This is a genomic window from Dolichospermum sp. DET69 (genome assembly GCA_017355425.1).
Lineage (GTDB): Bacteria > Cyanobacteriota > Cyanobacteriia > Cyanobacteriales > Nostocaceae > Dolichospermum.
The window spans coordinates 4,235,734-4,351,076 of sequence record CP070233.1; the positions used below are offsets into that span (position 1 = coordinate 4,235,734).

Sequence of the window (115,343 nt, forward strand, 5' to 3'; positions counted from 1 at the left end):
CTTGACTAATACAAGGTGGTAAACTGGGACATTGGGCGACCCAATAACCATTTTCACCAGGATAAATAATTACTTGTCTCATATTTCGTTTGTTGAGATTAATATCCTTGTATTTTATCATCAATTGACTATATAATGGAGTTTTTGGGATGACTAATTTAACTACTTTACAAACAACATTTATCAAAGATGATGTTTCTATCAGGTTAAATAATTTAAACAATCACTTAAAAGAAATTCAGTCTTTATCACAGGATTATCATAATAGTGATACAGTGAAGAGTTTAATTAAAGAAACCATGTATTTTATTGAATGGATAGCCCCAGATGTAGAATTTGATGATGCTTTTGAGTTGGCTAATTTAAGCAGGTTTCTAACACGCTGGTTATTTAGTACAGAAGTTTGGAATAACTCAAAAGCACGAAATCAAATTATTGATGAACTTGGTGCTTGGAACAACCGTATTTTACAAATGTCAAAATTATTTACTCTATAACATTATGAATCAACCACCTTTACCTCAGCCACAATTAGAACCCAGTGGAATTACTTTTGAGCAATATGAAGAATTTACCCCAGCAAAACTAGAACTGTGGAATGGATACCTGGGTTACGGTGGACAGGATAATTTAGGTTTTCATTTATCTGTGCTTACTAATATGGGGTTATTATTAGCAGCTAAAAACACCAATTTATCACTGTGGATAGAAGCAGTGGACTCTGTGATTAGAGAAAAATTATCGAATCTCAATGCTGAACCTGAAGTAGCAGAAGCCATGTTAAATAGATTTAATCAGGCAATGTTAGATATGGAAGAAGTGATAAATTATTTGGGAGAATAACTAATTTTATCTGATTTTATTTTTAAAATGAGAATGGCTGTATTTTGACATCACCCCTTGACAATTGGCTCTCTCAAACCTTCGTTATACTCAAAACGGCTTAATTATTTGATTTAAGCGGGTAGGGGTAAAGCATGAGCTAAACCCCTACAAATCTAGGTTTTTCGTGATTTTACTTTCATTCCATGTCCCAACCGTTTTGAGGATACATCGTGGTTGATTTACCTGAAAATCACCGTAGATACCCAACTTTAATAAATTGGGTATCTACAGATTGTGGTAGAGAAATCCGGTATTGTGAAAAACTAGGCAATCAAACTAAAATCACTACCACTTAAAGTAATATCAAGATTACCTAATTGGGCAAACTCAAACACTTTTCCTGCACCCAGAACATTACCATCCTGGTTATAGAATAAACTGCCAGTGCTTTGACTATAAACAATCCTTGCATTACTAGCATTCACCAATTCATCATCAGTGACAACTGCAAAATCACTTAAAGCCTGTCCAACAGTATTAGTAATGGCATTGAAAGTGCTAAGACTTAAAACAATTTTGTCCTGTCCGGCATCAAATTGGGGAATATAGTCAACACCTAAAGCAGTGCTAAATACTCCATTATTTTGGAATAGATATTGATCATTTCCAACTCCTCCAGCCAGAATATCATCACCTAATCCTCCCCAAAGAGAATCATTTCCTGCTAATCCTTGCAGTTTGTCATTACCTGCACCACCAACCAGCAAGTTATCGAGAGCATTACCCGTTAAACGGTCATTTCCTGCACCACCTGTCACATTTTCAATGACGTTGTTACCAGAAAGAATGAGCTTCAGATTACTATTGACTGTTTGCGAAGTCGTAACAGCCAAATTCACATTTACCGCAGCAGTCGTTCCCGTCAAGTCAATAGTATCAATACCTCCCGTTGCCGTTTCTACAATCGTATCCGTTCCTAATGCACCTATCACCGAGAAAACATAAGTGTCATTACCATCAAGACCTGTAAGAGTGTTATTGCCACTATTGCCTGTGAAAACGTTATCCCCTGCATTACCAGTTCCGTTGATAGCAGATGTTCCCGTGAGAGTCAGATTTTCCACACCATCTGGCAAGATAGTTGTAATAGCAGCCCTCAGAGTATCAGTTATAGTCGTCGCCACTGTTTTGGTAGTGCCAAGAGTAGCATTAGTAGCAGAAGTCAGGTTGAGGTTAAAGGTTTCATTAGCCTCATTGAGTGCATCATTGAGAATGGGAATATTGATGACTTGAGTTTTTACCCCTGGATTGAAAGTTAAACTACCTGTGGTACCAGTATAGTCTAGACCAGCCTTAGCCGTACCATCAGCAGTAGCATAGTTGACGGTAATAGCTTTAGTGCTGGTATTGGAAAGAGTCACCGTATAAGCGACATTTTGAGGATTGGTGTTACCTTCAACAATGGTTTGGGTCGCACTGAGGTTAGCTGTAGGTTGCAGGTCATTATCCGCAATGCTGACCGTTGCATTAGCAGTTGTACCAAGGATGTATGCAGTACCTTTGACTAAGGTAAGGATAGAAGTCTCAGTTCCTTCAAAAATGGTGTCATCAATAGGTGTTAATGTTACCGTCGCTGTGTTACTGCCGGCAGCAAAGATAACATTATTTGCTACAGTGGTATAGTCTGCGCCGTTAGTAGCTGTCCCGGTGAGGCTATAGGTGACTGTCAGGGGTTGGTTGATATTTCCTCCCAACCTTGTCAGAGTGAAAACACCAGGATTAGGAGTAACACCTGTTGCAGTTTCCGCAGCATTAGCAGTAGCAGCAACCGTAATCACAGGCAGTGCAGAGGAGTCATCATTGGTAATAGTTCCTGTCACTGCTGTTGTTGTATTAACAGTGTAACCTGTAGCAGTTGCTAGAGTGAGGACAACGGTTTCATCAGTTTCAACGGTGGTATCGGCTGTGGGGTCAACAGTTAAAGTTGCCGTACTGCTTCCCGCTACAAAGGTAATGATTCCAGTAGTTGCAGTAAAGCTAGTTGCACCTGTTTGAGTATAGTCTGTGTTGAAAGTGGCAGTTCCCCCAACACCATAGTTGACAGTGAGGGCATTAGCTGTGGGTCCAGTTCTGGTGAAAGTGTAAACCAGATTGCTTAGTCCATCTTCGGTAACGCTGGCAGGAGATACAGCTAGGCTAATACTGGGTAAATCATTATCAGCAATATTGACAGTGGCGCTGTTGGTGACATCCAGAGCATAGCCTGTACCTGTTGTTAGGGTGAGGATAGCGGTTTCTGTGCCTTCAAAGATGTTGTCATCTATAGGTGTTACTGTGACAGTAGTGTTACTTGAACCTGCTGCAAAGCTGACGGTTCCTGGTAAACTACTGTAGTCAGTACCGTTGGTGGCTGTTCCGCTGAGGGTGTAGTTGACTGTAATGGCTTGGCTGACATCACCTGTACGAGTTGTGCGATTCGTTGTTAGCTGAATCACGGTATCCAGCCCGTACATAAGCTAACCAACCCAACTCTAGTAATAGAGGAAAGGTTGAACTCTCGGTCTGATATGGGTGAAAGTCCCATCTACCAGACTCAGGTATGAATCCCTATCTGCCTACGATGACCCGACTCGGTTTCGGGAGGTCGAAGCTAGGAACAGGACGCAATCAGACATCCGTTGCGGGGTGACACTGGCGTTAATGGGGAGTTCCCACGGTGAAACAGAGCCTAGAAAAGCGACTTAACAGAGAGCAGGACGCAACATCAAAATCCTGACTCCACTGGAGCAAAACCCCGCCGCATTTTAATTCGGATAGCGGTAAGAGTCTAGGGATTTCAGTGGTCGAATTGGCTACACCTAACGGAACGAACAATCTAACCGAGGGAACGAATAAAAACGGATTGAGGGTCTGAGGGCGGTCGAACCCTAGGTAGGCTGGACGAGCAGCGGAATCCCCTCAATTCGGGTAGGACAGACCGTAATTGGTCTGAGGTGTTCAGAATACACAGACTGGAGCAGAGCATGATTGGACACAGAGAAAACTCTAGTGAATCTTGGAAAACGTTGCCCTGGAAGAAATTCCGTCGTGACTTATTCCGCCTACAAAAGCGCGTGTACAAAGCGGTTCAAGTTGGAGACAAGCGCAAAGCTAAGTCCCTACAAAAGCTGATTCTGAAATCTACCGCAGCAAGATTACTGGCTATCCGTCAAGTATCACAGCTAAATGCCGGGAAAAAGACAGCAGGAATTGACGGCAAAAAGTCCCTTAACTTTAAGGAACGCTTTGAGCTTAATGAACTGTTGAAGGCATCCGTTAACAACTGGAAACACCAGGGGTTAAGAGAAATACCCATCCCCAAAAAGGATGGTACTACTAGGATTCTGAAAATCCCTACTATTGCTGATAGGGCTTACCAATGCCTTATCAAATACGCATTAGAACCAGCGCACGAAGCAACTTTCCACGCGCACAGCTACGGGTTTCGGACGGGACGCTCGGCACATGATGCACAGAAAATCTTGTTTCGTAACCTATGCTCAAACGCCAACGGAATAGATAAACGAGTTATAGAACTCGATATTGAAAAATGCTTTGACAGGATAAACCACACCGCCATAATGGATAGACTCATCGCTCCTTATAGCATAAGACAAGGTATTTTCCGATGTCTCAAAGCCGGAGTCAATCCAAAGTTCCCCGAACAAGGAACACCTCAAGGGGGCGTGGTAAGTCCACTTTTAGCTAACATCGCCTTAAATGGGATTGAAAGTATTCACAGATACCAGAATCATGGGTTCAGAATTACGGACAAAACCCCAAAGGAAAATATTGTTGAACCAACAATCCGTTATGCGGATGACATGGTAATAATACTCCGACCCCAAGACGATGCCACAGAAATACTCGACAAAATTAGTCAGTTCCTAGCAGAGCGGGGAATGAAAGTCAGTGAGAAAAAGACAAAGTTAACCGCCGCGACAGATGGGTTTGATTTCCTGGGCTGGCATTTTAAAGTCCAGAAAAACGGAAAGTTCAGAAGCGTCCCATCAGTGGACAATTTTAAAGCTTTTCGCAAGAAAGTAAAATACATCGTCAACAACTCGAATTATGGTTCTACCACAAAGGCTGAAAAATTAGCCCCCGTAGTTAGAGGCTGGAGGAATTACCACCGCTTCTGCAAGATGGACGGGTCAAGAAACTCGTTATTTCACATCCAAAACAGAGCATTTAGGGTATTCAACAAGGAAACTAAACAGAATCGCTATACCAGTAAGCAATTACTAGATAAGGCTTTTCCAGCAGTCCCTTTCTCCGAAAATAAACATATCAATGTCAAAGGTGAGAAATCACCCTACGACGGAGATTTGAGTTATTGGAGCGAGCGTAACAGCAAGCTCTATGACAACCATACCTCTAAAGCCCTCAAACGGCAAAACCATAAATGTGGTTATTGTGGGCTAAAAATGCTCAGTGACGAGAAGGTACATTTACATCATGTTGATGGAAACCATAAGAATGGTAAAACTAAAAACCTTCTAGCAATTCATGAAAGCTGCCACGACTATATTCACATGAGCAAAAGCGAAAGTTAAGAACATCGGAAGCTGGGTGCGGTGAAAGTCGCACGCCCAGATTTAACAGAGAGGAGCGCGGGATAATACCCGCCTTCGACTCTACCAGGGTGAAAATACCAGGATTAGGAGTAACACCTGTAGCAGTTTCCCCAGCATCGCTATCGGTAGTAGCAATACTAATGACTGGAAGATCGTCATTGATAATCGTTCCTGTCACCGCTGTTGTGGTGTCAATGGTGTAATCCGTACTTGTCGCTACAGTGATGACAACGGTTTCATCAGTTTCAAAGGTGGTATCGGCTGTGGGGTCAACAGTTAAAGTTGCCGTACTGCTTCCCGATGCAAAGGTAATTGTTCCAGTAGTTGCAGCAAAGCTATCTGCACCTGTTTGAGTATAGTCTGTGTTGAAAATGGCAGATCCCGCAACACCATAGTTAACAGTGAGAGCATTGGCTGTAGTTCCGGTTCTGGTGAAAGTGTAAACCAGATTGCTTAGTCCATCTTCGGTAACACTGGCAGGAGATACAGCTAGGCTAATACTGGGTACATCATTATCAGCAATATTGACAGTGGCACTGTTGGTGACATCCAGAGCATAACCTGTACCTGTTGTTAGGGTGAGGATAGCCGTTTCTGTACCTTCAAAGATGTTGTCGTCTGTAGGTGTGACAGTGACAATGGCGGTGCTATCACCAGCCGCAAAGTTGATAGTTCCAGGTAGACTATTATAGTCAGTGCCGTTGGTAGCAGAACCGCTTAAAGTGTAGTTAACTGTAATGGCTTGGGTTAAATCACCGTTACGAGTTACAGTAAAAGCACCAGGATTGGAAGTAATGCCTGTAGCTGTTTCCCCAGCATCGCTATCGGTAGCAGCAACGGTAATAATTGGGAGATCATCATTGGTAATAGTTCCCACCCCTGTAGCTTTGGTAATCGTTGCGTTAGTTACATTGCTCAGGTTAACGGTAAAGGCTTCGGGGTTTTCGCTCTTGGTATCACCAACAACGGCAATGGTCACTGTTTTACTGATTTCTCCAGGAGCAAAGCTGATGGTTGCATTTGCCGCGTTATAGTCTAAATCAGCAATGGTGGCTGTGCCGTCTGCGGTAGCGTAGTTAACAGTAATAGGTTGGCTACTGGGGTTAGAAAGGGTGACAGTGAAAGTGGCGTTAGTAGTACCGCTATTACCTTCAATAACGGCAACATCGTTAATACTAATGGTAGGTTGGGGGTCATTGTCGGTAATATTAACCGTGGCACTGCTAGTAGTTCCCAAGATATAGCCAGTTCCAGAGGTGAGGGTGAGGACAGCGGTTTCTGTTACTTCAAAGATGTTGTCGTCTGTAGGTGTGACGGTGACAATGGCGGTGCTTGCACCTGCTGCAAAACTGACGGTTCCTGTTAGGTTGCTGTAGTCAGTGCCGTTGGTAGCAGAACCGCTGAGGGTGTAGTTGACTGTAATCGCTTTAGTTAAATCATTAGTCCGAGTTAAGGTGAAAGTACCAGGATTAGGAGTAACCCCTGTAGCGGTTTCCCCAGCATCAGCATCAGTAGCTGCAACGGTAATTACTGCGGGAATCGCGGGAATAGATAACTGATTGCCATTAGTATCGAAGAGGGCTATATAGTTATCATAGCCGCCCTGATTAGTTTTCCCCGGCAGACTTCCATTTGTTTGCCCACTTACGTAAATATTACCAGTGTTATCAATGTTCAAACCGCTGCAATCATCATAAGAGTTAGTGCCAAACTGTTTTATCCAAACAAGAGTACCACTGGTATTGTATTTGGCTAAAAAGCCATCATATTCTCCCTGGTTAGTATTACCTGAAAAAGTGCTGTTGGTGGTTCCAACTACATAGATATTACCTGCGCTATCGGTTTTGACTGTGCCGATATAGTCATCGCCAGTTGTACCTAGCTGTTTTACCCAGGCTAGGGTTCCAGTGGCAGTATATTTCGCCAGAAAGCCATCGGAATTGCCCTTATTGGTGTTACCACTAAGCGCACCGTAGGTTACACCTGCAATGTAGACATTACCTGTGCTATCGGTGGTGAGATTCGAGCCGTAGTCATCGCCAGTTGTACCTAGCTGTTTTACCCAGGCTAGATTGCCATTGGCATCATATTTGCTAACAAAGGCATCATTCCCGCCCTTGTTGGTACTGCCTGCGAAACTACCTTTGGTATAGCCTGTAACATAAATATTATTACTGCTATCTAGGGTAATACCAGTGGCAAATTCATCAGCACTTGTACCAAACTGTTTCACCCATGTTTGTGTACCATTGGTGTCATATTTGGCGATAAAAGCGTCATAAGCTCCCTGGGTAATATTCCCTGCAAAAGTTCCCCATGTCTGTCCCGAAATATAGCTATTGCCACTACTATCAACACTCATACCAGAGGCATAATCCTGGGCAGCCGTACCAAACTGTTTCACCCAAACTTGTGTACCGTTGGTGTCATATTTGGTAATAAAAGCATCGGAAGTTCCCTGGAGGATACTACCTGCAAAACTACCTTCTGTATTGCCTGTAGTATAAACGTTACCTGCACTATCGTTACCAACATTACCTCCAGTATAATCATTGGCAGATGTACCGAATTGCTTAATCCAGGCTTGGCTGCCATCGGCGTTATACTTGGTGATATAAACATCATTTCCGCCTTGGTTGGTATTACCCGGAAAACTCCCAGTAGTGTGACCACTCTCATAAACACTGCCTGAGCTATCAGTGCTAATGTTGTTATATGACCAATCATCAGCAGTTGTCCCAAACTGCACTGGCCAAGAAGCGGTTGAGGTGGCAACTTGTAAAGTGTAGTTAGTGTTATTTCCAGCCGCAGGTCGGAAAACTTTGACGTAATAGGTTCCGGTATCAACTGCCCAATTGAACAGTTCATCAGCAGTTCCAGTTTTAGTGCCTTTGGCAATGGTGCGTCCTAGTCCATCAACTAACCACACATCTGCATTTGTAGTTAGATTGGTAAGTTTAACCTGGACATTGCCGGCTGTGGTGACATTGAAGCGATAAAAATCAGATAGGTCTGTATCACCTACAAAGTCTGTGACTGATTGAGGATTATAGAAATTAATTGCCCCTAAATCCTTAACTTGGTCTACTACTTCTAAGGTTAAGTTATTGCCTGTGGAAGTTGGCGCAAATGCCAAACTGCTGCTGATATCTATGCCTTGAATGGTGTTAAAGGTCTTGGTTGTGGCAGAACTGTATGTTAAAACTGCGAATTTAGTGCCAATAGTTGGTGTATAGCCACTGGTTAAATTCAGTTTGAGGATTCCCCCTAAATCTGCTGCACCAGTAATGTTGAATTTATCAAAACTGGTGGCACTACCTAATTCTAGGTTGAGTGTTCCAGCAGCGGTTTGGCTATAGTCACCAGTGATGTTCAATATGCCTAGGTTATTACCGGGATTGATTTGACCACCACTGTTAGACACACTACCTGTGATAGTTCCCGTTCCGTTAAGAGTTCCACCCTGGAGGTTGAGGGGACTATTCTCAAAAGCGAGACTACCTCCACTAATGTTAGTCGTTCCGGCTGTCTGTGTGTAACCGCCGGTAAATCTCAATCTTCCCTTGTTGACTTGAACTGTACCTGTGTTGTTGAAGATGGCATCAATATAGGAGTTATCTGTGGTTGTACCGTTGGATTTGGTCAGAGTCCCAGCATTATTGAAAGTGGGTTGACCGTCATACCAATAATAAAAATCTGCATCACCTTGTAAGTCAATAGTTCCAGTGCTGGTATTGTTCCAAGTTGCAGCGTTGATAGCAGATAACGTACCATTACCTGTCCAAACAGTTGCACCTGTGGTTTCTAATGTTGTTCCATCTAAAGTTTGAGAACCACTCAGGTTTAATGTTCCACTGACTGTCTTTTTACCCGTACCGCTTAATGTGCCACCATTCCAGTTGAGTAGGTTGGAAACTGTCAAAGCACCTGCTCCCGTGAGATTTCCTCCCACCAAGTTGACAGGGGCTAACCAAGTAGAAGCGGTATTAACTGTGGTTATTCCACTTTCAATGTTAAATTTACCTGCACCAGTAACACTATTACCTGCATTGAAGTTGTAGTCAGAAGACAGCTTTAAAGTTGCTCCATTATCAATACTGAAACTACCAGTATTAGTCCCTCCCCCACTCAGCCTTAACGTCCCTTTCTTGACTTGGACTGTGCCTGTGTTGTTGAATATGCCACTAATGTAGGATTCATCTGTGGTTGTACCGTTGGATTTGGTCAGAGTCCCAGCATTATTAAAGGTGGGTTGAGCGCCATACCAATAATAAAAATCGGCATCACTTTGTAAGTCAATAGTGCCAGTGCTGGTATTGTTCCAGGTTGCAGCGTTGGCAGCATATAACGTATCATTACCCGTCCAAACAATTGCACCTGTGGTTTCTAAGGTTGTTCCATCTAAGTATTGATTACCACTCAGGTTTAATTTACCACTGACTGTCTTTTTACCCGTACCGCTTAATGTGCCACCATTCCAGTTGAGTAGGTTGGAAATTGTTAAAGCACCTGCTCCCGTTAGGGTTCCACCAATCAAGTTGACAGGGGCTAACCAAGTAGAAGTGGTATCAACTGTAGTTATTCCACTTTCAATGTTAAAGTTACCTGCACCAGTAACACTATTACCTGCATTGAAGTTGTAGTCAGAAGACAGCTTTAAAGTTGCTCCATTATCAATACTGAAACTACCAGTATTAGTCCCTCCCCCACTCAGCTTTAACGTCCCTTTCTTGACTTGGACTGTGCCTGTGTTGTTGAAGATGCCACTAATGTAGGATTCATCTGTGGTGGTACCGTTGGATTTGGTCAGAGTCCCAGCATTATTGAAAGTGGATTGAGCGCCATACCAATGGACAAAATCGGCATCACCTTGTAAGTCAATAGTTCCAGTGCTGGTATTGTTCCAAGTTGCAGCGTTGGCAGCATATAACTGACCATTACCTGTCCAAAAAGTTGCACCTGTGGTTTCTAATGTTGTTCCATCTAAGTATTGATCACCACTCAGATTTAATTTTCCACTGACAGTCTTTTTACCCGTACCGCTTAATGTACCACCATTCCAGAGTAGGTTAGAAATTGTTAAAGCACCTGCTCCCGTTAAGGTTCCTCCCACCAAGTTGACAGGGGCTAACCAAGTAGAAGTGGTATCAACTGTAGTTATTCCACTTTCAATGTTAAAGTTACCTGCACCAGTAACACTATTACCTGCATTGAAGTTGTAGTCAGAAGACAGCTTTAAAGTTGCTCCATTATCAATACTGAAACTACCAGTATTAGTCCCTCCCCCACTCAGCCTTAACGTCCCTTTCTTGACTTGGACTGTGCCTGTGTTGTTGAAGATGCCACTAATGTAGGATTCATCTGTGGTGGTACCGTTGGATTTGGTCAGAGTCCCAGCATTATTGAAAGTGGATTGAGCGCCATACCAATGGACAAAATCGGCATCACCTTGTAAGTCAATAGTGCCAGTGCTGGTATTGTTCCAAGTTGCAGCGTTGGCAGCATATAACTGACCATTACCTGTCCAAAAAGTTGCACCTGTGGTTTCTAATGTTGTTCCATCTAAACTTTGATCACCACTCAGGTTTAATGTTCCACTGACAGTCTTTTTACCCGTACCGCTTAATGTACCACCATTCCAGAGTAGGTTAGAAATTGTTAAAGCACCTGCTCCCGTTAGGGTTCCGCTGGCTAAATTTAAAACACCATTGTTACTAACTGTACTTGCACCCTTGAGGGTTAAGATATTGCCATTTATATCTAAAGTTTGAATGCCACTAGTAGCACCAAGAGTCAAACCAGTTAGAGTTCTGGCGTTATTTAAGAGAACGGTGTAAGTTCCAGCGATGGTAATTTGGGCAATATCTGCCGAACTTGGTATAGTACCGGGAGTCCAGTTAGCTGCCAGATTCCAGTTACCGTTAGCAGCGTTTTTCCATGAAAGAGTAGCCATTTGTTGAAATCTCCTAAATGCTTAAATTAGTATTTTGATGGTTGATATCTGGGATCATGCTTGAAAAAATCTAGATGCTTTAAAAGTAACTAAGATAGTGGTTTTCAATTTAGTTACTGTGGTAGCAAGTTGAGGTTAATTACCAAAACGCTCTAAAAACAAGCTTTTTGATCATTACTAAGCACTTGCTCGTAATTACTAGTTGCATTGTAACCTATCAATTGATTTTACTAATCTAGACTTTACTAATCTTATACGAGTATATCATAGATGATTTTAAATGTATACAATAAGGCATATTTTTTTATACCGTACATAACTTACGCATTGTATAAATAAATTATGATATGCTTTCGCAAAAATACCTTATTTCAGGCTGCAAGGAATTGTATTTTTGCCGATAAATCAATCGTGGGGTAGGGGTAAAGCAAGAGATTTATTAGTGTTAACTTATACTTGATATGGTTGAGATATGGACTTTTGTAAAATTACGAAAAACCTAGATTTGTAGGGGTTTAGCAGTACTGATATGTGTCAATTTAACGTAAAATCATAGTCCGCCTGGGAATGAATTCCCAGTCTCATAGCCAAAGTTATCTAAAGATAACTAAATATAAAAAAAATCTTTAGTTCACTTCCGTAGACTTTGGTTATTAGCCCTGAAATGTACTAATATGTGTCAATTTAACGTAAAATCATAGTCCGCCTGGGAATGAATTCCCAGTCTCATAGCCAAAGTTATCTAAAGATAACTAAATATAAAAAAAATCTTTAGTTCACTTCCGTAGACTTTGGTTATTAGCCCTGAAATATGGCTTACGCCACGGGGGTGTGGAAGCCAACGGATAAGTAAGGACGTATTGGAATACACCCTTATTTAAGTTGACACATATCAGCAGTGCTAAACCCTTACCTGCTTAAATCAAATAATTAAGCCGTTTTGAGTATGGCAAAAGTTGTCTTTTGATGACTAAAAATTCTAAAAAATCCTCAGTTTACTTTAGTAAACTTTGGCTATTAGCCCTGAAATTCATTTCTGGGCGGGTGTAGCAGCTAACAGATAAGTAAATTCGTATTGCAATATACCCCTACTTGAATTAATATCTTTGAGTATGGCAAAAGTTGTCTTTTAATGACTAAAAATTCTAAAAAATCCTCAGTTTACTTTAGTAAACTTTGGCTATTAGCCCTGAAATTCATTTCTGGGCGGGTGTAGCAGCTAATAGATAAGTAAATTCGTATTGCAATATACCCCTACGATAAATGTCGTTTTTATAGCCACATATATTTGATATTTTTTGTCAATGCGTAAGTCCTAGATTTTTACCAATTCCCCGCCAAAACAGCTATAATAAGCATTAAAACAAACATAGTATGACAATTATCTTAACCAACGATGATGGTATTGACGCACCAGGAATTGCAGCTTTGTTTAAAGCCGTAAAAGGTAAATCGGTAATTATCGCTGCACCACAATCACATCAATCAGGCTGTGGACATCAAGTTACTACCCATCAACCCATTAACCTCCAACGGCGTTCTGATGTTGAATATGCTATAGGTGGTACTCCTGCTGATTGCATCCGAGTTGCTGTATCACATATTGCTCAAGATATAAAGTATGTGATTTCGGGTATTAATGCCGGTGGAAACTTGGGAGTTGATGCTTATATTTCTGGTACTGTCGCTGCTGTCAGAGAAGCTGCAATGCACGGGATTCCCGGAATTGCTGTTTCCCAATATCGTCATGGTAAACGTGATTATGACTGGAATGCGGCTATTAAATGGACATCTGCATTGCTCACAGATTTGATGGAACTTCCCCTAGAACCTGGATGTTTTTGGAATGTCAATTTACCGCACCTATTACCACAACAACCAGATCCAGAAGTAGTATTTTGTCAACCTTGTCCGAAACCTTTACCTGTTAATTATCGAATAGAAGGTGATGATTTTTACTATATAGGAGAATATGGTAAACGAGAACGAACTCCTGATAGTGATGTTGATATATGTTTTTCTGGCAAAATTGCGGTGACTAAGTTAAAAGTTTGAGGTAATTAGGACTTACTGATTCACGTTTTAGATTTTTCTTTCTCTTGACTCGGTGACTCTTGCTATAATTATTCATTCTGTAATAAGGATACAAGCCCATCTAAGGTTTGTGACAATTGAGTGATTTGCTCCATAGAATCCTTCTGAGAGTCAGCTAAACTTTGTACAGCGTCACACAAAGCAAAAATTTGATACCCTTGCTGCTGTACTTGTTTTCCTTGGGCTTCTATTTGTGAACTCAGGGCATCTACTCTTTGAGCAAGACGTTCAATTGTCTCAGTTGTTGAGAGAACAGCGTCTCCAATCTGTTCAACAATAGATTCTAAGCGACTGATTTTTGCTTCTACTCCAGTGGCAATCATTTCTGGTCTGCTCCAATCTTGGGAAAAAATCATACAGTAATATTCCTAAATATTCATGCAATAGCTTCATAATCAGTATTATTAATAAATAAAGTAAGTTGTAATTATTCCTCCCTTATGGCTACGTGAATATAATTTTTAATTCGTCATTAACCAATCCCAATACCTATTCCCCAATCTCTACATTAAATTACTGAGTAGCCTAAAAATACGATACCAATTGCACAGAATACTAAACCAGCAAAGCGGATGATTTTCGGTAAAATTTGGTTAATTTCATTGATGCCGAAAGTTACACCTATTTCTCTGGCACTCATAATAATTACTGTTTGTGTGAAGGCAACACTAATTATAAAAGGAATAACAGTGAATATTTCTGCACCGATGATAGATGTCGCATCAGCATAACCTTGAAATATGCCAGCAGTAGCACAAAACATGGCTATTGCTAACCAATGAATAGGAATTGGTGTAACTAACATCACACCTAAAGCGATGGTACAAATAGCGATCGCTATTGCAGGTCCTGGTAAGATAACTGGAGACAAATTAATCAATTGTCCACAAACAGCAGCAATGACAAAAGTGATATTGAACCAATTACCACGGGCAAATCTAGCGGAGAATAAACCTAGCGCCACAATACCTGCAAAACGGTCTAAACTAATCACTGGATCTGCTATGCCCCAAATAAACCCTTCCCAGGGAGTGGAAACATTATGTTCAATGGGTGATCCACCGGCTGAAGTTAGCAAACTAATGACAACTAAAATAGCGATCGCCCTTAGAAGATGCTGCTGTTTAGATGTTACTAAATTACTGGACTCAGAAGCTACTAACTGTGAATTTTTAAACATCTTTAGATTATGCTAGTTGGTGATTAATATTACTGTTAATTATTACAAATATTAATCCATTTAGGTTCAATGCAGTAATTCTTCTACTTGATGTTGATTCCACAAAGTTTTGTAAAGTCCAGGCTGTTCTACTAGTTCTGAATGATGACCAACTTGGACAATTTTCCCCTGATCCATGACCAAAATTCGGTCAGATGTGGCAGCGGCGGAAAGTTGGTGAGTAATAAAAATTACTGTTTTCTTTTTTGTCCCTGTAGAGAGATTAGTGAGAATTTGGGTAGCGGTTTGATTATCTACACTGGATAGGGCATCATCTAACAGCAAGATAGGGGCATCAATTAACATGGCTCTTGCTAAAGCTGTGCGTTGTCGCTGTCCACCCGAAAGGGTAATTCCCCGCTCACCGACGAGGGTTTCATACTTTTGGGGGAAATTCTCAATTTCCGCGTCAATTTGCGCCATTTTAGCGGCGTAAACTACATCTTCTTCAGCAGTGATGGGATCACCATAACGGATGTTATTTTTGACGGTGGTACTGAATAGAAAGCTATCTTGAGGTACGTAGGCGATCGCTCCCCGTAAATCACTCACAGCTAGTTTTGTAATATCCACGCCGTCTAAAAACAACTGTCCTGACTGAATATCCAATAACCGGGGGACAGCATTGGCTAAGGTTGATTTTCCTGCACCAATGGGACCGACAATGGCCACCAATTCTCCAGGAGCAATCGTAAAATTAAGATGTTCTAAAACTGGGGTATTTACGCCGGGGTAGGTATAATTAAAGTTTACTGCTGTTAGTTCTCCTTTAAGTTTGCTTACCTCCACATGGATAGCATCAGGTGTGTCTTGAATTTTCGGGGTTACACTGAGAATAGTCTCCAAGCGGTCAATACTAACTTCACCCCGTTGATAAGCAGTAATGGTAAATCCTAACAAAGCCGTAGGGAAGACTAACCGCTCTACATAAATTAGCAAGGCCAGAAAATCGCCAATTGCTAGAGTACCAGCAGATATCTTGGCTGTACCCAACCAGATAATGATCAAGGAACTGAGACTTGCTAATCCACCAATGAGGGGAAACAGGGTATTGCGACTTTTAGCTAGTTTAAGGTTAGCTGCTAGTAGCTGTTGATTTTTCTGATTAAATGCTTGACGCTCATTTGCTTCTTGAGCATAAATTTTAATCAGCGCCATACCGCTCATATCTTCTCGTACCAGTTCACTCATCTCTGCAAGTTGCTCTTGAACGACGGTTTGCTCATCACGCAAGCGATCGCTAAAAAAATGCACCATCAGAAACATAAACGGGTACACTGCTAACGATACCAATGTCAGTTCCACACTCAGAGACAACATGACTGGTAATGTCAGAATATAGGCGAAAAAAGTATTTGCCAAACTTAAAACAGCAAAGCCTAATAACCGTCTAATATTATCTACATCACTGGTAGCGCGGCTAATTAAATCCCCAGGAGTATTAACCGTAAAATAAGCAGGTTCTAATTGCATTAGGTGTTGAAAAATCCGCTGTTTGAGGTCAAATTCTACCTGTCTTCCCACACCAAATATCCAAATGCGAGAAGCCATTCGCATCATCCACATAGCGGAACTAAGTAGGATAATCATGACTACATAATGGATAATCTGACTAAAACTAAAACTTTGGGAAAGAGTGTCTACTCCTGAGCGAATTAACAAAGGAATATAGACACCTAGCCCATTGACAATAAATAAGGCCATAATACCGAAGACGGTTTCGCGCCAATGGGGGCGTAAATAATCAGCGATTTTAGCAAGTCTGTGAGATTTGGCCATGCAGGAGTTGGGAGAAAGGAGTTAAGGAGTCACCGAGTCACCGAGTCAGGAGTCAGGAGGAAGAAGGAATTAAAAATAATGGCAACTGACCACTGACCACTGACAAAATAATTACGTGCGACCACGTAAGAAAACATAAATCTGGTTAAGATAACTTTCCCATACTTGGGTAGTAAGTTGCAGTGTTTCTGCATTAGGAACAAAGTCTTCTACCCGTAACCCACGTGTACTAATGGCTTGAGGGTTTTGGAGTAGATAAGAAGGGATATTCACATTGAAACTATTAAAAGCTACGGTGGGAGAATTTATCTCTCTCGTAGGTGGGATGATATTTTGCCTAATATCTGAGATTGTGAAGTTAGGATTTGCTGAACTCAAGGCTACTAGAGTAGATGAGGCAGTTTGTTGATTGAGGTTCATCCCCTCAACTGTAGCAACTGGTGATCTAACTAAAAAGTAAGCGATCGCTGGCGTGCTGGCTAGAAGTAAAACCGTCAAAGCCCATCCTAAAAGGAAACCTCCTGGTTTATCTATGCCACCGCCTTTAATTTTTTGAGCGGCTAAAAACAACATTAAAACCGAAGCGCCCAAGGGCTTGAGTGGAAAGGAGATAAACCGCCACAAAGAAGCCACCGCTGGTTCACTAGGGTTGAGAAATGCTAAAGCTAAAATAACTATGACCAGTCCTAAAAGAAATCTGCCTACAAAAGTTATTGATGGATTGAATCTTTGAAACAAAGAATAGGCTACAACACCAATTAGGAGCCATAGCAAGACCCGGCTTAACAACTGAAACATAGATTAACTCTCTAATTTTTGAGCGCAGTAAGCCTAGAGGCCGCAGGAAGTGGCTTAATTTTATTGTCAAGCTGACTTAAAAATACCTCAAACCTCACACCAAAAGAGTACCGCCGTAGTGATTTTAGTGCAATTTCTTGACACTGAGTGTATTATTTGCGATTTTCCCAAAGAGTAATTTTAAAATTAGCTGGACATAAACCAATTTATACCCTTTTCAATAGGTTAAAAGGAGATGATTTTTTAATTAAATACCCGTAACCGCCCTGACTTAAAAATCTCCCTCTTGTGGCATATAAGCATAATCAACCCTTTGATGGACGGTCTTCATTATAAAAATATCTAACGTATAAATATTAGAACTGAGAACATAAAAACTAATAACCTAATTTTACCAGGTTCTAATTGTTGAAAATGATCCGTTAACATCACATCAACTTATTGTCAAACAGGGGCAAAATTGCCAGCCTGTACCAGCCCGTTAACTGCCGCATCCCTAAAAAGTGGAGATAAAAGTAGTATGTCTCTTTTAAAAATCAAAGAATTTGATCCGAATTATCGGGAAACATTTCAAGGAAAAGACATCAAAGGCATGGGTGTATATGCCAGCCCAGAGGAAAAAATTGGCACAGTCAGCGATATTTTAGTAGATGACCAAGGACATTTCCGGTATTTTGTGGTTGATTTGGGCTTATGGATTTTCGGGAAAAAAGTTTTATTACCTGTAGGTCGTTCGCGCATTGACCATACTGCTGAACGGATTTATACAGTGGGAATGACCAAACAACAAGCGGAGAATTTACCTGAATTTAGCGAACACCGAGAAGTTGATTACAACTATGAAGAACAGGTGAGGGGAGTATATCGTTCGGAAGCATTCTTAGAAAATTCCGCACCTTTAGATACAGCCGCTGCTAGAGGGGTGGGATTAGATACACCGTCTTCTAGAGGTGCCGCTAGTGCTGTTGCTACCCCACCGGAGAAACCTATTCTGCACAATGGTAATGGTAATGGTTATGACTATAAACAAGAACCTGCTTTATATGAGCTAAATGAGCAGGATCATCAGACTTTCAAACTATATCAAGAAAGATTAATTGCCAACAAGATCCGCGCTAAAACAGGAGAAGTCACTGTTGGTAAGCATACAGAAACTGAGACAGCCAGGGTTTCAGTACCGATAGATAAAGAACGGGTTGTTATTGAACGAGTAACGCCTACGGAGGCTGGTGAAGCAGTTATACCTGGTAGCGTGAGCTTTGGCACAAGCGAAGTTACTCATATAGATGTTTATGAAGAAACTGCTGACATTCATAAGGAAGCTTACCTACGTGAAGAAGTCAGAGTGAATAAAGTTGTAGACCGCGAAAATATTGAAGCAGAAGAAACTCTGCGCCGGGAAGAATTGGATGTTAACACCCAAGAACATCCAAATTTAGAGAGAAGATAATTTGTTTTTGGAAGTTCCGTTAAAATCCACATTTTTCAATAGGAGCCGATTATGAGTATCAAAGATAGAGCCAAGGCAACTGCTAAAAACATTGAAGGTAAGGTTCAAGAAGCCCTAGGAGATGTCAGCGGAGATCCCAAAACTCAAGCCGAAGGCAAGGAAAAACAAGCAGAAGCAAAGGTTCGTCACTCAGTTGAAGATGTAAAAGATCAAGCAAAAAAAGTTATTGACTAAGTAGGTGAACAGAAAAAAACCGAAGTATGTAACGAAAAGTAAAATGTCCCAAAACCTCTTCTGTTCCCTGTTTCCTGTTCCCTGTTCCCTGTTCCCTTATCATAACGACAATTTTTAACGCTCACTTACTTAGATTAAATAGGCAGGTTAGACATGGGGAAATAAGGCTAATTCTTAATTACCTTTGTTACCTGCCATTTGTTCCCTTTCTAAAAGGTTAAAGAGGAGAAAAAAAATGAGTTTGATTAAAACTAAACGAGCCGTAGGAGTGTTTTCTAGTCGCCAAGAGATAGAAAATGCTCTTAGTGAACTGCGAGATAACGGATTTGATATGAATCATGTATCTGTGATTGCTCAAGACACGGAAGATTTGAATCAGCGATATAAAATTGGTGAAACACGAGTTGAAAAACCCACGGGAACAACTCATGACACAAGTCATGACACAAGTCATGATACAAGGCATGACACAACCCATGTTGAGGAAGGAACAAAAACTGGAATAGGAGCAGGAGGAGCAGTTGGTGGACTGACAGGCTTACTCATCGGGCTAGGAACTCTAGCTATTCCTGGAGTCGGTCCAATTATGTTAGCAGGAGCAGCAGCTACAGCAATTGCAACAACTCTAGCAGGTGGAGCGATTGGAGCAGCGGTTGGCGGTTTAATTGGTGGACTTGTAGGTTTAGGAATTCCCGAACATCGGGCGCAAGTATATAATAATTATGTAGTCGCTGGAGATTATCTGGTCATTGTTGACGGGATAGAGGCTGAAGTTCTCCGGGCTGAAAAGATACTCAAGAACAGAGGAATGAGGGAGTGGGAGGTTTACAATACTCCAGAAACTAGTCGTCATGAAAGTCCTGTTGTTTCGCGCTTGTGAGGAAAAAACTAATACCAAAAAGAATTTAGATTCCTTGGAGACGCTCTATACAACGTCTCTACAAAGACTCTAGGAAACACACATTTAATTTTCACTCCTATGTCTAACCGATTCTGTGCAGCCTTACATAGGGTGGGTGTAACTTCCGGAATTATGATGCCAAAGGTCTGTTTTTGAGGATTTGAACTATGAAAAGAATTATGCCTTTAGTTCTCAGTAGCATTTTATTACTGGGAACAGTTGCCTGTGACAATAACGCAAAAACTAGCAGCAATGCACCAGATTCACCAGCAGAATCCGGTAAGGTTGTCACCGATAAAACAGTCCAAACTGATAAAAAAGATGCAACTAGCCAAGTCCGTCGAGATCAACTCAATGCAGATATTCGCGCCCGTGAGCAACGCAATCTAAGCGGGGGAAGTGCAGATCGTGCTAATACTGATCTGTCCAGTGAAGTTCGCTCTAAACTGGAAGCCAATATTCCCGCTAGTCAGTTAACCGTTGCTGCTAAAGATGGGGCAATTGTTGTTGGTGGAACTGTACAGAATCAAGAGCAATTAAATAAAATTGATTCTCTGTCCAAACAAATTAAGGGTGTTAAAAGTGTGAAAGTTTTAGCCAAAGTTACCCCAGCCGTACCTAGTGAAAAAAGATAAAAGATTGCATTTATAACTTCATTACTTACATATTAAGGAGAAAATTCCCATGGTTTTACTGCAAAAATTTCGCAGATTTTTCTTCATTATTAGTTTGGTTTTATTACTGGGAAGTTTCACGGCTTTTACTGCTGAGGAAAGTTTAGCTCAAACTCAAATTGCTACTATGAATAAAGTGGAGGCAATCGGGAAGGATATTGAAGGTAAAGCTCAAGAAACTATGGGTAAAATTACAGGAAATAAAAAAGATCAGGTAATGGGGAAGGTCAAACAAGCAGAAAGCAAAGTTCGGAATACGGTTGAAGATGCCAAAGGTGTCAGTCGGGAACAAAGATCAAAAATTGAAGCTCAAGTTAAAAAGTCTATGGATAATAGTATTTCCAATGATAAGGCTACAGAAAATCAATACCGTAACCTTTCAGGAAGATGAGATCTACAATACTTTTAAGTCATCCTTACTCAGGATGTTGATGTTGGGTTGAGAAACAAAAACTAACACTTTTAAGGTTTGGTTGGGTAAGGCTTGCACTCTACCCAACCTACAATTATTTTTAACATTAATTAATCGCCATAGTTGCACTCTATGTCACGGCATTGCCTACCGGATAAGGGTTTTGCTGGGCATTGCCCACCCTACAGATTTAATTACGGCAAATTTGATTAATTACAGCACCGTTTTTATTTATTACTTCTATGATTAAAGGCATTTGTCCCATTGCATGAGTTGAACAACTTAAACAAGGATCAAAAGCCCGAATTCCAGCTTCTACACGGTTTAACATTCCTTCTTTAATTTGATTACCTTGGATAAAATGACGGGCAATTTGGGCAACTGTCCGATTCATTGCTAAATTATTTTGACCTGTGGCAATAATCAAATTCACTTTTAACATTAAACCATTTTCATCAACTTGATAATGATGAAATAATGTCCCTCTAGGGGCTTCACTCACCCCAACTGCTTCCAGGCAATTAATCCCAGCTTCCGCACGGAGACGAGTTGATAAAATATCAGGATCATCAAGGATAATTTCTATGTGTTCAATACAGGCTAAAATTTCAATTAACCGCGCATAGTGATAGAAAAATGATGATTTAACAGTGCCGTTTCCATGAGAGCGAAATTCTTTTAATTCTGCGTCTGCTAAAGGTGTACCAATGTGAGTACAAATATTCAATCTTGCTAATGGTCCAACGCGATACATTCCACTATCTAAACGACAATGATTGCTACTATCTGGATAACCTAAAGGACGATAGTAAGGCGATTTTAAATAAGAGTCTGCCTGCACTGCTTCACCAATAAATTCATGATAGTTAGCAGCGTTGAGTTTATCAGCAACAATATTTCCCGCACTATCAACAAATCGGATATTTCCATCATAAGTTTCCCATAAACCTTCAGGACTTACTAAACCCATAAATAAACTGGGAAAATTACCAAAGGTTTGAGCTTCTTTTTCATAATCTTTTAATAAGCCTTTAAATAAGTTTATGGCATTAATTACAGTGGTCTTTGCTTCAGGAATCCGTTGCTGAATGTGAGTGCGATTTTCTGCGGTTAAAGGGTCACGAACTCCACCAGGGACAGCCCAGGAAGGATGGACTTTTTTCCCTCCTAATAACTCAATGATTTCTTGTCCAAATTGCCGTAAACGAATCCCACCTCTAGCTAATTCTGGAACAGCCGCAATTAAACCAAAAATATTTCGTTTTTCAGGTTCACTATCCATACCTAATAATAAATCTGGTGCGCTGAGGTGAAAGAAACTGAGAGCATGGGATTGGAGAATTTGACCTAAATTCATTAAACGGCGTAATTGAGTGGCTGTTTTTGGGATTGTGACAGCTAAAATGCGATCGCCTGTTTTGGCTGATGCTAATAAGTGACTGACTGGACAAATACCGCAAATTCTGGCAGTAATTCCCGGCATTTCTGGAAAAGGACGACCAACACAAAATTTTTCAAATCCGCGAAATTCAGTCACATGAAAACGAGCATCATTTACTTGACCTTCATCATCTAAATAAATGCTGATTTTGGCGTGTCCTTCAATGCGGGTAACGGGGTCAATAACGATGGTTTTCATAATTAGTTAGTTGTGAGAAAATTGTAGGTTGGGTTGACGCTCATGTTACCCAACATTTCCCTAAATTTGTTGGGTTTGGTCTTCGTTCTACCCAATCTACGAATTACTACGAATTACAAATCATAAATCCTAGACTCTATAAATTCTGGATATTCATCACAGTAATCTTCAAAGGCAGTTTTGAGAGGTTTTTCGGCGCGTTGGTGAGCAATTTCTGCTTGTATTTCTTCCACTACATCCCAAGCTGCTGCACATTCTGTGGAATTTATACCTTTTTCTGTACAAACAATTCGAGCTTTTTTAATTTCATCTTGTAATTCTTGTTCTAATAAAAATGAGCGCGGTTGTTCTAGACAACTACTGCGGGCTAATATGTCAGTAAGTGAGATTATTCCTAATAGTTTACCACTAATTACAGGCGCACGGCGAAGATGATGATTAGCAAATAATCTGGCTACATATTCTAAACCTAATTCTGGATTGACAACAATACAAGGTTTAGTCATAATTTCATAAACACGGACTTTATTCGGATCTTTACTATAGGAAATTACCTTATAAACAATATCGCTTTCTGTGATAATTCCATAAGCATCTTGTTCATGACGACGATCTACAATTAACGCTCTCCAATCTCTAGCTCTCATTAAATCAACTGCTTCTTTTACTGTGGCTGAACTGCGAATCATTGCCACATCTTTAGTCATTACATCTGCTGCTGTTAACATAAGTCACCTCGGAAAAATAGGAGTCAGGAGTCAGGAGTCAGGAGTCAGGAGTTAGGAGTCAGGAGTTAGGATAAAAGAAGCAAGGAAGAAGAAGGAACTAGGAAGAAGAAAGAAGAAATTTATTTAGTGATAATTAGTAATTACTAATTAACCAAACTTAATCATCTCGCGTCCTTGTATTTCTGGTTTTTCTCCCTTTAATAATGGTTCAAGTGCGGCACGAATCCGGGGGGCTGAAGGGGGACAGCCGGGTAAATAAATATCAACAGTTACTACATAATGAACGGGGACAACTTTATCTAATAAAGGGGGAACAATACCCGGTAAATTAGGAATTTGTTGGTTAACATCTGATTGTTGAATATAAGCTAGTTGTAAAGCTGGTTCAGCACCACCAGAGAGATTCCGTAAAGCGGTAACATTACCAGTAACAGCGCAATCACCAAAGGAAATTATTGTTTTAGTTCGTTCTCTAATTTTATGAATTAATTCTAAATGTTCTTCGTTAGCTATAGCCCCTTCAACTAATACTAAATCTACACCTTCTGGATATTCTTTAATATCAGCAATGGGACTATAAACTATATCTACTTGTGCGGCTAAATCAATTAACCATTCGTCCAAATCAAGAAAGGACATATGACAGCCAGAACAACCACCTAACCACACTGTTGCTAATTTGATTTTAGTCATATTTTTGCCTTTTCAGTTGAAATTAATGATTGCCATTCTTTAACTATAGAAGCAGGAACTGAGATATTAATGAATTTTGTACTAGCTAAAGGTATGGACAAAATTAAAGATTCTGGAGGTAATTGGGGCAGAATATCTGTAAAGTCATATTGACCAATAGTTGGGGCTGGGGCTTCCTCTAAAAATACATCAGCAGCATTCCAAACTTGACCTGTAGTTGAGGTGATTTTTAAAGGTTGGGGATGAATTAATTCACCAATACTAGGAAACCCAACTAAGCGAAGATTTGTCCTAGATTTTTGCTCAGAATACACTTGTTTAAATAAGACAACCTGCCAAACTTTTCCTGATTGATCATCTAATTTTGTTTGTGAGCGATAAATAACTTCTCCTGGGGGATTTCCTAACTGAGTAACCGCAGCCATTACTTTTTCAGATGTGAGGTTTGCTAAGTTTAGGAATATAAATGTGGTTAATATTCCCACTAATAGAATATGCCTAAATATTTTTTGAATATGCTGTAACATGAGATTTTACTTTAAGTTATGGCTAATGACCAATGACTAATGACTAATAACTAAAAATTCCATTGTTTCTTCTCTCGTGCGGTTACTAAAAATTCAATTTTACCCCGATCATGTACCATTTCCCCAACACTTGAACCTTTATTAAATAGCGCTCCTGTGGGACAAGCATTAACACATTTACCGCAGGAAGTACAAGTTTGGGAAGTTCCCCAGGGCTGATTCAAATCAGTAATTACGTGAGATTTTGAACCTCTTCCTGCCATATCCCAAGTGTGAGCGCCTTCGATTTCATCACATACTCGCACGCAACGAGTACAAAGCACACAACGATTATGATCTATGCCAAAAAGATGATGAGAAGTATCAACATTACGCTGAGAAAATTGATATTCTAATCGAACATGATCCATACCCATTTCTATGGCTAAATCTTGTAATTCACAGTTACCATTAGCCACACAAACTGAGCAAATATGATTACCTTCAGCAAATAGCATTTCTACAATTGTCCGCCGATATTTTTGTAAGCGATCGCTATTTGTATTTACCTCCATTCCTTCAGCAACTTTTGTCACACAAGCTGGCTGTAATTTATTACTTCCCGCAATTTCTACCAAACATAAACGACAAGCCCCAACATCGCCTACACCCTCTAAATGACATAATGTAGGAATATGAATACCCGCTTCTTGCGCTGCTTCTAATAAGGTTTCATCCTCACGAGCGCTCACCAATTCGTCATTTATTGTTAAAGTTTTTACAGTCATAATAATTTGGTCATGGGTAATAGGTAAGCTAAAACGCACGTAATTTAAATGTTCGGGCGGGCAAGATGCCCACCCCACAATATTTAAAATTATTGAGGTTATACAATTTAAATACGGAACAGCTTAATAGGTAATTAGTAAATCCTTAAATCCTGAAAATCCTGATTCAGACAATTTTCCGGATCAAGTAAGTAGGCATAATTAAATATAACATGGGCAGGCAGGATGCCCACCCCACAATCAGGATAATATTCTTGTGGGGTGGGCTTCTAGCCTGCCCTAATCAACAATATTATTTTATATTTATTTCAGCCCATCTACTTAGTAATTGGAAAATACCTCTTAATCGGTGTAAATCCTAAAATCCTGAAAATCCTGATTCAAACAATTTTCCGGATTAGTAATGGGAAAATACCTCTTAATCGGTGAAAATCCTTAAATCCTGAAAATCCTGATTCAGACAATTTTCCGGATTAGTAATGGGAAAATACCTCTTAATCGGTGAAAATCCTAAAATCCTGAAAATTCTGATTCAGACAATTTTCCGGATTAGTAATGGGAAAATACCTCTTAATCGGTGAAAATCCTTAAATCCTGGATATCCTGATTCAGACAATTTTCCGGATTAGTAATGGAAAAATACCTCTTAATCGGTGAAAATCCTTAAATCCTGAAAATTCTGATTCAGACAATTTTCCGGATTAGTAATGGGAAAATACCTCTTAATCGGTGAAAATCCTTAAATCCTGGATATCCTGATTCAAACAATTTTCCGGATTAGTAATGGGAAAATACCTCTTAATCCTGTAAATCCTTAAATCCTGGACATCCTGATATGGCTTGCGCCACGCTACGCTATCAGACAATTTCTTTTATTGTCTAATCAAAGCTAAATACTCATCATGAAAATAACGCAAAGTGCTAAAAACAGGATTTGGTGCAGACTGTCCTAAACCACATAAACTTGTGTGTTTTACCATATCGCAAAGTTCCTCCAACAAATCCAAATCTACTAGTGAACCTTCTCCTTGACTAATCTTTGTTAATAAACCGTGTAATTGCACAGTTCCCACTCGACAAGGAATGCACTTACCGCAAGATTCTTCCATACAAAATTCCATGAAAAAACGGGCAACATCTACCATATTCGTGGTTTGATCCATGACAATCATTCCACCAGAACCCATCATTGAACCCAAGGCGGTTAAGGATTCATAATCTACAGGTGTAGCAAAAGCCGAGGCAGGAATACATCCCCCTGAAGGACCACCAGTTTGTACTGCTTTAGCCATACCACCGTCGGGAATACCTCCTCCCATGTCTTCCACAATTTCTTGTAAGGATGTTCCCATTGGTACTTCTACTAATCCCGTATTGCGGATTTTTCCCGCTAATGCAAATACCTTTGTGCCTTTACTTTTACCAATGCCGATATTAGCAAACCAATCAGCACCTTTACGGATAATCGGCGCGATATTGGCAAAGGTTTCTACGTTGTTTATTAAGGTTGGATAGCCCCATAAACCCGACTCAGCAGGGTATGGTGGGCGGGGATGAGGAATACCACGTTTACCTTCAATAGAAGCCATTAAAGCCGTTTCTTCACCGCAGACATAAGCACCTGCACCGATACGAATTTCAACTTTAAAATCAAAGGGAGAGTCAAAGATTTTTGAACCCAAAAGTCCTAAGTGTTGAGCTTGATGAATTGCCGTTTCTAATCGTTTAATAGCAATGGGATATTCTGCCCTAACATAAATATAACCTTGATTTGCACCGATGGAGTAGGCAGCGATCGCCATCCCTTCCAAAACCCGATGGGGATCACTTTCTAATACACTCCTATTCATAAATGCACCAGGATCACCTTCATCAGCATTACAAATAACAAACTTTTTCTCCCCTGGGGATTTTGCCACCGTTCCCCATTTTAAACCAGTGGGATAACCAGCACCACCGCGCCCCCGTAACCCGCTTTTAGTAATAGTTTCTACTACCTGACTGGGTTTCATTTCCCGCAGCACTTCATAAAGGGCTTGATAACCATCTGCGGCAATGTAAGCTTGAATGCGTTCGGGGTTAATTTTACCACTGTTTTCTAGGACAATCGGCAATTGACGACTAAAAAATGGCTGATTTAAATCACCTTGTTGTAAATTTGTGACTTCTCCATTTACCCCCGCAATAATTTCTGCTGCATTTTCTGGGGTAACTTTTTGATACAACTTTGATGCGGTCGGATTTTCCAAGTTTTCCACTTGTACCAATGTTCCTTGACAACAGAGCCGCATACAACCGACACCAGAAACTTGCACAGTATCTTGTAACCCCGCAGCTTTTACAGATACTTCAAGATTGTCTTTGACAGATTGGGAGTTAGAAGACAGACAACCCGCAGCAGTACAACAGCGAACTTGCACAGATTTCTGTTGAGAACGTTCTTTTTGACCAATTTCTAATAATTCATTTAGTTCCATTTTGCAACCATTCTCCCACTTTTTCGCAAACTGATTCCGGGGTTTGATGACCGAAAACAGCACCATCAAACACTACCGCAGGGGCAATTCCACAAGCACCCAAACATCTAGCTGTCATCAAGGAAATTTGACCATTAAGGGTAGTTTCCCCTGCGTGAATTTGCGTAAATTGTTCTAAGTTGGTTAAGATATTCTGAGAGCCTTTGACATAACAAGCAGTACCCGTACATACCACACAGTTATGAACCCCTTTAGGTGCAAGGGAAAACAAATGATAAAAAGTTGCCACACCATAAACCTGACTAGGTGGTAATTTCAGGCTATGGGAAATGTAAAGTAATAAATCCAGTTCTAAATAACCAAATAGTTCGGAAGCCCGATGAAGAATTTCAATAAGTGCATCTTGTTGATATTGATGACGCTTAATAGTTGCGTCTAACATCTTTAAACGCTTATCTCCACTGGGATGAGTTGAAGAGGGTGAAACTGATGTTTTCATATTTTTTCCACTTCAAAGAGACTGATAAGAGGTAAAAATATTTACCAATTACCGTTTGTTTTATACCAATTTTATGTGAGGCTGTACAGAATCATAAAATCCATGAATTCATCCGTCTTTATCTGCGTTTATCTGCGTTTAATAATTCTTGAAATTTTATTCTATGCAGCTTCATCGTAATTTGATATTAATTACTAAAAGTTGTAGTTTTTGAAGTAGCATCTGCTGCTTTAGAACTAACGGGAAGATGGACAATCTGCACTGAACAAGGGGCATGATGTAAAACATAGTTACTTTCACTACCCAGAAAGACTTCCGCTAGTCCAGAACGTCCCCGTCGTCCCATAACAATCAGGTCAGCATTCCAAAATTTGGCTAATTCACAAATCATTTTGCCTGGACTACCAGTATTTTGCGTAAATTCCGTGTTAACACCAGATGTATTAGCCTGGGTGATCAATGACTGTAACATCTGCAAACCTTCATTTTTAAATTTTTCCCAATGTTCTTGGTATAATTTAAAACTTTGCTCATTTAAACCTGGATAGTAGTCAATATTGGGGAAAATCAGGGCTTCAGGGCTACCATCTTCTTCCTGGGATAACACGTGCAGCAACATTAAGTTTGCAGATGTTAACTTTGCTAAAGATAAAGCTTGTTCAAAAACTTTGATACTCATTTCTGAACGATCTAATGCAACTAAAATTCTGTTAAACATATATACCTCGATGTTACCTTGCCAATTACTGATAATTACTATATCCTGTTTTTAGTTTGATACTTACACTTATACACAGAAAATTTGAAACCTCTGTGAGGATAGATTTTTAAGGTATGATATTTACTTTATCCAAAAAAGAGCAAAATTACATCTCAACGAGGATAGATTAACAAATATTTATAATATTCATGAAAATCTATTTCTCCGTGCCAATAATGTGTAAATCTATTTTTTGATCTCTGATTAACTCTAGCAATTGTTGGGTAAAAGAGCGTTTAAAAAATCTTTTCCATCGAGGTTGCTGACTTTCACCAATAACTATCTGGGTGATATGATGATTGGCAGCGACTTGGGCAATTGTTTTAGGAACACTGTTGCTTTTAACATGAATAAATTCACCAGCAAATTCCTTGCAAAGTTTTTCACAAGTATCAATATGTAAACTTTCTGCTTTACTCAAGAAACGTTCCGGATCTGCGATGAATACAGTATACAACCTAGCATTCATATAATTGGTAAGTCGCGCTCCACGACGTAATAATTGAATTGAGTTTGGATAAGTAGATACACACACTAAAACTCGTTCATGGACATTACAAACTTGCCCAGCAGAGATGGAGGTATTTGCTTCTTCTTCAACGGTATCAGCGACTTCTCTTAATGCTAATTCCCGCAAAGCAATGAGGTTGCGACGCTGAAAAAAGTTTTCTAAAGATTGCTCAATTTTATCAGGAGCATAAATTTTACCTTCTCGCAGACGTTCTTCCAAAGTTTCTGGAGTCACATCAATTACAACCACAGCATTAGCTTCATCTAGAAGCAGATCTGGAATGCGTTCTCGCACCACGACACCCGTAATTTTTGCCACCAAATCATTCAAACTTTCTAAATGTTGAATGTTAACAGTAGAGTAAACATCTATACCGGCTGCTAAAATTAACTCTACATCTTGATAGCGTTTTTCTCTAGTTGAACCAGGGATATTTGTATGTGCCAATTCATCAACTAAAACCAGTTGGGGAAAGCGCGATACAATCCCATCTGTATCCATTTCTTCGAGGTTAATATTCTTATGAAGAATGACTTTTCTAGGAATTACCTCTAATTCTAGGGCTTTTAAAGCGGTATCTTTGCGTCCATGAGTTTCTAAAAAGCCAATGACAACATCAATACCATCTTTTTTAAGTTGATGTGCTTCCTCTAGCATTCTATAAGTTTTACCAACACCAGGAGCCATACCAATGAAAATTTTATGTTTTCCTCGTCGAGGAGGACGGATATAAGAACTGTCAGGGGATAGGGTATTGGGAGGGAACATGAATAATTTCCTACTTATTTGCTAATTTTATCCACTGCTAGATTTAGTTTTAAAACATTTACTCCAGGTTCACCAAATATACCCAAAAAGCGACCATCAGTGTTTTGAGCAATTAAAGTTTCCAGTTGCTGAGGCTCAACTCCTCGCGCTTTGGCTATGCGGGTAATTTGTACCTTAGCACTTTCCGGGGTAATGTGAGGATCAAGACTCGAACCAGAAGTATACACTAAATCCGCAGTAGGTTGGATACCCGCTTTTTTCAGTCGTTTGATTTCCCCTTCATTCCCGTTAATCCGTTCTAACAATGCGGGATTACTGGGAGCTAAATTACTAGCACCAGATATCCCAGTTTTCAAAATATTGGCTTCATCCTTTTTTGGGTTTGCGGTGCTGTAATTGGTAGTGCTAGGACGACTCCAAAAATACTTTTCACTTGTAAAAGGTTGACCGATTAATTCTGAACCAATAATAGCACCTTGAGAATTTTTAATTAAACTACCATTGGCTTGATAAGAAAAAGCAACTTGTCCCGAAATCAACATAAATAGTGGATAGATAAAAGCTGTTAATACCCACAAAACTAAAGTTGCACGAATCGCTTTACTAATTTGATGTCTTTGACTCATTTTTAAAGTTCTCCATTTTCAAAAGTATCTAAGTTTTTGTTGGGTTGTCACTTAACCCAGATCCCCAACTTCTGAGATCAATTCATAATTTATTAACAAAATAAAAAAGAAGTTGGGGATCTTATTAATCCTCATTAAAATCTCTCTGGTTGAAAAATGACAACAAATAAATAAATAGAAAGACTCAGAATCACAAGTCCCAATAAAGTGATTGTGTAAGCTGAAAATCTTGATTCTACTGCTGGAGTTGCTGCTTGAACTGCTGGTGCTAGTAATAAGTTAAAGCAAAGTAGTAAAAACAGACCCAGAGGAACACGATTTCGTTTAGAAATTGCCATTGATAAATATTCCATAATTTCAAATCCAAAATTGTTTAAGCTAATCCTACAGATGTAATAAAAACATCAATAATTTTGATGGCAATAAAAGGAGCAATCACCCCACCTAATCCGTAAATAAAGATATTCCGTTGCAAAAGTTGGTTAGCAGTGAGAGGACGAAATTTCACACCAGTTAATGCTAAAGGAATCAAAGCTGGGATAATTAAAGCGTTGTAAATTAAAGCTGATAAAACCGCTGATTGGGTACTTGCCAAACCCATAATATTTAAACCACTAACACCAATACCAGGGAAGATTGCCGGAATAATGGCAAAGTATTTAGCGATATCATTAGCGAGAGAGAAAGTTGTCAAAGCCCCACGAGTAATTAGTAATTGTTTACCAATAGTAACGATATCAATTAATTTAGTCGGGTCAGAATCTAAATCTACCATATTAGCAGCTTCCTTTGCTGCTTGTGTACCAGAATTCATTGCTACCCCCACATTTGCTTGAGCTAAAGCTGGGGCATCATTAGTACCATCTCCAGTCATAGCCACTAATTTGCCTTGAGCTTGTTCGCTACGAATTACTTCAATTTTATCCTCTGGTGTGGCTTCCGCAATAAAATCATCTACCCCAGCTTCTTCGGCAATTACTGAAGCTGTCAGACGGTTATCTCCTGTCAGCATCACAGTTTTGATTCCCATTCTCCGCATTTGATCAAAACGTTCTTTAATCCCTGGTTTAATAATATCTTTGAGATAAATTACCCCATAAACATCATCATTTTGACAAATTGCTAATGGTGTTCCCCCTAATTTAGAAACTCGCTCATAAGCTGTATCTAATTCTGGTGTTAATTGTCCATTTCGGGAACGCACAAATCCTTTAATTGCATCTACAGCCCCTTTGCGAATTTCTATCCCATTGGGTAAGTCAATTCCACTCATTCTCGTTTTTGCTGAAAATTCAATACCTTCGGCTGTTTTGGGATCAAAATCTAATTTTGCTCCTAATGTTTCGGCTAATTTAACAATTGATTTTCCTTCGGGAGTTTCATCAAAAATACTGGATGCTAAAGAAATTTGGGCAACTTCATCAAGGGAATGACCTTTAACAGGAATAAATTCCTCTGCCATGCGGTTTCCTAATGTAATTGTTCCCGTTTTATCTAAAACCAAAGTGTTAATATCTCCACAGGCTTCTACTGCCCTTCCAGATGTGGCTATGACATTAAATTGAGCAACTCTATCCATCCCCGCGATGCCAATTGCACTTAATAAGCCGCCAATTGTGGTAGGAATTAGTGCCACTAATAAGGCAATTAAAACCGCAATACTTACAGGTGATTTAACATAAACTGAGACTGTAGGTATAGTGACAATTACCACTAAAAAAACTTGAGTTAGCACTGCCAAAAGTACAGTTAAAGCGATTTCATTGGGTGTTTTAGTGCGAGAAGCCCCTTCTACTAAAGCAATCATGCGGTCAATAAAACCTTGACCTGGATCTGATGTGACCCTAATGATTAATTCATCAGAATTAATGCGCGTTCCTCCTGTTACAGAACTAGCAATATCAGTTCCTGGTTGTTTCAATACTGGTGCAGATTCTCCAGTAATAGCAGATTCATCAACAGCAGCTACTCCAGCAATTACTTCTCCGTCTGCGGGGATAACGTCACCAGCAATAACTTTAATTTGGTCACCACGACGCAAAGTAGCAGAATTAACTTCTTGAATAGTACCGTCAGTAAGAAGTTTTCTAGCTGTAACATCGGATTTTGTCGCCCGTAAAGAGTCAGCTTGGGCTTTTCCTCTGCCTTCAGCCACAGCTTCCGCAAAATTTGCAAAAACCAAAGTAAGGAATAGAATTATCGTGATTAGACCGTTAAAAAGTCGCGGGTTATTACCAGGAGTCACCCCAAAAATATTTGGATCCACAGTCATTAAAGCCGTAACAATCGTCCCTACCCAAACTAAAAACATAACTGGATTTTTGAGCATATTGCGTGGGTCTAATTTGACAAACGCTTGTTTAAATGCCCGAGCATAAATTCCAGTAGTTTTAACTTTGGGAGTATGTTTCCGTTCTTGTCGAGTTTTTGTAGTTTTCATGGATATTTAGTTATTTGAAAATGCACAACTTCAAAGAATGACCCCACCCCCAACCCCCTCCCCGCAAGCGAGGAGGGGGCTATGATTTACCCATCAAAAACCATTCTGCAATTGGTCCTAAAACTAATACAGGAAAGAAGGTCAGCGCCCCCAGAATTAAAATTACTCCTCCTGTAACTCCGGTGAATAAACCAGTGTCGGTTCTCAAAGTACCGGAAGTGATCGGAACTGCTTGTTTATTGGACATACTATCTGCCAATAGCAATAAGGCAATAATAGGGATATAACGTCCTGCTAAAATACTGAAAATAGTGCTAATATTCCACCAAAGTGCTGTTGGGGCTGGTTGACTATTACCTAGTCCTGCAAAGCCAGAACCGTTATTTGCTGCTGCGGAAGCATATTCATAAACTACTTGAGAAACGCCATGAAAACCTGGGTTACTAATACCTGAAAGATTATCAGGAAAGGCAAAGACAATTGCCCAAGGAATGAGAACGGCGAAGGGGTGAACTAACAAAACAACGCTGGCAAGAACGATTTCTTTTTTCTCAATTTTACGGCTTAAAAATTCTGGAGTTCGTCCTACCATTAAGCCAGTTAAAAATACTGCCAAAATATAGTAGATAAATAAATATGCTGTCCCTGTTCCTTGTCCACCCCAGATGATTTGCAAGAATAAATTAAATAGGAATACTAGCCCACCGGAGGGCATAAATGAATCGAGTAATGCGTTAACAGCCCCACACATTGTTCCAGTTGTTATAGTTGCGAATAATGAACTTTGCGCCCAACCAAATCGAACTTCTTTTCCTTCTAAATTAGGTTGTTGTGAACCTAGTAGGGAATTAACTAGAGGATTTCCTTGATATTCTCCAATTGCAGCTACAATTAACAAGATTGTAAAGATACTAAAAACCATCCAAAATGCTAACCATGCCTGTTTAATATTATTAGCAAATATGCCGTAAGTGTAAATTAGGGCTGTGGGAATAGAAATCATTCCCCAAGTCTGTAATAAGTTAGAAAAACCACTGGGATTTTCAAAGGGATGTGCGGAGTTAATAGCAAAAAAACCACCACCATTTTCACCAATTTGCTTGATTGCTTCTATATGAGCAACTGGTCCACGAGCGATCGCTTGTGTTGCTCCTTCTAATGTTGTTGCTGTTGCTACTCCTGCCAGGGTTTCTGGCACACCAGCCATGATGAATAACAGTCCCATAATTATTGACATGGGCAACAAAATCCGGGTAATTGATTTGGTAATGTCAATATAAAAATTACCTAAAGTTCTGCCAGTTAAACCCCGAATAAAGGCAATTCCTACTGATAAACCTGTGGCTGATGAAACGAACATCAAAAAACCCAAAGCGAAACTCTGACTGGCATAACTATATGTTGTTTCTCCAGAATAATGTTGTTGATCTGTATTAGTTAAAAAGGAAAAAGTTGTGTGCAATGCTGTATCCCAAGTCGGTGTACCTAACCCTGTTGGATTGAATGGTAGCCATGCTTGTGTCATCAAGATTGTAAATACTAAAATTCCCATGACAACATTGCTGTAAAGTATCGCTTTGGCATATTGCCAACCTGTCATTTCATCTTGAGGACGGACTCCAATTAAGACAAAAATTATTTTTTCTAAAGGATTTAACACAGAGTCAAGTAGTGTTCTTTCTCCTAGAAAAATGCGAGCAATATATCTCCCCAATAAAGGAGTAGTAGCAATGACGATAATTAATGTCAATGCAATTTGTATCCAACCTTGTAACATGAATTATAAAAGCTCCTAAAATGATAAATTAAACACAATCTTTATTTAGATGAGTTTATATCATTAATGATTTTCAACATAAAAACAAGGCATAGAAGGATATAAAAAATGTTTAACTTTGATATACAGGTGTTTAGCCAGAGATATATATCAGTGTTTAGAAAGTAAATAAGATCCCCGACTTCTTAAAGAAGTCGGGGATCTGAAGCTTGACGATTGCTATAGTTAAATAAATTGATCAAAGGTGAATTTGTAAATGACATATCTAAAAAAGAAATTAATAAACAATAATTTACAACTCGGTAAAATATTACTGATTGTGACTATATTTATCTTTTTAGGAGGTTTAGAATATTCCACCCCAAATGACTATGTGTTTGGATATCTCTACAGTGGAGCAATTTTATTAGTCAATTCTTGGTTTGGGGGAATAGCAACAACAAATGCAACATTTATTGCTGTTTTTCTAACTATGTTAAATGTGTGGATACCTGGAAATGAAGTAATTCAAGCTTCTACTTTTGCGAATCGAGTTATTGCGTCTATTGCGTTAATAGTCACAGGATTTTTAAGTCAACGATTGCGAAAATCTCAAAAAGCCATTGCTCTTACTCAAACTAAACTACAAGCCCAAGCCCAATTGGTGAGACTAAGAGAAGATTTTGCTTCCACACTTACCCACGATTTAAAAACACCACTTTTAGGAGCAATTGAAACTATTAAAGCTTTTCAAAAAGAAAAATTTGGCGTAGTTTCACCAACTCAGAAAAAAGTTTTGGACACAATGGCACGTAGTCATGAAACTTCCCTAGATTTATTAGAAACTTTGTTAGATGTTTATCGCAATGATACTGAAGGCTTAAAACTGGATTTAGCCCCTGTGGATTTAAGCATATTAGCAGAAACGGTAATGGCTACTTTGATGGAATTAGCGGCAAATCGTCGCATTCATCTATCATTAAACTATGGTAACTCCGATTGGAAGCGATCTCTTTGGGTTAATGGTGATGCTTTGCAACTGCAACGAGTTTTTAGTAATCTTCTGATTAATGCTATCAACCATTCTCGACGCGGTGATCATGTCGAAGTTGTTTTAGAACCCCAAACTTCTTATCAAGTTGTGAAAATTTTAGACACAGGTGCAGGTATTCAACATGAACAGTTTCCTCACTTATTTGAAAGATTTTACCAAGGACATAGCGATTATGGCGTGCTTTCCCAACGCCAAGCTAAAGGTTCGGGATTAGGACTTTATTTATCTCGGCAAATTATTGAAGCTCATAACGGTATAATATGGGCAGAAAACAGAGTTCCCAATGGTGCCATTTTTGGCTTCAAGCTCCCTGTTTTGCCATTTCAATCTTTTTCAAATATATGAGATGTCTTCTACCCCCATAAAAATCCTCCTAGTTGAGGATGATGAACTTTTCCGTTTAGGCTTGCGTGTGCGATTGCAGCAAGAACCTGGTTTGGAGATTATTGCTGAAGCAGAAGATGGTGAAACAGCCATTGAATTAGTCAACCAACATTCTCTCGATGTCGTTATTTTAGATATAGGATTACCAGGAATGGGGGGTATTGAAGCTTGTTACCAAATTAAACAAAAATATCCCAATTTGCCAGTTTTAGTTCTTACTTCCCATTCGCAAAAATCTCTGATTACGAGGTTAATTGAAGTAGGCGCTCAAGGTTATTGTCTTAAAGGTGTTGCATCTGAAAAATTGGTATTGGCACTTTGTTCTGTGGCTGCTGGGGCATCTTGGTGGGATGAAACGGCTACTAGGGAAATTCGTTCGGCTTTGGGAGATCATCATCACCAATTGGAATCTGAAAATATCTTAAAACCTGCTCATAAATTAACACAAAGAGAACAAGAAATTTTATCACTATTGGCAGCAGGGAAAACTAATCAAGAAATTGCTCTTGCACTCTATATTACACCCGGAACAGTACGGGTACACGTCCATACTATTTTACAAAAGTTAGAAGTTAGCGATCGCTCTCAAGCTGTTGTCGTAGCTTTACAAAAACGGTTAATTAAAAATGATTTAATTTAATTTTATTCCTCTTGTAACCAATCTTCTAATTTCAATTCTTTGATCCTTAATAAATCAGAATCGTGGGAAATTAAGATTAAATCGTGAATTATCGCTGTAGCTGCTATAAATATATCCGCGTCTTGAATTGGTAAACCTATGAGTTTTAAATTAGCATAAATTTCTGACGCTTTCTGAAATATTGCCATATCATCTAATAGCAATATCTTGTATTCATAAGATAATTTCTCAAAATCAATTAATTTTCTCGTAGCCTTTACTGCTAAAAGACCTCTTTTAATTTCATAATAAGTCATTCCACTTATGAAAAGTTTTTGCTGTTGACGAGTGACAATTTCTAACTTAGTAGTTATTTTTGGATCACGCTTGATAATTGCTGTAAAGATGTTAGTATCTAATAGATATGTCATTTACTTATTTCCGTTTCACCGCTTCATCAAATATTGCCATTTCTTCTGGTGTAAAATCATCTAATAAACCTGCCATTGCGTGTACTACTAAAATCTGGTTAATTCTTTCTGTCAAGTCATCTTCAGCAATTGTGTTTATATCATCACCAGAATTTGGTTTAGTAAACAGTTCGTATATTTTCTGAATCATTTGATCTTGATTCAATCTTTCTTGATACACACTGTTATCAGCAATCAGATTTTCTACAATCGCTGAAATGCGTTTAAAGGCGGTTTTTTCTTTAAGAGATGTATTGTTCATATTTTTACCACATCTTTTTTGAGGTTAGATACTATTCTAGCACAATTATGATATCCCCGACTTTTCCCAAAAATCAGAGATGTAGTTTTGGATAACTATCAATTATCATCTCAAAAAACCTCCCGCACCTCCACCCCATGAAAATCATCAAACATTGATAAATGAAAGATAATCAAGATTGAGTACAACCTTAATATTGATATAGATAGAATATTTACCACCTGCTAAAATTAAAATATTGGCTAAAAGTCAAAATAACTTATAATTCATTATCCTCAATTAATAAAACTGTAGAAAATATCACAAATTAACTTCCTGACTTTAGCTATTTCTAATGCTTATCTTTTTGGTTTCTCTGTATACAGTTTAAACAACCAGAAAAGACACACAGACAGAAAATCATGAACAAATCTTTTGCCACCATTGATGGTAACGAAGCCGTTGCCCGTGTAGCTTACAAATTAAACGAAGTAATTGCCATTTATCCAATTACTCCATCTTCAAATATGGGTGAATGGGCTGATGCTTGGATGTCCGAGAATAAACCGAATCTTTGGGGTACAGTTCCCAGTGTCACCCAAATGCAAAGCGAAGGAGGGGCTGCTGCTGCTGTCCATGGGGCATTACAAACAGGGGCATTAAGTACAACTTTTACCGCGTCTCAGGGATTATTATTAATGATTCCTAACTTGTACAAAATTGCCGGAGAATTAACCAGTTTTGTCCTTCATGTTTCTGCTCGTTCTTTAGCTACACACGCCTTATCTATTTTCGGTGATCATAGTGATGTTATGGCTGCAAGAGCGACTGGTTTCGCTTTTTTGTGTTCAGCTTCTGTACAGGAAAGTCATGATTTTGCACTTATTTCTCATGCAGCAACTTTAGCAACAAGAGTGCCATTTATGCACTTTTTTGATGGGTTTAGAACATCCCATGAAGTGCAGAAAGTTGAATTATTATCTGATGAAGATCTACAAGTTTTAATTCCCCAATCTTTAGTAACTGCACATCGTCAACGCTGCTTAACACCAGATAAACCAGTATTACGAGGAACAGCCCAAAACCCCGATGTTTATTTCCAATCTCGTGAAGGTGCAAACCCTTATTATCATGTTTGTGCCGATATTGTCGAAAAGATCATGGATAAATTTGGTGAACGCACAGGCAGATATTACAAACTTTATGAATATCATGGCGCACCAGATGCAGAGAGAGTAATTGTGATCATGGGTTCTGGTTGTGAGACTGTCCATGAAACTGTAGATTATCTCAATAAAGAAGGGGAAAAAGTCGGAGTTTTAAAAGTCCGACTTTATCGCCCTTTTGATGTATCCAGATTTATAGAAGCATTACCAAATAGTGTCAAATCTATCGCAGTTCTTGACAGAACAAAAGAACCAGGAAGTGCAGGAGAACCATTATATTTAGATGTGGTGACAGCAATTTACGAAGGCTGGAAAAAAACTACATTTCCAAAAATTGTGGGGGGTAGATATGGACTTTCTTCTAAAGAATTTACTCCCGCAATGGTGAAGAGTATTTTTGATAATCTCACCCAAATCAAACCCAAAAATCATTTCACAATTGGGATTAATGATGATGTCAGTTTCACCTCTTTGAATTTTGACCAAAATTTCTCTACAGAACCAGATCATGTAGTTCGCGCTATGTTCTATGGTTTAGGTTCAGATGGTACAGTTGGTGCAAATAAAAACTCCATCAAAATTATCGGAGAAGGCACAGAAAATAACGCCCAAGGTTACTTTGTTTATGACTCCAAAAAATCCGGTTCAATGACAGTTTCTCATCTACGTTTTGGGGTAGGAAAAATTCGCTCAACGTACCTCATAGACAAAGCTAACTTTATCGGTTGTCACCATTGGGGATTTGTCGAAAGTATTGATATTCTCAAAGCTGCTGCACCAGGGGCAACTTTGTTGTTAAATAGTCCTTATGATGCTGGTACAGTTTGGGAAAATCTCCCTCCAAAAGTCCAACAGCAAATTATCAACAAAAACCTGAAAGTTTACACTATTAACGCCAGTCAAGTAGCGAAAAATAGTGGCATGGGACACAGAATTAATACTATCATGCAGGTGTGTTTCTTTGCCTTAGCGGGAGTATTACCAGAAAAAGCAGCAATTGCTAAAATCAAACAAGCCATAGAAAAAACCTATGGTAAAAAAGGCGTGGAAGTTGTCAACATGAATTTAAAAGCAGTAGACAACACCTTAGAAAATCTCCATGAAGTAGGTAATAGGTCATTGGTAATAGGTAATAGAGAAGAAAAGCAATTATCAATCACCAAACCTAAATTTGTGGAGAATGTTCTTAGTAAAATCATGGTGTGGGAAGGTGATGATTTACCTGTGAGTGCGTTACCTGCTGACGGAACTTTCCCTAGTGGAACTGCAAAATGGGAAAAACGCAACGTTGCTGAAGAAATACCCGTTTGGGATCAGAATGTCTGCGTTCAATGCGGTAAATGCGTGATGGTTTGTCCTCACGCGGCTATTCGTGCGAAAACTTATCAACCTAGTGAGTTAGTTAACGCACCGACAACCTTCAAATCAAATAACGCTAAAGATAAGGATTTTGCTAACCAGAAATTTACCATTCAGGTAGCCCCAGAAGACTGTACAGGCTGTGAAATTTGCGTCAGTATCTGTCCTGCCAAAAACAAAGTAGAACCCACCCGCAAAGCAATTAACATGAGTCCCCAGTTACCATTGCGGGAACAAGAACGGGAAAACTGGAATTTCTTTGTGAGTTTACCCAATCCTGACCGGAAAAGATTGAAATTAAACCAAATTCGTCAACAACAATTGCAAGAACCGTTGTTTGAATTTTCTGGTGCTTGTGCTGGTTGCGGAGAAACGCCCTACCTTAAATTATTAACACAATTATTTGGCGATCGCTCACTCATTGCCAACGCCACAGGTTGTTCTTCCATCTACGGTGGAAACCTCCCCACAACACCTTACTCTCAAAACGCCGAAGGAAGAGGTCCAGCATGGTCTAATAGTTTATTTGAAGATAACGCCGAATTTGGTTTTGGTTATCGTTTATCCTTAGATAAACAAGCGGAATTTGCAGGAGAATTATTATCACAATTAAGTAGTGAAATTGGCGATAATTTAGTTAATGCAATTCTCAAAGCTGAACAAAAAACCGAAGCAGATATTTGGGACCAACGAGAAAGAGTGGCAATTCTCAAACATAAATTGGCAGAGATTGCGGAAACTACAAAAGACGCAAATCTAAAATCCAAAATCCAAAATCTAAAATCCTTAGCTGATTATTTAGTCAAGAAAAGTGTGTGGATAGTTGGGGGTGATGGTTGGGCTTATGATATAGACTTTGGTGGCATTGATCATGTAATTTCCACAGGTCGAAATGTGAATATTTTGGTCATGGACACAGAAGTTTATTCTAACACAGGTGGACAATCTTCTAAAGCCACTCCAAAAGGTGCGATCGCTAAATATGCGACTGGAGGAAAACCTGCACCAAAGAAAGATTTAGGTTTAATGGCTATGACCTATGGTAATGTTTATGTTACCAGCGTCGCATTAGGTGCAAAAGATGAACATACACTCAAAGCATTTTTAGAAGCGGAAGCTTTTGATGGACCATCAATCATAATTGCTTACAGTCATTGTATTGCTCACGGGATTGATATGACTAAAGGTTTACAACAACAAAAAGCCTTAGTAGACTCAGGAAGATGGTTGTTATATCGCTATAATCCGGCATTACAAGAACAGGGTAAAAATCCTCTCCAATTGGATATGAAAGCGCCTTCTGAATCGGTGGAAAAGTCAATGTATCAAGAGAACCGCTTCAAGATGTTGACGAAGAGTAAACCGGAGGTTGCAAAGTTGTTGCTAGAACAAGCGCAAGCAGAAGTAAATGCAAGATGGGAAATGTATCAATATTTAGCGAATAGGTAATATCTAAGTAGGTTGGGTTGACGCTCATGTTACCCAACATTACACTTTTATTAACTTGCATTTTTTCTCAACCGAACCTAAAATGATACAATATAAAATATGCAACCTAAAAAAAATCAAACAAGTAATCTTATAATTTAAGTAAAAATTCTTGATAAGTAACAATTTCAGTATTTTCAAATTTTGCAATCACTAATAAATCTTGATCTCCTGTAACTAAGAAATTAGCATCACTATCTTTTGCCAGTGCTAAAAGATAATTATCTTTAGGATCTCGACAAAACAATACTTCTGATGTTATGTTGACAAATAAACCAATAGTCCGCAAAAATCTAACTAATTCATCTACTTTGTTAGGTGTAAAATATTTTTGTAACTTAGGACGTTGTGTAACGAGAATAATTTCTTCTACAATTTCCTCGGAAATTACTAATTGAATAGTTTCTTCAATCAAAAGGTTTTTTAATTCTTTTAATTCCTTCCCAATCAAAAAACTAATCCAAAGATTAGTATCAATAATTATCTTAACTACTTTGTTTTCTGGCATAAATTTGAGAACGGACAATTTCAACTTCTTCGGTAATTTCTTCTAAAGACAATTCATCAGTTTGAAATGTTTCTAATAACTCTGTTAATTTCTTGTTTAAAGTTTCTTTTTCTAGTTCTTTACTAAGTAACAATTTTTCTGAATTAGAAAGTTGTTTAACTAGATTAATAATTTGCTCAAATGTCAAGGGTAATTGATAAGTATTTTGTTGTAGCATAGTATTTATCCTTCTGTTTTTCTACATTATTAACAATTTTTTATTGATTTCTATATTGTAGAATATCTTCAACCATTTTATCAACTAACTCAGCCTCGTTTGACCATTCACCAACAAATGAATTATTCATAATTTCTGGTTGAGTAAGTTGCTCAATCATGGCTTTGATTAAATCTGAAACTTGGCAATGATGGGTTTGTGTTAACTGTTCTATTTTGTCATAAGTTGCTTGATCAAGCTCAACTTCTATTTTTTTCATAGTTCTGTGATGTTGATTTTATATGGGTATACAATAGCATATTTTGAAAATCAACTTCCAATATTTTAAAATTAATAAATAATGTTGCTCTTCTTAATGAAGATAGTAATTTAAAAACCACAAAAATTGTAGGGTTGCTGTCTTCTGCACCATTGATTATATTACACCCAAATAATAACCACTACATCAATTTTCAGCAAACCCTAAATAATGACATTATCAAACTTTGGCAGTAATAATAGATGTGAGTAAAAAATCACATCTTGATTATAAACAAATATGAAACGTCGTGACTTTATAAATTGGGTAGGACTAGGTTGTTTAGCCAGTTCTTTACCCGTAGCAATTGCGGCCTGTTCTCCTGAAACAAGTACATCAGCTAATGCTGCTACTAAAGGCTGGCAAAAAGTGGGTACTGTGGCACAATTAGATAAAAATGGTCAACTATTGGTAGAAAATTCCCCAATTGGCGCAGTATTAGTAGTTGGAACATCTAAAGCTGCAAAAAATCTGATTGCTGTTAATCCTAGCTGTACTCATCAAGGGTGTACGATCGACTGGAAAGCAAAAGACAGTAAATTTGTCTGTCCCTGTCATGGTGCAGAATTTGCTAAGGATGGCAAAGTCAAACAAAGTCCTGCTAAAAAACCCCTGAAAACTTACCAAGCTAAAATTGAAGGTAGTTCTGTTTTAGTCAAAGCAACTTAACATTCTCCAGAAGTCATCAATGTAGGGGCGCAGGGCCTGCGCCCATTCAGAAGTCAGAAAGAAACAAAAAAATTCCTTCCCTGTTCCCTACTTATATCAATTGATGTCTTCACTACCTGTGCTGTTGCTATACAACACATCAATTTAGGATTCGCAAGTATTTTTGCTAATGTGATTATGTAAATTAAATACTACACAATCAATTAAATTAAATTAAAATTATACAGATAACCCGTTAAATTAATAAAAGTCATAGTTTTATACTTAGGTTTTATCAAAATGCGTCTAGAGCAGTTGCAAGCCTTTTTGGCGATCATTCAAACTGGTAGCTTTCAACAAGCAGCAAAACAATGTGGTGTGACTCAATCAACAATTAGTAGGCAAATTCAGGCATTAGAAGCAGATTTGGGGGTAGAACTATTTCATAGAAGCACCCATGCAAAACTAACTTTAGGGGGTGAATGTTTACTTCCTCGTGTGCATAAAATCTGCCAGGAATGGGAATTCGCTACACAGGAGTTAACAGATTTAATGGGGGGAAAGCAACCAGAGCTATGTATTGCAGCAATCCATTCAGTCTGTGCTTCCTACTTACCACCAGTGTTACAAAAATTTTGTCATTCGTATCCAGAGGTACAATTACGCGTCACATCATTAGGAAGCGATCGCTCTCTTAAAGTCCTCAAAGATGGTTTAGTAGATTTAGCTATTGTCATGCACAATCGCTTTTTAATCACAGGCAAAGAAATGGCCATAGAATTTCTATATGAAGAACCCATAGAAGTCCTCACCGCAGCTAATCATCCCCTAGCTGAATATGAATCTATCCCCTGGTTAGAGTTAATTCGTTATCCTCAAGTAGTATTTAAAGATGGTTATGGAATGCAGCGTCTGATTCAAGATAAATTTGAACAGATGAAAGCTACACTAAAAGCAGCTTTAGAAGTCAACACCCTGGATGCCTTTCGGGGAGTAGTTCGTCAAGGAGAACTCATTGCATTACTTCCCCAGTCAGCACTAATAGAAGCCAGACATGATCCTACCCTGGCAGTTCGTCCCCTATCTGCAAATAATAATTTAGGTGATAATTCCAATCTGACTCGTCAGGTAGTGATGGTAACAACCCAAGATCGTCTTAATATTCCCCCCATACATTATTTTTGGCAACTTGTCAAAGATAATATTCCTGAATTGAAGAAGGAGTCAGGAGTCAGGAGTCAGGAGTCAGGAGTCAGGAGTCAGGAGTAAAAGACCCACAAGATTGGATAGCGAAGCACTGCTGCAAGCAGTTCATTCTTTTTGTGAAGTTCTCTAAGAGAAATCTGGACTATAAACTATTGCCTCTTTCAAATGACAAATGACAAATAACTAATAACTAATAACCAATGACAACTAAATTTAGAGAATTTATCCAAAAAGTAGGTAGTGGAAGTCACACATCAGAAAATTTGACTCGTGCTGAAGCAGCTACCGCTACAAAAATGATGTTATTAGGTGAAGCGACACCAGCGCAAATTGGCGCATTTTTAATTGCTCACCGGATTAAACGTCCCACAGGTGCTGAATTAGCAGGGATGTTAGATACATACAATGAAATCGGACCCAAATTGCCATCAATAGCAAAACCTGTGATTGTTTTAGGTATCCCCTATGATGGCAGAACTCGCACTGCACCAATTAATATAATTACGGCTTTATTATTAGCTACTGCGGGACAACCCGTAATTATGCATGGGGGCAATCGCTTACCCACAAAATATGGTTTACCCTTAATCGAAATTTGGCAAGGTTTAGGAATAGATTGGACTGGTTTATCACTCGCACAAACCCAGCAGGTTTTTGAAGAAACAGGAATTGGCTTTATTTACACACCCAAGCATTTTCCCTTAAATCAAACTTTGTGGGAATACCGTGATCAATTAGGTAAACGGCCACCATTAGCGACAATGGAGTTAATTTGGTGTCCTTACTCTGGTGATGCTCATATTATTGCTGGTTTTGTTCATCCACCGACGGAAGCCATGTTTCAAGAAGCTTTGGGGTTGCGTGGGGTGACAAAATATACTTTTATTAAGGGTTTAGAAGGTAGTTGTGACTTACCACGCGATCGCACAGCCATTATCGGCTTGTCTTCATCCAATTCAGAAGCATTAACCCGGTTACAACTTGCACCCCGTGAATATGGCTTTATCACTAAAAATGTTCCCCTGACTACTACAGAAGAACTCATCAAAGATATGCAAGAGGTTTTAACAGGAAACTCTAGCGAATTAAGACAAACAGCCCTATGGAATGGTGGTTTTTACTTATGGCGCAGTGGGATTTGTCCAGATATACAATCTGGTATAGACAAAGCCGCCGAATTAATTAGCAGTGGTTTATTAACAGCTAAACTGCAAGCAATTAATACTTTGCTCGAAAAATTTTAATTGTCAGTGGTCAGTGGTCAGTGGTCAGTGGTCAGTGGTCAGTGGTCAGTGGTCAGTAGTCAGTAGTCAGTAGTCAGTGGTTCGTTGTTACCTATTACCCATTACCCATTACCCATTACCCATTACCCATTACCCATTACCCATTACCCATTACCCATTACCTACTATATTAATTAACAGTCAAAACAAGTCCCTCACGAGCTAGTAATGCTTTAGGGAATACTGACTGAATTTCAGTTTGCATATTGTCCAGAAAATCATCATGATCATCGGGATGATGATAGGAGATTACTAACCGTTTTACCCCAGCCTTCTGAGCCATATTTACAGCTACTTCCCAGAATGATTCAGTGGTTTCATGCTTGTTATCTGTTGGTGGAGTATAGGTGGCATTAGTAATCCATAAATCAGCATCTTGAATAAGATTTAAAATTCGTGTTTGCTCTTCTGAATTAATAATTTTATGCAAATCCGCAGCATAGGCAACGTTGAACTCACCCCAATTCACACGATAGCCAATTGAACGCTGATTTTGATTAATTAATGTTGTTTGAATATTGATATCATTTAATTCAATTAATTGATCTGGCATCAAATTATAAAATTTTAATGCTGATTTCATTACTTGTAAGGGATAAGGAAAATGAGGCTGGAGCATTTGATCACAGAGACACTGTTTAATTGATGCACCATTAGAAGCCGCTGTTCCATAAACGTGAAAATAATTACTAGCAATAAACGCCGGGGCAAAAAAAGGAAAACCCTGGATGCGATTAGATTGAGAATTCGTAAAAAATAAATGTGCCTCAATAGTTTGACCTAGTTCCTGCCAATTTCCGCCCAGAATGCGTAAACCAGTCCCTCCATCAAAAACTAAGCGTTTTCCGGCTACATACATCTCCACACAGCCAGTATTACCACCATAGCGACTGTTATGGGTGCTAGGAGTAGGAATCAAACCACGTACACCCCAGAATCGTACCTGAAATAGCTCAGATTGATTAGTAAGGCTGGGACTTAGTTGTTCAGAACTATAAATTTGAGAATCGGACAACTCAAAATTTGGCATTTTCTTGAAAATTAGAGCTTACTAAGCAGATCATCATAATGTCGCACTTCTAATAACTGGTTTTTCTCACCCACAATTACAACGGTAGGAGAGTAACATTTTAACTCTTCCATCCTAAACTGCCCATAAGTCATTATAATCAAGCGATCGCCAACTACACCTAAACGTGCGGCTGCTCCATTTAATTCAATAGCTCCTGAATTAGCTGGAGCAGGGATGGCATAAGTAATAAAACGCTCACCATTGGCAATGTTCACTACTTGTACTTGCTCATAGAGAAATATACCAGCTTTTTTCAAAAGAATCTCGTCAATGCTGATACTACCCACATAGTTAATATTTGCCGCTGTGAGCGTACAGTTATGAATTTTTGCCGACAAAAGAGTGCGCTGCATTTGATTTTAAATTTTTTTTTGCAACCAGTGAGAGATATAGGAATTAAACTCAGTAGGTTGTTACTGATTATTCCACGATAATTGATTTAGTGGGTAATGAGTAATTCACATTACCATCACCCATGATCTATTATGCTTTAGCTTTAGCTGCTTGAATGAACTTTTCTACCAATGGAGCTACTTTATCCACATCCTGCCAGCCGAGAATTTGCGTTACCTTTTTTTCCAAGTTTTTATAACTGCGGAAAAATTCGGCAATTTCCTCCAATCGGTGGGGGGCTATGTCTTTAAGTGACTTTACATGAGCATAGCGCGGATCTTTGTCGGGAACACAAAGAATTTTTTCATCGCGATCGACACCATCAATCATTTCCAAATAACCAACTGGTCTGCACGCAATGACGCAACCGGGAAATGTTGGCTCATCCATGATCACCATACCATCTAAGGCATCGCCATCATCAGCTAAGGTATTAGGGATAAAACCATAATCATAAGGATACTTAACTGAAGAAGACAGAACCCGATCTAGAGCAAATGCTTGTAAATCCTTATCGTATTCGTATTTGTTTTTACTTCCACCAGCAATTTCAATCAGTACATTAATCACACCTGGCTTGGGTTGGGCAGGAATCAGAGATAAATCCACAACAAAAATCCTTTACTAAAAGTGAATAAGCGGTAGCAGCAATTTTTGCTTCCAGTGTAAAATTTTAGAACATTGTGGATCTCTTCTCCTGTGATTTCTTGTAAAATGGTGGCGAATTTCATAAATTATCAACAAAAAAAGGGCGGAAAAGAAAACCCCTACTCCCTGCCCCTTATCGTTTTCTCTTAAATCTTCTTTAATTCCTGAATTCTACTGTATATTTTAATCTCCACGAATAGGTAGGTTATAGGTTAAGGATGGCTGATTGTTTTCAACATTCGCTGAAGAATAGTGGGCAATGATAAATACTGGTAGAGTGAGAGTAATCAGAGCAATCACTGTTCCCACAATGTCTGCCAAACGTTGGGAATATGTATCGGAAGAATTGGCAGACTGGCTATTTAAATTCATACAAAGTTGGAATTAATCAGAATCACTAGTGGATTGACTCTCTAAAAAAGAGCGTCTATACTATTCTAACTATTTTTTTGCCATAAACCGTAATGTCAGTTATCCCTGACATTTTCCATAATTCAGAAATTCCGTAGGGGCGCAGGGCCTGCGCCCAGAAATTGATATGTTCTGCACCCCTAAATCGGTGATTACACCAAAACTATGCGGCTACTTTTTGTCCTGTAGTTGATTCTTCAGATTTTGATGACTCTTGTTTTTCTTTATTTCCCTGTTCTGAATCAGTATTTTGTTGTACTTGCTGGAGGTGAATATTATTCACTTGAGTAATAAATATTTCTATTGCCTGACTTACTCTTTGTTGCTGTTTATCTTCCTCTGGAATATCATAACAACGATAAGCTGGGCTAATTCCCAAAATAAACTTTTCCTGTTCAGCTTCTAATAATTCAACGACTGTGTTAGCAATCATCGAATTTTTTTGAAAAGGAAAGGATGTAACTATACTAGCAACAATGGAAGCAATAGCTGGGCAAATTACAGGCAGCCATTTTAACCAGCTTTGTCCGGCTTCCAATTTATCTACAAGCACTAAAATCGGGGTAATACCTGAAAAAATAACGGTAGAAATTTGCAAGACATAGTAAAGATTTCTCGCAACATTTCTTCTATCTTTATAATCGTCAATTAATTCTTGACAATATTCTAAAGCTTTAGCTCGTGCTGGTAAAATTGCATTGTAGTCCAAGGTTGTACCATTACTTAATAAGGAGGTATAAAGTTCAGCTTTTTTGGAAAGTTCATTTTTTTGTGCTTCCTTCATAGCATTCTTTACCGATTGTCTATTGAGAAGAAATAAACCAATAGCAACACTTAAAGCAACGGAGGCAGCAGTTATATATTGTTGATCACTAGAACCAACATAAATAACGAAAACTGATGTCATAGCCACTGCGGCTAATAAATAATCAATCAATTTGAAAAAAAACAACATATTTTCGCCTAGTATAGTTATTGTGGGAACGTTGAATTGATGATTGAGAAAAATCGTTGCAAAAAAGTATTTTTACAAACAATGATGTATCTTACACGAAAGTAATATTCTTGACAAGTTGATATGGTAGGGAACAGACACAAAAAGAGAAAAATGTTCTGACTCCTGAATGGGCGCAGGATTTGAATGGGCGCAGGATTTGAATGGGCGCAGGATTTGAATGGGCGCAGGATTTGAATGGGCGCAGGATTTGAATGGGCGCAGGATTTGAATGGGTGCAGGATTTGAATGGGCGCAGGATTTGAATGGGCGCAGGATTTGAATGGGCGCAGGATTTGAATGGGCGCAGGATTTGAATGGGCGCAGGATTTGAATGGGTGCAGGATTTGAATGGGCGCAGGATTTGAATGGGCGCAGGATTTGAATGGGTGCAGGATTTGAATGGGCGCAGGATTTGAATGGGCGCAGGATTTGAATGGGCGCAGGATTTGAATGGGCGCAGGATTTGAATGGGCGCAGGATTTGAATGGGCGCAGGATTTGAATGGGCGCAGGATTTGAATGGGTGCAGGATTTGAATGGGCGCAGGATTTGAATGGGCGCAGGATTTGAATGGGCGCAGGCCCTGCGCCCCTACGGGATGACTCCTGTTAATGACAGAATTAAATAGCAGTGCTGTATTTTTTGCGCGTAGCTATGGCTAAGGCTAAAACCAAAAATGTTAGAATTCCTGCCAGATATAAAGGATAGCCATAAGTGATAGGTTGAGATTGTTGAACTATTATCCCAGCAATCACTGGACCAATGCCATTAGAAATACTTAAATAAGATGCGTTTAACCCTAATGCAGTTCCCTGATCTTGTGGTTGAGCATTGAGAGAAATCAATGTACTAATCATGGGTTGGACTAGAGCATTAAATAGCGCAAATAATATGCTAACTACAACAAAATAAGTGATGCTAGGCCAAACAGGCATTAACACAAATGATAAACTGCGAATAAATAAGCCTAAAAATAATATTTTTACTACATTAAATTTGCGACGGAGAACAGATACACCCCAAGTTTGCATAATTACACCCAATGTGCCAAATGTGAGAAATAAAAGGGTTAAAGATTGATTATTTTGACCTAAAACTTTAATAAAATAGGGTTGAAAGGCATAGGTAAACATGGTAAATGTTGTCCCTGCACAGAAGTTAATGAATAATAAAATGCCAATTCCTGGCATGGCAAAACCTTTAATTAAATTATCTAAACCTAAATCAAATATATTAGTAGCTTTTGGAGATTTATTTTTGAGAGTTTCTGGTAATAAAAATATTGTCATTAACATTGCCATCAAAGCAACTGCACCGGAAACTAAAAATGCTGTTCCTAAAGAAATTTGCTGTGCTACTAAACTTGTAGCTGGTCCAAGAACAAAGCCTAATCCCATTGCTGCCCCATAAATCCCAAATGCCTGAGCGCGATCTTTTTGACTGGTAACATCAGAAATAACAGCTTGGGCAACGGAAGCATTTCCGCCTGTGATACCATCTAAAAATCTGGCTAAAAATAGTAAACTTGCTGTTGTGGCAGTTCCGGCTATAGTATTGGCTATTACTGTTCCTGCTAAACTGATTATTAATAATGGTTTACGCCCAAATCTGTCAGAGAGTTTACCAATTACGGGAGTGGCGAAAAATTGAGCAATAGAGTATGTGGAAAATAATAAACTGGTTTGGAAATCATTTAAACCAAATTGTTTACCATAAAGATAAATTATGGGGATTAAAATTGTAAAACTCAGGGAGTTAATAAAAGCAATTAAAGCAGTAATCCAAAAAATTCGATTCATTGTTAATTAAATATATTTATTGTAAGGATTTAGGAGCAAAGGAGTCACCGAATCAGAATAAATACAATAGAAGAGAAGAAATCAGGAGCCAAGGAAACACGAAATCAGAATAAATTGCTATAATTCCACATCAAATCTTCTTTCTCCTGACTCGGTGACTCGGTGACTCCTGAATTCTTACTATTTATCTTTAGTCATCCTACCATTCACTAAACTTTTACTTACTGCTCATGAAATTTAAATTACAGAGATTTTTCCAGAAGCTAGGAAAACACCAGCACCAACGAGTTCATATTCAAATCCATAATGGACAATTTAAGATTATGGGTATGGGTGCATGGTATTCCTACTGGGATGATCCTTACCATTGTCCATGCACGTCATAGTTATGGTGCTAATGAGATTTTGTGGAATCATCAATTTGTGGATATTATCTACCATACACCTGATGGACATCGTTACGTTGACTATCCGCATTTTCACGATGTCTTACCAGTTTAATTGATCTTGTTTAAGTTCTCTGGATAAAAATGCCTAATCAAGTTTGGTTGTCACAGTTAAAAATACATCGAGCGATCGCTGTTATTCGCGCCCCAAAGATGGTATGGGGTGAACAAATGGCTTTAGCTGTAGCATCTGGGGGAATGGGGTTAATTGAAATTACGTGGAATTGCGATCGCGCACCGGAATTAATTTCCCAACTTCGCAGCCAATTACCTAACTGTATGATTGGAACAGGAACGTTATTTAATGTTCAACAGTTAGAAGAGGCGATCGCCTGTGGGGCGCAATTTCTCTTCAGTCCCCACACTGATCCGGACATGATTAAAGCCGCAGTCGCTCAAAATATCCCGATGATTCCCGGTGCATTGACACCGACGGAAATTATTACCGCTTGGAATTATGGCGCAAGTTGTGTAAAGGTCTTTCCTGTACAAGCTGTGGGCGGAACTAGCTATATCAAAAGTCTACAAGGACCGCTTGGGCATATTCCCTTAATCCCTACTGGGGGTGTGATGTTAGAAAATGCCAAGGCTTTTTTAGAAGCTGGTGCAGTAGCAGTGGGCTTGAGTGGGGAATTATTTCCCAAAAAATGGGTATTAGAAGAAAATTGGGACGGGATTACTGAACAGGCCAAAGCTCTTATACAGAGGTTATATTAGAATTTAACTCAACCGGGCCACAAGTTGGTTTTCGACTAAGATGTTATTTGTTAATAAGTCCTCAACAGTAATTCTTAAAAACCGTTGTTCATCAATTTGAAAATAGATTTTAATCCGATCGCTTCCCGGATTTCCTGGAGGTCTAAGTTTGGCAACTTTACTGGCACTTGCTGTATCATTGAGGGGTTTAACAGTGGTTGCACGACTGTCTAACTGACGAGTAATTAAGCGATCGCCATCAAAGTATACCTCTGTTCCTCCCGTTTCTGCGCCTAATTCCCCAATAATTACCTCAATACTGGGTTGATTTTCCACCGAAGCACCCAAAACTAATTCTACAGGTTGAGTCATGGGATAAGATTGTCCAGTTTTAATAATAGGATGCCAACTATGACGTTGATTACGGCGATCCCAATAACGGACACCATAGCTATGATAAAGATAGTCTTTAACTTCTATGCCTTGAGTGATTTGTAATGCACCATGAGCGATTGCTTCAAAAGGCAATTGACGGCGGATTTTTTCTGGTTCAAAATATTGTTCTATCCATGTCTGTACCACTGGCAATTGCACAGTCCCACCCACTAACAATACTGCATTAATATCATCAATTTCCATCCCGTAGCGTCGGGCTTGCTGTAACAATGTCATCATGACATCATGCAGCTTATCAAAAAATCCGTTTTCCTTCAAAATATTTTCAAAGGTATAACGATCAAGATCCATTTCATAACTTTCAAAGGTCTGATCATTAAAATAAACTTCACTGGCTTTATTTTGGTGAGATAGCTGAATTTTCACCCGTTCTGCTAGTCTGGTGGTGAGAGAACTAACTGGTAATCCTTGGGTTTTAGCAAAATAATCTACTATCCAATTATCAATATCTATTCCGCCTAGATTTTGCCCTGCTTTGGCTAATACACGGGCTGTTTTAGTCTTTTGTTGAGAATCTTCACCCAGACTTTTATCACCCCATTTGAGCAGAAATCCTAAAGGTTTGGTTTTGGCTTGTTTACCTTGATCCAAACTCACTAAAGATAAATCTAAAGTTCCACCACCAAAGTCAACAACTAAGAGAGTTCCTTGATCTGTTAAACCATACCCTAACGCCGCAGCGGTCGGTTCATCCAACATCCGCACTTGTTCGACGGGTAGTGATTGACAAACTTTCCCTAACCAGTAACGATAGGCTTCAAAGCTGTCTACAGGTGCAGTTAAAACCAAGGAATCTATTTTTCCTTCTAGGAGGGCTAATTCTTGAATTACCTTGCTTAAAAACCATTTTCCTACTTGTTCAAAGGTGATGTTTTTACCATCTAGTTCTGGTAAAAAACCCTGAATATCTGCACCAATTCCCCGTTTAAAGTTACGGAAAAATCTGGTATCGGTTTTTGTGTCCAAACCGCGATCACGCACCTGTTGTCCAGCTATAATTGTTCCCAAACTGGCATTTTCCACATAAACCAAACTAGGAATCAGTGGCGGGTTGAGAAATTGTTGTGTTGATAAACCAGGTAGATTCAGGGTTTCTGCTGCCTGAGTGACAGGATTCCAACGAGTGATAACTGTGTTACTTGTCCCAAAATCAATCGCGATCGCCATATTTTTAATTATATCCGAAAACAGGGAACAGGGAAGAGGTGATAAACAAATATTACTGATTACCCATTATCTAATTAATAGCAACTTTTGTGATATTAAATGTGTCAGAGTCTAAAAATTACCCAAATATCTGTTTATGTCTGCTGACGCTAAAGGTATTCCCGGCTTACCTGATTTAACACATCCCCAGGAATTACTGCAATTTGGTAATCAATTACTCCAAGGTTCACTGCTATTATTTTTGTTAATTATAGCGTTAGGTGTGGCGATCGCCTTAATTAGTTTTTCTTTACGACGATATCCCACAGAACAAGCGGTTTTTTTCGGTCAATGGTCAATTCGTTACTCCCAATTATTGCAGGGATTACAGCATTTAGCTTTAATCTTAATTTTGTTAGTAACTGGTTTTTTTCTCTGTTCAACTTTAAGCAATCGTTACCATTATTGGGAACAGGCAAAAGTGGCACAAGTTTCTGCTACTGTAGCAGGTGATAAACTGGAACAAGTTTCTCCCCAAGTTCGTTATATTACTGAAGAACCTTATGTTTATAATACCCAAATTAATGGCAAAATAGTTAAAGTTAATGATAAACAAAAAGTTACTCGTTATCTAACTTTAGCAAGTTCAGAAATTCAAGTTAAAATTAATCAAAGTGTAGATGTCCAAAATCGTAGTTCTATTTATCAGACAGACTACACAGCTAATTACAAAGTTATTAACCAACTGAGTGATATTAATAGTTTTTTCTTAGAAGTACCACCACCTAATGGTTCTTCAATCCTGCGGGATTATAAGGTAGAACGTAATAACACAATCTTAAAACAAACAAATAACGATAATTATAGTTTTCCCTTCCGCTTAGAACCGGGGGAAGAAACTACTTTTAAAGTTACCTATAAAGCTGATGGTGGACCACGCTGGGTTTATAGTGCTACAAATCAGTTACTTTCTAAATTTCGGCTGGTAGCGATCGCTAATTTTAGTAATGCTGATTTTGCTAGTGGGATTATTCCTGATGATATTAAAGTTGATGGTAACAGCACGCAATTTACTTGGAGTTTTGCCGAAAATGTAGCTGTTAAAAATCCTTTTGGTGTCTTTACTAGCACTAAACCCATTGGCAAAACTGGTATTATTCCCAGGTTATTATTGTTAGCACCAGCTTTGTTCTTGTGGTGGATATTACTGCTGTATTTATCCTTACCTATGACTTTAAAAAATGTCGTGATTGCTGGGGGGATTTTCTTTGCCTGTTTACTAACTTTAACCTACATGGCACGGGTAATTAATACTGAATTAGCTTGGTTGATGATTGCGTTAATTTTATTAACTTTAAGCTATGGTTTAGGTGCAAATCGTCGTGTTTCTTTAGCCGCAATTATTTGCACCATCACTGGAGTCGTCTTACCTGTATTTGGGTTATTAATTCCCTTTACAGGTTTAACTTTGAGTATTGCCGGTCTACTATCAGCAGTATGGTTAGCTATACTGCATTGGTATGGATGGTATAATTTACGAGAGGAAAGTTAACAGTTCAAAACTCAAAATTATAAGACCTCGCGGTAAGTGTCAAACTGAAATTATCCGGACACGGTAGAAGCTACGGTGGATATTCAAGTAGTAGATGCACCTTAATTAAATGATTACCCTTGGCTTTTAGCTGAGGGTTTTTTCTTTTGGCTTTATATCTTAACAAATTTTTATCAGAAAGTCAAAAAGTTTATTTGAAAATAGCAGGGAGTAAGTTGGGGGCTAACCATAAAGCATAACCAATAAAGCCAAATAGTAAAGTAATTAAGAAAGTAGCAATATAGCTAATGCACATTAGCAAACCATCCGCTTCAATGGTCGCAACGGACAGAAGTAAGATCCCCACAGTGGGAATGGGATTGGTAAAGGGAATAGGAGAAATTAATAATATTGTTAACCAAGAGATGCACAGCCCATTAAATCGCCAAATCCAAGGATGATTAGCGATTTTTTGGAATCGGGGACGGGCAATTTTTTCTAATACTTTAGTAACTCGACGCAGATTTTGTAAGATAATTTTGGCAAAAGCGTCGGGAAATTTATAGTTAGCGATTTTTTTGGGTAGCCAAGGCGTTCGCCTCCCTAAAACCATTTGTAATGATAATATTAAGCAAGCACCACCTAAAGGACTACTTAAGCCTGGAGGCATGGGAAATAAAAAGGGTAATACGAGTAATGTGATTACCAAGCTAAAACCCCGTTCAGAAGTTTCTGCGAGGATATCACCTAAAGTTAGTGGCTGTTCACTTAAACGTTCTAATAGAGATTTAATTTCTTGAGAAAAGCGTAAATTCATAACTATGATTTTTGTGATTATGATGATTGTAGTCTTCTTAAGATACAGCAGAATTTAGGAGTTAAGATATCATCCAATAAATTATATCAATTAGATAAATCTATACTGGAGATGATATTTCTGGGACAAAAACTGCGATCGCTTGCGGAAGCACTCGAAATACAGCCGGAGTATGGGTTGTGATTTCTCCATCTGTATTAATCGAATGAGGTTTTCGGGTATATACTGTAATTTCCTGACCTTGTAGGGCGCGGACATTCGGCCAATCAATATGTCGTCCTTGACGCATAGCCGGAAGTAAAGGAAGAATTTGCCACCAATGATCCATTTCTAAACTATAAAGATCCAGCCTTTGATCATCTATTGCTGCATCGTGAACTACAGCCATCCCACCACCATAATAGCGACCATTTCCCACAGCAATTTGCACAGTTTTGACATGAATTGATTGGTCATTTATGCGAATTTCTGCACTAAAAAGGCGAGATTTCCAAATTACTTGGAATGCGATCGCAGCATAAGCAAATATTCCCCAACGCTGTTTCATCTCTTTAGTTAATTCTTGAGTAATTTTCACACTCAAACCCAAACTAGCAACATTGAAAAAATATTTATCATTCACCAAACCTAAATCAATCCGTCGCAACTGTCCACTGGCAATAATTTGACAAGCTTGGGGAATAGAATTAGGAATACCTAAAGTTCGCGCCAAATCATTAGCAGTTCCCAAAGGTAAAATTCCTAAAGGTAATTGAGTATCAACTATAGCACCTACAGCAGCGTTAAGAGTACCATCACCACCACCGACAATCACCAAATCAATTTCTTGTTGGTAACGACGAATCACATCACCCAATTGTGTAGGATGTTCTGTAGATTCTATAATGATTTCTAAACCCAATTCATTTAAAGAATTTATCGCTTCCTGGTAACGTTCTTGTCCTTGACGAGAATTATGATTGACTAATAGCAGGGCGCGGGAATTCATGGGCGTACCTTTGACAGTTTGGATATTGAATGAATTATATACATTATTTACTGGGAATTTCAGTTAAGGATTAAGTAGGGTTTGCTGAAAAAGTCTTCTCGTGAAGGCTAGGAGTCACCGAGTCAGGAGTCACCGAGTCAGGAGGAATAAAGAGGAGGAAGAAGAAGGAAGAGAAGGGGTTTTAAACATCTATTGTCAATAATCTTGCACTTGTTTGGTTATAAAACCCTGCAAACCTTTATCTATCAACCCTTTTGCTTTCTTTTTTGCAAACCCTAAGTAGGTAGACACAATTAAATATAAGGCAGGCAAGATGCCCACCCCACAAGAATATTATACTTATTCTGGGGTGGGCATTGTCCACATTTTTCATTTATTATTTCATCCTAATATCTATCTAAGGGAATATCTATTCTTCAATATTCTTGGTTTTATAAATCTATAATAGTGGCATCTTTAAGCTGTAATATAAACATGAGTTCATCAACTATTTTACAAAACATTGAAAAACATCTTCCTATCCTAGGAAATGTACATACTAAAAGTCCCATTGCTTACGGAGTAACCCGCCTTGCAGTTAGTACAGTTAATACAGTGCAAATGGCAATAGCAGAGTCTTATATTAACGGATTAGAAGTACCAGATTCTGTGTTAAGATCACTTTTTGATAGTTGTATGCCTGTCTTTTTTAAGCATTTTCCATCCCTACTTGCACCCTATGAATGGGTATTAACAGAAACAGATCATACTGCCGAAGGTGCGAGAGATTTAATGAAGATTCAGTACGATTTGCCTCAAGCTATGCTGAATCCCATGTTAGGTAATGGAAAACTCATTTATCCCAAATACAGTATGGGATTATGGGAAAAAGGAGCAGCCAATCTTGAACAATCACAAATGCAAATGCTTGATGATGTGATTGACAAATTAGAGATCAAAGATGGCGATAATATTTTAGATTTTGGTTGTGGTTGGGGCTGCGTAGCCAATTATATTCTTGCTAAATTTCCCCATGTCAAGTTTACAGGAATTAACTTGAGTCACCACCAATGTGAATATATGCGTCAAAAAATGCAAGATCCTGAAAGTTATTTGAGTTCTGGTCGGTTTACTCTCTATGAAGGAGATTTAAATGATGCCGAATTTGAGACAAAATTTGATAAAATTCTCTCAATTGGCGTTTTTTGTCATGTAGGTAATTTAACAAAAGCTTTCCAAAAACTGGCATCTTTTCTCCAGGATAACGGCAAGGTTTTTATTCACATTATCACAGTCCGCACCCCCAATAATATATCCAGTGTTTTTACGCACAAATATATTTTCCCCCACGGACGTTACTGGAAATATGATGCAGTTCCCAGCCATAATCAACATCTCAAAACTATTGATCAATGGTATATTAATGGCTCTAATTATTCTAGAACTTTTGCTAATTGGCTCAAAAACTTTGATGATTCTCAAGCGATAGTCAAGGATTTAAATTACGGAATTGACTATGCCAAATTTCGCCGTATCTGGCGGTTTTATTTGATTTGGTTTGTTGCTAATTTTGCCAGTTGCGATGGTGAATACAACGGTAATGGGCAATATTTAATGGTTCATACCTAATCTTTTAGCTCCCGTAGGTTGGGCTAATGCAAGGAAACCCAACAGTATTCAAAATTATTAAAAGCTGTTGTTAGGTTGCTGAGATTGTAATTATCAGAATCAGGATGTCCACCGATTTAAGGATTTTCAGGATTGTTGTTGATGAATTTTCTGTGAAGATTGTAAAGATAAAAAATGATAATTACAATAACAGTAGATTATCTCTCCTCCAAAAATTGCGATTGTTTATTAATAATAGACAATAACATCCTGTAAATCCTCTAATCCTGGTTATCCTGATTCTGACAAAAAATACGCAAAAATCCTCGTAATTTATAGGTTATTGGTGGGATGATGAAATTGTAATTATCAGAATCAGGATGTCCACCGATTTAAGGATTTTCAGGATTGTTATTGATGAATAGTATAGCAAATGTTTATTAGTCATAATACCACTCAACTAAGCCGATCATCAACCTCATCAGATTTCTAAATACTCTATTCATTAACTTCTAATAGACGGGAATTCTCTAATCTTGACACCCACTTTTCTAAATAAACTTGATTGTTTTTTTGCTCAGATAAATCTTGAGTATCTAAGGGATAAGGTAAAAGTCCTAAAATTGCCGCTGTAGTTACACAAAACATAGATTTTTGGAAACTCATACAAATTTGCACTCGCAAATCATCTTCACCCCGACGACTGCGACGGTAAATATTATGTAAATATTCTGGCAAATAATGGCGCATATCCTGCATTAACAATGTGGGAGGAATCCCCGCACTACCAATAGGTAAAGGATCTGCGTATAATGCCCCATATTGGAATCGAGATAAATCTGGAGGAACTTGATATGCTTGGGCGTTTAAAGAAACTGTACCCAAAAAAGGTGTACCTCTAAAAAATACCGCTTCTACATAGGGAATTGCGGTATCTGCAAGGAAGGTTAAACCAACTGATTTGGGAATTAGATCATAGACTTTATCGCCAATTTTCACACTATATGTAATTGGTGTAATTGCATCTGCAACTAAAGCCAGTTTAATATGTTCTACAACTTGCGGAATTGATTTAATTTCGCCGTTGTCATAGCGATCTGATAGACTCAGAAACATATCAGCCATGATTCGCCAAAATTGACCTAAGCCAGTGTAATAGGCAGAGACTCGTAACTGTTCTATTAAGAATTCGGGAAACAGTTCATTTAGTCCCAACATTAGGGGATTATATTTAAATTTAGCAGCAATAACAGCTTTAGCTCTTTCTTGAAATTCTTTAGTATCTAAATATATATCTAAACCACCACCCCCATGCCACATCATGGTTTTCATGCAATATTCGGCGTATTCAAAATTAATCCGATCATGGGACAAATGACGGAATAATTTAGCAAAGGAAATATTGCCATCAAAATATTTAAAGAAGGGAAAAAATACTAGAAATTGATGTTCAGCGATGTAAATAAGATTTTTAGAATAGGCATCTAAAACTACACCATAACTTTTAAGAATACCAACAACTTCTAAAACATTTTCGGGACTATCTTTCAGTAATGCTTCACCAGTTTGTAAGCGGTGAACATACTCAGCTAAAGGATTGTAGGGGGGATTTTTTTTAGTTTTCATCATGTCAATTCTCCTGTAATTCCAATGTCTGAACTGTGATTTTTGTGATTTTTGTGATTGCTATGATTATCTTTACCTCGTGATCATTTTCCTCGGAATGTCTGAACTGTGATTTTTTTGATTTTTGTGATTGCTATGATTATCTTTGCCTCGTGATCATTTTCCTCGGAATGTCTGAACTGTGATTTTTTTGATTTTTGTGATTGCTATGATTATCTTTACCTCGTGATCATTTTCCTCGGAATGTCTGAACTGTGATTTTTTTGATTTTTGTGATTGCTATGATTATCTTTGCCTCGTGATCATTTTCCTCGGAATGTCTGAACTGTGATTTTTTTGATTTTTGTGATTGCTATGATTATCTTTGCCTCGTGATCATTTTCCTCGGAATGTCTGAACTGTGATTTTTTTGATTTTTGTGATTGCTATGATTATCTTTGCCTCGTGATCATTTTCCTCGGAATGTCTGAACTGTGATTTTTTTGATTTTTGTGATTGCTATGATTATCTTTGCCTCGTGATCATTTTCCTCGGAATGTCTGAACTGTGATTTTTTTGATTTTTGTGATTGCTATGATTATCTTTGCCTCGTGATCATTTTCCTCGGAATGTCTGAACTGTGATTTTTTTGATTTTTGTGATTGCTATGATTATCTTTACCTCGTGATTATTGTCCTCGGAATGTCTGAACTGTGATTTTTTTGATTTTTGTGATTGCTATGATTATCTTTGCCTCGTGATTATTGTCCTCGGAATGTCTGAACTGTGATTTTTGTGATTGCTATGATTATCTTTACCTCGTGATTATTGTCCTCGGAATGTCTGAACTGTGATTTTTGTGATTTTTGTGATTGCTATGATTATCTTTGCCTCGTGATCATTTTCCTCGGAATGTCTGAACTGTGATTTTTGTGATTTTTGTGATTTTTGTGATTGCTATGATTATCTTTGCCTCGTGATCATTTTCCTCAAAAAGTTACAAATCAAACGAGTCTCGACTCGCTACTAAATGGTGGTTATTTGTTTTTACCATTGTGGTAATTGTGGCTTCCGTATAATGGACTAACCAATTAGGTTGAATGCCAAAAATAACAATTATTACGGCTAAAATGATGGCAGGTATGCGATCACTCCAATACACACGTGGTAAGCTACTAACTTCCGCTGATAAACGCCCGAAGAAAGCGCGATTAAGGAGAATTAACAAGTAAACCGCAGTTAAACCATTTCCTAGCATTGCTAATAATGTTTGGACTGGAAAAACCTCAAAACTACCTCGAAAAACGATGAATTCGGAAATAAATCCCACCATTCCCGGTATACCGGCACTGGCCATAACTGCAAAAATCATTAAGCTACCAATAACGGGTAAACCTCGTTCTGGGTTGAGTAGTCCCCGAACTACGTTTAAATCCCGACTACCAGCTTTCTTGTAGACAACTCCCACCAACAAAAATAACATGGCGGATATTAATCCGTGACTAATCATTTGCATAACTGCACCCAATGTGCTGAGAGGCGTAGATGCGGCGGCTGCTAACAAGACATAGCCCATGTGACCGACAGAACTATATGCCACCATCTTTTTCATGTCTGTTTGCGCGATCGCACAGGATGCCCCAAACAAGACACTAATTACCGCCCATGTAGCTAACCAAGGTGCTGCATAAGCCCAAGCATCTGGCAATAAATCCATCCCAAATCGCAGTAAACCATAAGTCCCTAACTTTAATAATATCCCAGCCAACAACACAGATATGGGTGTAGAGGCTTCAACGTGGGCATCTGGTAGCCAAGTATGGAAGGGAACGAGAGGAATTTTGATACCAAAACCAACTAAAATACCTGCTAGTAATAAAAGTTGCGTTGCTAAAGATAAAGATTGAGTATTTAAGGTTGCTAGTCCAAAACTAGGAGAACCACTCAACCAAACTATCCCCAGGAAACTAGCTAAAATAACAATGCCCGAAAAAGCGGTATAAATCAGAAACTTTGTGGCCGCATAACCCCGTTTTTCACCACCCCAAATCGCAATCAGCAAATATAGGGGTATTAATTCCAACTCATAAAACAGGAAGAACAATAATAAATCCTGTGCCAAAAATGCTCCAGTCACCCCAGCACTTAATAGCAGAATTAGAGAATAGTAAAATCTAGGCCGTTGTTGGGATTCATCAGTGCTATAAATAGCAATGCAAGTTAACAGTCCATTGAGAATCAGTAATGGTAGAGATAAACCATCTACACCCAAATTATAGTTTAAACCAATGGCATCTACCCAAGGGAGGGATTCAGCAAACTGTTGACCAATTTCTCCAGGGTTAAACTGAATTCCCAGGAAAATACTCCATAGAAAAATCATCACGCTAAAGACTAAAGCTATGATGCGGACTAGTTTAGCCGTAATAGCAAAAGGATAGAAACCAATACAAGCCGCACCAATTAACGGCAATAAAATCAACGTACTGAGCATGGGTAATGGGTAATGGGTAATGGGTAATGGGTAATGGGTAATGGGTAATGGGTAATGGGGAGGTATTTATTATCTTTTGTCAGTTGCCTAAAAAGGCAAATTGTCGAATAAACCCAAAGAAGAACTAATGAGAAAACCCAGAAAGCTAATAACCACAAGGATTGTTAACATATAGCCTTGGGATTGACCAGAAATACTGTATTTCAAACTTTGTCCGCTAAAAATCGCAGCAAAGCCGATTAAATTTACTAGACCATCTACCAAAAAGCGATCGCTCCACGCTGATACTCTAGATAACAGCGCCACAGCACTCACAATCGTTAAGCGATAAATGCGGTCTATGTAAAAATCATAGCCTAATAAGTCTTGGATAAATCTCCAAATCAAAATTCGGGATCTTGACCAAGCTTTGTGGAGATGAATTGTTGCACCAATAGTCACCCCAGCGACAGTAGAAGCTACTAAAGATCCTACAATATACCCGTCCAGACTTTCCCAGCTAGGTAATAAGTCCCATTGCTGTAGCATCAGCGGTAATAATAGAGTCAGGATAGTTAAAGTTACCATTGGTAATGCCATTGGCCAACCAACTTCTGGAGCGCGACGGGTTTTCGGTTGGGGTTGTCCCCAAAAAACTAACCGGAATACCCTAGTTAAATTCAAAGCCGTTAAGCCATTAACTAAGATTAAAACCACAATTACCCAAGGGCTAATCTTTACTAAGCCATCAGCCCATGCTAACATTGCCCAGAAACTGCCCAGTGGTAGTAGTGTTACCATGCCTGCCGAACCGACGATAAAAGCCGTAGTTGTAGCTGGCATTTTTGACCACAAACCCCCCATTTCTGTCAAATCTTGGGTTTGGGTAGTATAGATAACTGAACCAGAACTCATGAATAATAAGGCTTTGGCAATAGCATGACTCAGGAGTAACATGAGTGCTACTCCCCCTTGTTCCAAGCCTACCGCTAAAAATACCAATCCCATATAGGCGCTGGTCGAATGGGAGAGCGATCGCTTAATATCAATTTGAGCTATGGATACTAATGTTGCCCCCACTGCTGTCATTGTCCCCACTACCACTAAAGTATTTAAAGCAAAGGGGGACAAAGATAATAATGGTTGAATCTTGTAGAGAACATAAGCCCCCCCACCTACTACCAGGGAATTTCGCATTACCGAAGCTGGATTAGGTCCTTCCATAGCTTCATCTAACCACAGGTGCAGGGGAAATTGAGCGCACTTACCCGCAGGACCAGCAATTAAAGCTAAACAGAGTAAAGTTGATGTGACTGGGTTTAAATCAGCCGTTTGCGCCCATTCATATAAATCCGAAAAATTTAAGCTGCCGGCTAAAGTAGAAAGAGTGACTACAGCCATTAACAGTAACAAATCTCCTACCCGCTTCGTTAAAAAGGCATCTCGCGCTGCCGTCACTACCAACGGTTGAGCATACCAAAATCCCACAAGTAAATAAGTAGAAAGAGTAAGGACTTCTAGCAACGCATAACTGAGAAACAAAGAATCACTAATTGCTAAACCACTAAGAGCAGCTTCAAAAAATCCCACCAGACCAAAAAACCTGGCTAAAGACCAATCTTTTTCCATGTAGCCTAGGGCATAAACTTGAGCCAATAGACTCAATCCAGTAATTAAAACTGTTGCCCCAACACTGACTACGGAAATTTCCAAAGCAAAAGATAATTGGAAATCAGCCGCTTGAAACCAAGTAATTACTAAATTTTCTTGCTCTCGATACCAAATATCTTTAAACACTAATAAACTATGGACAAAACCGAAAATGGTAGTCAATAAGTTCAAGTAGGCCGCAGGTCTAGGCCCTGTCCGTTGGATGATGCCTATGCTCCAAGGCAAAGTTAAAATTGCCCCTAGTAAGCTATAAAGAGGTACGAACCAACTAGTTAAAAATAGAAACTCATTCATCTAATATTTTCCTTGACAACTCAGTTCTGATTCTTTTAGACAGCCTTTAAATAATCATTTGCTCAAAAAACAATATTTTTGAGAAAATCTATGTTTTCTTAACTTTTTTCAGCCACATAAACTTAAGCACATTTACTTGGAATTAACCTATCGTCGAGTAATTAATATAATTTTACATTTTAGATATTCTGCTAATTGTTAAACAACATTTGTAAGGATTCAGGAGCAAAGGAGTCACAGAGTCAGAATAAATACAATAGAAGAGAAGAAATCAGAAGCTAAGGAAACACGAAATCAGAATAAACTGCCATAATTCTATATCAAATCTTCTTTCTTTCTTTCTTTCTCCTGATTCGGTGACTCCTGACTCCTGAATTCTTCCCAACATTTTTTATTTTTCTGCTTTTTTTAAATTTGTTTTTGAGATAACTTGATCAAGGTTACAGATTTTTACCAAGTGGTTATGAGAATACCAAAGTTTGAGAAAGATATAGCCAGTAGCCCATCTATCTCATATCTAGCACTCGCTGATTCTCTTCATCAAAGAATTAGCTTTGGCTATGAACTATAGTAATTCCCAAAGTGATAAAGAAATTATAAAGCATAAGTTGTCACTGTAGGGATCAGTAAACTTTAGTGTCACAAAAGACCGCATGAACTTTTGTTAAGTTTTCTTAAACTATTTTATTACAAACTATTATAGTAATTTATGTTGCCAGGGATGCCAACATTTCCTATGCTTAAATGTGGCAGTATTTTTAGCGCAGGATGACCATCCCCGTCCAAAATTTCTACCCATAGTTCTAATTCGATTAATTTTTGAGGAGTTCTGCGATGCCAATTGCAGTTGGAATGATTGAAACTAAAGGCTTTCCCGCAATAGTAGAAGCTGCTGATGCGATGGTGAAAGCCGCCCGTGTGACTTTAGTAGGATATGAAAAAATCGGTAGCGCTCGCGTTACAGTGATTGTGAGGGGAGATGTTTCTGAAGTGCAAGCTTCAGTAGCCGCTGGCGTTGAAGCAGTTAAAAGAGTCAACGGTGGTGAAGTAGTATCTACCCACATCATTGCTCGTCCCCACGAAAACTTAGAATATGTCTTGCCAATTCGTTATACAGAAGCTGTAGAACAATTCCGCGCTTAGTCTAATTACTGTTTAAATGAAAAACATTAACGGGGCTGCTTGCTTGAGTTTAAATCTGGTACAAGTAAAAATTTAATTTAAGGACAAAAACAAATGTCAATTGCAGTAGGAATGGTAGAAACTCTAGGCTTTCCCGCAGTAGTAGAAGCTGCTGATGCCATGGTAAAAGCCGCTCGTGTTACCTTAGTAGGTTATGAAAAAATCGGTAGTGGTCGGGTAACAGTGATCGTTCGTGGTGACGTTTCTGAAGTTCAAGCTTCCGTAGGTGCTGGAGTAGAATCAGTTAAGCGCGTCAACGGTGGACAAGTGCTATCTACCCACATTATTGCTCGCCCTCACGAAAACTTGGAATATGTTCTCCCCATTCGTTATACCGAAGATGTAGAACAATTCCGGGAAGGTGTCAACACAATTCGCCCTTTCGGTAGAAGACCATAATTAATGCAAATTGCCAGAGTTCGTGGCACAGTAACTAGCACCCAAAAAGATCCCAGTCTGCGGGGTGTGAAGTTACTAATGTTGCAATTAATAGATGAAAATGGCAACCTCCTGCCAGTATACGAGGTAGCTGCCGATAACAGTGTAGGGGCAGGAGTGGATGAATGGGTACTTATCAGTCGTGGCAGTGCGGCTCGTCAAGTGCCTGGCAATGAACAGCGACCGTTAGACGCAGCAGTTGTCGCAATTATAGACACAATTTACATTGAAGATCGTGTCATTTACAGCAAAAAAGATCAGTATAGATAGTCAGGTAATAGGTAATGGGTAATAGGTCATAGGTAATAGGTTAAAACTTACCAATGACTAATGACCAATGACTAATGACCAATGACTAAAAGCTTATTCAGGAGGAATTTCGCAATGGTAGTCCGCAGCACGGCGGCACCCCCAACCCCGTGGTCAAGGAGTTTAGCAGAACCAAAAATCCATGAAACTGCATTTGTACACTCTTCTTGTAACCTCATTGGTGATGTCAATATAGGTGCAAATGTAATCATTGCTCCAGGGACTGCAATTAGAGCAGATGAAGGTACACCTTTTAGTGTTGGTGAAAATACCAACATTCAAGATGGTGTAGTTATTCATGGGTTAGAGCAAGGCCGAGTCATTGGTGATGACGGCAAAGAATACTCGGTATGGATTGGCAAAAGTGCTTCCATTACCCACATGGCACTGATTCATGGCCCTGCTTACGTTGGCGATAGTTGTTTTATTGGCTTTCGTTCTACGGTATTTAATGCCAAAGTTGGTGCAGGCTGCATTGTGATGATGCACGCCTTAATTCAGGATGTGGCAATTCCTCCGGGTAAATACGTAGCTTCTGGGTCAATAATTACTACTCAGCAGCAAGCGGATAGATTGCCAGATGTCCAAGTGCAGGATCAAGAATTTTCTCACCATGTAGTCGGTATTAATCAGGCTTTGCGAGCTGGTTATCACTGTGCTGCGGATAGCAAGTGTATTGCGCCCATTCGGGATGAACTCAATCTTTCCGGGGCTAAATCTTATACAAGTATTGAAGTTGAAGAATTAGAAAGGAGTAGTGACGTTGTGGGCTATAGCTTAGGTGCAGAAACAGTAGATCAAGTACGTTATCTACTAGAACAAGGATTTAAAATTGGAACAGAACACGTAGACCAAAGACGTTTCCGCACAGGTTCTTGGCAAAGTTGTCAAGCAATTGAAACTCGGTCTTTAGGTGAAGCGGTTTCGGCTTTAGAATCTTGTTTGAGAGATCACAGCGGCGAATATGTGCGTTTATTTGGGATTGATAACGGCAGAAGACGGGTTTTAGAAACTATTGTTCAACGTCCTGATGGCGTAGTTGCTGGTACATCTAATTTTAAAGCACCTGCGACCGTATCTACTGGCAGTTACAATGGTAACGGTAACGGTAACGGAAATAGTGTTGGTAGTGCCAAACTCAGTTCAGAAACTGTAGATCAAATCCGTCAACTTTTGGCAGGTGGGTACAAAATTGGTACAGAACACGTAGATGAGCGTCGCTTCCGTACAGGTTCTTGGAACAGTTGTGAACCAATTCAATCTACTTCGGCTCAAGCAGTTATCTCTGCTTTGGAAGAGTGCATTGAAAACCATCAAGGTGACTATGTGCGTTTAATTGGGATTGATACCAAAGCTAAACGTCGTGTATTGGAAACAATTATCCAAAGACCAAACGGACAAGTTGCTGTTTCTGGTAGTACAAAATCATTTACCAGTACAAGTTCTGCAACTGCAACTGCAACTGCTACAGTTACCAGCACCCGTTTGAGTGCGGAGATAGTAGATCAATTGCGCCAACTGTTGTCCAGTGGAGCAAAAATTGCAGTTGAACACGTAGATCAACGCCGCTTCCGCACAGGTACTTGGGCAGTTGCGGGTCAAATTCAGGCTACATCTGAAAGAGAAGCGATCGCTGCTTTAGAAGGTTGTGTTTCTGAATATCCAGGCGAATATGTGCGGTTAGTTGGAACTGACCCCAAAGCCAAACGCCGCATCTTAGAAGCAATTATTCAACGTCCATAGGGATAGGCAAGAGGCAAGAGGCAATAGGTAATAGGTAATAGGCAATAGGTAATAGGTAATAGGCAAGAATTACCAATTACCAATTACCAATTACCAATTACCAATTACCAATTACCAATTACCACTGATATATCGTCCATTTCCGGCTTCCGAGGTAATAAATTCCATGTCTGTATCGCTGCTACGTCTGGGCGATAGATTTGATTCTCATATTCATGGTGACGTGATTATTCATCCCAGCGCAGTATTAGCTCCGGGGATAATTATCCAAGCAGCTATTAACAGTACAATCGTGATTGGTGCTGGTGTATGTCTGGGTATGGGGTCAATTCTGCAAGTAAGTGAGGGTATTCTAGAAATAGAAGCAGGAGCAAACCTGGGAGCCGGTTTCTTAATGGTTGGTGAAGGTAAAATTGGGGCTAATGCTTGTATTGGTTCAGCCACAACGGTTTTTAACTGTTCCGTAGCACCAGGACAAGTTATTCCCTCTGGTTCAATTTTGGGAGATAATAGTCGGCAGATTGTTGAACCGTCAGCGGCACAACCAGAATCTACTAATCCTCCCCTAGATAAACCAGAGGAATCAGCTAAAAAAACAGAATCTAGTTATTCTCAACCAGAGAAACCAGAGGAACAGGAAAAATTTATTTCCTCAACTCAACTCTCGGTTGCAGCGTTTCTGGAGTTTAAACACCAATCTACACCTGTATCTCAACCGTCACCTACACCTAAAAGCCAGTCTCCTCCAGAGGCAGAAACGGCTGTGGTTGGTGATTCTATATCTGAAGAAACTACGCTCCCAGAGTCTATAGCCGACTGCACTCAAAACTTAGAACTGAGTGAGTCTGATATTGAAACTCACAATATCTTTGGCACGCAAATTTATGGACAAGGCAGCATAAATAGGCTGTTAACTACATTGTTTCCCCATAGACAATCCTTGAATAACCAAAACTCTGACAATTCTTCAGGTTAAGTGTTAAGTATTAAGTGTGAACTTAAGTCCATATTAAAATACTAGTTTTCATTCTTCTTCGATTGAAGACGCTATACAGACCTTATCCTGGAAAATTTAAATGGAAACATATAATCAACACGCTTTGAGTACCATTCACGCAGCAAGTCGTCGTGATAGTCTCAAAGATACTGCTTTGGGTATGGTATCAACCCTCAGTTTCCCCGCTATAGTTGGCACGGCTGACATGATGTTAAAGTCGGCTGGAGTCCACTTAGTTGGTTATGAAAAAATTGGTAGTGGTCATTGTACAGCAATTGTCCGAGGTGGCATTGCTGATGTTCGCTTGGCTGTGGAAGCTGGTGTACAAACGGCTGAACAGTTTGGCCAGTTGGTGTCTAGTTTGGTGATTGCCCGTCCTTATCCTAATTTAGATGTAATTCTACCTATTAACCGAATTACCAGATTTATGGGAGATGGTGGATATAGCCGTTTGAGTAATCAAGCGATTGGGTTGGTGGAAACTCGCGGATTTCCCGCTATGGTGGGTGCTTGTGATGCCATGCTTAAAGCTGCTGATGTCCAATTAGCATCTTATGAAAAGATTGGTGCTGGTTTATGTACGGCAATTATTCGTGGTTCGGTGGCCAATGTGGCGGTAGCTGTAGAAGCGGGAATGTTTGAAGCAGAACGCATTGGTGAGTTAAATGCAGTTATGGTGATTCCTCGGCCATTAGATGAGTTGGAAGAAACTTTGCCTGTGGCTAGTTGCTGGATGGAAGAACGCCAACCAGTTAATATACCTATTAATATTAAAGATAAAATAATGGATGTGGAAGCGGTAGAGTTGCCTGATTTGGCGAAATTACCTGTGAGAGTTAAGGAAGAAATTTGGAATGATGAATAATATCACAGGTAACACTTGACGAAAATCTGGATATCGCTAACAACAAGTTTTTAAAATGAAAACAGACAGCATCTTTTACCGTTTATTTCAAGAAATACCTAGCATATTTTTTGAACTCATTGGTAATTCTCCCCAACTAGCAGAACTTTATCAATTTTCATCAGTTGAAGTCAAACAAACAGCTTTTAGAATAGATGGAGTTTTTTTACCTAACCACAATACGGATAACCCGATCTACTTTTTAGAAGTACAATTTCAATTAGATAAGGATCTCTACCATAGACTTTTTAGCGAAATATTTCTTTACATCCGCCAAAACAACCCTAAAAATCACTGGAATGCTGTAGTTATCTATCCAACCCGCAACATAGATACCAAAGATATTCAGCATTATCAAGAATTTTTCACCAGCCAACGAGTCAGAGTTATTTATCTTGATGAATTGTGCGATTCGTTGTTAGCTGAATCACGGTATCCAGCCCGTACATAAGCTAACCAACCCAACTCTAGTAATAGAGGAAAGGTTGAACTCTCGGTCTGATATGGGTGAAAGTCCCATCTACCAGACTCAGGTATGAATCCCTATCTGCCTACGATGACCCGACTCGGTTTCGGGAGGTCGAAGCTAGGAACAGGACGCAATCAGACATCCGTTGCGGGGTGACACTGGCGTTAATGGGGAGTTCCCACGGTGAAACAGAGCCTAGAAAAGCGACTTAACAGAGAGCAGGACGCAACATCAAAATCCTGACTCCACTGGAGCAAAACCCCGCCGCATTTTAATTCGGATAGCGGTAAGAGTCTAGGGATTTCAGTGGTCGAATTGGCTACACCTAACGGAACGAACAATCTAACCGAGGGAACGAATAAAAACGGATTGAGGGTCTGAGGGCGGTCGAACCCTAGGTAGGCTGGACGAGCAGCGGAATCCCCTCAATTCGGGTAGGACAGACCGTAATTGGTCTGAGGTGTTCAGAATACACAGACTGGAGCAGAGCATGATTGGACACAGAGAAAACTCTAGTGAATCTTGGAAAACGTTGCCCTGGAAGAAATTCCGTCGTGACTTATTCCGCCTACAAAAGCGCGTGTACAAAGCGGTTCAAGTTGGAGACAAGCGCAAAGCTAAGTCCCTACAAAAGCTGATTCTGAAATCTACCGCAGCAAGATTACTGGCTATCCGTCAAGTATCACAGCTAAATGCCGGGAAAAAGACAGCAGGAATTGACGGCAAAAAGTCCCTTAACTTTAAGGAACGCTTTGAGCTTAATGAACTGTTGAAGGCATCCGTTAACAACTGGAAACACCAGGGGTTAAGAGAAATACCCATCCCCAAAAAGGATGGTACTACTAGGATTCTGAAAATCCCTACTATTGCTGATAGGGCTTACCAATGCCTTATCAAATACGCATTAGAACCAGCGCACGAAGCAACTTTCCACGCGCACAGCTACGGGTTTCGGACGGGACGCTCGGCACATGATGCACAGAAAATCTTGTTTCGTAACCTATGCTCAAACGCCAACGGAATAGATAAACGAGTTATAGAACTCGATATTGAAAAATGCTTTGACAGGATAAACCACACCGCCATAATGGATAGACTCATCGCTCCTTATAGCATAAGACAAGGTATTTTCCGATGTCTCAAAGCCGGAGTCAATCCAAAGTTCCCCGAACAAGGAACACCTCAAGGGGGCGTGGTAAGTCCACTTTTAGCTAACATCGCCTTAAATGGGATTGAAAGTATTCACAGATACCAGAATCATGGGTTCAGAATTACGGACAAAACCCCAAAGGAAAATATTGTTGAACCAACAATCCGTTATGCGGATGACATGGTAATAATACTCCGACCCCAAGACGATGCCACAGAAATACTCGACAAAATTAGTCAGTTCCTAGCAGAGCGGGGAATGAAAGTCAGTGAGAAAAAGACAAAGTTAACCGCCGCGACAGATGGGTTTGATTTCCTGGGCTGGCATTTTAAAGTCCAGAAAAACGGAAAGTTCAGAAGCGTCCCATCAGTGGACAATTTTAAAGCTTTTCGCAAGAAAGTAAAATACATCGTCAACAACTCGAATTATGGTTCTACCACAAAGGCTGAAAAATTAGCCCCCGTAGTTAGAGGCTGGAGGAATTACCACCGCTTCTGCAAGATGGACGGGTCAAGAAACTCGTTATTTCACATCCAAAACAGAGCATTTAGGGTATTCAACAAGGAAACTAAACAGAATCGCTATACCAGTAAGCAATTACTAGATAAGGCTTTTCCAGCAGTCCCTTTCTCCGAAAATAAACATATCAATGTCAAAGGTGAGAAATCACCCTACGACGGAGATTTGAGTTATTGGAGCGAGCGTAACAGCAAGCTCTATGACAACCATACCTCTAAAGCCCTCAAACGGCAAAACCATAAATGTGGTTATTGTGGGCTAAAAATGCTCAGTGACGAGAAGGTACATTTACATCATGTTGATGGAAACCATAAGAATGGTAAAACTAAAAACCTTCTAGCAATTCATGAAAGCTGCCACGACTATATTCACATGAGCAAAAGCGAAAGTTAAGAACATCGGAAGCTGGGTGCGGTGAAAGTCGCACGCCCAGATTTAACAGAGAGGAGCGCGGGATAATACCCGCCTTCGACTCTACCAGAAGATATAGCATCTTTACCAATTGGTGTTGCTACAATAAAACTAATCATCGCTAAGAAAGATAGTTCTATTATCCAAGCCAGAGAATTAATCACAAGAACTAAGCAAGAGATAGATTCTGAAGTTCAACAGCAACAAGTATTACAAATTATCGAGACGATTTTAATTTACAAGTTCCCCAGAATGAATAGAGAGGAAATAGAAGCCATGTTTGGATTAAGTGAGTTGAAACAAACCCGATTTTATCAAGAAGCAAAAGAAGAGGGTGAACGCAAAGCTAAATTAGACGCAGTTCCTGGTTTAATAGCATTGGGGTTAACTAGAGAACAAATTGCCCAAGTTTTAAATTTAAGTCTGGAAGAAATTAGCCAGATTATCCAACAACAGAAGATAAATACAAAGGACAATTAAAAATTAAAAATCAATGTTTGCTGGAGGTTGAGGAGGGAGTCGGTTTGAGTGAGTCCGCTGGCTGTACCGACTAGGAGGGTGAGGGCATCTAAGAGGATGTTTTAAAAGTCTATTATGGTGTATCCAATATTTTCAGATCCCCCTAAATTCCCCTTAGAAAGGGGGACTTTGACTATAACGGACTCCTAAATGCTTGTGTAGTAGCGTACCAGAGACATCTTTCTAATCGGCAAATATTTTGAAGATTGGGAATTTTAAGATAAAATAAATTCAATCTCTAAATCTGGGTTTAAATTATGATAACTACACTCATTGAACGAGAAGCAGAACCTATTTTAATTAGTGAACTAACCTGGAGAGAATTTAAAGCTGTTGAACAACTAATTGAGCGCCCAGGGTTAAGGTTATCTTTTTTAGATGGAATCTTGGAGATTCGGAAAATGCCAGGGAAAAAATACGAAACTATCAAAGAACGTATCGGGGCTTTACTGGAAATTTATTTAGAATTTTTGGAATTAGATTTTACTCCGACTGGTTCTGTTACCCTAGAAAATGAATTTGAAAAGGTTAAAAAAGAAGGTGATAAATCGTATGAATTGGGAGCAAATAGAAAACGTCCTGATTTAGTGATTGAGGTGGTTGTTAGTAGTGGTGGAATTGATAAACTGGAAGCATATAAACGGTTACAAATTCCTGAAGTTTGGTTTTGGATTAATGATGAATTATTGTTTTATAGTTTAGGAAATGAGGGATATGAAGCTGTTAGTAAATCGCAACTTTTACCGAGTTTAGATGTAGACTTATTGATGGGTTGTATTAATATAGAAAATCATGCTCAAGCATTGCGGGAATTTCGAGCAGGGATAAAAATTACAATATAGAATAAAGATAGTGATATTTTATCTCTTCCTGATTTATTACCTATAAATCAGCAATCAAATCATCAACACTTCCTCTCTTTGCTGTACCATTTTTAAAAGCTTGTTTAACTTCCTCCGCATTAGTTAGAATTTCAGTCCTTTTTTTCTCAATTCGTTGCTTTTGAAGAAACTCAAATAAATACTCTCGATCTTCTGTTGGTAAACTTTCAATAGAATTAATAATTTCTTGTAAAGTCATCATAGAACCTCCTAATTAAGTAAATTCTAGCTTTATTAACTCTATTTTAATCTATAAATTTAAAGTTACCAATGTACTAATGAGAGTTTGTTAATTCCTCAATTAATTGGTCAGGAGTGAGAATTCGTGGTGTAACTATGGGGAAATCTTGAGGATTACGGGTAATAATCGCATCTAATTGATTGACTAAAGCAGTGGAGTATTGAATAGAATCTTCAAAATCTTTAAGAGGTTGTTTGAAAAGTATTAGATGAAACCGATAATCTCCAAAAACCTAACCCCCCTGCCCCCCTTCCCTACGAGGGAAGGGGGGTTTCAAAGCCTCTCCCCGCTTCGGGGAGAGGTTTACAAGAGGGGTTTATTTATACATTAAAAACTTTTCAAACATCCTCTAAAATTGCTTGTGAAAGCCATACTAATTACAGCCTGATTTACGGTAGCAATTTGACAAAAGGTAACTAGCTGATTTAAATAAGTAAGCGTCCAATCTCGACCTCTGGCTTTACGGATAATGTAATACAAATCACTAACAGTTGAGGCTGAAATATAACCTGCAATTGTGCCTTGTTCAATTAGTGATAAAACTTGTTCACTTGCATCCAAAAAAGGTTCTCTTTCCAAGGCATTATCAATAATGATGTTAGTATCTAGCAAAATTTTCAGAAGTTATGTTTCTCCTTTAAATATTCCCATTTAGCTTGATCTGGATCAAAGTCTGCTGGAACGGGTGGGGCATTTTCAAATAAACCCTGAAATGCTTTGATTCTAGATTTTCTTTTTGGTGTTTCTGGTGCTGGTTCACTGGTTGGGGATGTTGTATTATCAAGGGTATCTGTAGCTGTCCAGACTATTATTTCCACATTTCCGGGGGGTAAATTCACTGGTTCGGTAATCAGCAAGTTACCAGATTGATCAATTTTTCCTTTGAGCTTGTATGCTTCCATGATATTTTTTATAAGAGGATATTTCTATATTATCTTGCGTTGATCAAAATTCAATTTTCATTTTTCTAAAATTTGTCTGATTTGAGCTAAAGCTATTTCTCCAGAAATTGGCTCAACGGTATGATTAAGTATTTCATTCCGGCGTTTTTTAGCTTCTGTGTTCCAAATTTTTTGGATATTTTCATCGTGTATTTCTCTAGTGCAACCGTTTTATTTCAAACACCTTCTATCAACCAGGAAAAATTTTGCCAAAAAGTTGACTTAAACTTAATAAGTGATTAGAAATTGAAAGAAGAAATGCTCAAAGACTGGAAGCACAAAAACGGGAAGATGAAAGACGAGAGGCTCAAAGATTAGAAATTGAAAGAAGAAATGCTCAAAGACTGGAAACTCAAAGATTAGAAGATGAAAGACGCGAAGCTCAAAAATTAGAAGCTGAAAGACGCGAGGCTCAAAGACTGGAAGCACAAAAACGAGAAATTGAAAGACAGGAAGCTCAAAAATTAGAAGCTGAAAGAAGGAAGATCAAAAAACTATCTTTACTAGAAAACATAAAAGACGAATTTGAAAACAACTTTCTTAATGCCGACAACTTTTATCAACTTCATTGTGCTGAATACGTATCATTGCAAGAATATAAATCTGAAAAATCGAAGTACATACAACCAGATGGAGAACAGAAGCAAAGCCGCGCTCTACAGATTGTAATTGAGGATTACTTACACGACACAATATTTTATGCAAAAATACGCGACTTGATGATGGCAGCATTTCGTGAAGACTGGGAGCGCATAATTTCAGGTGGCTATGATAAAACTCCAGAAGAAATGCTGCGTTATCGTCGCTCATTACCAAGAGAAGGAATTGATGGTAACTACTATAAATCTTTTGGTGAAAAACTAATTGCTGATTTTTTATTTGAACATAATATTAAATACAAATATGAGCGTAACTTTTGGTGGAATGGCATAAATTACCGTCCTGATTTTACAATATTGACTGGAGAAAAACAGGGAATAGTTATTGAATATTTTGGACTAGAAGGAGATCCAGATTATGATGAGATGTCTCATGAAAAGCGAGAATATTGGGCAAATCGTCCTAACTGGCAGTTAATAGCATTATCACCAAGACCTCTTAAAGATCAAGGAGCAGAAGTTTTTTGTGAATTACTCAAGGATAAGTTAGAAAATTTAGGTATTCAATGTAACCGACTGAGTGAAGAAACAATTTGGTCAAGGATAAAAGATAGATCAATAGATAGATTTACGACAGTAGTAAAAAGATTTATTCAACGATGCCGTAAACTTTCTTTAACTTCAGAAGAGTTAAGAAAAATTATTTCTAAACACGAATGTGTGAGTAAAATTGAAGAACAATTTTTGAATTTAGCACATAGATTTTATAAATCCTATTTAAGATGTCTTGAGGATAGAGGTGAAGAAGATTTTGATGGACTAATGCAAAAAGCTGTAGAGGTACTTGCATCAGGACAAACTATATTTCGCCGTAGATTAGGAACTGGTGATTTAAAAAGTCTCAGATACATCATGATTGATGAATATCAAGACTTTTCGGAACTATTCTATAATTTAATAGCAGCAATAAGAAAGCAAAATCCTCAAGCCCTCTTTTTCTGTGTTGGTGATGACTGGCAATCTATTAATGGTTTCGCTGGTTCTGACCTCCGATTTTATCAGAATTTTCACCAATTTTTCCAGCCATCACAGCAATTAAATATATCTACAAATTACCGTTCAGCTACTTCTATAGTTGATATTGGTAATAAGTTAATGCAAGGATTGGGTACTCCTGCTCGCGCTGATAAAAAGATTTCAGGAATAGTTAATATTGCTGATATGTCTAGCTTTGAACCAACTCCCTCAGAGCAAGAAAATTATCCTGGGGATAATATAACACCTGCTATCTTACGTTTAATTAATAAGCCTATTAAAGAAGGTAAAAAAGTAGTATTACTCAGTCGAAAAAATAGTTTATCTTGGTATGTGAATGATACAAGATCACGGAATAGATCACAAAATAGCACACTTCCTAAATTTTTAGAATTAGTACGTTCATACCTTCCTGAAGAATCAAGAAAATTAGTAACTATATCAACTGCACACAAATATAAAGGTCTTCAAAAAGATGTAGTTATAATACTTGATGCTGTTCCTCGTTGTTATCCATTGATACATCCTGATTTAATGTTCACCCGTGTATTTGGTGATAGCATTGAGCTTGTAGTGGACGAAGAACGCCGTTTATTTTATGTGGCTTTAACTCGTGCAGTTGAAACTTTATTTATTATCACAGACAGTAAAAATTCATCACCTTTTCTTGAAGAATTAAATAGTAGAACGAAAATTTCTGTATTAAATTGGTCAGATTATCAACCTTTGATTGGTGTGGGGACTATACGGTACATTACTGTTAAAATTAGTAGTCAAATTTGTAAAGGTAGCAATGGTACTTACGCAATTAGGGATTTGTTGAAAGCGGAAGGTTATAGATGGAATGATACAACAAAAATTTGGTATCGTACCTATCCAGCAGAAGGTTTTTCAGTTCCAGAATATTTCAATAATGCAAATTGGATTTCTCAAGCTATGGGAATTGAAGTGAGGTTTGATGATGATGAGGAAAATGAATTAGCAGTTTATCATATTGACTAATATAGATATGAATATATGTTAAAATCGGATTACCATAAATAATGGAAAATTGCAATGGAAATTACTAAACTATCAACTCAAGGTCAAATTACTATTCCCCAAGTTTTAAGAGATCAGTATCATTGGCAAGATGGTCAAGAATTAATAATAATTAATTTGGGTGATGGAATTTTATTAAAACCTAAAAAAACTTTTCCAGAAACAAAATTAGATGATGCTGCTGGTTGTTTGAATTATCAAGGAAAAGCTAAAACAATTGAAGAGATGGAACAAGCGGTAGCACAGGGAATTGAAGAACTATAGAATCAATGATTGCTATTGATACTAACATTATGTTTAGAAATGAAAAATTTATTAAAAAGGCTCAAAATCTTACTCCCTTGAACAACTTTTTAAAATGAAAACAGACAGCATATTTTACCGTTTATTTCAAGAAATACCGAGCATATTTTTTGAACTCATTGGTAATTCTCCCCAACTAGCAGAACTTTATCAATTTTCATCAGTTGAAGTCAAACAAACAGCTTTTAGAATAGATGGAGTTTTCTTACCTAACCACAACACAGATAACCCGATCTACTTTTTAGAAGTACAATTTCAATTAGATAAGGATCTCTACCATAGAGTTTTTAGTGAAATATTTCTTTACATTCGCCAAAACAAAACAACCCTAAAAATCACTGGAATGCTGTAGTTATCTATCCAACCCGCAACATAGATACAAGAGATATTCAGCATTATCAAGAATTCTTCACCAGCCAACGAGTCAGAGTTATTTATCTTGATGAATTAGAAGATATAGCATCTTTACCAATTGGTGTTGCTACAATAAAACTAATCATCGCTAAGAGGGTGTTTGAAAAGTATTAAATAAAACCAATAATCTCCAAAAACCTAACCCCCCTACCCCCCTTCCCTACGAGGGAAGGGGGTTTTCAAAGCCTCACCCCGCTTCGGGGAGAGGTTTACAAGAGGGGTTAATTTATACCTTGAAAACTTTTAAAACATCCTCTAAGAAAGATAGTTCTATTATCCAAGCCAGAGAATTAATCACAAGAACTAAGCAAGAGATAGATTCTGAAGTTCAACAGCAACAAGTATTACAAATCATCGAGACGATTTTAATTTACAAGTTCCCCAGAATGAATAGAGAGGAAATAGAAGCCATGTTTGGATTAAGTGAGTTGAAACAAACCCGATTTTATCAAGAAGCAAAAGAAGAAGGAAAGGAAGAAGGAAGAGAACAAGGAATAGAATTAGGTGAACGCAAAGCTAAATTAGACGCAGTTCCTGGTTTGATAGCATTGGGTTTAACTAGAGAACAAATCGCCCAAGTTTTAAATTTAAGTCTGGCAGAAATTAGCCAGATTAGCCAACAACAGAATATCAATACAAAGGACAAATAATAATGATTTAATCAGTTTCAGAAAATACTACTGTTGCAGAAAATAAGATTACTTAATCAGGAGAATTAAATAATAGATAAATTCTCAACTTCAACAGATTTTGTAGGGTGCTTTGATAACACACCTTTATAGATTAATTAAAATGGTGCGTTACGCTGTCGCTAACACACCCTACTGGCTTTTTCCGTAAACTCTGAAGATACATTTTTATGTATACTAAATTTCATAGCTTTGTATAAATAACACTAAAAATTTCTTGGTGTCACTTGATACTAAACTATATCTACAAATTGTTATCAGAGGAGAATTACCTTGAACCAAGCGACGTTGCACCAGTTAAAGGTGTTCGAGGCTGCGGCCCGGCATGGTAGTTTTACACGTGCTGCGGAAGAGTTATTTTTGACTCAACCTACCATATCCATGCAAATTAAACAACTTACGAAATCGGTAGGTTTGCCATTATTTGAACAGGTAGGAAAGCGTTTATATTTGACAGAAGCGGGACGGGAATTATTTGCTACTTGTCGGCAAATTTTTGAAACTATGGATAAGTTTCAAATGACTATTGCGGATTTAAAAGGATTAAAGCAAGGCCAATTAAAATTGGCAGTAATTACTACTGCTAAGTATATTATTCCTAGATTATTGGGGCCTTTTTGTCAACTTTATCCAGGGATTGATATTTCTCTTCAAGTCACAAATCATGAATTGATTTTGGATCGGATGATGGGTAATTTAGATGACTTGTATATTATGAGTCAAATTCCTGATCACTTTGATGTCAATGCCCAGCCATTTTTGGAAAACCCTTTGGTGGTTATTGCACCGGCTAATCATCCTTTAGCGCAGGAAAAAAATATTCCGATTGAACGTTTGGGTGAGGAACCGTTTATTATGCGTGAACCGGGTTCAGGGACTCGCAGCGCTGTCCAAAGTCTGTTTGAGGAACATGATATCAAGGTCAAGGTGAAATTGGAGTTAGGGAGTAATGAAGCGATTAAGCAAGCGATCGCTGGTGGCTTAGGTATTTCTGTATTATCTCGTCATACTTTACTCACAGATGTTGCGGAATTTAGTATTTTAGATGTCCAACACTTTCCCATTAAACGCACTTGGTACATGGTTCATCCGGCGGGTAAGCAGTTATCTATTATTGCTCATACTTATTACGAGTATCTTTTAGAAGCAGCAAAAAAAATTACGGAGCAAGGTGGTTTAATCTTAGATCATCATTCGGTTGAACCCAATCTTTAGATCAAGCAGGAGTCACCGAGTCACCGAGTCAGGAGGAAGAAGCAGGAAGAAGGAGGAAGAAGGATTTTTTACTGTATATTTAGGGTTGGCTGATAGCGTGACGGATAACTCCTACATCGTTACGCAAACTATAGCCATGTAGACTTAAAGCCTATATAAATCAATAGTTTAATAGCTATTTAAGGTTAATAATATGCAAGAAAAAGCCTTGATGCCATAAAAACTCAAACACTTTTTCAGGTTCTGGATTATTCTCAATCCCTTTTTTTCCTTCTTCCTTCTTTCTCCTGACTCCTGACTCCCTATGTATCTAAAAGTTACCAATAGCTTTACGTAAATACAGCAAACAATTCAAAATTAATCAACAGAATCATTAAGTATGGGAGTAAACTGGCAATGGTAAACCCAGAAACACCATTTTGGCAGCAACCGATAGACAGCCAAATTGTCGCAGTCACAGTCTATAGTGATCAAGCTTTGGTGACAAGACGAGCAGTGGTATCCTTATCAGGAGGAGAACGGGAATTATTTATTACCCCATTGCCAGTAACTCTAGAAGTTGATTCTATTAGGGTAAGTGGTGTTGGTACAGCGGTGGTAAAGTTGTTGGGAGTTAGTAGCGATCGCCTGCAAACTACTGAACCCATCGGGGAAAAAGTCACCCAATTAACCGGACAAATTCAACAAATTGAAACTCAAAAACGGCATTTACAAGCTCAAATAGATGCCTTATCCCTACAATCTAGTTTTATTGTGGGGTTACGGGAAAAAACTGAAGACCCATTTTCCCAAAGTTTAGCGAGAAAAAATATCAGCTTGAGTGAAACTCTGGATTTTCTCAACTTTCTAGGTAGTCAATATTGCAAATATGCGATCGCTGTTGGGGAATGTAAAGCTCAACTTCCAGAATTAGAGAAGCAATTACAAACACTCCGCGCTGTTTTACAGAAAGTTCAGACACCCCATATACAAGAAAGTTTGAATGTGATTGTGGGAGTAGAAGTTCAACAAGCAGGAGAATTTGAGTTAGAAATAGCTTATATGATTCCTAATGCTAGTTGGCATCCAGTTTATAATTTACGGGTAAATAATCCCAGTGATGGACTACATTTAAGCTATTTGGCATCATCATCTTCAGATACATTTTGAAGAAGCTTTGTGATTTCATGAGAAGACCCATCCTTACACTAATTCCATCATTTTTACCATAAAAATACAAATATTTCTCAGCATCTTTATTTTTCATACGTTGATACTCAAGATAAATCAGAGATGTGTAAAGCTCTTCATTTTCCATCCTATCTCTATCGTTACGTCCCTTTAGCAACTTAATATTAAACCATGCCTTATGCCTGTTAAGACTCTTACGAATAGCTTCAATAACATCCCTAAGTACCCAAGAATTCCACATCTCGAAAGAATTTTCACGGATGGGATATGGTTTATTATTTAGTCTTACAAAAAGATCTACAGGGTTGAAATCTAGATTAAGAATTTCTTGGATCTCAACTACAAATAACTCAAAGTCTAAAATTTTATCTTGTAGAGAAATATCAAGATCTTTATATTTCTTGTTTTGTAAATTTGTTAAAATCCTTAATCCTTTTAACGAAAATTCAGAATTCTTCGTTTTACATTGTTCATTGTTCTCGTCTATGTATTGCTGTCCTATAAAACCTAAAATTGTTAATAGTCGCTGTTGACCATCTACTACTTCAGATACGCCATCTTTGCGCTTATAAATAAAAATAGGCGGAAGACTAATTCCTAGAAGTATACTTTCAATAATCGAAGATGCCTTAGATATGCTAATTACTTCGGATCTTTGATAAGAAGGACGAACAAGAAACATATTACGTCCCATGACTCTCACAATATCATCAATAGAACTTCGTGAAGGGTCAGGCTTAGTAACCCTTAAAGAAGCTAATTCTCCAAGTTTTGTATCAGTATCGTTATTTTCACTTCTAATTTGTTTTAAGTCGTCTCTGTTCTTTTTATCTCCTTCTACGTAGGCACGAAAGCTCTTGTTAAACTCTTTTTCAAACAGTTGAGCGGTGAATAAAAATCTTTCATAAACTTGTTTGTAGTAATGAGATTCAACTTCAGTAAACTTTTCATAGTTTTTAGAAATTTCATTTCCAATCCGCTTGATTAAGTCGATCTTATCAACTTCAAATGGATTAATTTCTTCAGCATCTAATACTTGTAATCCCCACAACAAAAGCATTAGCAACAGTTGGCACTTCTTCAGGAATAATTGTGATTAAATAACGCTTATGTGGTACAAGCTTGAGAGGCTGATCTGGAGTCAACACTGAGCCATCGAAAGTAACCGATAACAATTCATTCATGTCTTCTTAAGCCACCTTTACAGTTTTATATTTTATCTAAAAAATCGGTGAAGGTATTGAGTTGTTGGCAGGGTGATCGCCTGTAACCAATTTGCTACAATAAGCATAATCCACCAAGTTAAAATTATTGCTCATGCAAATTATCTTAGAAGTCCCAGATCGCCTCGGCGAAAAACTACAACAACTAGGCGATCGCCTGCCCGAAGTCCTTGACCGTGCGCTTCAGGAACTCAGTCCTACAGAAGTCATCCCTTACCAAGACGATTATCAAATTGTCGAACTGCTTGCCAGTCAACCCAGCCCCGAAACAATTCTTGCCATCTGCCCTACACCTTCAATGCAAGCCCGTATGAGCGACCTCCTCGATCGCAACAAATCTGGCGCACTTTCCAGACTAGAGGAAGTCGAACTAGATCGTTACCTACTATTAGAACATTGGGTACGATTAGCCAAAGCTCACGCTTACAAACGCATCCAGACAGCAGCATGAGCTATGTATCAGTTCCCCTGCGTCGGCTTGTAACCCAACGCGCTGGAGATAAATGCGAATATTGCCAATTTCCCCAAGCAGATTCATTTTTCTCCTTTGAAATAGAACATATCATTGCCGAAAAACACGATGGGATCACAGAAGCCGAAAATCTAGCATTGTCCTGTCCTTGCTGTAACCGATTCAAAGGCTCTGACATAGGTTCAATCGATCCTGAAACAGGAAAGTTGACTCCTTTTTTCAATCCCCGTCTCCAACAATGGTCAGATCACTTCCAGCTAGAAAGAGGCACAATTATTCCACTGACCGCAGAAGGGCGTGTAACTGCTAAAATCCTCCAATTTAACCTCCTTGAACGCATCCTCGAACGCAAACAGATTAACTCTATTGTGCAAGATTCACCGCCTCACCAACTTTTTTGATAAACCCCTATTCTTGGTAATCGCTCAGCAAAATCCTAAATTTTGGCAATTTCTCGTTCGTGAACCTGGAGAATTTGAAGATCCTAATGCAACTAAATGTTAGAACCCAAGTTCCGCAGATATTAAAGCGAATTTAATAAATTTGGCAGACCTACAGACTCAACCCAGTTGCTATGGCAAAATTTTTGATTGCCAAGATAGTAGAATAAAGTACAGACTACCCGGCACCCAAGTGAGGAAGGGAAATTGGAAGAACTCAGGGACGTATTGGAATTAGCCACCGAAGAGGAACTACAGGACTTGACAGCTATTCTGTTTAGTCGAAAGTTTAACCCCTTAGATTATGTTCGCACACCCGAACCCATTACAGTGCAAAGCCAAGATCGTCAAGCTTGGTTAGAGACAATAGAAGACCGCTTTCGTTTTTTAGCGGCTGACGGCATCACTGTATTACGGGGACGCACTGATAAAATCACTTACAGACAAGCACTAATTCAAGTATGCAAATATTTGAAAATTCAATATTATCAAGATCTAACAACAATTGATTTAGAAGCAGAAGTATTTTTGCATCTCCTAGGTAAGGTTTGGAAAAAGCTCCCAAAACAGGAAAAGCAACAACTAACTATTAATGTCCAAAGTCAATTATCACAATCAAAACTTAAACAACCTTTACCATTGTCATTGCAACGTGATCCTTTAGGATTAATATTTAAAGGTGGTAGTGCCTTAGCTGTAACTTCTGTAATCCAACCTGTTGTTCTCCAACAAATTGCTCGTCAATTTGCTATCCATTTTGCTACCTATCAAGTAGCTAAAGAAGCAGCAATTACAGGTACAGGATTAGCAACCAAACAGTTTCAAAACTATGTGGCTTTACAAATGTCCCGTCGAGGTATGACCATGAGTGCAGCCCGTTATAGTGCTGTTCGGAGTGCGTTTGCTTTTGTCGGTCCTGTGATGTGGGCTTGGTTTTTTGCTGATTTGGGTTGGAGAGCGATCGCCACAAACTATGGCAGAATTATTCCTACTGTCTTCACCCTCGCGCAAATTCGTCTTACCCGTACAGAATGTTGGGAAATAGCTTAAATAAAAGTTTTTATCATCCAAATCCCCGCTTACAAACCCCTTGGAATTGGCTGCAATTTGGACTCATATCTTTCCCCCTGAGTCCATTGTTGGGCGGTATTTCGATAGTTGTGGCATCGTTAATAACTTGGCGTAAACAATACCATATCATTAGCGATCGCCCTATTCACAAGGGATTTGCTATTTTGAGTATTTTACTACTCATTACTACCGGATTTGCCTCTCACAAACTAGAGGCTTTTTTAGGTTTATTCAATTTATTACCCTTCTTTGGCTTTTTTACTGGACTAACTCCCCTGATCCGAACACCCAACCAATTACGACAAATTTCTTGGATCATGGTGTTTGGTTCTGTACCTATTTTAATTATAGGTTTTGGGCAAGTATTTCTGGGTTGGAATTTCCAATTTCAGTTTTTATGGATTGTTTTTGATTGGGTAGTTGCACCAGAAAAATCATTATCAGGACGCATGACTGCTAATTTCATGCACCCTAATACTTTAGCAGCTTATTTAGTAACTATTTTTATTTTGGGTTTAGGTTTATGGCTGGAAAACTATCACAAACTCAAGCAAAAAGATCGCCTCATTATCTTTTTAACAATTACGGTATTTGCTAACTTTATTGCCTTGATTTTAACCAATTCTCGTAATGGTTGGGGAATAACTATTTTTGCCTGTTTAGCTTATGCGTTATATAAAGGTTGGCGATTAATTGTTGCTACGGTTGTTAGTATTACCAGTTGTTGTTTTGTAGCTGCTTTTGCACCTGTACCTATTGCCCAATTTTTCCGTCTTTTTGTTCCCTACGGGATTTGGGCGCGGTTAAATGATGATATGTTTCCTGGTAGACCTGTAGGATTAATGCGGAAAACCCAATGGGAATTTGCCTGGAATTTAACTCAACAACATCCTTTAACTGGTTCAGGTTTACGCAGTTTTGGTGGACTGTATAAAACCCAAATGCAAATTGATGTAAATCATCCCCACAATTTATTTTTAATGCTGTCTGCGGAAACTGGTTTAATTACTACTTTGTTATTTTGTGGATTACTAACTTGGATCTTAATTGTTGCTAGTCAAATTCTCTGGAAATCAAAATCTATAGAACCAGAAAATCGTTTCATCTTCTTTAGTTATATCATCACCTTTATCGGCTGGATATTATTCAATACTGTTGATGTTACCACCTTTGATATCCGTTTGAATACTCTCTCTTGGGTTTTTGTGGCTGCATTGTCTGGAGTTATGTATCAATATCGTAGGGAATAGGAAAGGAATTTTCTCCTGACTCCTACTCTCTACTAAAAAACTTTTTTGGCAAGCCTTACCATAAATTATCTCAATTGTCAATAGATAATTTTCTAGCTATCAAAAAACATCATCCAATTTCATCCAAAATAGTTTGAGTAGGCCATTGTTAATTTATTAAGTTTTATATAATTTTTCGGTTTCTATTTCTGAAATAGCTATGAATAAAGGCTTCTACTAATTCTTATTTTCCCAAAATCGAAAAATTCACAAAATGGTTGCATTCTGAATTCTGAGAAGATTATAGCAAATCGCTGAAAGTATTGCAAGATCATTGATAAATAGAAATAATTCTCAATTAATTATTAAGAAAATATAAAGAGGAATTTTGGATAGTTATAAATTTTAAAAGAGGTTTCTATTTATGATAAGGGTTACTTGTTCTATTTCCTCGGTTTTTCCCAGAAGTAGAAACGCGGGAGGGTTTAGCTTTTGCTAAACCCCTACCCAACTCTCGTTGATTTCAGCTAAACTGTTCCTCTGTATCTAAGTTAAATAACATTTGAAGAGTTTGCATACATCGTCTTCTAGCGTCAACATCTTGCTGGGCGCGTAATTGCACCATTGGATCATGAAGAATTTTATTGACTATTCCCCGTGTCAAAGCTTCAATTATTTCTTGGTGCTTTTCGCCAAATTCTGAACCCAAGCGAGATAAAGCCTTTTCTAACTCTTGTTCGCGGATAGTTTCTATTTTATTTCGTAGAGAACTAATTGTGGAAACAGTTTCCAAACTCCGCCACCAAATATCAAAAGCTTCTACTTCCTCATCTAGGATTTTCTCAGCTTCCTGCGCCATTTGCCGCCGGCTTTCATAATTTTGGGCGACAACTGCTTTCAAATCATCCACGTTAAAAGCTTTGACATTCGCTAAATCATTGACATCTGCATCCACATTGCGGGGGACAGAAATATCAAATAACATCAACTGTTGATTTGGTTCTAACACCGTTTCCAACTTAGCGCGATCTAGAATGGGTTCAGTCGAAGACGTGCTAGTAAATACAATATCACTAGCGGCAACCACTGACATCATTTCTGGAAGTAGATGGATTTGTATAGGTTGTTCTGAAAACTGTTTAGCTAATTCCTCAGCCCGGCCACGAGAACGATTAACAATACTAATTTGAGTTGCACCTTTAGAAATCAGGTGTTGTACCAATAACCGGGACATTTTTCCCGCACCGAGAATAGATACCCGATAAGTAGATAAATTTCCTACTTTCATCTGTGCCAATTCTACTGCCGCCGAGCTGATGGAAACTGCACCAGTACCAATACTGGTTTCTGTACGAACTCGTTTACCTGCTGTTAAAGCTTGTTTAAATAGCCTATTTAAAATGGTTTTGATCCCATTAAATTGTTGTCCGAGTTTATGGGTATTTTTAACTTGGGCAAGAATTTGACCTTCACCCAAAACAAGACTATCCAAACCAGCCGCAACCCGTAAGATATGGGTAACGGCATCACCATGCAGCAACATAAACAAATGATGTCGTAGAGATATGATCGGCAGTTTGCTATGTTCAGAAAGAAACTGAGTAACTTCGTGAATACCCTGAGTGGTTTCGTTGCTGACGATGTAAATTTCTAAACGGTTACAAGTGCTGAGGATAGCGACTTCATCAATATGAGGATAACTGAGAAGATGAGCAATTATCCCTTCAATTTGCGGTTCGGGAATACTTAATTTTTCTCTAACTTCTACAGGGGCTGTTTTATGGCTTAACCCCACCACTGCAATATTCATAAAACTTCGCGGGATGTGGGAAACTCAGTCACAAAGCGTGCTGAGAGGGAAACGGCACGAGCGGTTTTAACCGCAGTCAGTCTTTGCTTAACCATTACCGCCTTGGAGTTGTTCGATTCGGTGTGCTTTTGTATTGCACTTTCAATGGGACAATTACCATTTCAAATTTCACAACCTTGTACGCATAATGTTTTGCTCAATAGAGCCTCCCATTTCTGGGGTGATGTTAGCTTCGACCTGTTATAAGAGCTTGTTAGGCTGAAAGCACTGTTCCAGTGACTTTAGAACTGTTTAACTTACAGCGACAGAGCGGGGAACTAGCTTCGCATTCCGAGGTGTCGTGACTCAAATAACGGCTACCCTTCGACTACGCTTGTGGGTGGTCTGGTCAGTACAGCTTGTTTGATTTCTCTTACAAGCTCAATCCCTTTAGGGTTGAGTTACTGACTTCTTGAATTGGTAATGGTCAGTTGTCAGTTGTTAGGGGTCATTTGTTAGTTGTCAGGGGTTAATTAACTATCTACTAACCACTGACTATTAACTAGGACCCCCAATTACTAGTGCAATTGCACAACCTTGGGTTGTTCATTCATGTGAATGGTATCCACAAACCGAGCAGTTTTAGACTGGCTAGAAATAACCAAACTTTGAGTTCTCACACCGCCCTTGAAGAAGCGCGCACCTTGCATTAGATTACCACTGGTAATACCACAACCTGCGAACAGAACGTTTTGACCAGATGCGAGTTCATGAGCATCATAGACCTTATCAGGGTCAGTGATATTCATAGAGGTGAGACGATCAATGTTGGCTTCTTTGCTTTCACCAATCAAACCTGTTTTCACTACTGCTGGATCGTAGATAAGTTGTCCTTGGAAGTGTCCACCCAAAGCCCGCATTGCAGCAGCAGAAATTACACCTTCGGGTGCAGCACCGATACCCATGAGAGCATGAATGTTAGTCCCAGAAAAACCGCAGGATATAGCAGCACCTACGTCACCATCAGAAATTAGTGATACTCTAGCCCCAGCTTCACGGATTTCCTTGATTAAATCGCTGTGGCGCTCGCGCTTCATCACTACAATCACAAGTTCATCAATGGCACGATCTAGACACTCAGCGAGGATCTTGAGGTTTTCTGTAGCTGATTTGTTGATGTCAACCAAACCTTTAGCTGCTGGGGGTGCTGCGAGTTTCTTCATGTAGAAGTCAGGAGCAGCAAATAGACCACCTTTTTCGGAAATTGCCAAAACAGCCATGGAACCGGGTTGTCCGTAAGCTACTAAATTTGTCCCTTCGCAAGGGTCAACAGCGATGTCAATTTCTATAAGTTCATTAACATTACAGAAATCTTTCGCATCTGGCTGGGTACAGATACCAACTTCTTCACCAATGTAGAGCATGGGAGCGTTGTCACGTTCACCTTCACCGATAACGATGCGTCCACGCATATGGATTTTGTTCATCCGTTCGCGCATAGCTTCCACTGCTACTTGGTCAGCAATGTCCTTTTCGCCCTTACCCATCCACTTTGCAGATGCGATTGCCGCTTGCTCAACTACTTCTATGATTTCTAACCCAAGTGTATTTTCCATGGAGACTGCCCTCTAAATTACTTGTCTTAGCGTCGTTTTCTTAGCTATTTCAGTTTTCAAGTTTACCAAAGTGCGGATACATATTCGCAAAAAGTCTTGAATAGTACCGCAGGGCGGAATTTAGAATTTAGAATTTAGAATTTAGAATGAATACAGTATAAGCTTTTCACAGATTCGGAATGGTTTATTAACTTACGCCTTTACTAGCGACTTTATTAAGTTTTGCAACTAAGGCAGCATCGCAGTTTTTATAATACCTTTGTATTAGTTAAGTTAAGGCAGAAATTAAAGCAGTAATTGAGTAAATGCGCCTAGCAAGTTAAAATAATTGTGGTGACAGCCTCTCAACTGTTCCTTATGAGGCTTTTATGGCAGCAAATATTACACAGATAGCCAAGTATCTAGATAATCTTGGTTGGGACTACCGTTGTGATGAAGAAGAAGACCGGATTATTACAGGTGTCGAAGCTGAAAATATCGAGGATTTCCTGATAGTTGTCCAACTGGATGAGGAAGGGAAGTTTTTCCGGCTATTTGCACCCCAAGTTTTGGCACAAGTAAAAGACCATCCCCACAAAGACGCTATCCTCCAAACTATGCTGGCCATTTCTTGGGAAACCAAAATGCTGCAATGGGAATATGATCCATCCGATGGTGAAATCCGCGCTATCATCGAATTTCCCCTGGAAGACTCCATGCTCACCGAAAGACAATTTAACCGTTGTCTGAGCGGATTAATCCAAATTGTGGATACCATTGCGCTGCCACGGCTGCAAGAAGTAATGGAAACAGGAGGTGCGATTCGTTGTTAGCTGAATCACGGTACTCAGTCCGTACATAAGCTAACCAGCCCAATCCAATCATGGAGAAAGGTTGAACTCTCGGTCTGATATGGGTGTAAGTCCCATCTGCCAGACTCAGGTATGAATCCCTATCTGCCTACGATGACCCGACTCGGTTTCGGGAGGTCGAAGCTAGGAACAGGACGCAATCAGACATCCGTTGTGGGGTGACACTTGGCGTTAATGGGGAGTTCCCATGGTGAAACAGAGCCTCAAAAAGCAACTTATTCCGAAGCAGGACACAACATCAAAAACCTGACTTCATTGGAGATAATCCCCGCCGCACTTTTTCTGGGTAGCGGCAAGAGTCCAGGGGTTCCAATAGTTGAATTGGCTACACCTAACGGAACGAACAATCAACCGAGGGAACGAATAAAAACGGGTTGAGGGTCTAAGGGCGGTCGAACCCAAAAGTAGGCTGGACGAGCAGCGGAATCCCTTCAATTCGGGTAGGACAGACCGTAATTGGTCTGAGGTGTTCAGAATACACAGATTGGAGCAGAGCATGATTAGACACAGAGATAACTCTAGTGAATCCTGGAAGACGTTACCGTGGAAGAAATTCCGCCGTAACTTATTCCGCCTACAAAAACGAGTGTACAAAGCGGTTCAAGTTGGAGACAAGCGCAAAGCGAAGTCACTACAAAAGCTGATTCTGAAATCAACCGCAGCAAGATTACTGGCTATTCGTCAAGTATCACAGCTAAACGCACAGGAATTAGACCGCAGGAATTGATGGCAAAAAGTCCCTTACTTTTAAGGAACGCTTCGAGCTTAATGAACTGCTAAAAGCATCCGTTAGCAACTGGAAACACCAGGGGCTAAGAGAAATACCCATCCCCAAAAAGGACGGTACTATCAGGATTCTCAAAGTCCCCACTATTGCTGATAGGGCTTATCAATGCCTTATCAAATACGCATTAGAACCAGCGCACGAAGCAACCTTCCATGCCAGGAGCTACGGGTTTAGGACTGGACGTTCAGCGCATGACGCTCAGAAAATTCTGTTCAACAACCTACGCTCAGACTGTAATGGAAAAGATAAACGAGTTATAGAACTCGATATTGAAAAATGCTTTGACAGGATAAACCACACTGCCATCATAGACAGACTCATCGCTCCTTACAGCATAAGACTAGGAATTTTCCGATGTCTCAAAGCCGGAGTTAATCCAGAGTTTCCAGAACAAGGAACACCGCAAGGTGGTGTGGTAAGTCCACTATTAGCCAACATCGCCTTGAATGGGATTGAAAGTATTCACAGATATCACAAGGATAATTACAGAATTACTGACAAAACCCACGAAAAAAGCATTATCGAACCATCAATCCGCTATGCAGACGACATGGTAATAATACTCAGACCACAAGACGATGCCACAGACATACTTGACAAAATCAGTCAGTTTTCAGCAGAACGGGGAATGAAAGTCAGTGAGAAAAAGACGAAGCTAACCGCCGCGATAGATGGGTTTGATTTCCTCGGCTGGCATTTTAAAGTCCAGAAAAACGGAAAGTTTAGATGCGTTCCATCAGTGGACAATTACAAATCTTTTCGCAAGAAAGTAAAACACATCGTCAACAACTCGAATTATGGTGCTACCACAAAGGCTGAGAAATTAGCCCCAGTAGTTAGAGGTTGGAGGAACTACCACCGCTTCTGCAAGATGGACGGGTCTAGAAACTCGTTATTCCACATCGAAACAAGAGCTTTCAGGGTATTCAATAAGGAAACTAAGCAAAACCGCTTCTCTAGCAAGAAATTACTAGATAAGGCGTTCCCCTCAGTTCCCTACTCCGAAAATAAACACATCAGCGTTATAGGGGAAAAATCACCCTACGACGGAGATTTGAGTTATTGGAGCGAGCGTAACAGCAAGCTTTATAACAACAATACCTCTAAAGCCCTCAAACAGCAAAACCATAAATGTGGACATTGTGGTCTAAAAATGCTCAGTGATGAGAAGGTACATTTACATCATATAGATGGAAACCACCAAAACTGGAAAACTAAAAACCTTCTAGCCATACACGAAAGCTGCCACGATTACATACATATCAGCAAAAGCGAAAGCTAAGAACGTCGGAAGCTGGGTGCAGTGAAAGTTGCACGCCCAGATTTAACAGAGAGGAGCGCGGGATAATACCCGCCTTCGACTCTACCAAGATCCGGGAAATCTAGACTTAGGAGAAAGACTATTATTGAGTATTCAAGAACAAGCTCCTGGATTATTAGAACTCCTAGAAAAAGCTATGGAAGCGCGGAAAAAGCGGGGGTGCGATTCGTTGTTAGCTGAATCACGGTATCCAGTCCGTACATAAGCTAACCAACCCAATCTAGCAATAGAGGAAGGTTGAACTCTCGGTCTGATATGGGTGCAAGTCCCATCTACCAGACTCAGGTATGACTCCCTATCTGCCTACGATGACCCGACTCGGTTTCGGGAGGTCGAAGCTAGGAACAGGACGCAATCAGACATCCGTTGTGGGATGACACTGGCGTTAACGGGGAGTTCCCACGGTGAAACAGAGCCTAGAAAAGCGACCTATTTTCAAGCAGGACACAACATCAAAATCCTGACTTCACTGGAGTTAATTCCCGCCGCATTTCTCCGCAATAACGGTAAGAGTCCAGGGATTCCAGTGGTTGAAATGGCTACACCTAACGGAACTATCAATCAACCGAGGGAACGAATAAAAACGGGTTGAGGGTCTAAGGGCGGTCGAACCCTAAGTAGGCTGGACGAGCAGCGGAATCCCTTCAATTCGGGTAGGACAGACCGTAATTGGTCTGAGGTGTTCAGAATACACAAAATGGAGCAGAGCATGGTTGGACACAGAGATAACTCTAGTGAACCTTGGAAGACGTTGCCCTGGAAGAAATTCCGCCGCAACCTATTCCGCCTACAAAAACGAGTGTATAAAGCGGTTCAAGTTGGTGACAAGCGCAAAGCAAAGTCCCTACAAAAGCTGATTCTGAAATCAACCGCAGCAAGATTACTGGCAATCCGTCAAGTATCACAGCTAAACGCTGGGAAGAAGACCGCAGGAATTGATGGCAAAAAGTCCCTTACCTTTAAGGAACGCTTTGAGCTTAATGAACTGCTAAAAGCATCCGTTAGCAACTGGAAACACCAGGGGTTAAGAGAAATACCCATCCCCAAAAAGGATGGTACTACCAGGATGTTGAAAATCCCTACTATTGCAGACAGGGCTTATCAATGCCTCGTCAAATACGCATTAGAACCAGCGCATGAGGCAACCTTCCACGCCAAGAGTTACGGGTTTAGAACAGGTCGTTCAGCGCATGACGCACAAAAAATCCTGTTCAGTAATCTAAGCTCCAATGCCAACGGAATAGAGAAACGAGTTATAGAACTCGATATCGAAAAATGCTTCGACAGGATAAACCACACCGCCATAATGGACAGACTCATCGCTCCTTATAGCATAAGACAGGGAATATTCCGATGTCTCAAAGCCGGAGTTAATCCAGAGTTTCCCGAACAGGGAACACCACAAGGGGGTGTGGTAAGTCCACTGTTAGCTAACATCGCCTTAAATGGGATTGAAAGTATTCATAGATACCACGTGGACTCTAAAAAACGAATCACAGACAAAACCCCCAAGGAACATATTATTGAACCATCTATCCGTTATGCGGATGACATGGTAATAATACTCAGACCTCAAGACGATGCAATAGAAATACTTGACAAAATCAGTCAGTTCCTAGCAGAGCGGGGAATGAAAGTCAGTGAAAAAAAGACAAAGCTAACCGCCGCGACAGATGGGTTTGATTTCCTCGGCTGGCACTTCAAAGTCCAGAAAAACGGGAAGTTTAGAGGCGTTCCATCAGCGGACAACTTTAAAACTTTTCGCAAGAAAGTAAAACACATCGTCAACAACTCGAATTATGGTTCTACCACAAAGGCTGAGAAATTAGCCCCTGTAGTTAGAGGTTGGAGGAATTACCACCGCTTCTGCAAGATGGACGGGTCAAGAAACTCGTTATTCCACATCGAAAACAGAGCATTTAGGGTATTCAACAAGGAAACTAAGCAAAACCGCTACTCTAGCAAGAAATTACTAGATAAAGCGTTCCCCTCAGTTCCTTACTCCGAAAACAAACATATCATGGTCAAAGGTGAGAAATCACCCTACGACGGAGATTTAAGTTATTGGAGCGAACGTAACAGCAAGCTCTATAACAACGATACCTCTAAAGCCCTCAAACGGCAAAACCATAAATGTGGTCATTGTGGACTGAAATTGCTTAGTGACGAGAAGGTACATTTACATCATATAGATGGAAACCACCAAAACCGGAAAACTAAAAACCTTCTAGCCATTCACTTTCATCTGCCACGATTATATTCACATGAGCAAAAGCGAAAGTTAAGAACATCGGAAGCTGGGTGCGGTGAAAGTCGCACGCCCAGATTTAACAGAGAGGAGCGCGGGATAATACCCGCCTTCGACTCTACCTAGTTTTGCTGATGAATAAAGCGGATCACTACTGAAATCGCTACACTGCAAAGTGATAACCTGATCATATACAGAAATTTTTTAGGGCCGGATTTTTATGACATCCTATGCAACCTCCTCTGCTAAAGCAGAAATGAGTGAACTCCGACGGTTAAAAAGCTTATTACCCCCAGAATTACAAAGTTGGGTAACAGTTGAAGGCACAACGGAGGTTAATCCATCTTTGATTCGTTGCGAAGAAATTGGTAAAGACCAAGTAGAAATTCAAATTGACTTGGTGAAATGGGACGCTCTGGCAATGGACCAGCGGAATTTGCTGTTTTGGCATGAGGTTGCTCGCGTTCAAAATGACACTATTCCTAAAGATGGTTGGGAAATGGCAGCACTGGCCATTGGTTTAGGTGGTGCTGTAGGTGAATTATGGGTACAAGATGGATTATTGCTAGTATTAGCTATGGCACTCTGTGGCGTGTCCGGTTGGCGATTATATCAAAAAAATAATGGGGGCAAACAGGTTAAAGAATTGCTAGATGCTGACGAAAAAGCGATCGCTCTAGCAACCCGTTTCGGATATAGTTTACCCAACGCCTATAAAAGTCTTGGTAGTGCCTTAAAAACCTTAGTTGAAAACACTCCTAGTAAAGGTCAGCGTTCTCGATATGAAGCTAGACTTTCTGCTCTCAAACGGAGTGCCAACAAAGCCAAAACTAAATCTAGGAATGAGGACTCTGGACTGTAAAATCTTGACAGTTAGTGGGTTGGGTATTGCCCATAGGTGTCAAATTAAGGGCGTATTGCAATACGCCCCTACTTATCCTATTTCGTTCCCATACTCTGTATGGGAATGCCATCATAGAGGCTCTGCCTCATTATTCATTGAAGGCAGAGCCTTCTAAAATTCATTCCCATACAGAGTATGGGAACAAGAAAAACTTGGGTTCCTTGCCAGATAAAGGTTTTAGGTTAAGTTGACACCAATGGGCAATACCTAACCCATAAAGATATAGCAGGAATCAAAACATCAAAAATATCTACCCATTGAACTTTTGTATTCAGAAAAAATTTATCAAACAGAATTCAGGAGTCACAGAGTCAGAATTCAGTTGGGTATTCTGTGCGAGTGGCGGATGAATAACCGGCGTTTTTGCACCCCCACCAAATCGCAGATTTGGTGGTCTTTAATCAGTCGCAGGTCTGAATCCTCGACTGATTGATTCTGACTCGGTGACTACTGACTCGGTGACTCCTTCTTCAATAAAAATTCATATACTTAACCAAATATTAAAACTTTATCAAACTTTGTTCTTTTGCTCATGAAAACTTTTTAAGTTCTATCTCTGATTCAATATTTTATAAAATTGGGAGTTATAGGTCGCAAAAATACCGGAATATCCTTACTTACCTCCGCAACTAATAAGACTGCCAATTATAACTTCTTAACAACTGTACTTTGGAAGACAATTATTTTTACAAATACCTCTAACTTAGTGTTAGAGGCTAGTTATAGGAATTTTTTACCTTCTTCTCAATGGGTTTTATCGCTCATACTGGGAAATTTTAAATTCATACCTACGGAGTTTAGATAGGAGATAATTATTTCTAACTGTTCTATCTGATATCCGGCAGTTTCTTAGTAAAATTGCCGATTAATCAGCGATATTATTGCTGGCAAAAATGCTGCTAAAAATTGTGCATGAAGCAGAGGATATTCTCAAGTTAAGCTAATGTTATCGTGGACAAAGGTAAGTTTTTTATGGCAATCCATTCTAGTAATATAGATAATTGCACAGGAGTTGCATGAACTTCAAAATTAAAGATCAGGTTAATTGTTTTTCTAAGACAAAATAACGTTTAGCAAATTAGATTGTAGATGGCAACTAAAGTTCAGAGTTTTATGAGTAGCCAAACCATACCAGTAGATTTTCCCGTTACTTACTCGGAAGATGTAGTAATCTTACAAGTACCAGTGAGGTTAACTGTGCTTGAAGCCGTCAGTTTTAAGCAAACTTGCCAAAACTTAATTCAAGCGGATTCACCACCTAAGCAAATTTTAATTGATTTCCAAAATACTACTTTTATGGATAGTAGTGGTTTAGGTTCTCTAGTGAGTAATTTTAAAAATTCGAGAGAATTGGGAATTAAGGTAACACTGCGTCATGTTACTCCCCAAGTCATGGCAGTTTTAAATCTGACGGGATTAGATCAGGTGTTTCCCATTGAGTCACTCCACAACCTCACACTAATCGCAACGGATAACTTTACAGACTCAGGAAAAAATAATTCTCGAAAAGGAGATCCACTTCCTCAAACTCATAATTCCGTGGCATCTTGGATGAAACGGGCCATTGATATTGTTGGAGCATTAGTTGGATTAGTAATTACATTTATTTTGTTTATTCCCATCGCAATTACCATTCAAATTGACAATCCTGGTCCGATTTTCTTTAAGCAAACCCGTTGTGGTTGGATGGGTAAGCGGTTTGCTATTTGGAAATTTCGGTCTATGTGTGTAGATGCCGAAGCTAGAAAATCCCAAATCAAAAATCAAGTGGAAGGAGCTTTCTTTAAAAATGATAATGACCCTAGAATTACTAAAGTAGGTAAATTTTTACGCCGTACCAGTCTCGATGAACTACCTCAATTTTGGAATGTTCTCAAAGGGGAAATGAGTTTAGTCGGGACTCGTCCACCTACACCTGATGAGGTAGAACGCTACGAAGTACCAGAATGGCAACGTTTTGATGTTAAACCTGGTATGACTGGTGAATGGCAGGTTAATGGACGCTCTACAGTTCGGAGTTTTGAAGATGTGATTCGTTTAGATTTGCAGTATCAGCAAAATTGGACTTTAGTTTACGATTTAAAGTTAATTTTCAAAACTATCACCATTTTGTTTAATAAAAACAGTGGGGCTGTTTAATAAATTCCTGTTCCTTGGTTATCTACGGCTAAACTCAATTTACCAAATTTATCTATTCAATTTACCCAAGTCACAAATCGGCTTGGGCTTATTTTTATGCAAGGGAATAGGAAACTAGTAGTCTGTCAAATAAATTTTGACGGATCAGAAACGAACCACGAAGGAACGAAGGACACGAAGGAAGAAGGAAGAAGGAAGAAGGAATCATCAATATGGCAGCGAATGAACCCGTCAATTAGTTGTTGACAGGCTACTAGTCCGCCCATAAAAGGCGGTTTTGCTACTCTCTTTGAAAAATAAGAATTTTTTCGCTTACTAGGGGGAGGCTGAAAACTTTGCTTTGTGGCTAATTTTTTGCTTTCGTTCCCCGCTTCCTGTTCCCTTTGTTCATAAAGTGATCAACTGTAGAATATGTTACTATTCAGAGAAAACCTATTCACACAATTGCAGTTCAGTTATTTGTAAGCAAGTTGAATAAGTAGTTAGTTCGATGAAAAAAGCATCCGAGGTTGAATGACTAAATCTTTTCAAAGAAATTTCCCATTGACGAAAAGCCCTGTTACCAGACTTAAACCTGACACAGAAGAGACAAGTGAAAATTTGGCTCTCACCGTTGCCGAAGCGGCTTTAGACCGCAAAGCCGTAGAAATTATTTTGCTCAACGTGGCAGAAATTTCCTCCTTGTCTGATTACTTTGTGATGATGACCGGATATTCTAAGGTACAGGTCAGAGCGATCGCTGATGCAATTGAAGGACAAGTTGAAATTGAGTGGCAACGACGACCCCTAAGAACCGAAGGAAAAGCGGACGGAACTTGGGTACTCCAAGATTATGGTGATGTTATCGTCCATATCATGATGCCAAGGGAACGGGAGTTTTATAATTTAGAAGCGTTCTGGGGACACGCGGAACGTATTTCCCTACCAAACTCCGATGATACTGAGGGTTAACCGATATGATGCGATCCTCCCTTGAGAATTGCCCAGTTCCGACAGAACAACAACCGCTGAATGAGTACGAAGAATTAAAAAATGCCTGGCTATTTCGAGATAGTACCTTAAGCTGGGGCAACTACACCAAGAAAATTTTTTGGATTTGGGCTTGGTCCTGGTTAATAGCCGGACCGGTAGCAGCGGCCAGCTTTCCTCCACAAAAGCAGATTTTTAATTTTCTGATTTGTGGCTCTGGTGCTGCTAGTGTAAGTGTAGTGCTGGTATTGGTGCGGTTATATTTAGGTTGGTTCTATGTGCGCGATCGCCTTTACAATCCCACCGTATTTTATGAAGAATCTGGTTGGTACGATGGACAAACTTGGACAAAACCCCAAGAAGTCATCAGCCGCGATCGCTTAATTGTTACCTACGAAATTAAACCCATTTTCCAACGCCTGCAAATTACCTTTGCTGCCTTGGCTCTTATGTATCTTATGGGTACTATAGTGTGGCATTTTTTATAAATAGTCATTAGTTATTAGTCATTAGTTATTAGTCATTGGTAAAACAACTGACAACTGACAACTGACAACTGACAACTGACAACTGACAACTGACAACTGACAATTGACAACTGACAACTGACCACTGACAACTGACCACTGACCACTGACAATTCACAAAATAGATATAAACCCATGACAATGGGAAAACGAACTCAAGCCGCAGCACTGGAAGTCCGGTTGCTGCGTGAAGGCATTATCGAATCTCGGCATATAGTCCAGGCTGTAGTTAGCGATGACCGGGGACGGGTACTTTCCGTTGCTGGTAGCGCTGAAACTGCTGCATTTGTCCGTTCAGCCCTTAAACCATTTCAAGCACTGGCTGTCACTAGCACAGGCACATTAGAACGCTATGGTTTAAGTGATAGAGACTTAGCAATTATCACCAGTTCCCATAAAGCCAGCATGGAACAGGTGAGACAGGTATTTAACATTCTGTGGCGAGCAGATATTGACATAAATTCTCTGCAATGCCCGATTCCTCAAGGCAAGCGTAGTCCTCTAGAATATAATTGCTCTGGTAAACACGCGGGAATGTTAGCAGTTTGTCAGCAACGCCATTGGCCGTTAACTAACTATTTGGATCGCAAACACCCACTCCAACAGTTAATTATCACCAAAGTAGCAGAATTGCTGCGAATGCCCGCAGAAGAATTTCTCACGGCTCATGATGACTGTGGCGCACCTACATATTTGATGCAACTCAGTCAAATGGCCTCTTTATATGCAATCCTGGCTTCCAGTAATAATGTGGACATGGAACGCATTGTCCGCGCCATGAATCATCATCCGACAATGGTGGCTGGAGACGGGGAATTTGATACAGAATTGATGCGCCTAACTCCTAGCGAGTTGGTGAGTAAATCTGGGGCGGAAGGGGTCCAGTGCATTGGCCGACTCGGTGAAGGTATGGGATTAGCTATTAAAGTTATGGATGGCTCAAAACGCGCTAAATATGCTGTAGCTATTCACGTCCTCCAACAAATGGGTTGGATTACTCCCAGTATTGCCCAAAGCCTGTCCGAGAAGTTTATGAACCTAGGGAAATACAAGCGTTTGGAAGTAATTGGAGAATTATCGCTTTTATAGTTGACAAACTTTTGACTTCGCGCTATATTAAAGAAGTCGAGAGAAACGCGACGAAAGCGACGCGGGATAGAGCAGCCTGGTAGCTCGTCGGGCTCATAACCCGAAGGTCAGTGGTTCAAATCCACTTCCCGCCACCAAATAAAAAAAATAAGTCCCTGTAATCTTCCAAGGTTATGGGGATTTATTTTATGAAAACAGAATGTAGGGGCGCAGGGCCTGCGCCCAGTCAGAAATCAGAATTAATTCTTCTAAATAAAAAAATATCCCAAAATTTCTGGTGGTGCGGGCCGAAAAGTCCCCTAATAATACAAGGAGGGACCAGATGCCCATCCCACAAGATTGGATAATTTTTTTGTGGAGTTCTCTAATCACAATAGGAACGGGGAGACAAAGGTAGAGAATTCAGGCGAAATTCTGCTAGATATTTCTCTAAAATCTGAAATTGGGAAGTATTTAAGCTGTAATAAATCCAGCGTCCTTCTTGACGCGCAGTTACTAAGTTCGCTTCTTTGAGAGTTTTGAGATGAAAAGAAAGTTTTGACTGACTTATTTCTAAAGCATCACATAAATCACATACACACAGTTCACGTTGACGCAATAGTTCTATAACGCTGATTCTAATGGGATCTGATAGGGCATGAAAGCCCCCTGCAATTAAGATGTGGGAAGCAACTGGCATTATTTTAAATTAAAAATTCAACTTGGGTAATAGGTACTTACTTGTGTTCATTATGACGCAGAACCTTTGGCTGGAGATTTATTATCCAAGTTGTTTGTTACTTGCTTCTATGTTTACATCATAATTTTGACAAAGGTTGATGAGTTTTACTTTGATGAGCGATCGCACATTCTCTGGTACAACTACAATACAATCAGATGAATATTCCATAATTTCCCGAATAAACCAAAATGTATTCACTACTTGTCTAATGACTCGTTTTACCTCTGGTTTGTCTGGTATTCATGCTACTATTTTATCCTCTGGTTTGGTTTGATAGGCAAATGCTAGATTGTTTAATAGGTGGATATTAACGGTCGGATCAAATACAATCGAGAGGGCGGGGAAACCCCGCCCCTACAGGGTTTGTAATTTAATAACTGTATCTTATCTAAGTGCATACCGCTATATGTACTGAAGAGCCATAACTTCTACTTTTATTGCCACCACCTTACCTATTTTATGGTTTTAAACTTAAGTTAATGATTACCAGGAAATAAGACTATGGATATTATCGAAATCATTAAATCTGATTATCAAAGATTTCCTCTAAATCAAACTTACAGCATTTATGCAAATGATGTTTATTTTCAAGATGCTGTTTTCAAATTTCGAGGGATTGAACTTTATAAATGGATGATTAAATTCATTCAAACTGTTTTTCTCAACCTCAAACTAGATTTACATCAAATCCAATCTCAGGAAGAAATTATTAAAACTGAATGGACAATGAGTTGGAATTCTCCCTTACCCTGGAAACCGCGCATTTCCGTTTCTGGTTGGAGTGAATTACGTCTGAATGCTGAGGGTTTAATTGTCTCCCACATTGATTATTGGCACTGTTCTCGTTTAGATGTGATCAAACAGCATTTCTTTTCTGGGAAAAAACCATCATAATGTGAATAAATGTAAACAAACTTCAGGCAGTAAGGAATTATTGATGCGAGTAATTTTAATGACAGGGAAAGGTGGCGTGGGTAAAACCTCCGTTGCCGCAGCCACTGGACTCCGTTGTGCAGAACTGGGCTATCGGACATTGGTTTTAAGTACAGACCCCGCCCACTCCCTTGCAGATAGCTTTGACGTGGAATTAGGCCATGATGCCCGTCTAGTTCGTCCTAATTTGTGGGGTGCAGAATTAGATGCACTGCAAGAATTAGAAGGTAATTGGGGGGCTGTGAAACGCTACATTACCCAAGTTTTACAAGCCAGAGGTTTAGACGGCATACAAGCGGAAGAATTAGCAATTTTACCAGGCATGGATGAAATTTTTGGCTTGGTAAGAATGAAACGTCATTATGATGAGGGGGAATATGATGTGTTAATTATTGACTCTGCCCCCACTGGTACAGCATTACGACTGTTAAGTTTGCCTGAAGTTGGCGGTTGGTATATGCGTCGTTTTTACAAACCTTTGCAAAATATTTCCGTTGCCCTCAGACCACTTGTAGAACCTTTCTTCAAACCTATTGTTGGTTTTTCTTTACCAGATAAAGAGGTAATGGACGCACCTTATGAGTTTTATGAGCAAATTGAAGCTTTGGAAAAAGTTTTAACTGATAATACTCAAACTTCAGTCCGGTTAGTTACCAATCCCGAAAAGATGGTAATTAAAGAATCTCTTCGCGCTCATGCCTATTTGAGTTTGTATAATGTCGCTACAGATTTAGTTATTGCTAACCGGATTATTCCCCCAGAAGTTACAGATCCATTTTTCCAACGGTGGAAGGAAAATCAAGAAGAATACCGTCAACAAATTCATGACAATTTCTTACCTTTGCCAGTGAAAGAAGTACCTCTATACTCTGAAGAACTATGTGGTTTACCAGCTTTGGAAAGATTGAAAGAAACTCTGTACAAAGATGAAGATCCCGCTCAAGTTTATTATAAAGAAACAACTCTCAGAGTTGTCCAAGATAATAACCAATACAGTTTAGAACTCTATTTACCCAATATTCCCAAAAGCCAAGTTCAATTGAATAAAACTGGAGATGAATTAAACATTACTATTGGTAATCATCGCCGTAATTTAGTATTACCGCAAGCTTTAGCTGCACTGCAACCAACAGGAGCAAAAATGGAAGATGATTATCTGAAAATTCGCTTTGCTTAATAGGTGAATTCTATCTAACCAAATGAGTTGGGTTGACGCAAGAAAACCCAACATATTAGTTTTTTATTATTTATAGAGAGTTTGCAATTCAATCGTGCATCTATCCAAATTATCATTATCACTGGAAAAATGCTTATCTATCAAAGCTGGAACTTGTTCGGCTTGAATTTTACTATAACGAGTTTTATCTGGCATAACTAAATTTGGACCGGATTTACAATTTTTCATACAGCCAGTTCCTTTAATAGTAACTGAATTTTCTAAACTGCTGTTTCTTAACTCCGATTCCAAAGCTTGACACAAAGCTTTACCACCACGTTTCATACAATCAGATTTTTGACAAACCAGAATTGTTTGTGTTTTAGCTAGTTTCGTTGTAGCTGGATTTTGTGGTGCAACTTTCCCCATATCAGCACTTGCAGCCATAACTCGTTCTGCTACCAATGTTACCTGATCTTTTTTCGCGTTGTATTGTTTTGTTCCCACAACTTGCAGCCAAGTACCTTTGGGTAAACGCAAATCAAAAGCACTCCGTAAATGTTTGGCTAATTTTATATAACATTCACCTTCAGAAGTTCCTAATAACAGCCCTTTTAGCTTATATCCATCCTTAATCACAAAATCCAAAAATCTGCCTTCAAAACAAAATTCCGTTACTGCTGCGTTAGTAGATATACTCATGGTTCAACTTCGCTCACTATAAATAATGGTTAAGAATCAGAAGTAAAAAAAATCATCATCACAAAAATCACAAGAATCAAAAAAATCACAGTTCCGACGTTTTCTCCTTCACTATAAATAATGGTTAAGAGTCAGAAGTAAAAAAATCAAAATCACAAAAATCACAAGAATCAAAAAAATCACAGTTCCGACGTTTTCTCCTTCACTATAAATAATGGTTAAGAATCAGAAGTAAAAAAAATCATCATCACAAAAATCACAAGAATCAAAAAAATCACAGTTCCGACGTTTTCTCATTCACTATAAATAATGGTTAAGAGTTCAGAAGTAAAAAAAATCATCATCACAAAAATCACAAGAATCAAAAAAATCACAGTTCCGACGTTTTCTCATTCACTATAAATAATGGTTAAGAGTCAGAAGTAAAAAAAATCATCATCACAAAAATCACAAGAATCAAAAAAATCACAGTTCCGACGTTTTCTCATTCACTATAAATAATGGTTAAGAGTCAGAAGTAAAAAAAATCATCATCACAAAAATCACAAGAATCAAAAAAATCACAGTTCCGACGTTTTCTCCTTCACTATAAATAATGGTTAAGAGTCAGAAGTAAAAAAATCATCATCACAAAAATCACAAGAATCAAAAAAATCACAGTTCCGACGTTTTCTCCTTCACTATAAATAATGGTTAAGAGTCAGAAGTAAAAAAATCATCATCACAAAAATCACAAGAATCAAAAAAATCACAGTTCCGACGTTTTCTCCTTCACTATAAATAATGGTTAAGAGTCAGAAGTAAAAAAAATCATCATCACAAAAATCACAAGAATCAAAAAAATCACAGTTCCGACGTTTTCTCCTTCACTATAAATAATGGTTAAGAGTCAGAAGTAAAAAAATCATCATCACAAAAATCACAAGAATCAAAAAAATCACAGTTCCGACGTTTTCTCCTTCACTATAAATAATGGTTAAGAGTCAGAAGTAAAAAATCATCATCACAAAAATCACAAGAATCAAAAAAATCACAGTTCCGACGTTTTCTCATTCACTATAAATAATGGTTAAGAGTTCAGAAGTAAAAAAAATCATCATCACAAAAATCACAAGAATCAAAAAAATCACAGTTCCGACGTTTTCTCATTCACTATAAATAATGGTTAAGAGTCAGAATTCAGAGGGAACAGGGAACGGGCAACAGGGAACAGGAAAAACTCATGTTTAAAAACATGAGATTGAAATAATGACACTGTTTTTTTTCGGGCTACGCATCTTAAAAAACATCTTCTTTTTGACTGAGCTTTAAACTCAGCAACTTTTGTTTCTTATCTGTTCCCTGTTCCCTGTTCCCTGTTCCCTTCTTTTGTAAAAAAATCATCATCACAAAAATCACAAGAATCAAAAAAATCACAGTTCCGACGTTTTCCACCAACAATCTTCAAGATTCCCAATCAAGTGTTGACGGGAAGCAGTGAATTGTTGAATCACACTCCAAAGTTGTATAGCTGCGGTGGGATTATTTATTTCTACTGTCAAAGGCTGATTAGTTTCACAGACACAGGGAATATCTAACTCTTGCAAGCGTAGATAAACCTGCCAACGATCTTCCCATTTTATATCAACAACGTGCCTTGTATTTGTTTCTGTACTAGAAGAATTCAAATGAATAGCCCTCACAATGCCATAAATTTGCAGTAAAACTAGAAACTTACAGCCTAAATTTACAACTTAGTCGAAGTTTAGCTTCTTTATTTAGAATACACTAACTGCCAAAGATTGTCATTAATTTTGAGAAAAAATCTCATTTTTATTTTATCAATAGGTATGCACACTTTGAGATTAAAGTCAATATAAATACTGAATATATACCTAAAAAGGCAGATATAGCAAAAAAACTGATACTTATGATTGCGAATAATCCAAAAGTTTTTAAGATTTAGTAGCCTTGCTTTTATTTGGAAAATGTTAATATGTAAACTGTAAGCAGTTAAAAATCATAACTGTTAAAAAAAGAGGAAAACCATGTCTGATACGCAAACTATATTACATAACTTTGGTCAGGTTTATGACAATCCCGTATTACTAGATCACAGTGTCACTGTGACCGTTGTTGAAGGATTTAATGTCGTATTGGCTAGTTTTCAGGCATTGTATTTACAATACCAAAAGCATCATTTTGTAGTTGAAGGAGCAGAATTCAGTTCACTACATGAATTTTTTAACACTAACTACAAAGAAGTACAAGATCACATCCATGAAATTGGCGAACGTTTAAATGGTTTGGGGGGAATACCAGCAGCAAGTTTCAGTAAATTAGCTGAATTATGCTGTTTTGAACCAGAAGTAGATGGCGTATTTTCTGCCCGGAAGATGGTAGAAAATGACCTAGTTGCCGAACAAGCATTAATTGGGATAATTCGCCGTCAAGCCTCACAAGCTGAGAGTTTAGGAGATAGAGGTACACGCTATTTGTACGAAAAAATCCTGCTAAAAACGGAAGAAAGAGCTTATCATTTAGCACATTTCTTAGCTAAAGATAGTTTAACTTTAGGTTTTGTGCAAAGGGCTGAAAATTAAACTTTCCATAATCTCAATTTAACCAAATTAAGATAGAGAAAAATTTTAGTAATTGAGACTTTCACAAAATGAACCCTTGTGGCAGAAATGGTAACTTACGCTTTTCTGCCATTTTCTATATCAGGCATTTAAAACTAATTATTTTTATATATCCAACAATAAATTAGTTGAGTTATTTTAATTCAGCAATTGCCAATATTTTATAATATCATTTCTAGAATAATTGAACGCAGATAAACACAAGATGAACACAGATAAGGAAAGATAAATTAATTATCTGTGCAGCTTTATTGCTATAATCCATAATGAATAAATAAACACTTAAATTTTCTTGTGTGCCTCTGCATGAGAAAAAAACGTAAAAACCAGCAACAAAAACCCCCGTTCCCATTATTTATTTCCCTTCCCGTGATCAAAACCCGGAAAACTTGCTAAGGAATGGGATGATTAGGGGTTAAAGACCTTTAAAATAGTCAAGATTTGTATTTTTGTAATTTAAGGTAAAAACTATGCCCCGTCGTCAAGACCTCAAAAAAATTCTCCTGTTAGGTTCAGGACCAATTGTGATTGGCCAAGCCTGCGAATTTGACTACTCTGGAACTCAAGCCTGTAAAGCCTTGCGAGAAGAAGGCTATGAGGTTGTGTTGGTGAACTCCAACCCGGCTACAATCATGACAGACCCGGAAACAGCAGACCGTACCTATATTGAACCGCTGACACCGGAAATAGTCGAAAAAGTTATTGCCAAAGAACGTCCAGATGCTTTATTGCCCACAATGGGGGGACAAACCGCTCTTAACTTGGCTGTAGCTTTGGCAAAAAATGGCGTTTTAGACAAATACAACGTTGAGTTAATTGGTGCGAAGTTACCCGCAATTGAAAAAGCCGAAGACAGAAAACTATTTAACGAAGCAATGGCTAAGATTGGGGTGGCTGTGTGTCCCAGTGGTACAGCCTCAACTTTAGACGAATCAAAAGCGATCGCTCTCCAAATCGGGACATATCCCTTAATTATCCGTCCAGCCTTTACAATGGGGGGGACTGGTGGTGGTATAGCCTATAATCAAGAAGAATTTGAAGAAATGGCACAAATAGGGATTGACGCTAGTCCCGTCTCCCAAATTCTCATTGACCAATCTTTGCTAGGTTGGAAAGAGTATGAACTAGAAGTTATGCGGGATTTAGCAGATAACGTTGTAATTATCTGTTCCATTGAAAATATAGACCCTATGGGGATTCATACCGGAGATTCTATCACCGTTGCTCCTGCCCAAACCCTAACCGATAAAGAATATCAACGGTTACGGGATATGTCCATTAAAATCATCCGGGAAATTGGCGTAGAAACCGGCGGTTCTAATATCCAGTTTGCAGTAAATCCCGTCAATGGTGATGTGGTCGTGATTGAAATGAATCCCCGTGTCTCCCGTAGTTCGGCTTTATCTTCTAAAGCTACAGGGTTTCCCATTGCCAAAATTGCGGCTAAGTTAGCTGTGGGTTACACTTTGGATGAACTGCAAAACGATATCACCAAGAAAACCCCCGCTTGCTTTGAACCAACAATTGATTATGTAGTTACTAAAATTCCTCGGTTTGCGTTTGAAAAATTCCCTGGTTCAGAAGCAATTCTCACTACGCAGATGAAGTCTGTAGGGGAAGCAATGGCGATTGGCCGGACATTTAATGAATCCTTTCAAAAAGCTTTGCGTTCTTTAGAAACAGGCCGGGCTGGTTGGGGTTGCGATAAAGCGGAAAAATTGCCTAGTGGGGAACAAATTCGCGCCCAGTTGCGGACACCCAACCCAGAACGCATTTTCTCTGTGCGTCATGCTATGCAGCTAGGAATGAGTAATGAGGAAATTTATGAACTGACGGCAATTGATCCTTGGTTTTTAGATAAATTAAAAGAACTGCTAGAAATAGAAAAATTTCTCAAACGCACTCCTTTGAAGCAGTTGACAAAGGAGCAAATGTATGAAGTGAAGCGGAATGGATTTAGCGATCGCCAAATAGCTTATGCTACTAAAACCAAAGAAGATGAAGTTCGCACATATCGCAAACAGCTAGAAGTTATCCCAGTTTACAAAACCGTTGATACCTGTGCGGCTGAATTTGAAGCTCTGACTCCATATTACTATTCCACTTACGAAGAAGAAACGGAAGTATTACCAACTGATAAGCCCAAGGTGATGATTTTGGGTGGTGGTCCTAACCGCATTGGCCAAGGAATTGAGTTTGATTATTGTTGTTGTCATGCTGCATACTCTTTACATGATGCAGGTTATGAAACAATAATGGTCAACTCTAACCCAGAAACTGTTTCTACAGATTACGATACCAGCGATCGCCTGTATTTTGAACCATTAACGAAAGAAGACATTCTCAATATCATCGAAGCCGAGAACCCTGTGGGGATAATTGTCCAATTCGGTGGACAAACACCATTAAAATTAGCCGTTCCCCTACAAGAGTATTTAGAAGAGTCTCAGAGTATCACCAAAATTTGGGGAACATCACCCGATTCTATAGATATGGCGGAAAATCGGGAACGGTTTGAAAAGATTCTCCAAAAATTAAATATAGCCCAACCACCAAACGGGATGGCTAGAAGTTACAAAGATGCTTTAATTGTGGCTAAACGGATTGGTTATCCAGTAGTAGTGCGTCCTAGCTATGTATTGGGAGGAAGAGCGATGGAAATCGTTTATTCTGATACTGAGTTAGAACGCTACATGACCTTTGCTGTCCAAGTAGAACCAGATCACCCGATTCTCATTGATAAGTTCTTAGAAAACGCCATTGAAGTGGATGTAGATGCGATCGCCGATCATACTGGTAATGTCGTCATTGGTGGCATCATGGAACACATTGAACAAGCGGGGATTCACTCCGGTGACTCAGCTTGTTCCTTACCTTCTATCTCCCTGTCTCCAGCGGTACTAAGCCAAATTCGCTTATGGACAGTTCAACTAGCACAAGCTCTGTCTGTAGTAGGATTAATGAATATTCAATTTGCCGTAGTTGGGGCAAATGGTTATTCTCCCCAAGTGTATATTTTGGAAGCTAACCCCAGAGCATCACGGACTGTTCCCTTTGTATCTAAAGCCACAGGTGTACAATTAGCCAAACTGGCATCTTTAGTTATGTCGGGTAAAACCTTAGAGGAAGTGAAATTTACCAAAGAAGTAATTCCCTCTCATATTGCTGTCAAAGAAGCCGTTTTACCATTTAGTAAATTCCCCGGTACAGATACTATCTTGGGTCCAGAAATGCGCTCAACTGGGGAAGTTATGGGTATTGACAGCGATTTTGGTCGCGCTTTTGCTAAAGCGGAATTAGGTGCAGGGGAAAAAATACCCCTTCAGGGGACTGTATTTGTTTCCATGAGTGACAGAGATAAACCTCTGGCGGCAGATGTCGTTAAGGAGTTTATTAAGTTAGGCTTTACAATTATGGCTACCCAAGGGACTCGTAAAGTTCTTCAGGAACAAGGGTTACAGATTGAATCTGTCCTCAAACTCCATGAAGGTCGTCCCCACGTCCTGGATGCGATTAAGAATCAAAAAATTCAACTCATCATCAATACACCCTCTGGAGAAGAAGCTCATGCCGATTCTAAGTTAATTCGGCGCACGGCGTTGGGTTACAAAATCCCCATTATTACCACTATTGCTGGTGCTAGGGCGACAGCCGCAGCTATCCGTTCTATGCAGAATACAACTTTGGATGTCAAGGTGATTCAGGAATATTGTCCGATGAATTAGTCTGAACTGTGATTTGTTTGATTTTTGTGATTTTTGTGATTTCGAGGAGAAATTAATCACTGTCTGAACTGTGATTTGTTTGATTTTTGTGATTTTTGTGATTTTGAGGAGAAATTAATTACTGTCTGAACTGTGATTTGTTTGATTTTTGTGATTTTTGTGATTTTGAGGAGAAATTAATTACTGTCTGAACTGTGATTTGTTTGATTTTTGTGATTTTTGTGATTTTGAGGAGAAATTAATTACTGTCTGAACTGTGATTTGTTTGATTTTTGTGATTTTTGTGATTTTGAGGAGAAATTAATTACTGTCTGAACTGTGATTTGTTTGATTTTTGTGATTTTTGTGATTTTGAGGAGAAATTAATTACTGTCTGAACTGTGATTTGTTTGATTTTTGTGATTTTTGTGATTTTGAGGAGAAATTAATTACTGTCTGAACTGTGATTTGTTTGATTTTTGTGATTTTTGTGATTTTGAGGAGAAATTAATCACTGTCTGAACTGTGATTTGTTTGATTTTTGTGATTTTTGTGATTTTCAGACGAAATTAATCATCTTCATCAAAATAATCACAAAAATCATAGTTCAGACAGTAGGGGAAATTATTCATAATTAATCATCTTCATCAAAATAATCACAAAAATCATAGTTCAGACAGTAGGGGAAATTATTCATAATTAATCATCTTCATCAAAATAATCACAAAAATCATAGTTCAGACAGTAGGGGAAATCATTCATAACTAATCATCTTCATGAAAATAATCACAAAAATCACAGTTCAGACATTATTAAGCAATTGTTACAAAAGAATCATTATGGTTATCATTGAGATATTTTAACAAATATGAGGAAGCTATTTCTTCGCTAGAGAATTGATCGTCATCCCAGTAAATGTATGTAATTCAGTAATTCCAGAGTTTTAGGTGGGATCGCATTACTGCGAAAGTGCGGGTTTCGCGGTAGTCAACTTATTCTCATAAATGTTACAATTATTAATATTCCCGAAAACACAAAAAATGTTTGACTTGCTACTGTGTATCTAACTATAGATACTTGTGGAAACAAGGAAACAAATATAACCTTTAGTGAGGAAGTACCTAATTTCCCAAAATATGAGCAGCCTGAGTTTATCGGGTGTAACTATCCCCAAACATTATTCCGTTAACAACTCTATCAGCAAACCCACTATTACCAAAGAGTAGCGCCATGAAGACCGCTCAATCAGCCACCGACCTCGTGCGGACTTACCTGCGTGAGATTGGCCGTGTACCACTCCTCACCCACGAAGAAGAGATTTTTTATGGTAAACAGGTGCAACGATCTACTGCCTTGCATGAGATCAGGGCAGGTCTTGCTACCCAGTTAGGCCATGAACCAACTGTAGAAGAATGGGCAGTAGCCTCTAATATAGAAGTATCAGAATTAAATGGGGCGATCGCTATTGGTGAAATAGCTAAACGGAAAATGGTAGAAGCCAATCTCCGATTAGTCGTTTCTGTCGCCAAAAAGTACATCAAACGCAATGTTGATTTACTTGACCTGATTCAAGAAGGCAGTATTGGTATGCAAAGGGGTGTAGAAAAATTTGACCCTACCAAAGGCTATAGATTTTCTACTTATGCCTATTGGTGGATACGTCAAGCCATTACTCGTGCTATTGCCGAAAAAGCCCGGACTATTCGCTTACCTATTCATATTACGGAAAAACTCAACAAAATTAAAAAAGCCCAGCGTCAACTTTCCCAAGGACTAGGACGAGCGCCCACAGTAGCGGAATTATCCCAAGAATTGGACTTAACACCCAAACAGGTGCGAGATTATCTAGAAAAAGCCCGGCTGCCATTATCTCTAGACTTGCGGTTAGGAGATAACTATGACACCGAACTGGGGGAAATGTTAGAAGACACAGGGGCAACACCGGAAGATTTTGTGATGCAAACTTCCCTATCCTATGACTTAGAACGGATGATGTCAGAACTGACTCCCCAACAAAAGGAAGTCATTAGTCTCCGCTTTGGTTTGGTAGATGGACAATCCTTAACTTTGGCTAAAATTGGTGAAATCCTGAATATTAGCCGAGAACGAGTCCGACAAATTGAACGCGAAGCCTTAAACAAACTTCGCAAATCTAAAGCCACTATGAATGAGTATCTTGCAAGTTAGTCAGTTGTTATTAGTCAATGATCCGTTTTCTTACGGCTTTATGGGTGGAGTTTCCCCACCCATACTCACTAATAGGTGAAAAACACTCCCATTTTGGTACGGTTACACCGACTCCCTCGAAAGGAATAAACTGTTAGATTGGTTGACATAAATTATATAATAGTCAACTAAATCGAATAGGCAATAACTATCAGTTATTTCAGTCACAAACACCGTCGTTAGTAGTGGCAGTACAGGAGAGTCAAACATGAGTAACCCATCCAATCGAGTATCAGAATTTTTTAATAGTGAGTCGGAAGCAACTAATTTATTATGGCAATACGTTAAATCATTAACTCCAGAGACAATTAACCAATTATCTAAACCTACTTCTACTGAAGTGTTGCAGGTAATGGAACGGAATATTATTGGACTTTTAGGCAATCTTCCTTCAGAACATTTCGGTATTACTATTTCTACTAGTCGTGAAAGCTTAGGTCGCTTATTGGCATCTGCGATGATTAGTGGTTACTTTTTGCGGAATGCAGAACAAAGAATGGGTTTTGAGATGGTTGTACAGGCAACAGAAGCTAATAATAGCGAAGTTGAATAATATTCTTTTAGAAAAATTATCAAAATAAATATCAACTCGGTAGAGATATAATCAGTCTACCGAGTTTTTTTGTTATTTATTGGTAATGGGTAATTATATGAATGAAAGTAGTTCTTCTATTCCTCATAAAATTATTGGTGTTGCTGTTATTTGGAATGACCAAAAACAGATTTTAATTGATAAACGGCTTCCCCAAGGTGCAATGGGTGGTTTATGGGAATTTCCGGGGGGAAAAATTGAAGTTGGTGAAACTATTCAAGAATGTATTAAACGAGAAATTTCGGAAGAGTTGGGAATAGAAATTGCCGTTGGAAAACATCTGATTACTATTGATCACACCTATAGTCATTTGCGGGTGACTTTGACGGTACATCATTCTCAATATTTAGCTGGTGTTCCCCAAGCCATAGAATGTGATGAGATTCGCTGGGTAAGTTTGGATGAATTGGATAATTTTACTTTTCCAGAAGCGAATAGGGAAATTATTGCAGCTTTGAGGAATAAGGATTAATAAAAATGATTATTCTGAATTATTTTAATTTATAAGTCTCTCCTTTATTAACTAATATTTCTCCCGTTAATAAATCTTTCACAGTTGCTAATAAAGTCCGTCGAGAATCAACTTCAAATAACACAGATATTCTATCAAATCCTGCTTCTCCTGGAGGGTTAAGTTTTGCCACACAAACCTGTTGATTTTGACTATCTAGGGAACGATAACTTTCTTGATGTTCAAGAGTGCTGCTGGTCATTCTTCCCGACGCATCAAAAGCAATTTCCGTTTGTGACATATCACCTAATTCACCAATATCTAAGAGGTTGTTTGAAAACTTTTTCGTGTGGTATCTAACACCCGCAGATCCCCCTAAATCCCCCTTAAAAAGGGGGACTTTGAGGAATTTAGCCCCCCTTTGTAAGGGGGGGGTTGGGGGGATCTCGATTAATTCTGATACTTTTCAAACATCCTCTAAGCTACCGACGTTTTTTAATGATTCATTGGCGGTGTAAAATTCTAAGATTCCAGTTTGTCTAACTGCTTGTTTTTTCTCTTCTAATACTCTATCAATATCTGTTTCGTTGACTTGTCCTTTTGCTGCTAAAGCTGCGGCTAAAACTCTTCTAATTCTGGCGCGACTTAATCCTTGACAGGCTTTGATTAATTGTTCTTTTCCTAGTCCATTTAAGTTAAGTTTTTCGGGGACTATTAATTGATGAATTAAATAATCAATTTCTTGGATGTTGGGTAAGGGAAAATCAATAACTGTAACTTCTTCTTGTAGTTCCGGGGGAATGGTTAATGTATGACTGGTGAGGATGAGGGTTTGGCGTGTGCTATTATTGTCAGAATCAGGATGACCAGGATTTGAGGATGTACAGGATGTGATTGTTTAATTATTGGTTAGTTGTTAATGATTAGTATAGAGAAAAGTGAATATTCATGAAGTGAGATGGAAAATTATTGTCTGATAGCGAAGCGTGGCGTAAGCCATATCAGGATGTCCAGGATTTAAGGATGTACAGGATGTGATTGTTTAATTATTGGTTAGTTGTTAATGATTAGTATAGAGAAAAGTGAATATTCATGAAGTGAGATGGAAGAATAAATATATGAATCTCATCTATCAATCATCAAATAACAATCCTGTCAATCCTCTAATCCTGGTTATCCTGATTCAGACAAATTCATCAAATAACCATGAGGTTGAATTTATTTAAATCACAAAAATATCCACAGCCACAATCCATTAAAATTAATTAAAATTATT

At 38.9% G+C, this 115,343-nt stretch carries 96 protein-coding genes, 1 tRNA gene and 10 pseudogenes (1 of these 107 running past the window's edge); 56 read left to right on the forward strand and 51 right to left on the reverse strand.

From position 1 onward, the window contains the following. Nucleotides 1–82: the 5' end (the start) of a type II toxin-antitoxin system HicB family antitoxin gene (locus EZY12_19390; protein QSX66911.1), read on the reverse strand. The gene continues 125 nt to the left of window position 1, outside the view; 82 of the gene's 207 nt are visible here — the first part of the coding sequence; the start codon lies at nt 80–82; the stop codon falls past the left edge of the window. Nucleotides 83–149: 67 nt separating this feature from the next. Between EZY12_19390 and EZY12_19395 the strand changes: the two genes are divergently transcribed. Both EZY12_19395 and EZY12_19400 read left to right on the forward strand, forming a co-directional pair. Continuing rightward, complete coding sequence (locus EZY12_19395; protein QSX66912.1) at nt 150–497, forward strand: hypothetical protein; 348 nt, start codon at nt 150–152, stop codon at nt 495–497. A 4-nt stretch (nt 498–501) separates the two neighbouring features. Continuing rightward, nucleotides 502–843, forward strand: a complete 342-nt coding sequence (locus tag EZY12_19400) for a hypothetical protein (GenBank protein QSX66913.1) — start codon at nt 502–504, stop codon at nt 841–843. A gap of 305 nt (nt 844–1,148) precedes the next feature. Here EZY12_19400 and EZY12_19405 read toward each other — a convergent pair whose 3' ends face one another. Further along, entirely contained in the window at nt 1,149–3,149 is a 2,001-nt protein-coding gene (locus EZY12_19405) for a M10 family metallopeptidase C-terminal domain-containing protein (GenBank protein QSX70738.1), read from the reverse strand. A gap of 699 nt (nt 3,150–3,848) precedes the next feature. Here EZY12_19405 and EZY12_19410 point away from each other — a divergent pair. Then, nucleotides 3,849–5,420 carry a reverse transcriptase N-terminal domain-containing protein gene (locus tag EZY12_19410; GenBank protein ID QSX66914.1) on the forward strand — a complete coding sequence of 524 codons (1,572 nt, stop codon included), beginning with the start codon at nt 3,849–3,851 and terminating at the stop codon, nt 5,418–5,420. Here EZY12_19410 and EZY12_19415 read toward each other — a convergent pair. Then, complete coding sequence (locus EZY12_19415; protein QSX66915.1) at nt 5,353–11,394, reverse strand: SBBP repeat-containing protein; 6,042 nt, start codon at nt 11,392–11,394, stop codon at nt 5,353–5,355. The two genes, EZY12_19410 and EZY12_19415, sit on opposite strands and share 68 nt — an antisense overlap. A gap of 1,374 nt (nt 11,395–12,768) precedes the next feature. Here EZY12_19415 and surE point away from each other — a divergent pair. After that, the gene (gene surE / locus EZY12_19420; GenBank protein QSX66916.1) at nt 12,769–13,449 is read left to right on the forward strand and encodes a 5'/3'-nucleotidase SurE; all 681 of its coding nucleotides are present in this window, start codon (nt 12,769–12,771) and stop codon (nt 13,447–13,449) included. Nucleotides 13,450–13,517: 68 nt separating this feature from the next. Here the strand turns inward: surE and EZY12_19425 are convergent, their stop codons facing one another. From EZY12_19425 to EZY12_19440, 4 genes are all read right to left on the reverse strand, one after another. Then, a complete protein-coding gene (locus tag EZY12_19425) occupies nt 13,518–13,811 on the reverse strand; it encodes a hypothetical protein (GenBank protein ID QSX70739.1) in 294 nt (97 codons plus the stop codon). A 185-nt stretch (nt 13,812–13,996) separates the two neighbouring features. Beyond that, entirely contained in the window at nt 13,997–14,668 is a 672-nt protein-coding gene (locus EZY12_19430) for a HupE/UreJ family protein (protein QSX66917.1), read from the reverse strand. 66 nt (nt 14,669–14,734) lie between these two features. Next, complete coding sequence (locus tag EZY12_19435; protein QSX66918.1) at nt 14,735–16,486, reverse strand: ABC transporter ATP-binding protein; 1,752 nt, start codon at nt 16,484–16,486, stop codon at nt 14,735–14,737. A 111-nt stretch (nt 16,487–16,597) separates the two neighbouring features. Beyond that, nucleotides 16,598–17,284 carry a hypothetical protein gene (locus tag EZY12_19440; protein ID QSX66919.1) on the reverse strand — a complete coding sequence of 229 codons (687 nt, stop codon included), beginning with the start codon at nt 17,282–17,284 and terminating at the stop codon, nt 16,598–16,600. A 520-nt stretch (nt 17,285–17,804) separates the two neighbouring features. Between EZY12_19440 and EZY12_19445 the strand changes: the two genes are divergently transcribed. The 5 genes from EZY12_19445 to EZY12_19465 all read left to right on the forward strand — a co-directional run bounded on the left by EZY12_19445 (nt 17,805) and on the right by EZY12_19465 (nt 20,934). Beyond that, on the forward strand, nt 17,805–18,734 hold the full coding sequence (locus EZY12_19445) for a DUF2382 domain-containing protein (GenBank protein ID QSX66920.1): 930 nt from the start codon (nt 17,805–17,807) through the stop codon (nt 18,732–18,734). A gap of 51 nt (nt 18,735–18,785) precedes the next feature. Further along, complete coding sequence (locus EZY12_19450) at nt 18,786–18,968, forward strand: CsbD family protein (protein QSX66921.1); 183 nt, start codon at nt 18,786–18,788, stop codon at nt 18,966–18,968. A gap of 235 nt (nt 18,969–19,203) precedes the next feature. Beyond that, a complete protein-coding gene (locus EZY12_19455) occupies nt 19,204–19,848 on the forward strand; it encodes a signal transduction histidine kinase (STHK), LytS (protein ID QSX66922.1) in 645 nt (214 codons plus the stop codon). 188 nt (nt 19,849–20,036) lie between these two features. Beyond that, nucleotides 20,037–20,504 carry a BON domain-containing protein gene (locus tag EZY12_19460; GenBank protein QSX66923.1) on the forward strand — a complete coding sequence of 156 codons (468 nt, stop codon included), beginning with the start codon at nt 20,037–20,039 and terminating at the stop codon, nt 20,502–20,504. Nucleotides 20,505–20,661: 157 nt separating this feature from the next. Next, nucleotides 20,662–20,934 (forward strand): CsbD family protein, encoded by a 273-nt coding sequence (locus tag EZY12_19465; protein QSX70740.1) that lies wholly within the window; start codon nt 20,662–20,664, stop codon nt 20,932–20,934. Nucleotides 20,935–21,145: 211 nt separating this feature from the next. On the opposite strand, the gene EZY12_19470 is transcribed toward EZY12_19465, so the two are convergent. The 13 genes from EZY12_19470 to kdpA form a co-directional block, all read right to left on the reverse strand. Continuing rightward, on the reverse strand, nt 21,146–22,594 hold the full coding sequence (locus EZY12_19470) for a Ni/Fe hydrogenase subunit alpha (protein QSX66924.1): 1,449 nt from the start codon (nt 22,592–22,594) through the stop codon (nt 21,146–21,148). Nucleotides 22,595–22,707: 113 nt separating this feature from the next. Further along, nucleotides 22,708–23,322, reverse strand: coding sequence for a CBS domain-containing protein (locus tag EZY12_19475; GenBank protein QSX66925.1), 615 nt, complete (start codon nt 23,320–23,322; stop codon nt 22,708–22,710). 147 nt (nt 23,323–23,469) lie between these two features. Further along, on the reverse strand, nt 23,470–24,015 hold the full coding sequence (locus tag EZY12_19480; GenBank protein ID QSX66926.1) for an oxidoreductase: 546 nt from the start codon (nt 24,013–24,015) through the stop codon (nt 23,470–23,472). Continuing rightward, nucleotides 24,012–24,542 (reverse strand): DUF3122 domain-containing protein, encoded by a 531-nt coding sequence (locus EZY12_19485; GenBank protein QSX66927.1) that lies wholly within the window; start codon nt 24,540–24,542, stop codon nt 24,012–24,014. Before EZY12_19485 ends, EZY12_19480 begins: the two co-directional genes overlap by 4 nt. 50 nt (nt 24,543–24,592) lie before the next feature. After that, nucleotides 24,593–25,309 carry a bidirectional hydrogenase complex protein HoxU gene (gene hoxU / locus EZY12_19490; GenBank protein ID QSX66928.1) on the reverse strand — a complete coding sequence of 239 codons (717 nt, stop codon included), beginning with the start codon at nt 25,307–25,309 and terminating at the stop codon, nt 24,593–24,595. Between the two features lie 872 nt (nt 25,310–26,181). Beyond that, nucleotides 26,182–27,786, reverse strand: coding sequence for an SLBB domain-containing protein (locus tag EZY12_19495; protein QSX66929.1), 1,605 nt, complete (start codon nt 27,784–27,786; stop codon nt 26,182–26,184). After that, nucleotides 27,773–28,285, reverse strand: a complete 513-nt coding sequence (hoxE, locus tag EZY12_19500) for a bidirectional hydrogenase complex protein HoxE (GenBank protein QSX66930.1) — start codon at nt 28,283–28,285, stop codon at nt 27,773–27,775. Before hoxE ends, EZY12_19495 begins: the two co-directional genes overlap by 14 nt. 187 nt (nt 28,286–28,472) lie before the next feature. After that, the gene (locus EZY12_19505; protein QSX66931.1) at nt 28,473–29,003 is read right to left on the reverse strand and encodes a universal stress protein; all 531 of its coding nucleotides are present in this window, start codon (nt 29,001–29,003) and stop codon (nt 28,473–28,475) included. Between the two features lie 199 nt (nt 29,004–29,202). Next, nucleotides 29,203–30,324 (reverse strand): sensor histidine kinase KdpD, encoded by a 1,122-nt coding sequence (locus EZY12_19510; GenBank protein QSX66932.1) that lies wholly within the window; start codon nt 30,322–30,324, stop codon nt 29,203–29,205. A 14-nt stretch (nt 30,325–30,338) separates the two neighbouring features. Next, the gene (gene kdpC / locus EZY12_19515) at nt 30,339–30,950 is read right to left on the reverse strand and encodes a K(+)-transporting ATPase subunit C (GenBank protein QSX66933.1); all 612 of its coding nucleotides are present in this window, start codon (nt 30,948–30,950) and stop codon (nt 30,339–30,341) included. Nucleotides 30,951–31,084: 134 nt separating this feature from the next. Continuing rightward, entirely contained in the window at nt 31,085–31,288 is a 204-nt protein-coding gene (kdpF, locus tag EZY12_19520; protein ID QSX70741.1) for a K(+)-transporting ATPase subunit F, read from the reverse strand. A 35-nt stretch (nt 31,289–31,323) separates the two neighbouring features. After that, nucleotides 31,324–33,390 (reverse strand): potassium-transporting ATPase subunit KdpB, encoded by a 2,067-nt coding sequence (gene kdpB / locus EZY12_19525; GenBank protein QSX66934.1) that lies wholly within the window; start codon nt 33,388–33,390, stop codon nt 31,324–31,326. A gap of 79 nt (nt 33,391–33,469) precedes the next feature. After that, nucleotides 33,470–35,167 carry a potassium-transporting ATPase subunit A gene (kdpA, locus tag EZY12_19530; protein ID QSX66935.1) on the reverse strand — a complete coding sequence of 566 codons (1,698 nt, stop codon included), beginning with the start codon at nt 35,165–35,167 and terminating at the stop codon, nt 33,470–33,472. Between the two features lie 256 nt (nt 35,168–35,423). Between kdpA and EZY12_19535 the strand changes: the two genes are divergently transcribed. Both EZY12_19535 and EZY12_19540 read left to right on the forward strand, forming a co-directional pair. After that, nucleotides 35,424–36,545: a HAMP domain-containing histidine kinase gene (locus EZY12_19535; GenBank protein QSX66936.1), complete on the forward strand. Its 1,122-nt coding sequence runs from the start codon at nt 35,424–35,426 to the stop codon at nt 36,543–36,545. Nucleotide 36,546: 1 nt separating this feature from the next. Further along, the gene (locus EZY12_19540) at nt 36,547–37,224 is read left to right on the forward strand and encodes a response regulator transcription factor (protein ID QSX66937.1); all 678 of its coding nucleotides are present in this window, start codon (nt 36,547–36,549) and stop codon (nt 37,222–37,224) included. A 2-nt stretch (nt 37,225–37,226) separates the two neighbouring features. Here the strand turns inward: EZY12_19540 and EZY12_19545 are convergent, their stop codons facing one another. Both EZY12_19545 and EZY12_19550 read right to left on the reverse strand, forming a co-directional pair. Beyond that, nucleotides 37,227–37,634 carry a type II toxin-antitoxin system VapC family toxin gene (locus tag EZY12_19545; protein QSX66938.1) on the reverse strand — a complete coding sequence of 136 codons (408 nt, stop codon included), beginning with the start codon at nt 37,632–37,634 and terminating at the stop codon, nt 37,227–37,229. 4 nt (nt 37,635–37,638) lie between these two features. Next, complete coding sequence (locus tag EZY12_19550) at nt 37,639–37,935, reverse strand: hypothetical protein (GenBank protein ID QSX66939.1); 297 nt, start codon at nt 37,933–37,935, stop codon at nt 37,639–37,641. Nucleotides 37,936–38,336: 401 nt separating this feature from the next. Here EZY12_19550 and nifJ point away from each other — a divergent pair, with 401 nt between their 5' ends. After that, nucleotides 38,337–41,888 carry a pyruvate:ferredoxin (flavodoxin) oxidoreductase gene (gene nifJ / locus EZY12_19555; GenBank protein QSX66940.1) on the forward strand — a complete coding sequence of 1,184 codons (3,552 nt, stop codon included), beginning with the start codon at nt 38,337–38,339 and terminating at the stop codon, nt 41,886–41,888. Nucleotides 41,889–42,018: 130 nt separating this feature from the next. On the opposite strand, the gene EZY12_19560 is transcribed toward nifJ, so the two are convergent. From EZY12_19560 to EZY12_19570, 3 genes are read right to left on the reverse strand one after another with little or no spacing between them, the layout of a single operon-like run. Continuing rightward, a complete protein-coding gene (locus EZY12_19560; protein QSX66941.1) occupies nt 42,019–42,435 on the reverse strand; it encodes a putative toxin-antitoxin system toxin component, PIN family in 417 nt (138 codons plus the stop codon). Then, complete coding sequence (locus EZY12_19565) at nt 42,413–42,652, reverse strand: hypothetical protein (GenBank protein QSX66942.1); 240 nt, start codon at nt 42,650–42,652, stop codon at nt 42,413–42,415. Before EZY12_19565 ends, EZY12_19560 begins: the two co-directional genes overlap by 23 nt. 40 nt (nt 42,653–42,692) lie before the next feature. After that, the gene (locus tag EZY12_19570; protein QSX66943.1) at nt 42,693–42,911 is read right to left on the reverse strand and encodes a hypothetical protein; all 219 of its coding nucleotides are present in this window, start codon (nt 42,909–42,911) and stop codon (nt 42,693–42,695) included. Nucleotides 42,912–43,190: 279 nt separating this feature from the next. Here EZY12_19570 and EZY12_19575 point away from each other — a divergent pair, with 279 nt between their 5' ends. The 3 genes from EZY12_19575 (at nt 43,191) to EZY12_19585 (ending at nt 46,048) form a co-directional block, all read left to right on the forward strand. Then, on the forward strand, nt 43,191–43,619 hold the full coding sequence (locus EZY12_19575; GenBank protein ID QSX66944.1) for a ubiquinol-cytochrome c reductase iron-sulfur subunit: 429 nt from the start codon (nt 43,191–43,193) through the stop codon (nt 43,617–43,619). 279 nt (nt 43,620–43,898) lie between these two features. Beyond that, entirely contained in the window at nt 43,899–44,867 is a 969-nt protein-coding gene (locus EZY12_19580; GenBank protein ID QSX66945.1) for a LysR family transcriptional regulator, read from the forward strand. 137 nt (nt 44,868–45,004) lie between these two features. Next, nucleotides 45,005–46,048: an anthranilate phosphoribosyltransferase family protein gene (locus EZY12_19585; GenBank protein QSX66946.1), complete on the forward strand. Its 1,044-nt coding sequence runs from the start codon at nt 45,005–45,007 to the stop codon at nt 46,046–46,048. A 169-nt stretch (nt 46,049–46,217) separates the two neighbouring features. Here EZY12_19585 and EZY12_19590 read toward each other — a convergent pair whose 3' ends face one another. The 6 genes from EZY12_19590 to EZY12_19615 all read right to left on the reverse strand — a co-directional run bounded on the left by EZY12_19590 (nt 46,218) and on the right by EZY12_19615 (nt 51,406). Next, the gene (locus EZY12_19590; GenBank protein ID QSX66947.1) at nt 46,218–47,117 is read right to left on the reverse strand and encodes an MBL fold metallo-hydrolase; all 900 of its coding nucleotides are present in this window, start codon (nt 47,115–47,117) and stop codon (nt 46,218–46,220) included. Between the two features lie 11 nt (nt 47,118–47,128). Further along, entirely contained in the window at nt 47,129–47,512 is a 384-nt protein-coding gene (locus tag EZY12_19595; GenBank protein ID QSX66948.1) for an aspartate 1-decarboxylase, read from the reverse strand. Nucleotides 47,513–47,642: 130 nt separating this feature from the next. Further along, nucleotides 47,643–48,161: an inorganic diphosphatase gene (locus tag EZY12_19600; protein QSX66949.1), complete on the reverse strand. Its 519-nt coding sequence runs from the start codon at nt 48,159–48,161 to the stop codon at nt 47,643–47,645. A 222-nt stretch (nt 48,162–48,383) separates the two neighbouring features. Next, nucleotides 48,384–48,572, reverse strand: coding sequence for a hypothetical protein (locus EZY12_19605; protein QSX66950.1), 189 nt, complete (start codon nt 48,570–48,572; stop codon nt 48,384–48,386). Nucleotides 48,573–48,774: 202 nt separating this feature from the next. Then, complete coding sequence (locus EZY12_19610) at nt 48,775–49,566, reverse strand: DUF4231 domain-containing protein (protein ID QSX66951.1); 792 nt, start codon at nt 49,564–49,566, stop codon at nt 48,775–48,777. A 661-nt stretch (nt 49,567–50,227) separates the two neighbouring features. Continuing rightward, nucleotides 50,228–51,406, reverse strand: a complete 1,179-nt coding sequence (locus tag EZY12_19615; protein QSX66952.1) for an MFS transporter — start codon at nt 51,404–51,406, stop codon at nt 50,228–50,230. 366 nt (nt 51,407–51,772) lie between these two features. Here EZY12_19615 and EZY12_19620 point away from each other — a divergent pair. Together EZY12_19620 and EZY12_19625 are read left to right on the forward strand one after the other, a co-directional pair. Beyond that, a pseudogene (locus EZY12_19620) lies at nt 51,773–51,907 on the forward strand (ATP-sensitive inward rectifier potassium channel 10). A gap of 29 nt (nt 51,908–51,936) precedes the next feature. Further along, nucleotides 51,937–52,569, forward strand: a complete 633-nt coding sequence (locus EZY12_19625) for a bifunctional 4-hydroxy-2-oxoglutarate aldolase/2-dehydro-3-deoxy-phosphogluconate aldolase (protein ID QSX66953.1) — start codon at nt 51,937–51,939, stop codon at nt 52,567–52,569. Between the two features lie 3 nt (nt 52,570–52,572). Here EZY12_19625 and EZY12_19630 read toward each other — a convergent pair whose 3' ends face one another. Next, nucleotides 52,573–54,171 (reverse strand): Hsp70 family protein, encoded by a 1,599-nt coding sequence (locus tag EZY12_19630; GenBank protein QSX66954.1) that lies wholly within the window; start codon nt 54,169–54,171, stop codon nt 52,573–52,575. A gap of 136 nt (nt 54,172–54,307) precedes the next feature. Here EZY12_19630 and EZY12_19635 point away from each other — a divergent pair, with 136 nt between their 5' ends. Continuing rightward, complete coding sequence (locus EZY12_19635) at nt 54,308–55,702, forward strand: hypothetical protein (protein ID QSX66955.1); 1,395 nt, start codon at nt 54,308–54,310, stop codon at nt 55,700–55,702. Nucleotides 55,703–55,892: 190 nt separating this feature from the next. Here EZY12_19635 and EZY12_19640 read toward each other — a convergent pair whose 3' ends face one another. Then, nucleotides 55,893–56,498 (reverse strand): exopolysaccharide biosynthesis protein, encoded by a 606-nt coding sequence (locus EZY12_19640; protein ID QSX66956.1) that lies wholly within the window; start codon nt 56,496–56,498, stop codon nt 55,893–55,895. A gap of 100 nt (nt 56,499–56,598) precedes the next feature. After that, entirely contained in the window at nt 56,599–57,486 is an 888-nt protein-coding gene (locus EZY12_19645) for a lipid kinase (protein QSX66957.1), read from the reverse strand. A 474-nt stretch (nt 57,487–57,960) separates the two neighbouring features. On the opposite strand from EZY12_19645, the gene EZY12_19650 reads away from it, so the two are divergent. Then, complete coding sequence (locus tag EZY12_19650; protein ID QSX66958.1) at nt 57,961–59,094, forward strand: class I SAM-dependent methyltransferase; 1,134 nt, start codon at nt 57,961–57,963, stop codon at nt 59,092–59,094. A gap of 477 nt (nt 59,095–59,571) precedes the next feature. Here EZY12_19650 and EZY12_19655 read toward each other — a convergent pair whose 3' ends face one another. The 3 genes from EZY12_19655 to EZY12_19665 form a co-directional block, all read right to left on the reverse strand. Next, nucleotides 59,572–60,699, reverse strand: a complete 1,128-nt coding sequence (locus tag EZY12_19655; protein ID QSX70742.1) for a CO2 hydration protein — start codon at nt 60,697–60,699, stop codon at nt 59,572–59,574. 976 nt (nt 60,700–61,675) lie between these two features. Beyond that, nucleotides 61,676–63,172, reverse strand: coding sequence for an NADH-quinone oxidoreductase subunit M (locus tag EZY12_19660; GenBank protein QSX66959.1), 1,497 nt, complete (start codon nt 63,170–63,172; stop codon nt 61,676–61,678). A gap of 87 nt (nt 63,173–63,259) precedes the next feature. Continuing rightward, nucleotides 63,260–65,116 carry an NAD(P)H-quinone oxidoreductase subunit F gene (locus tag EZY12_19665; protein ID QSX66960.1) on the reverse strand — a complete coding sequence of 619 codons (1,857 nt, stop codon included), beginning with the start codon at nt 65,114–65,116 and terminating at the stop codon, nt 63,260–63,262. Nucleotides 65,117–65,950: 834 nt separating this feature from the next. Between EZY12_19665 and EZY12_19670 the strand changes: the two genes are divergently transcribed. The 8 genes and pseudogenes from EZY12_19670 (at nt 65,951) to EZY12_19705 (ending at nt 73,220) form a co-directional block, all read left to right on the forward strand. Then, nucleotides 65,951–66,259, forward strand: coding sequence for a carbon dioxide-concentrating mechanism protein CcmK (locus tag EZY12_19670; protein ID QSX66961.1), 309 nt, complete (start codon nt 65,951–65,953; stop codon nt 66,257–66,259). Nucleotides 66,260–66,352: 93 nt separating this feature from the next. Continuing rightward, on the forward strand, nt 66,353–66,697 hold the full coding sequence (locus tag EZY12_19675) for a carbon dioxide-concentrating mechanism protein CcmK (GenBank protein QSX66962.1): 345 nt from the start codon (nt 66,353–66,355) through the stop codon (nt 66,695–66,697). Nucleotides 66,698–66,700: 3 nt separating this feature from the next. Then, nucleotides 66,701–67,006: a EutN/CcmL family microcompartment protein gene (locus EZY12_19680; GenBank protein QSX66963.1), complete on the forward strand. Its 306-nt coding sequence runs from the start codon at nt 66,701–66,703 to the stop codon at nt 67,004–67,006. Nucleotides 67,007–67,120: 114 nt separating this feature from the next. Continuing rightward, on the forward strand, nt 67,121–68,788 hold the full coding sequence (locus EZY12_19685; GenBank protein QSX70743.1) for a ribulose bisphosphate carboxylase small subunit: 1,668 nt from the start codon (nt 67,121–67,123) through the stop codon (nt 68,786–68,788). A gap of 166 nt (nt 68,789–68,954) precedes the next feature. Next, nucleotides 68,955–69,764, forward strand: coding sequence for a transferase (locus tag EZY12_19690; protein QSX66964.1), 810 nt, complete (start codon nt 68,955–68,957; stop codon nt 69,762–69,764). A 100-nt stretch (nt 69,765–69,864) separates the two neighbouring features. Continuing rightward, nucleotides 69,865–70,650 carry a BMC domain-containing protein gene (locus tag EZY12_19695; GenBank protein QSX66965.1) on the forward strand — a complete coding sequence of 262 codons (786 nt, stop codon included), beginning with the start codon at nt 69,865–69,867 and terminating at the stop codon, nt 70,648–70,650. Between the two features lie 55 nt (nt 70,651–70,705). Continuing rightward, nucleotides 70,706–71,104, forward strand: a pseudogene (locus tag EZY12_19700) (Rpn family recombination-promoting nuclease/putative transposase). A 544-nt stretch (nt 71,105–71,648) separates the two neighbouring features. Beyond that, complete coding sequence (locus EZY12_19705) at nt 71,649–73,220, forward strand: reverse transcriptase N-terminal domain-containing protein (GenBank protein ID QSX66966.1); 1,572 nt, start codon at nt 71,649–71,651, stop codon at nt 73,218–73,220. Here EZY12_19705 and EZY12_19710 read toward each other — a convergent pair. Next, nucleotides 73,217–73,402 (reverse strand): hypothetical protein, encoded by a 186-nt coding sequence (locus EZY12_19710; protein ID QSX66967.1) that lies wholly within the window; start codon nt 73,400–73,402, stop codon nt 73,217–73,219. The two genes, EZY12_19705 and EZY12_19710, sit on opposite strands and share 4 nt — an antisense overlap. Here EZY12_19710 and EZY12_19715 point away from each other — a divergent pair. Next, nucleotides 73,320–73,718: pseudogene (locus EZY12_19715) on the forward strand (Rpn family recombination-promoting nuclease/putative transposase). The gene EZY12_19710 and the pseudogene EZY12_19715 sit on opposite strands and share 83 nt — an antisense overlap. A gap of 296 nt (nt 73,719–74,014) precedes the next feature. Further along, nucleotides 74,015–74,599: a Uma2 family endonuclease gene (locus EZY12_19720; protein QSX66968.1), complete on the forward strand. Its 585-nt coding sequence runs from the start codon at nt 74,015–74,017 to the stop codon at nt 74,597–74,599. Between the two features lie 40 nt (nt 74,600–74,639). On the opposite strand, the gene EZY12_19725 is transcribed toward EZY12_19720, so the two are convergent. The 4 genes from EZY12_19725 to EZY12_19740 form a co-directional block, all read right to left on the reverse strand. Then, nucleotides 74,640–74,840 carry a hypothetical protein gene (locus tag EZY12_19725; GenBank protein QSX66969.1) on the reverse strand — a complete coding sequence of 67 codons (201 nt, stop codon included), beginning with the start codon at nt 74,838–74,840 and terminating at the stop codon, nt 74,640–74,642. A 366-nt stretch (nt 74,841–75,206) separates the two neighbouring features. Continuing rightward, nucleotides 75,207–75,500: a PIN domain-containing protein gene (locus EZY12_19730; GenBank protein ID QSX70744.1), complete on the reverse strand. Its 294-nt coding sequence runs from the start codon at nt 75,498–75,500 to the stop codon at nt 75,207–75,209. Further along, complete coding sequence (locus EZY12_19735) at nt 75,497–75,781, reverse strand: hypothetical protein (GenBank protein QSX66970.1); 285 nt, start codon at nt 75,779–75,781, stop codon at nt 75,497–75,499. The genes EZY12_19730 and EZY12_19735 overlap by 4 nt, the downstream gene beginning before the upstream one ends. Nucleotides 75,782–75,838: 57 nt before the next feature. Further along, nucleotides 75,839–75,973, reverse strand: a complete 135-nt coding sequence (locus EZY12_19740) for an addiction module protein (GenBank protein QSX70745.1) — start codon at nt 75,971–75,973, stop codon at nt 75,839–75,841. Between the two features lie 95 nt (nt 75,974–76,068). Here EZY12_19740 and EZY12_19745 point away from each other — a divergent pair. From EZY12_19745 to EZY12_19770, 6 genes and pseudogenes are all read left to right on the forward strand, one after another. Beyond that, nucleotides 76,069–78,456, forward strand: a pseudogene (locus EZY12_19745) (UvrD-helicase domain-containing protein). 54 nt (nt 78,457–78,510) lie between these two features. After that, nucleotides 78,511–78,759, forward strand: coding sequence for an AbrB/MazE/SpoVT family DNA-binding domain-containing protein (locus EZY12_19750; GenBank protein ID QSX66971.1), 249 nt, complete (start codon nt 78,511–78,513; stop codon nt 78,757–78,759). A 94-nt stretch (nt 78,760–78,853) separates the two neighbouring features. Beyond that, nucleotides 78,854–79,299 (forward strand): annotated as a pseudogene (locus EZY12_19755) (Rpn family recombination-promoting nuclease/putative transposase). A gap of 176 nt (nt 79,300–79,475) precedes the next feature. Continuing rightward, nucleotides 79,476–79,862, forward strand: a pseudogene (locus tag EZY12_19760) (Rpn family recombination-promoting nuclease/putative transposase). Nucleotides 79,863–80,174: 312 nt separating this feature from the next. Next, the gene (locus EZY12_19765; protein ID QSX66972.1) at nt 80,175–81,116 is read left to right on the forward strand and encodes a LysR family transcriptional regulator; all 942 of its coding nucleotides are present in this window, start codon (nt 80,175–80,177) and stop codon (nt 81,114–81,116) included. 396 nt (nt 81,117–81,512) lie between these two features. Beyond that, the gene (locus EZY12_19770) at nt 81,513–82,265 is read left to right on the forward strand and encodes a mucoidy inhibitor MuiA family protein (GenBank protein QSX66973.1); all 753 of its coding nucleotides are present in this window, start codon (nt 81,513–81,515) and stop codon (nt 82,263–82,265) included. On the opposite strand, the gene EZY12_19775 is transcribed toward EZY12_19770, so the two are convergent. Next, entirely contained in the window at nt 82,171–83,346 is a 1,176-nt protein-coding gene (locus tag EZY12_19775; GenBank protein QSX66974.1) for a DUF262 domain-containing protein, read from the reverse strand. The two genes, EZY12_19770 and EZY12_19775, sit on opposite strands and share 95 nt — an antisense overlap. 257 nt (nt 83,347–83,603) lie before the next feature. Here EZY12_19775 and EZY12_19780 point away from each other — a divergent pair, with 257 nt between their 5' ends. The 4 genes from EZY12_19780 to EZY12_19795 all read left to right on the forward strand — a co-directional run bounded on the left by EZY12_19780 (nt 83,604) and on the right by EZY12_19795 (nt 86,742). Continuing rightward, entirely contained in the window at nt 83,604–83,960 is a 357-nt protein-coding gene (locus tag EZY12_19780) for a hypothetical protein (GenBank protein ID QSX66975.1), read from the forward strand. Continuing rightward, nucleotides 83,957–84,382 carry an HNH endonuclease gene (locus EZY12_19785; GenBank protein ID QSX66976.1) on the forward strand — a complete coding sequence of 142 codons (426 nt, stop codon included), beginning with the start codon at nt 83,957–83,959 and terminating at the stop codon, nt 84,380–84,382. The genes EZY12_19780 and EZY12_19785 overlap by 4 nt, the downstream gene beginning before the upstream one ends. 246 nt (nt 84,383–84,628) lie before the next feature. After that, the gene (locus EZY12_19790; GenBank protein QSX66977.1) at nt 84,629–85,471 is read left to right on the forward strand and encodes a hypothetical protein; all 843 of its coding nucleotides are present in this window, start codon (nt 84,629–84,631) and stop codon (nt 85,469–85,471) included. Beyond that, a complete protein-coding gene (locus EZY12_19795) occupies nt 85,453–86,742 on the forward strand; it encodes an O-antigen ligase family protein (GenBank protein QSX66978.1) in 1,290 nt (429 codons plus the stop codon). The genes EZY12_19790 and EZY12_19795 overlap by 19 nt, the downstream gene beginning before the upstream one ends. Before the next feature lie 502 nt (nt 86,743–87,244). Here the strand turns inward: EZY12_19795 and EZY12_19800 are convergent. After that, nucleotides 87,245–88,531, reverse strand: a complete 1,287-nt coding sequence (locus tag EZY12_19800; GenBank protein QSX66979.1) for a glutamyl-tRNA reductase — start codon at nt 88,529–88,531, stop codon at nt 87,245–87,247. 557 nt (nt 88,532–89,088) lie between these two features. After that, on the reverse strand, nt 89,089–90,126 hold the full coding sequence (gene glpX / locus EZY12_19805; GenBank protein ID QSX66980.1) for a class II fructose-bisphosphatase: 1,038 nt from the start codon (nt 90,124–90,126) through the stop codon (nt 89,089–89,091). 368 nt (nt 90,127–90,494) lie between these two features. On the opposite strand from glpX, the pseudogene EZY12_19810 reads away from it, so the two are divergent. The 8 genes and pseudogenes from EZY12_19810 (at nt 90,495) to EZY12_19845 (ending at nt 99,833) form a co-directional block, all read left to right on the forward strand. Next, nucleotides 90,495–90,920: pseudogene (locus tag EZY12_19810) on the forward strand (hypothetical protein). Between the two features lie 553 nt (nt 90,921–91,473). After that, nucleotides 91,474–93,046 (forward strand): annotated as a pseudogene (locus tag EZY12_19815) (reverse transcriptase N-terminal domain-containing protein). Between the two features lie 412 nt (nt 93,047–93,458). Beyond that, entirely contained in the window at nt 93,459–93,677 is a 219-nt protein-coding gene (locus EZY12_19820) for a hypothetical protein (protein ID QSX66981.1), read from the forward strand. Nucleotides 93,678–93,794: 117 nt separating this feature from the next. Beyond that, nucleotides 93,795–95,370: pseudogene (locus tag EZY12_19825) on the forward strand (reverse transcriptase N-terminal domain-containing protein). A gap of 183 nt (nt 95,371–95,553) precedes the next feature. Continuing rightward, on the forward strand, nt 95,554–96,195 hold the full coding sequence (locus tag EZY12_19830; protein QSX66982.1) for a DUF3318 domain-containing protein: 642 nt from the start codon (nt 95,554–95,556) through the stop codon (nt 96,193–96,195). Between the two features lie 1,131 nt (nt 96,196–97,326). Continuing rightward, nucleotides 97,327–98,376, forward strand: a complete 1,050-nt coding sequence (locus EZY12_19835) for an anti-sigma factor antagonist (GenBank protein QSX66983.1) — start codon at nt 97,327–97,329, stop codon at nt 98,374–98,376. A gap of 513 nt (nt 98,377–98,889) precedes the next feature. Continuing rightward, nucleotides 98,890–99,327, forward strand: coding sequence for a ribosome silencing factor (gene rsfS, locus EZY12_19840; protein QSX66984.1), 438 nt, complete (start codon nt 98,890–98,892; stop codon nt 99,325–99,327). A gap of 5 nt (nt 99,328–99,332) precedes the next feature. Further along, a complete protein-coding gene (locus EZY12_19845; protein QSX66985.1) occupies nt 99,333–99,833 on the forward strand; it encodes a CGLD27 family protein in 501 nt (166 codons plus the stop codon). A 32-nt stretch (nt 99,834–99,865) separates the two neighbouring features. Here EZY12_19845 and EZY12_19850 read toward each other — a convergent pair whose 3' ends face one another. Continuing rightward, nucleotides 99,866–100,009, reverse strand: a complete 144-nt coding sequence (locus EZY12_19850; GenBank protein ID QSX66986.1) for a hypothetical protein — start codon at nt 100,007–100,009, stop codon at nt 99,866–99,868. Between EZY12_19850 and EZY12_19855 the strand changes: the two genes are divergently transcribed. Together EZY12_19855 and EZY12_19860 are read left to right on the forward strand one after the other, a co-directional pair. Further along, a complete protein-coding gene (locus EZY12_19855) occupies nt 100,008–100,961 on the forward strand; it encodes an asparaginase (protein ID QSX66987.1) in 954 nt (317 codons plus the stop codon). The genes EZY12_19850 and EZY12_19855 overlap by 2 nt on opposite strands. 60 nt (nt 100,962–101,021) lie before the next feature. After that, nucleotides 101,022–101,098: transfer RNA gene (locus EZY12_19860), tRNA-Met, on the forward strand. Between the two features lie 227 nt (nt 101,099–101,325). On the opposite strand, the gene EZY12_19865 is transcribed toward EZY12_19860, so the two are convergent. Both EZY12_19865 and EZY12_19870 read right to left on the reverse strand, forming a co-directional pair. Then, entirely contained in the window at nt 101,326–101,640 is a 315-nt protein-coding gene (locus tag EZY12_19865; GenBank protein QSX66988.1) for a winged helix-turn-helix transcriptional regulator, read from the reverse strand. A gap of 81 nt (nt 101,641–101,721) precedes the next feature. Beyond that, nucleotides 101,722–102,012 (reverse strand): annotated as a pseudogene (locus EZY12_19870) (hypothetical protein). Between the two features lie 171 nt (nt 102,013–102,183). Between EZY12_19870 and EZY12_19875 the strand changes: the two are divergent. After that, nucleotides 102,184–102,576 carry a DUF2358 domain-containing protein gene (locus EZY12_19875; GenBank protein QSX66989.1) on the forward strand — a complete coding sequence of 131 codons (393 nt, stop codon included), beginning with the start codon at nt 102,184–102,186 and terminating at the stop codon, nt 102,574–102,576. 43 nt (nt 102,577–102,619) lie between these two features. After that, complete coding sequence (locus EZY12_19880) at nt 102,620–103,792, forward strand: ArsA family ATPase (protein ID QSX70746.1); 1,173 nt, start codon at nt 102,620–102,622, stop codon at nt 103,790–103,792. A gap of 66 nt (nt 103,793–103,858) precedes the next feature. On the opposite strand, the gene EZY12_19885 is transcribed toward EZY12_19880, so the two are convergent. Both EZY12_19885 and EZY12_19890 read right to left on the reverse strand, forming a co-directional pair. After that, nucleotides 103,859–104,473: a (2Fe-2S) ferredoxin domain-containing protein gene (locus EZY12_19885; GenBank protein QSX66990.1), complete on the reverse strand. Its 615-nt coding sequence runs from the start codon at nt 104,471–104,473 to the stop codon at nt 103,859–103,861. 1,412 nt (nt 104,474–105,885) lie between these two features. Beyond that, nucleotides 105,886–106,140, reverse strand: coding sequence for a hypothetical protein (locus tag EZY12_19890; protein ID QSX70747.1), 255 nt, complete (start codon nt 106,138–106,140; stop codon nt 105,886–105,888). A 360-nt stretch (nt 106,141–106,500) separates the two neighbouring features. On the opposite strand from EZY12_19890, the gene EZY12_19895 reads away from it, so the two are divergent. The 5 genes from EZY12_19895 to mutT all read left to right on the forward strand — a co-directional run bounded on the left by EZY12_19895 (nt 106,501) and on the right by mutT (nt 114,088). After that, nucleotides 106,501–107,055 (forward strand): DNA starvation/stationary phase protection protein, encoded by a 555-nt coding sequence (locus EZY12_19895; protein ID QSX66991.1) that lies wholly within the window; start codon nt 106,501–106,503, stop codon nt 107,053–107,055. 509 nt (nt 107,056–107,564) lie between these two features. After that, nucleotides 107,565–110,819, forward strand: coding sequence for a carbamoyl-phosphate synthase large subunit (gene carB, locus EZY12_19900; GenBank protein QSX66992.1), 3,255 nt, complete (start codon nt 107,565–107,567; stop codon nt 110,817–110,819). Nucleotides 110,820–112,028: 1,209 nt separating this feature from the next. After that, complete coding sequence (locus EZY12_19905) at nt 112,029–112,985, forward strand: RNA polymerase sigma factor, RpoD/SigA family (protein QSX66993.1); 957 nt, start codon at nt 112,029–112,031, stop codon at nt 112,983–112,985. A gap of 247 nt (nt 112,986–113,232) precedes the next feature. Then, complete coding sequence (locus tag EZY12_19910) at nt 113,233–113,577, forward strand: DUF760 domain-containing protein (protein QSX66994.1); 345 nt, start codon at nt 113,233–113,235, stop codon at nt 113,575–113,577. A 97-nt stretch (nt 113,578–113,674) separates the two neighbouring features. Further along, the gene (mutT, locus tag EZY12_19915) at nt 113,675–114,088 is read left to right on the forward strand and encodes an 8-oxo-dGTP diphosphatase MutT (GenBank protein ID QSX70748.1); all 414 of its coding nucleotides are present in this window, start codon (nt 113,675–113,677) and stop codon (nt 114,086–114,088) included. 19 nt (nt 114,089–114,107) lie between these two features. Here mutT and EZY12_19920 read toward each other — a convergent pair whose 3' ends face one another. Continuing rightward, on the reverse strand, nt 114,108–114,368 hold the full coding sequence (locus tag EZY12_19920) for a hypothetical protein (GenBank protein QSX66995.1): 261 nt from the start codon (nt 114,366–114,368) through the stop codon (nt 114,108–114,110). Nucleotides 114,369–115,343 lie beyond the last annotated feature (975 nt).

Excerpts from the sequence above, each read along its gene's own strand:
- EZY12_19395 (QSX66912.1), top strand. The coding sequence starts at position 150 with ATGACTAATTTAACTACTTTACAAACAACATTTATCAAAGATGATGTT.
- EZY12_19400 (QSX66913.1), top strand. The coding sequence starts at position 502 with ATGAATCAACCACCTTTACCTCAGCCACAATTAGAACCCAGTGGAATT.
- EZY12_19410 (QSX66914.1), top strand. The coding sequence starts at position 3,849 with ATGATTGGACACAGAGAAAACTCTAGTGAATCTTGGAAAACGTTGCCC.
- EZY12_19415 (QSX66915.1), bottom strand. The coding sequence starts at position 11,394 with ATGGCTACTCTTTCATGGAAAAACGCTGCTAACGGTAACTGGAATCTG.
- surE (QSX66916.1), top strand. The coding sequence starts at position 12,769 with ATGACAATTATCTTAACCAACGATGATGGTATTGACGCACCAGGAATT.
- EZY12_19425 (QSX70739.1), bottom strand. The coding sequence starts at position 13,811 with ATGATTGCCACTGGAGTAGAAGCAAAAATCAGTCGCTTAGAATCTATT.
- EZY12_19430 (QSX66917.1), bottom strand. The coding sequence starts at position 14,668 with ATGTTTAAAAATTCACAGTTAGTAGCTTCTGAGTCCAGTAATTTAGTA.
- EZY12_19435 (QSX66918.1), bottom strand. The coding sequence starts at position 16,486 with ATGGCCAAATCTCACAGACTTGCTAAAATCGCTGATTATTTACGCCCC.
- EZY12_19440 (QSX66919.1), bottom strand. The coding sequence starts at position 17,284 with ATGTTTCAGTTGTTAAGCCGGGTCTTGCTATGGCTCCTAATTGGTGTT.
- EZY12_19445 (QSX66920.1), top strand. The coding sequence starts at position 17,805 with ATGTCTCTTTTAAAAATCAAAGAATTTGATCCGAATTATCGGGAAACA.
- EZY12_19450 (QSX66921.1), top strand. The coding sequence starts at position 18,786 with ATGAGTATCAAAGATAGAGCCAAGGCAACTGCTAAAAACATTGAAGGT.
- EZY12_19455 (QSX66922.1), top strand. The coding sequence starts at position 19,204 with ATGAGTTTGATTAAAACTAAACGAGCCGTAGGAGTGTTTTCTAGTCGC.
- EZY12_19460 (QSX66923.1), top strand. The coding sequence starts at position 20,037 with ATGAAAAGAATTATGCCTTTAGTTCTCAGTAGCATTTTATTACTGGGA.
- EZY12_19470 (QSX66924.1), bottom strand. The coding sequence starts at position 22,594 with ATGAAAACCATCGTTATTGACCCCGTTACCCGCATTGAAGGACACGCC.
- EZY12_19475 (QSX66925.1), bottom strand. The coding sequence starts at position 23,322 with ATGTTAACAGCAGCAGATGTAATGACTAAAGATGTGGCAATGATTCGC.
- EZY12_19480 (QSX66926.1), bottom strand. The coding sequence starts at position 24,015 with ATGACTAAAATCAAATTAGCAACAGTGTGGTTAGGTGGTTGTTCTGGC.
- EZY12_19485 (QSX66927.1), bottom strand. The coding sequence starts at position 24,542 with ATGTTACAGCATATTCAAAAAATATTTAGGCATATTCTATTAGTGGGA.
- hoxU (QSX66928.1), bottom strand. The coding sequence starts at position 25,309 with ATGACTGTAAAAACTTTAACAATAAATGACGAATTGGTGAGCGCTCGT.
- EZY12_19495 (QSX66929.1), bottom strand. The coding sequence starts at position 27,786 with ATGGAACTAAATGAATTATTAGAAATTGGTCAAAAAGAACGTTCTCAA.
- hoxE (QSX66930.1), bottom strand. The coding sequence starts at position 28,285 with ATGAAAACATCAGTTTCACCCTCTTCAACTCATCCCAGTGGAGATAAG.
- EZY12_19505 (QSX66931.1), bottom strand. The coding sequence starts at position 29,003 with ATGTTTAACAGAATTTTAGTTGCATTAGATCGTTCAGAAATGAGTATC.
- EZY12_19510 (QSX66932.1), bottom strand. The coding sequence starts at position 30,324 with ATGTTCCCTCCCAATACCCTATCCCCTGACAGTTCTTATATCCGTCCT.
- kdpC (QSX66933.1), bottom strand. The coding sequence starts at position 30,950 with ATGAGTCAAAGACATCAAATTAGTAAAGCGATTCGTGCAACTTTAGTT.
- kdpF (QSX70741.1), bottom strand. The coding sequence starts at position 31,288 with ATGGCAATTTCTAAACGAAATCGTGTTCCTCTGGGTCTGTTTTTACTA.
- kdpB (QSX66934.1), bottom strand. The coding sequence starts at position 33,390 with ATGAAAACTACAAAAACTCGACAAGAACGGAAACATACTCCCAAAGTT.
- kdpA (QSX66935.1), bottom strand. The coding sequence starts at position 35,167 with ATGTTACAAGGTTGGATACAAATTGCATTGACATTAATTATCGTCATT.
- EZY12_19535 (QSX66936.1), top strand. The coding sequence starts at position 35,424 with ATGACATATCTAAAAAAGAAATTAATAAACAATAATTTACAACTCGGT.
- EZY12_19540 (QSX66937.1), top strand. The coding sequence starts at position 36,547 with ATGTCTTCTACCCCCATAAAAATCCTCCTAGTTGAGGATGATGAACTT.
- EZY12_19545 (QSX66938.1), bottom strand. The coding sequence starts at position 37,634 with ATGACATATCTATTAGATACTAACATCTTTACAGCAATTATCAAGCGT.
- EZY12_19550 (QSX66939.1), bottom strand. The coding sequence starts at position 37,935 with ATGAACAATACATCTCTTAAAGAAAAAACCGCCTTTAAACGCATTTCA.
- nifJ (QSX66940.1), top strand. The coding sequence starts at position 38,337 with ATGAACAAATCTTTTGCCACCATTGATGGTAACGAAGCCGTTGCCCGT.
- EZY12_19560 (QSX66941.1), bottom strand. The coding sequence starts at position 42,435 with ATGCCAGAAAACAAAGTAGTTAAGATAATTATTGATACTAATCTTTGG.
- EZY12_19565 (QSX66942.1), bottom strand. The coding sequence starts at position 42,652 with ATGCTACAACAAAATACTTATCAATTACCCTTGACATTTGAGCAAATT.
- EZY12_19570 (QSX66943.1), bottom strand. The coding sequence starts at position 42,911 with ATGAAAAAAATAGAAGTTGAGCTTGATCAAGCAACTTATGACAAAATA.
- EZY12_19575 (QSX66944.1), top strand. The coding sequence starts at position 43,191 with ATGAAACGTCGTGACTTTATAAATTGGGTAGGACTAGGTTGTTTAGCC.
- EZY12_19580 (QSX66945.1), top strand. The coding sequence starts at position 43,899 with ATGCGTCTAGAGCAGTTGCAAGCCTTTTTGGCGATCATTCAAACTGGT.
- EZY12_19585 (QSX66946.1), top strand. The coding sequence starts at position 45,005 with ATGACAACTAAATTTAGAGAATTTATCCAAAAAGTAGGTAGTGGAAGT.
- EZY12_19590 (QSX66947.1), bottom strand. The coding sequence starts at position 47,117 with ATGCCAAATTTTGAGTTGTCCGATTCTCAAATTTATAGTTCTGAACAA.
- EZY12_19595 (QSX66948.1), bottom strand. The coding sequence starts at position 47,512 with ATGCAGCGCACTCTTTTGTCGGCAAAAATTCATAACTGTACGCTCACA.
- EZY12_19605 (QSX66950.1), bottom strand. The coding sequence starts at position 48,572 with ATGAATTTAAATAGCCAGTCTGCCAATTCTTCCGATACATATTCCCAA.
- EZY12_19610 (QSX66951.1), bottom strand. The coding sequence starts at position 49,566 with ATGTTGTTTTTTTTCAAATTGATTGATTATTTATTAGCCGCAGTGGCT.
- EZY12_19615 (QSX66952.1), bottom strand. The coding sequence starts at position 51,406 with ATGAATCGAATTTTTTGGATTACTGCTTTAATTGCTTTTATTAACTCC.
- EZY12_19625 (QSX66953.1), top strand. The coding sequence starts at position 51,937 with ATGCCTAATCAAGTTTGGTTGTCACAGTTAAAAATACATCGAGCGATC.
- EZY12_19630 (QSX66954.1), bottom strand. The coding sequence starts at position 54,171 with ATGGCGATCGCGATTGATTTTGGGACAAGTAACACAGTTATCACTCGT.
- EZY12_19635 (QSX66955.1), top strand. The coding sequence starts at position 54,308 with ATGTCTGCTGACGCTAAAGGTATTCCCGGCTTACCTGATTTAACACAT.
- EZY12_19640 (QSX66956.1), bottom strand. The coding sequence starts at position 56,498 with ATGAATTTACGCTTTTCTCAAGAAATTAAATCTCTATTAGAACGTTTA.
- EZY12_19645 (QSX66957.1), bottom strand. The coding sequence starts at position 57,486 with ATGAATTCCCGCGCCCTGCTATTAGTCAATCATAATTCTCGTCAAGGA.
- EZY12_19650 (QSX66958.1), top strand. The coding sequence starts at position 57,961 with ATGAGTTCATCAACTATTTTACAAAACATTGAAAAACATCTTCCTATC.
- EZY12_19655 (QSX70742.1), bottom strand. The coding sequence starts at position 60,699 with ATGAAAACTAAAAAAAATCCCCCCTACAATCCTTTAGCTGAGTATGTT.
- EZY12_19660 (QSX66959.1), bottom strand. The coding sequence starts at position 63,172 with ATGCTCAGTACGTTGATTTTATTGCCGTTAATTGGTGCGGCTTGTATT.
- EZY12_19665 (QSX66960.1), bottom strand. The coding sequence starts at position 65,116 with ATGAATGAGTTTCTATTTTTAACTAGTTGGTTCGTACCTCTTTATAGC.
- EZY12_19670 (QSX66961.1), top strand. The coding sequence starts at position 65,951 with ATGCCAATTGCAGTTGGAATGATTGAAACTAAAGGCTTTCCCGCAATA.
- EZY12_19675 (QSX66962.1), top strand. The coding sequence starts at position 66,353 with ATGTCAATTGCAGTAGGAATGGTAGAAACTCTAGGCTTTCCCGCAGTA.
- EZY12_19680 (QSX66963.1), top strand. The coding sequence starts at position 66,701 with ATGCAAATTGCCAGAGTTCGTGGCACAGTAACTAGCACCCAAAAAGAT.
- EZY12_19685 (QSX70743.1), top strand. The coding sequence starts at position 67,121 with ATGGTAGTCCGCAGCACGGCGGCACCCCCAACCCCGTGGTCAAGGAGT.
- EZY12_19690 (QSX66964.1), top strand. The coding sequence starts at position 68,955 with ATGTCTGTATCGCTGCTACGTCTGGGCGATAGATTTGATTCTCATATT.
- EZY12_19695 (QSX66965.1), top strand. The coding sequence starts at position 69,865 with ATGGAAACATATAATCAACACGCTTTGAGTACCATTCACGCAGCAAGT.
- EZY12_19705 (QSX66966.1), top strand. The coding sequence starts at position 71,649 with ATGATTGGACACAGAGAAAACTCTAGTGAATCTTGGAAAACGTTGCCC.
- EZY12_19720 (QSX66968.1), top strand. The coding sequence starts at position 74,015 with ATGATAACTACACTCATTGAACGAGAAGCAGAACCTATTTTAATTAGT.
- EZY12_19725 (QSX66969.1), bottom strand. The coding sequence starts at position 74,840 with ATGATGACTTTACAAGAAATTATTAATTCTATTGAAAGTTTACCAACA.
- EZY12_19735 (QSX66970.1), bottom strand. The coding sequence starts at position 75,781 with ATGGAAGCATACAAGCTCAAAGGAAAAATTGATCAATCTGGTAACTTG.
- EZY12_19750 (QSX66971.1), top strand. The coding sequence starts at position 78,511 with ATGGAAATTACTAAACTATCAACTCAAGGTCAAATTACTATTCCCCAA.
- EZY12_19770 (QSX66973.1), top strand. The coding sequence starts at position 81,513 with ATGGTAAACCCAGAAACACCATTTTGGCAGCAACCGATAGACAGCCAA.
- EZY12_19775 (QSX66974.1), bottom strand. The coding sequence starts at position 83,346 with ATGCTTTTGTTGTGGGGATTACAAGTATTAGATGCTGAAGAAATTAAT.
- EZY12_19780 (QSX66975.1), top strand. The coding sequence starts at position 83,604 with ATGCAAATTATCTTAGAAGTCCCAGATCGCCTCGGCGAAAAACTACAA.
- EZY12_19785 (QSX66976.1), top strand. The coding sequence starts at position 83,957 with ATGAGCTATGTATCAGTTCCCCTGCGTCGGCTTGTAACCCAACGCGCT.
- EZY12_19795 (QSX66978.1), top strand. The coding sequence starts at position 85,453 with ATGTTGGGAAATAGCTTAAATAAAAGTTTTTATCATCCAAATCCCCGC.
- EZY12_19800 (QSX66979.1), bottom strand. The coding sequence starts at position 88,531 with ATGAATATTGCAGTGGTGGGGTTAAGCCATAAAACAGCCCCTGTAGAA.
- glpX (QSX66980.1), bottom strand. The coding sequence starts at position 90,126 with ATGGAAAATACACTTGGGTTAGAAATCATAGAAGTAGTTGAGCAAGCG.
- EZY12_19820 (QSX66981.1), top strand. The coding sequence starts at position 93,459 with ATGACACTGGCGTTAACGGGGAGTTCCCACGGTGAAACAGAGCCTAGA.
- EZY12_19830 (QSX66982.1), top strand. The coding sequence starts at position 95,554 with ATGACATCCTATGCAACCTCCTCTGCTAAAGCAGAAATGAGTGAACTC.
- EZY12_19835 (QSX66983.1), top strand. The coding sequence starts at position 97,327 with ATGGCAACTAAAGTTCAGAGTTTTATGAGTAGCCAAACCATACCAGTA.
- rsfS (QSX66984.1), top strand. The coding sequence starts at position 98,890 with ATGACTAAATCTTTTCAAAGAAATTTCCCATTGACGAAAAGCCCTGTT.
- EZY12_19845 (QSX66985.1), top strand. The coding sequence starts at position 99,333 with ATGATGCGATCCTCCCTTGAGAATTGCCCAGTTCCGACAGAACAACAA.
- EZY12_19855 (QSX66987.1), top strand. The coding sequence starts at position 100,008 with ATGACAATGGGAAAACGAACTCAAGCCGCAGCACTGGAAGTCCGGTTG.
- EZY12_19850 (QSX66986.1), bottom strand. The coding sequence starts at position 100,009 with ATGGGTTTATATCTATTTTGTGAATTGTCAGTGGTCAGTGGTCAGTTG.
- EZY12_19865 (QSX66988.1), bottom strand. The coding sequence starts at position 101,640 with ATGCCAGTTGCTTCCCACATCTTAATTGCAGGGGGCTTTCATGCCCTA.
- EZY12_19875 (QSX66989.1), top strand. The coding sequence starts at position 102,184 with ATGGATATTATCGAAATCATTAAATCTGATTATCAAAGATTTCCTCTA.
- EZY12_19880 (QSX70746.1), top strand. The coding sequence starts at position 102,620 with ATGCGAGTAATTTTAATGACAGGGAAAGGTGGCGTGGGTAAAACCTCC.
- EZY12_19885 (QSX66990.1), bottom strand. The coding sequence starts at position 104,473 with ATGAGTATATCTACTAACGCAGCAGTAACGGAATTTTGTTTTGAAGGC.
- EZY12_19895 (QSX66991.1), top strand. The coding sequence starts at position 106,501 with ATGTCTGATACGCAAACTATATTACATAACTTTGGTCAGGTTTATGAC.
- carB (QSX66992.1), top strand. The coding sequence starts at position 107,565 with ATGCCCCGTCGTCAAGACCTCAAAAAAATTCTCCTGTTAGGTTCAGGA.
- EZY12_19905 (QSX66993.1), top strand. The coding sequence starts at position 112,029 with ATGAAGACCGCTCAATCAGCCACCGACCTCGTGCGGACTTACCTGCGT.
- EZY12_19910 (QSX66994.1), top strand. The coding sequence starts at position 113,233 with ATGAGTAACCCATCCAATCGAGTATCAGAATTTTTTAATAGTGAGTCG.
- mutT (QSX70748.1), top strand. The coding sequence starts at position 113,675 with ATGAATGAAAGTAGTTCTTCTATTCCTCATAAAATTATTGGTGTTGCT.
- EZY12_19920 (QSX66995.1), bottom strand. The coding sequence starts at position 114,368 with ATGTCACAAACGGAAATTGCTTTTGATGCGTCGGGAAGAATGACCAGC.